Origin of the sequence: Pseudoalteromonas sp. SG43-4, assembly GCF_014164325.1 — a bacterium.
In the GTDB taxonomy this organism is placed as follows: Bacteria; Pseudomonadota; Gammaproteobacteria; order Enterobacterales; family Alteromonadaceae; genus Pseudoalteromonas; species Pseudoalteromonas distincta.
The window spans coordinates 1-115,343 of sequence record NZ_JACJFB010000013.1 but is presented as its reverse complement, the minus strand read 5'-3'; the positions used below and the strand labels follow the sequence as shown (position 1 = coordinate 115,343).

General features: G+C 40.5%; 102 protein-coding genes and 1 riboswitch (1 of these 103 running past the window's edge). Of the genes, 51 read left to right on the top strand and 51 right to left on the bottom strand.

The annotated features are described in order from the left end of the window. The 3 genes in view from H5160_RS13785 to cysQ are tightly spaced (at most 32 nt apart) and all read left to right on the top strand, a layout consistent with a single transcriptional unit that may run on beyond the window. A protein-coding gene (locus H5160_RS13785) for an SLC13 family permease (protein ID WP_182737767.1) crosses the window boundary here: on the top strand, positions 1-599 show its end. Its footprint begins 1,126 nt before the window's first position; only the last 599 of its 1,725 coding nucleotides appear in the window; its start codon lies beyond the left edge, outside the window; its stop codon occupies positions 597-599. A 32-nt stretch (positions 600-631) separates the two neighbouring features. Then, complete coding sequence (gene cysC, locus H5160_RS13780) at positions 632-1,225, top strand: adenylyl-sulfate kinase (protein WP_008133444.1); 594 nt, start codon at positions 632-634, stop codon at positions 1,223-1,225. Positions 1,226-1,234: 9 nt separating this feature from the next. Continuing rightward, the gene (gene cysQ, locus H5160_RS13775; RefSeq protein ID WP_182724809.1) at positions 1,235-2,005 is read left to right on the top strand and encodes a 3'(2'),5'-bisphosphate nucleotidase CysQ; all 771 of its coding nucleotides are present in this window, start codon (positions 1,235-1,237) and stop codon (positions 2,003-2,005) included. Positions 2,006-2,136: 131 nt separating this feature from the next. Here cysQ and H5160_RS13770 read toward each other — a convergent pair whose 3' ends face one another. Both H5160_RS13770 and H5160_RS13765 read right to left on the bottom strand, forming a co-directional pair. Next, complete coding sequence (locus H5160_RS13770) at positions 2,137-2,622, bottom strand: hypothetical protein (RefSeq protein ID WP_165723695.1); 486 nt, start codon at positions 2,620-2,622, stop codon at positions 2,137-2,139. 385 nt (positions 2,623-3,007) lie between these two features. Further along, positions 3,008-3,805 carry an alpha/beta fold hydrolase gene (locus tag H5160_RS13765; protein WP_182724808.1) on the bottom strand — a complete coding sequence of 266 codons (798 nt, stop codon included), beginning with the start codon at positions 3,803-3,805 and terminating at the stop codon, positions 3,008-3,010. A gap of 451 nt (positions 3,806-4,256) precedes the next feature. On the opposite strand from H5160_RS13765, the gene H5160_RS13760 reads away from it, so the two are divergent. Next, entirely contained in the window at positions 4,257-5,540 is a 1,284-nt protein-coding gene (locus H5160_RS13760) for an aromatic amino acid transport family protein (protein ID WP_182712482.1), read from the top strand. A gap of 133 nt (positions 5,541-5,673) precedes the next feature. After that, positions 5,674-7,017: a M24 family metallopeptidase gene (locus tag H5160_RS13755; protein WP_182724807.1), complete on the top strand. Its 1,344-nt coding sequence runs from the start codon at positions 5,674-5,676 to the stop codon at positions 7,015-7,017. A 51-nt stretch (positions 7,018-7,068) separates the two neighbouring features. Here the strand turns inward: H5160_RS13755 and speD are convergent, their stop codons facing one another. The 8 genes from speD to H5160_RS13715 form a co-directional block, all read right to left on the bottom strand. Beyond that, positions 7,069-7,881: an adenosylmethionine decarboxylase gene (gene speD, locus H5160_RS13750; RefSeq protein ID WP_024597058.1), complete on the bottom strand. Its 813-nt coding sequence runs from the start codon at positions 7,879-7,881 to the stop codon at positions 7,069-7,071. A gap of 88 nt (positions 7,882-7,969) precedes the next feature. Next, positions 7,970-8,383 (bottom strand): OsmC family protein, encoded by a 414-nt coding sequence (locus tag H5160_RS13745; RefSeq protein WP_002958863.1) that lies wholly within the window; start codon positions 8,381-8,383, stop codon positions 7,970-7,972. Positions 8,384-8,469: 86 nt separating this feature from the next. Continuing rightward, positions 8,470-8,817 (bottom strand): DUF3802 family protein, encoded by a 348-nt coding sequence (locus H5160_RS13740; RefSeq protein ID WP_002958862.1) that lies wholly within the window; start codon positions 8,815-8,817, stop codon positions 8,470-8,472. Positions 8,818-8,949: 132 nt separating this feature from the next. Further along, positions 8,950-10,419: a succinylglutamate-semialdehyde dehydrogenase gene (gene astD / locus H5160_RS13735; protein ID WP_182693187.1), complete on the bottom strand. Its 1,470-nt coding sequence runs from the start codon at positions 10,417-10,419 to the stop codon at positions 8,950-8,952. A gap of 15 nt (positions 10,420-10,434) precedes the next feature. Then, positions 10,435-11,451 carry an arginine N-succinyltransferase gene (astA, locus tag H5160_RS13730; protein WP_024597056.1) on the bottom strand — a complete coding sequence of 339 codons (1,017 nt, stop codon included), beginning with the start codon at positions 11,449-11,451 and terminating at the stop codon, positions 10,435-10,437. A gap of 85 nt (positions 11,452-11,536) precedes the next feature. Then, positions 11,537-12,742 (bottom strand): aspartate aminotransferase family protein, encoded by a 1,206-nt coding sequence (locus H5160_RS13725; protein WP_182737588.1) that lies wholly within the window; start codon positions 12,740-12,742, stop codon positions 11,537-11,539. A gap of 379 nt (positions 12,743-13,121) precedes the next feature. Beyond that, positions 13,122-14,282 carry an HDOD domain-containing protein gene (locus H5160_RS13720; protein WP_182737766.1) on the bottom strand — a complete coding sequence of 387 codons (1,161 nt, stop codon included), beginning with the start codon at positions 14,280-14,282 and terminating at the stop codon, positions 13,122-13,124. A gap of 43 nt (positions 14,283-14,325) precedes the next feature. Beyond that, positions 14,326-14,907 carry an aminodeoxychorismate/anthranilate synthase component II gene (locus H5160_RS13715; RefSeq protein WP_024596662.1) on the bottom strand — a complete coding sequence of 194 codons (582 nt, stop codon included), beginning with the start codon at positions 14,905-14,907 and terminating at the stop codon, positions 14,326-14,328. A 550-nt stretch (positions 14,908-15,457) separates the two neighbouring features. On the opposite strand from H5160_RS13715, the gene H5160_RS13710 reads away from it, so the two are divergent. Then, positions 15,458-15,700, top strand: coding sequence for a YdcH family protein (locus tag H5160_RS13710; RefSeq protein WP_002958856.1), 243 nt, complete (start codon positions 15,458-15,460; stop codon positions 15,698-15,700). Positions 15,701-15,762: 62 nt separating this feature from the next. Here the strand turns inward: H5160_RS13710 and H5160_RS13705 are convergent, their stop codons facing one another. Both H5160_RS13705 and H5160_RS13700 read right to left on the bottom strand, forming a co-directional pair. Continuing rightward, positions 15,763-16,119: a putative quinol monooxygenase gene (locus H5160_RS13705; protein ID WP_002958855.1), complete on the bottom strand. Its 357-nt coding sequence runs from the start codon at positions 16,117-16,119 to the stop codon at positions 15,763-15,765. Continuing rightward, positions 16,119-16,949: an SDR family NAD(P)-dependent oxidoreductase gene (locus tag H5160_RS13700; protein ID WP_182737765.1), complete on the bottom strand. Its 831-nt coding sequence runs from the start codon at positions 16,947-16,949 to the stop codon at positions 16,119-16,121. Before H5160_RS13700 ends, H5160_RS13705 begins: the two co-directional genes overlap by 1 nt. Before the next feature lie 267 nt (positions 16,950-17,216). Between H5160_RS13700 and galE the strand changes: the two genes are divergently transcribed. From galE to glpD, 7 genes are all read left to right on the top strand, one after another. Continuing rightward, positions 17,217-18,230, top strand: a complete 1,014-nt coding sequence (gene galE / locus H5160_RS13695; protein WP_149601995.1) for a UDP-glucose 4-epimerase GalE — start codon at positions 17,217-17,219, stop codon at positions 18,228-18,230. Between the two features lies 1 nt (position 18,231). Then, a complete protein-coding gene (locus H5160_RS13690; RefSeq protein WP_182716030.1) occupies positions 18,232-19,296 on the top strand; it encodes a UDP-glucose--hexose-1-phosphate uridylyltransferase in 1,065 nt (354 codons plus the stop codon). Next, complete coding sequence (gene galK / locus H5160_RS13685) at positions 19,286-20,434, top strand: galactokinase (protein WP_024606495.1); 1,149 nt, start codon at positions 19,286-19,288, stop codon at positions 20,432-20,434. The genes H5160_RS13690 and galK overlap by 11 nt, the downstream gene beginning before the upstream one ends. 19 nt (positions 20,435-20,453) lie before the next feature. Further along, positions 20,454-21,458 (top strand): Gfo/Idh/MocA family protein, encoded by a 1,005-nt coding sequence (locus H5160_RS13680; protein ID WP_182737764.1) that lies wholly within the window; start codon positions 20,454-20,456, stop codon positions 21,456-21,458. A 29-nt stretch (positions 21,459-21,487) separates the two neighbouring features. After that, positions 21,488-22,810: a dienelactone hydrolase family protein gene (locus H5160_RS13675; protein WP_182737763.1), complete on the top strand. Its 1,323-nt coding sequence runs from the start codon at positions 21,488-21,490 to the stop codon at positions 22,808-22,810. A 207-nt stretch (positions 22,811-23,017) separates the two neighbouring features. Continuing rightward, complete coding sequence (gene glpK, locus H5160_RS13670) at positions 23,018-24,517, top strand: glycerol kinase GlpK (RefSeq protein WP_033013631.1); 1,500 nt, start codon at positions 23,018-23,020, stop codon at positions 24,515-24,517. A gap of 211 nt (positions 24,518-24,728) precedes the next feature. Continuing rightward, on the top strand, positions 24,729-26,234 hold the full coding sequence (glpD, locus tag H5160_RS13665; RefSeq protein WP_165723682.1) for a glycerol-3-phosphate dehydrogenase: 1,506 nt from the start codon (positions 24,729-24,731) through the stop codon (positions 26,232-26,234). A gap of 59 nt (positions 26,235-26,293) precedes the next feature. Here glpD and H5160_RS13660 read toward each other — a convergent pair whose 3' ends face one another. Both H5160_RS13660 and H5160_RS13655 read right to left on the bottom strand, forming a co-directional pair. Continuing rightward, positions 26,294-27,244 (bottom strand): 2-dehydro-3-deoxygalactonokinase, encoded by a 951-nt coding sequence (locus H5160_RS13660; RefSeq protein ID WP_182737762.1) that lies wholly within the window; start codon positions 27,242-27,244, stop codon positions 26,294-26,296. Positions 27,245-27,247: 3 nt separating this feature from the next. Then, positions 27,248-28,006: an SDR family NAD(P)-dependent oxidoreductase gene (locus tag H5160_RS13655; RefSeq protein ID WP_002958845.1), complete on the bottom strand. Its 759-nt coding sequence runs from the start codon at positions 28,004-28,006 to the stop codon at positions 27,248-27,250. 199 nt (positions 28,007-28,205) lie between these two features. Here H5160_RS13655 and H5160_RS13650 point away from each other — a divergent pair, with 199 nt between their 5' ends. Next, on the top strand, positions 28,206-28,907 hold the full coding sequence (locus H5160_RS13650; RefSeq protein WP_024596672.1) for a FadR/GntR family transcriptional regulator: 702 nt from the start codon (positions 28,206-28,208) through the stop codon (positions 28,905-28,907). Positions 28,908-29,115: 208 nt separating this feature from the next. Here H5160_RS13650 and accC read toward each other — a convergent pair whose 3' ends face one another. The 5 genes from accC to cutA form a co-directional block, all read right to left on the bottom strand. Beyond that, positions 29,116-30,456 carry an acetyl-CoA carboxylase biotin carboxylase subunit gene (gene accC / locus H5160_RS13645; RefSeq protein ID WP_002958843.1) on the bottom strand — a complete coding sequence of 447 codons (1,341 nt, stop codon included), beginning with the start codon at positions 30,454-30,456 and terminating at the stop codon, positions 29,116-29,118. A gap of 26 nt (positions 30,457-30,482) precedes the next feature. Continuing rightward, entirely contained in the window at positions 30,483-30,947 is a 465-nt protein-coding gene (gene accB, locus H5160_RS13640) for an acetyl-CoA carboxylase biotin carboxyl carrier protein (RefSeq protein WP_002958842.1), read from the bottom strand. A 38-nt stretch (positions 30,948-30,985) separates the two neighbouring features. Further along, positions 30,986-31,438: a type II 3-dehydroquinate dehydratase gene (gene aroQ, locus H5160_RS13635; protein ID WP_002958841.1), complete on the bottom strand. Its 453-nt coding sequence runs from the start codon at positions 31,436-31,438 to the stop codon at positions 30,986-30,988. Positions 31,439-31,666: 228 nt separating this feature from the next. Then, complete coding sequence (locus H5160_RS13630; protein WP_182737761.1) at positions 31,667-33,496, bottom strand: protein-disulfide reductase DsbD; 1,830 nt, start codon at positions 33,494-33,496, stop codon at positions 31,667-31,669. Next, complete coding sequence (gene cutA, locus H5160_RS13625) at positions 33,496-33,816, bottom strand: divalent-cation tolerance protein CutA (protein ID WP_002958839.1); 321 nt, start codon at positions 33,814-33,816, stop codon at positions 33,496-33,498. The genes H5160_RS13630 and cutA overlap by 1 nt, the downstream gene beginning before the upstream one ends. Before the next feature lie 178 nt (positions 33,817-33,994). Between cutA and H5160_RS13620 the strand changes: the two genes are divergently transcribed. From H5160_RS13620 to H5160_RS13595, 6 genes are all read left to right on the top strand, one after another. After that, positions 33,995-34,471: an FxsA family protein gene (locus H5160_RS13620; protein WP_002958838.1), complete on the top strand. Its 477-nt coding sequence runs from the start codon at positions 33,995-33,997 to the stop codon at positions 34,469-34,471. Positions 34,472-34,581: 110 nt separating this feature from the next. Beyond that, on the top strand, positions 34,582-34,869 hold the full coding sequence (locus tag H5160_RS13615) for a co-chaperone GroES (RefSeq protein ID WP_002958836.1): 288 nt from the start codon (positions 34,582-34,584) through the stop codon (positions 34,867-34,869). 48 nt (positions 34,870-34,917) lie between these two features. Beyond that, a complete protein-coding gene (gene groL, locus H5160_RS13610) occupies positions 34,918-36,567 on the top strand; it encodes a chaperonin GroEL (RefSeq protein WP_002958835.1) in 1,650 nt (549 codons plus the stop codon). Between the two features lie 136 nt (positions 36,568-36,703). After that, positions 36,704-36,985, top strand: coding sequence for a hypothetical protein (locus H5160_RS13605; RefSeq protein ID WP_182737771.1), 282 nt, complete (start codon positions 36,704-36,706; stop codon positions 36,983-36,985). Between the two features lie 93 nt (positions 36,986-37,078). After that, on the top strand, positions 37,079-37,498 hold the full coding sequence (locus H5160_RS13600) for a VOC family protein (protein WP_182737760.1): 420 nt from the start codon (positions 37,079-37,081) through the stop codon (positions 37,496-37,498). Positions 37,499-37,504: 6 nt separating this feature from the next. Next, positions 37,505-37,942, top strand: coding sequence for a hypothetical protein (locus H5160_RS13595; RefSeq protein WP_182737759.1), 438 nt, complete (start codon positions 37,505-37,507; stop codon positions 37,940-37,942). 13 nt (positions 37,943-37,955) lie between these two features. Here H5160_RS13595 and H5160_RS13590 read toward each other — a convergent pair whose 3' ends face one another. Beyond that, the gene (locus tag H5160_RS13590; RefSeq protein ID WP_182737758.1) at positions 37,956-39,431 is read right to left on the bottom strand and encodes an NAD(P)H-hydrate dehydratase; all 1,476 of its coding nucleotides are present in this window, start codon (positions 39,429-39,431) and stop codon (positions 37,956-37,958) included. A 248-nt stretch (positions 39,432-39,679) separates the two neighbouring features. Between H5160_RS13590 and gmk the strand changes: the two genes are divergently transcribed. The 5 genes from gmk (at position 39,680) to H5160_RS13565 (ending at position 45,357) form a co-directional block, all read left to right on the top strand. After that, the gene (gene gmk, locus H5160_RS13585) at positions 39,680-40,300 is read left to right on the top strand and encodes a guanylate kinase (protein ID WP_182737756.1); all 621 of its coding nucleotides are present in this window, start codon (positions 39,680-39,682) and stop codon (positions 40,298-40,300) included. 124 nt (positions 40,301-40,424) lie between these two features. Further along, entirely contained in the window at positions 40,425-40,700 is a 276-nt protein-coding gene (gene rpoZ / locus H5160_RS13580; RefSeq protein ID WP_002958829.1) for a DNA-directed RNA polymerase subunit omega, read from the top strand. 387 nt (positions 40,701-41,087) lie between these two features. Next, positions 41,088-43,193, top strand: coding sequence for a bifunctional GTP diphosphokinase/guanosine-3',5'-bis pyrophosphate 3'-pyrophosphohydrolase (gene spoT, locus H5160_RS13575; protein WP_002958827.1), 2,106 nt, complete (start codon positions 41,088-41,090; stop codon positions 43,191-43,193). A 12-nt stretch (positions 43,194-43,205) separates the two neighbouring features. Then, positions 43,206-43,598 carry a RidA family protein gene (locus tag H5160_RS13570; protein ID WP_002958826.1) on the top strand — a complete coding sequence of 131 codons (393 nt, stop codon included), beginning with the start codon at positions 43,206-43,208 and terminating at the stop codon, positions 43,596-43,598. 151 nt (positions 43,599-43,749) lie between these two features. Beyond that, positions 43,750-45,357: a DUF342 domain-containing protein gene (locus H5160_RS13565; protein WP_182692454.1), complete on the top strand. Its 1,608-nt coding sequence runs from the start codon at positions 43,750-43,752 to the stop codon at positions 45,355-45,357. A gap of 39 nt (positions 45,358-45,396) precedes the next feature. On the opposite strand, the gene asnA is transcribed toward H5160_RS13565, so the two are convergent. After that, complete coding sequence (asnA, locus tag H5160_RS13560; RefSeq protein WP_182737551.1) at positions 45,397-46,392, bottom strand: aspartate--ammonia ligase; 996 nt, start codon at positions 46,390-46,392, stop codon at positions 45,397-45,399. Positions 46,393-46,589: 197 nt separating this feature from the next. On the opposite strand from asnA, the gene asnC reads away from it, so the two are divergent. From asnC to recG, 3 genes are read left to right on the top strand one after another with little or no spacing between them, the layout of a single operon-like run. Further along, positions 46,590-47,048, top strand: a complete 459-nt coding sequence (asnC, locus tag H5160_RS13555) for a transcriptional regulator AsnC (RefSeq protein WP_024595831.1) — start codon at positions 46,590-46,592, stop codon at positions 47,046-47,048. 41 nt (positions 47,049-47,089) lie between these two features. Next, positions 47,090-47,776, top strand: coding sequence for a tRNA (guanosine(18)-2'-O)-methyltransferase TrmH (gene trmH / locus H5160_RS13550; RefSeq protein WP_007580009.1), 687 nt, complete (start codon positions 47,090-47,092; stop codon positions 47,774-47,776). Positions 47,777-47,834: 58 nt separating this feature from the next. Next, positions 47,835-49,916 carry an ATP-dependent DNA helicase RecG gene (gene recG / locus H5160_RS13545; RefSeq protein WP_182737755.1) on the top strand — a complete coding sequence of 694 codons (2,082 nt, stop codon included), beginning with the start codon at positions 47,835-47,837 and terminating at the stop codon, positions 49,914-49,916. 160 nt (positions 49,917-50,076) lie between these two features. Here recG and H5160_RS13540 read toward each other — a convergent pair whose 3' ends face one another. From H5160_RS13540 to H5160_RS13510, 7 genes are all read right to left on the bottom strand, one after another. Then, a complete protein-coding gene (locus H5160_RS13540) occupies positions 50,077-52,209 on the bottom strand; it encodes an alpha-galactosidase (RefSeq protein WP_182737754.1) in 2,133 nt (710 codons plus the stop codon). Positions 52,210-52,530: 321 nt separating this feature from the next. Further along, the gene (locus tag H5160_RS13535) at positions 52,531-54,009 is read right to left on the bottom strand and encodes an SLC5 family protein (protein WP_182737752.1); all 1,479 of its coding nucleotides are present in this window, start codon (positions 54,007-54,009) and stop codon (positions 52,531-52,533) included. A gap of 53 nt (positions 54,010-54,062) precedes the next feature. After that, entirely contained in the window at positions 54,063-54,824 is a 762-nt protein-coding gene (locus H5160_RS13530; RefSeq protein WP_182737751.1) for a SapC family protein, read from the bottom strand. A gap of 12 nt (positions 54,825-54,836) precedes the next feature. Continuing rightward, entirely contained in the window at positions 54,837-56,363 is a 1,527-nt protein-coding gene (locus tag H5160_RS13525) for a tryptophan halogenase family protein (protein ID WP_182737750.1), read from the bottom strand. A gap of 192 nt (positions 56,364-56,555) precedes the next feature. Continuing rightward, positions 56,556-59,303, bottom strand: a complete 2,748-nt coding sequence (locus H5160_RS13520; RefSeq protein ID WP_149601976.1) for a TonB-dependent receptor — start codon at positions 59,301-59,303, stop codon at positions 56,556-56,558. A gap of 187 nt (positions 59,304-59,490) precedes the next feature. Then, a complete protein-coding gene (locus H5160_RS13515; RefSeq protein WP_182737749.1) occupies positions 59,491-60,465 on the bottom strand; it encodes an aldose epimerase family protein in 975 nt (324 codons plus the stop codon). 363 nt (positions 60,466-60,828) lie between these two features. Then, entirely contained in the window at positions 60,829-61,227 is a 399-nt protein-coding gene (locus H5160_RS13510) for a thioesterase family protein (RefSeq protein WP_002958811.1), read from the bottom strand. Positions 61,228-61,260: 33 nt separating this feature from the next. Between H5160_RS13510 and H5160_RS13505 the strand changes: the two genes are divergently transcribed. Next, positions 61,261-61,965 carry a 2OG-Fe(II) oxygenase gene (locus tag H5160_RS13505; protein ID WP_024606515.1) on the top strand — a complete coding sequence of 235 codons (705 nt, stop codon included), beginning with the start codon at positions 61,261-61,263 and terminating at the stop codon, positions 61,963-61,965. Positions 61,966-61,985: 20 nt separating this feature from the next. Here the strand turns inward: H5160_RS13505 and H5160_RS13500 are convergent, their stop codons facing one another. The 6 genes from H5160_RS13500 to H5160_RS13475 form a co-directional block, all read right to left on the bottom strand. Then, complete coding sequence (locus H5160_RS13500) at positions 61,986-63,221, bottom strand: cysteine desulfurase-like protein (RefSeq protein WP_182737748.1); 1,236 nt, start codon at positions 63,219-63,221, stop codon at positions 61,986-61,988. 11 nt (positions 63,222-63,232) lie between these two features. Continuing rightward, complete coding sequence (locus H5160_RS13495; protein WP_002958808.1) at positions 63,233-63,865, bottom strand: 2OG-Fe dioxygenase family protein; 633 nt, start codon at positions 63,863-63,865, stop codon at positions 63,233-63,235. A gap of 200 nt (positions 63,866-64,065) precedes the next feature. Then, positions 64,066-66,663, bottom strand: coding sequence for a bifunctional aconitate hydratase 2/2-methylisocitrate dehydratase (gene acnB / locus H5160_RS13490; protein WP_039488618.1), 2,598 nt, complete (start codon positions 66,661-66,663; stop codon positions 64,066-64,068). Positions 66,664-66,955: 292 nt separating this feature from the next. Next, complete coding sequence (locus H5160_RS13485; RefSeq protein ID WP_154903746.1) at positions 66,956-68,017, bottom strand: OmpA family protein; 1,062 nt, start codon at positions 68,015-68,017, stop codon at positions 66,956-66,958. A 390-nt stretch (positions 68,018-68,407) separates the two neighbouring features. Further along, the gene (locus H5160_RS13480; protein WP_182737747.1) at positions 68,408-69,817 is read right to left on the bottom strand and encodes a YdiU family protein; all 1,410 of its coding nucleotides are present in this window, start codon (positions 69,815-69,817) and stop codon (positions 68,408-68,410) included. An 8-nt stretch (positions 69,818-69,825) separates the two neighbouring features. After that, complete coding sequence (locus H5160_RS13475; protein WP_024597214.1) at positions 69,826-70,524, bottom strand: DNA-3-methyladenine glycosylase I; 699 nt, start codon at positions 70,522-70,524, stop codon at positions 69,826-69,828. Between the two features lie 191 nt (positions 70,525-70,715). Then, positions 70,716-70,916, top strand: a riboswitch (Lysine riboswitch). A gap of 190 nt (positions 70,917-71,106) precedes the next feature. On the opposite strand from H5160_RS13475, the gene dapA reads away from it, so the two are divergent. From dapA to H5160_RS13450, 5 genes are all read left to right on the top strand, one after another. Further along, on the top strand, positions 71,107-71,991 hold the full coding sequence (dapA, locus tag H5160_RS13470) for a 4-hydroxy-tetrahydrodipicolinate synthase (protein ID WP_002958800.1): 885 nt from the start codon (positions 71,107-71,109) through the stop codon (positions 71,989-71,991). Between the two features lie 15 nt (positions 71,992-72,006). Then, a complete protein-coding gene (locus H5160_RS13465; protein WP_039488626.1) occupies positions 72,007-72,747 on the top strand; it encodes a 2,3,4,5-tetrahydropyridine-2,6-dicarboxylate N-succinyltransferase in 741 nt (246 codons plus the stop codon). Next, positions 72,747-73,952: a PLP-dependent decarboxylase gene (locus H5160_RS13460; RefSeq protein ID WP_024597213.1), complete on the top strand. Its 1,206-nt coding sequence runs from the start codon at positions 72,747-72,749 to the stop codon at positions 73,950-73,952. The genes H5160_RS13465 and H5160_RS13460 overlap by 1 nt, the downstream gene beginning before the upstream one ends. Before the next feature lie 5 nt (positions 73,953-73,957). Further along, on the top strand, positions 73,958-75,079 hold the full coding sequence (locus tag H5160_RS13455) for a succinylglutamate desuccinylase/aspartoacylase family protein (protein WP_182737746.1): 1,122 nt from the start codon (positions 73,958-73,960) through the stop codon (positions 75,077-75,079). Between the two features lie 378 nt (positions 75,080-75,457). Continuing rightward, positions 75,458-76,495: a phospholipase A gene (locus H5160_RS13450; RefSeq protein WP_024597211.1), complete on the top strand. Its 1,038-nt coding sequence runs from the start codon at positions 75,458-75,460 to the stop codon at positions 76,493-76,495. A 72-nt stretch (positions 76,496-76,567) separates the two neighbouring features. Here H5160_RS13450 and H5160_RS13445 read toward each other — a convergent pair whose 3' ends face one another. Further along, the gene (locus H5160_RS13445) at positions 76,568-77,461 is read right to left on the bottom strand and encodes a bifunctional GNAT family N-acetyltransferase/hotdog fold thioesterase (RefSeq protein WP_002961136.1); all 894 of its coding nucleotides are present in this window, start codon (positions 77,459-77,461) and stop codon (positions 76,568-76,570) included. A 246-nt stretch (positions 77,462-77,707) separates the two neighbouring features. Between H5160_RS13445 and H5160_RS13440 the strand changes: the two genes are divergently transcribed. Further along, the gene (locus tag H5160_RS13440; protein ID WP_024597210.1) at positions 77,708-78,421 is read left to right on the top strand and encodes a spermidine synthase; all 714 of its coding nucleotides are present in this window, start codon (positions 77,708-77,710) and stop codon (positions 78,419-78,421) included. Here the strand turns inward: H5160_RS13440 and dtd are convergent. Both dtd and H5160_RS13430 read right to left on the bottom strand, forming a co-directional pair. Continuing rightward, the gene (gene dtd / locus H5160_RS13435) at positions 78,410-78,847 is read right to left on the bottom strand and encodes a D-aminoacyl-tRNA deacylase (RefSeq protein ID WP_024597209.1); all 438 of its coding nucleotides are present in this window, start codon (positions 78,845-78,847) and stop codon (positions 78,410-78,412) included. The two genes, H5160_RS13440 and dtd, sit on opposite strands and share 12 nt — an antisense overlap. Beyond that, entirely contained in the window at positions 78,848-79,753 is a 906-nt protein-coding gene (locus tag H5160_RS13430) for a virulence factor BrkB family protein (protein WP_002961130.1), read from the bottom strand. Positions 79,754-79,840: 87 nt separating this feature from the next. Here H5160_RS13430 and H5160_RS13425 point away from each other — a divergent pair, with 87 nt between their 5' ends. The 3 genes from H5160_RS13425 to H5160_RS13415 all read left to right on the top strand — a co-directional run bounded on the left by H5160_RS13425 (position 79,841) and on the right by H5160_RS13415 (position 82,447). Beyond that, positions 79,841-80,497, top strand: coding sequence for a DUF2959 domain-containing protein (locus H5160_RS13425; RefSeq protein ID WP_182716053.1), 657 nt, complete (start codon positions 79,841-79,843; stop codon positions 80,495-80,497). A 74-nt stretch (positions 80,498-80,571) separates the two neighbouring features. Next, positions 80,572-81,651, top strand: a complete 1,080-nt coding sequence (locus tag H5160_RS13420) for an MBL fold metallo-hydrolase (protein ID WP_182737745.1) — start codon at positions 80,572-80,574, stop codon at positions 81,649-81,651. 67 nt (positions 81,652-81,718) lie between these two features. Beyond that, complete coding sequence (locus H5160_RS13415) at positions 81,719-82,447, top strand: CBM9 family sugar-binding protein (protein ID WP_182733755.1); 729 nt, start codon at positions 81,719-81,721, stop codon at positions 82,445-82,447. 156 nt (positions 82,448-82,603) lie between these two features. On the opposite strand, the gene H5160_RS13410 is transcribed toward H5160_RS13415, so the two are convergent. Together H5160_RS13410 and typA are read right to left on the bottom strand one after the other, a co-directional pair. Next, positions 82,604-82,921 carry a hypothetical protein gene (locus H5160_RS13410; RefSeq protein WP_182716056.1) on the bottom strand — a complete coding sequence of 106 codons (318 nt, stop codon included), beginning with the start codon at positions 82,919-82,921 and terminating at the stop codon, positions 82,604-82,606. A gap of 214 nt (positions 82,922-83,135) precedes the next feature. Next, positions 83,136-84,959: a translational GTPase TypA gene (gene typA / locus H5160_RS13405; protein ID WP_002961123.1), complete on the bottom strand. Its 1,824-nt coding sequence runs from the start codon at positions 84,957-84,959 to the stop codon at positions 83,136-83,138. A 507-nt stretch (positions 84,960-85,466) separates the two neighbouring features. Here typA and glnA point away from each other — a divergent pair. From glnA to H5160_RS13380, 5 genes are all read left to right on the top strand, one after another. Continuing rightward, complete coding sequence (gene glnA, locus H5160_RS13400) at positions 85,467-86,873, top strand: glutamate--ammonia ligase (RefSeq protein ID WP_002961121.1); 1,407 nt, start codon at positions 85,467-85,469, stop codon at positions 86,871-86,873. Positions 86,874-86,986: 113 nt separating this feature from the next. Further along, the gene (locus H5160_RS13395; protein ID WP_182671859.1) at positions 86,987-87,508 is read left to right on the top strand and encodes a DUF4124 domain-containing protein; all 522 of its coding nucleotides are present in this window, start codon (positions 86,987-86,989) and stop codon (positions 87,506-87,508) included. An 82-nt stretch (positions 87,509-87,590) separates the two neighbouring features. Continuing rightward, entirely contained in the window at positions 87,591-88,661 is a 1,071-nt protein-coding gene (glnL, locus tag H5160_RS13390) for a nitrogen regulation protein NR(II) (RefSeq protein ID WP_182737744.1), read from the top strand. A gap of 14 nt (positions 88,662-88,675) precedes the next feature. Further along, positions 88,676-90,061, top strand: a complete 1,386-nt coding sequence (ntrC, locus tag H5160_RS13385; RefSeq protein WP_002961117.1) for a nitrogen regulation protein NR(I) — start codon at positions 88,676-88,678, stop codon at positions 90,059-90,061. A gap of 29 nt (positions 90,062-90,090) precedes the next feature. Beyond that, a complete protein-coding gene (locus H5160_RS13380) occupies positions 90,091-90,549 on the top strand; it encodes a cyclic nucleotide-binding domain-containing protein (protein ID WP_182674046.1) in 459 nt (152 codons plus the stop codon). A gap of 145 nt (positions 90,550-90,694) precedes the next feature. Here the strand turns inward: H5160_RS13380 and H5160_RS13375 are convergent, their stop codons facing one another. Further along, a complete protein-coding gene (locus H5160_RS13375) occupies positions 90,695-90,982 on the bottom strand; it encodes a hypothetical protein (RefSeq protein WP_182712460.1) in 288 nt (95 codons plus the stop codon). A 245-nt stretch (positions 90,983-91,227) separates the two neighbouring features. Here H5160_RS13375 and H5160_RS13370 point away from each other — a divergent pair, with 245 nt between their 5' ends. The 4 genes from H5160_RS13370 to H5160_RS13355 all read left to right on the top strand — a co-directional run bounded on the left by H5160_RS13370 (position 91,228) and on the right by H5160_RS13355 (position 95,463). Further along, on the top strand, positions 91,228-91,611 hold the full coding sequence (locus H5160_RS13370; protein WP_154903740.1) for an RNA-binding S4 domain-containing protein: 384 nt from the start codon (positions 91,228-91,230) through the stop codon (positions 91,609-91,611). Between the two features lie 98 nt (positions 91,612-91,709). After that, the gene (locus tag H5160_RS13365; protein WP_182737743.1) at positions 91,710-92,138 is read left to right on the top strand and encodes a hypothetical protein; all 429 of its coding nucleotides are present in this window, start codon (positions 91,710-91,712) and stop codon (positions 92,136-92,138) included. Between the two features lie 205 nt (positions 92,139-92,343). After that, on the top strand, positions 92,344-95,088 hold the full coding sequence (gene acnA / locus H5160_RS13360; RefSeq protein WP_182737742.1) for an aconitate hydratase AcnA: 2,745 nt from the start codon (positions 92,344-92,346) through the stop codon (positions 95,086-95,088). A gap of 120 nt (positions 95,089-95,208) precedes the next feature. Further along, entirely contained in the window at positions 95,209-95,463 is a 255-nt protein-coding gene (locus tag H5160_RS13355; protein WP_182737770.1) for a hypothetical protein, read from the top strand. Here the strand turns inward: H5160_RS13355 and H5160_RS13350 are convergent, their stop codons facing one another. From H5160_RS13350 to H5160_RS13335, 4 genes are all read right to left on the bottom strand, one after another. Then, a complete protein-coding gene (locus H5160_RS13350) occupies positions 95,464-96,012 on the bottom strand; it encodes a DUF4124 domain-containing protein (RefSeq protein ID WP_182696276.1) in 549 nt (182 codons plus the stop codon). It lies immediately after the preceding gene. Positions 96,013-96,157: 145 nt separating this feature from the next. Next, positions 96,158-96,898 carry a phosphoadenylyl-sulfate reductase gene (locus H5160_RS13345; protein WP_182737741.1) on the bottom strand — a complete coding sequence of 247 codons (741 nt, stop codon included), beginning with the start codon at positions 96,896-96,898 and terminating at the stop codon, positions 96,158-96,160. Positions 96,899-96,941: 43 nt separating this feature from the next. After that, positions 96,942-98,639 (bottom strand): assimilatory sulfite reductase (NADPH) hemoprotein subunit, encoded by a 1,698-nt coding sequence (cysI, locus tag H5160_RS13340; protein ID WP_002961104.1) that lies wholly within the window; start codon positions 98,637-98,639, stop codon positions 96,942-96,944. A 61-nt stretch (positions 98,640-98,700) separates the two neighbouring features. Then, entirely contained in the window at positions 98,701-100,515 is a 1,815-nt protein-coding gene (locus H5160_RS13335) for an assimilatory sulfite reductase (NADPH) flavoprotein subunit (RefSeq protein ID WP_138489932.1), read from the bottom strand. Between the two features lie 303 nt (positions 100,516-100,818). Here H5160_RS13335 and H5160_RS13330 point away from each other — a divergent pair, with 303 nt between their 5' ends. Then, the gene (locus tag H5160_RS13330) at positions 100,819-102,444 is read left to right on the top strand and encodes an endonuclease (RefSeq protein ID WP_182737740.1); all 1,626 of its coding nucleotides are present in this window, start codon (positions 100,819-100,821) and stop codon (positions 102,442-102,444) included. Between the two features lie 88 nt (positions 102,445-102,532). On the opposite strand, the gene H5160_RS13325 is transcribed toward H5160_RS13330, so the two are convergent. Then, entirely contained in the window at positions 102,533-103,519 is a 987-nt protein-coding gene (locus H5160_RS13325; RefSeq protein WP_182693232.1) for a hypothetical protein, read from the bottom strand. A gap of 416 nt (positions 103,520-103,935) precedes the next feature. On the opposite strand from H5160_RS13325, the gene H5160_RS13320 reads away from it, so the two are divergent. Next, entirely contained in the window at positions 103,936-105,435 is a 1,500-nt protein-coding gene (locus tag H5160_RS13320) for a DUF3360 family protein (protein ID WP_182737739.1), read from the top strand. Between the two features lie 93 nt (positions 105,436-105,528). On the opposite strand, the gene leuD is transcribed toward H5160_RS13320, so the two are convergent. From leuD to fabR, 5 genes are all read right to left on the bottom strand, one after another. Further along, positions 105,529-106,128 (bottom strand): 3-isopropylmalate dehydratase small subunit, encoded by a 600-nt coding sequence (gene leuD / locus H5160_RS13315; RefSeq protein WP_182733747.1) that lies wholly within the window; start codon positions 106,126-106,128, stop codon positions 105,529-105,531. Next, positions 106,128-107,528, bottom strand: coding sequence for a 3-isopropylmalate dehydratase large subunit (leuC, locus tag H5160_RS13310; protein ID WP_182682468.1), 1,401 nt, complete (start codon positions 107,526-107,528; stop codon positions 106,128-106,130). Before leuC ends, leuD begins: the two co-directional genes overlap by 1 nt. A 60-nt stretch (positions 107,529-107,588) precedes the next feature. Continuing rightward, a complete protein-coding gene (leuB, locus tag H5160_RS13305; RefSeq protein ID WP_002961092.1) occupies positions 107,589-108,665 on the bottom strand; it encodes a 3-isopropylmalate dehydrogenase in 1,077 nt (358 codons plus the stop codon). Then, positions 108,662-110,215 carry a 2-isopropylmalate synthase gene (leuA, locus tag H5160_RS13300; RefSeq protein ID WP_002961090.1) on the bottom strand — a complete coding sequence of 518 codons (1,554 nt, stop codon included), beginning with the start codon at positions 110,213-110,215 and terminating at the stop codon, positions 108,662-108,664. Before leuA ends, leuB begins: the two co-directional genes overlap by 4 nt. A 405-nt stretch (positions 110,216-110,620) precedes the next feature. Next, complete coding sequence (gene fabR, locus H5160_RS13295; RefSeq protein WP_002961087.1) at positions 110,621-111,244, bottom strand: HTH-type transcriptional repressor FabR; 624 nt, start codon at positions 111,242-111,244, stop codon at positions 110,621-110,623. A gap of 126 nt (positions 111,245-111,370) precedes the next feature. Here fabR and H5160_RS13290 point away from each other — a divergent pair, with 126 nt between their 5' ends. Together H5160_RS13290 and sthA are read left to right on the top strand one after the other, a co-directional pair. Then, the gene (locus H5160_RS13290; protein WP_182724777.1) at positions 111,371-112,504 is read left to right on the top strand and encodes a fatty acid desaturase; all 1,134 of its coding nucleotides are present in this window, start codon (positions 111,371-111,373) and stop codon (positions 112,502-112,504) included. 13 nt (positions 112,505-112,517) lie between these two features. Beyond that, positions 112,518-113,948 (top strand): Si-specific NAD(P)(+) transhydrogenase, encoded by a 1,431-nt coding sequence (gene sthA / locus H5160_RS13285; RefSeq protein ID WP_007378904.1) that lies wholly within the window; start codon positions 112,518-112,520, stop codon positions 113,946-113,948. Positions 113,949-114,043: 95 nt separating this feature from the next. On the opposite strand, the gene hemE is transcribed toward sthA, so the two are convergent. Then, positions 114,044-115,108, bottom strand: coding sequence for a uroporphyrinogen decarboxylase (gene hemE, locus H5160_RS13280; RefSeq protein WP_002961084.1), 1,065 nt, complete (start codon positions 115,106-115,108; stop codon positions 114,044-114,046). Positions 115,109-115,343 lie beyond the last annotated feature (235 nt).

The following is a 115,343-nucleotide window of genomic DNA, read 5'->3' as shown; positions in this document are numbered from 1 at the left end:
ACCTTGCACCTAAGCAATCAAATATTGTGCTACTAAGCTTTGCCGCAGTACTGGGTTTAAGCATTATTGGCATAGTGCCGCTGGTTAAAGGCTTATTAGTATTACTGATTGGCTTAATGCTCAGCGGCACCATAAAACTTAACGAAGTAAAACGCCGTTTTCCTATCGAGTTATTGGTGGTTGTAGGTAGCGCCATTGGCCTTGCTAAATTAATGATAGGCACCGGACTTGCCGGGCAAATATCCGACGCCCTATTTATGGTACTTGGGGATTTTGGCCCGTACGGCGCGTTTATAGCTATATTTTTAATGACCGTATTATTTACCGAGCTTATAACTAACAACGCAGCTGCTGCCTTGTCGTTCCCTGTTGCTTACTCGCTCGCGGTTGGTTTTAATGTAGACCCACTACCGTTTATTATGGCGGTTGCCTTTGGCGCATCAGCCAGCTTTATATCGCCATTTGGGTATCAAACTAATCTAATGGTTTATAGCGCGGGTAACTATCGCTTAAAAGATTACATAGTGATGGGCTTACCCCTTTCTATTATTTATTCAATCACGGTATTAACCTTGATCCCGCTGGTATTTCCGTTTTAATACCTGCGCTCACAGCATAAGAGACTCTCACTATGGATGAAAATATAGTTTGGCATAACTACGCAACGACAAAAGCACAGCGTAGTGAGCAAAAAAAACATAAGCCCGCTATTTTATGGTTTACCGGCTTTTCAGGCTCTGGCAAAAGCACCGTAGCAAACGCACTAGAAGCGGCGCTTAACCAGCAAGGTACGCACACTTACCTGCTCGATGGCGACAACGTACGCCACGGTTTGTGTAAAGATCTAGGCTTTAGCGACGAAGACCGCATTGAAAACATACGCCGTGTAGGCGAAACCGCAAAACTAATGACCGACGCTGGCTTGTTAGTACTTACTGCGTTTATATCGCCTTTTAGAGCAGAACGCGACATGGTGCGCAGCTTAGTAGACGAAGGCGAATTTATCGAAGTCTTTATCGATACCCCACTTGATGTATGCGAAAGCCGCGATCCAAAAGGCTTATACAAAAAAGCCCGCGCTGGAGAGATAAAACACTTCACAGGTATCGATTCAAACTACGAAGTGCCAAACAATCCAGAAATAATTTTAGATACAAGTAAAAACACCCTAGACCAATCGGTTACACAACTGATAACGTATCTAAAACAAAAGCACATAATATAGGTTAACCCCATGAATCAAACCGAACTGCTAGAAGAAACCCTCATCCTTGCCCGCAAAGCAGGCCAAGCGATAATGGGAATTTACGAAAAGGATTTTAACGTTGAGTACAAAGCCGATGAAAGCCCCGTAACCGACGCCGATTTAGCAGCTCATAAACTGATTGTGGCAGGGCTTCAACAGCTCACACCTGATATTCCAATACTCAGTGAAGAAAACGCCGACATAAGCTGGGATCTACGCCAAACGTGGAAAAGCTACTGGTTAGTTGATCCAATCGACGGCACTAAAGAATTTATTAAAAAGAACGGTGAATTTACCGTAAACATCGCCCTAATTAAAAACGGCATTCCTATTTTAGCCGTAGTAGATGCACCTGCCCTTGGCGTATCGTACTTAGCTGCCGAAGCCATTGGCGCATTTAAAGATAAAGGCGATGAGCGAATTGAGCTTAAAGTAACGACTAAACCTAACAAAGGGTTAATTCGAGTTGTAGGCAGCCGCTCGCACCCATCACCCGATTTAGCCGAGTTTGTAAAACGCTTTGATGAGGTTGAAATGGTGTCTAAAGGCAGCTCACTAAAGCTGTGTTTAGTCGCCGAAGGCAGCGCCGATATTTACCCGCGCTTAGGTCCAACTTGCGAATGGGATACAGGCGCAGGCCATGCCATCGCCGAAATAGCCGGTGCTAAAGTCACTAAGCTTGATGGCAGCCCGCTTATTTATAACACCAAAGATGAATACTTAAATCCGTATTTTGTGGTTTCGGCTTTAGAGGGATAAGAGCAGTTTTGAGTGGTTAGCTATCAGTTGTTAAAAAGACAATTGGTAGCTTTTTCTCTTCATATTATGAAAAGGTGACAACTACACGTTGAGAAGACTATTACCCTGTTGAAAGCGCTTATTATATGCCTCTAGTTTGCAGGCTTATTTCTGTATCTTCGCAACTTTCTTAACAAGTGTTCGGGATCTTCGTCAGAGCCTTTAGCTCTCAAATATTCTTCGGCTATTTCATATTGCGAACGTTTTTTCTTTTTGTTACCAATGGCTTCCATAGATAATGTCATCTCTAAAAATTTAACGTCTTCCTTTTTTGCTTCTCGCCCAGAAAAGTTTCCAATACCTTTAATGGGCTTCCCATAAAATGATTCTTCAAGATCAACTTTACCAGCTTGTAACATATACACTTCATAAATCTCTGATATTTTTAGTAGTAATTCAGGTGGTGGGTAAATCCCAAATTCCATAAAATATGCAAGTTTACCAAGTGGATTTTCCGACTCTATAGGGCGATTACTTTCTAAATTTAACTCACTATAAAAATGTTTATTGAGGTACTTCCACGCCTCCTCTAATTCATTAATGGTTTGCTCATTAATATCTAGATATTTACTCTTCATAGCCAACCTTTAAAATATTACTGTAAAAATGAATGCAGCAATTATGCTACCTAAAGTATTTAACGCTAATATACCACTTGGTTTCTCGTACCACTTTATTGAATTATTACTCATACTATTCCCCCTTAATTAGTTAAGTAATAATTATTAATTAAATAAACCTAATAAGTAAGGACACTCAAGCTTCTAGATATCCGTTGCCACACCTACTCAGATAAAATCTAAAAAACTATAAAATAAAGTAAGAGTTGGCGGGAGCTATGGCGTGTTGGGTTTTACTACTTTAGGTCTTGTTTTTAGTTTAGGACGAAAGCCAAAAAGAATGATCTAATCCAATTTACTAAGTACTTACCCCTCATTGCACACTTTTTAAAAGCAACAACCCTTAACGATTTTGCTGGGCGATAAACGCAAGCGAGTGCTGATTGAATAAGTCAGGGCGTTCCACATTACAGACATGGCCGCAATGGTGAATAGTTTGCAGTACGCTGTTTTTATGACGCTTAACCATTTCTTTAACAGGGCCAAGGAACATATGATCTTCCTTACCCATAATGTACAGAATGGGAATATCAATGTCTTTTTCTTTGAAATATTGCATTAAAGGATTTACGTCCATGGCTAATTTAAACCATTTTATAAACTCTTTTTGGCACAAGCGTTTTGCTTCACGAACAAACAAAAGTCGAGATTCTTTATGACGCTTTTTCGGCATCATAATAAAAGCAAATAAGCGATACAGCCACATATAAGGCAAGAAGTGTTTAAAAGTATTACCTAAATAAACCAATGTATTACTGCGCGTATTAAAACGAGTAACCGCTCCACCTAGCACCATGCTAGAAACATATTGCGGCGCAATTTCAGCAATATTTCGAATAAGAATTGTACCCAATGAAATACCAACAAAGTGTGCGCTGGAGATATAGTTATGATCTAACACATCAATGATGTCTTTAGAGACATTATTAAATGAATAATTATTATCAACAAAGTTTTGTACTAAGTTATTCGATTTACCGTGACCACGAAGATCTAGCAGCAATACATTATATTCTTTTTTATAGGCTTTAAGCTGACGAAACCAAATTGCCGAACTACCACCTGCTCCATGGACAAATACAACCCATGTTTTACTGGTTTCGTGCGCAAAAGTAGTATGGAAGAGAATCTCTTTGCTCATTGCAGTTAGTGGCCTATTTACTTCGTTTGGCATATTCAATTGCAGGAAGTATAACGGAGTTTAATAAAAATCTCTTATGAAGTTCAGATCAATGGCTTCTACTTAACAGCTTTTCGGGGCAGATTCTGATTTTTAAATGAAAACCAATAAAAATGACCTTCCCCTATTTTTACGTTATGAAAACCGCCTACCTCGGCTTTGCTGCTCGCGTGACACTATAGCGTGTTGGGTTTCGCTCCAACTAACCAACCTACCCCGTACAGTAACTCTATAATGTGGCTTGCCATTTAAGGCTTTTGCTCACTTTTACACCGCTGTTTCGTATTCATGACACTTACCCTTCAATTTGGTCTAATTAATTAGTCTACAAATCCTCTCAAAACATGAAATTTTTAGCTAAAAACTATATTCTTGCGCGCGATTATTATTTAAATAATGGATAAACACACACATGACAACATCTCAAGATGCAACGCTTTCAAATGCATCAACAAAAGGTGCACACACACCTTCAAACACACCCACTTCTAAATGGAACCTGCACGATACGCAGTGGACTTTAAGCCTTTTTGGTACCGCCGTTGGTGCGGGTATTTTATTTTTACCTATTAACATTGGTATTGGCGGTTTTTGGCCGTTAATTATTTTGGCATGCTTAGCATTTCCAATGACCTTTTGTGCACACCGTGGATTAGCGCGTTTTGTACTTTCATCAAAAAATAAAGATGCCGATTTTACCGATGTAGTTGAAGAACACTTTGGTGTGACTGCGGGGCGGTTAATTTCTTTATTGTACTTTTTATCTATATTCCCAATTTTGCTTATTTACGGTGTGGGCTTAACCAATACCGTTGATAGCTTTATGGTTAATCAAATGGGGATGGAATCACCTTCTCGCGTGTTGCTTTCGGGTGTATTAGTTGCAGGTATGATTAGCTTAATGATGGGCGGAGAGCGCTTAATGCTGCGTGCCTTTGCTATTTTAGTTTATCCGCTTGTGGGTATATTGTTCTTTTTATCACTTTATTTAATCCCAAGCTGGCAAATGCCAGATATGACACTGCCTGAAATGGGCAGCTTTGGTAAAACGTTGTGGTTATCGATTCCTATTATTGTGTTTTCGTTTAGCCACGCAGCGGCTATCTCAAGCTTTGTAAACGTGCAACGCGGTCACTACGGTGAACAAGCTACACATAAGTCTGAGGCGATTTTAAAGCGCACTAGCTTACTACTTATTACCTTTGTACTGTTATTTGTGTTCTCTTGCGTGTTGTCGCTTACAGGCGAGCAAATGGCCGCAGCTAAAGCCGCTAACGTATCGGTTTTATCCTACCTTGCTAATATTACTGATAACTCGTTTATTGCCACACTTGGGCCGCTTGTTGCCTTTATTGCTATTACATCGTCGTTTTTGGGTCACTTTTTAGGGGCACGTGAGAGCTTTACGGGTTTAGTAACTAAACAAACAAGCTTAAGCGCAAAAGCGGCCGATAAAATTGGTGTGCTAATTATGTTTTTAGCTATTTGGTTTTGCGCTGTTAAAAACCCAAGTATTTTAGACATGATGGATCAGTTATCGGGCCCTATCATCGCAATGATTTTATTCATCATGCCAATGATTGCAGTTTATAAAGTGCCTGCACTTCATAAATACCGCAACCGATTAAGCACGCTATTTATATTAGCGGTTGGCTCACTTGCTGTATTTGCACTTATTTACAGCATGATTAATTAATACGCTATATATTCAAAAGCCCAGCTAATTTAATTAGCTGGGCTTTTTTGTTTGTACGCTTTGTCTCAAATTATTTTTTTATAGTGTGGGTTCTGGCATGTTAAGTACAAATTAGCCTAAAAATAGCCCAACTATGCAATACAATAAATTATTACTAATAAGCGCATGTTTGCTCGCAACACTATTTGTAAACCCTTTAGTTCAAGCTTCAGAATCTCCAACAATTCTATCAATGAAAGAGCGCGCAGCGTTTATAGATAAAATAACTGAGCTTAGAATCAATAGCTTAATGCCCTCGTTAATGAAGCAGCACAACACTGATATGTGGCTTCTTATAAGCCGCGAATACAATGAAGATCCAATATTAAAAACAATGCTGCCTGCAACATGGCTTTCAGCCAGACGCACCACTATTTTGCTATTTGCTCTTAATAAACAAGGTGGGGTTGATGCTTACGCTATTGCGCCTTATAAAATAGGTAATGTATTTAAAAAAGGCTGGGATAAGCAAACACAACCTAGCCAGTGGCAGGCACTCAATACGCTTATTGAGCAATACAAACCTCGCAACATTGCGCTTAATACTTCTACCGACTGGGCACATGCCGATGGCCTTGTGCTAGGCGATTACAAAACCTTAATGGCTAACTTACCCGCCACTTATCATAATAAAATAATTTCTGCAGAGCCGCTTGCTGTTGCGTGGTTAGAACAACGCATTCCTGAAGAAGTTAAAATGTATAAACATATTGTGGCTATTGCCCATCATATTATTGCAGAGGGGTTTTCGGGTAAAACAATTACGGTGGGTGAAACAACTAGCGATGACTTGGTATGGTGGTTTAGAGAGCGTGTAAAAGAGCTAAAACTACAAACATGGTTTCATCCAAGCGTTGCTATTCAGCGCGCCGATACGAAGTCGTTTAATCATGAAGAAAGCTTCACTAATGGCTACGATGATAACGTTATACAAGCCGGTGACTTGCTTCATGTCGATTTTGGGATTACTTATTTGCGTTTAAATACCGACACGCAGCAGCATGCGTATGTGCTCAAAGAAAACGAAACGAGTGCGCCTAGTTACTTAGTTGAAGCACTAAAAAGCGGTAATAAACTCCAAGATATATTTACCAATCAATTTGCGGTAGGAAAAACCGGTAATGAAGTTTTAGCTGCAGCACGAAAAGCCGCTATTGCTCAGGGATTAAAACCCACTATTTATACTCATCCTCTTGGCTATCATGGTCATGCTGCTGGTACTACATTAGGTATGTGGGACTCTCAGCAAGGTGTACCGGGAGATGGGGACTATCCGCTACATTTAAATACAGCTTACTCAATTGAGCTTAACAATGCGGTGTTTATAAAGCAGTGGAATAAAGAAATAAGAATAATGCTAGAGGAAGATGCTATTTTTGATAAAAGCGGTGTCTGGTATTTAAATGGCCGACAAACACAATTATTGCTTGTAAAATAAAGCAAAAAAATGGCGCTCACTGAGCGCCATTTTTAATTTAATTCGTTGCTATTATTCTGTATCTGGCAGGTTACGGCCATAGAATATTTCTTGCATTTCGCGAGTCAGCTTAGAGCGGATCTCGTCTTCTTCTTCGTCCGATAACTCATCAGTAGAAAGGCCGAATAAATAGGTATTTAAGTCGGTTTCTTTTAACATCATTTTAGTATGGAACAGGTTTTCTTGATACACGTTCACGTCCATCATTTGGTACGCTTCTTTTGTATCTTCTGTCATGAAGTTTTGAATCGAGCTAATAGCATGATCAATGTAGTGCTTAACACCGTTTATGTCGCGGGTAAAACCACGAACGCGGTAGTCTATTGTTACTACGTCTGACTCAAGGCTATGAATTAAGAAGTTTAACGCTTTAAGTGGCGAAATAATGCCACAGGTAGATACTTCAATATCAGCACGGAATGTACAAATACCATCATCAGGGTGAGCTTCTGGGTATGTGTGTACACAAATGTGGCTTTTATCTAGGTGTGCAACAACTGAATCAGGTAATGGGCCTGGTGCTTCGTCAGCATCGTAATTTTGCTGCTCTTCTACTGGTTCTTCTGAAACCAAAATAGTTACACTTGCGCCTTGCGGTTCATAATCTTGGCGCGCTACATTTAAAATGTTAGCACCAATAATATCAACAACTTCACCTAAAATATCGGTTAGTCTATCTGCACTGTACTGCTCATCGATATATTCAATATATTCTTTACGTTGTTGCTCGGTCTTTGCGTAACAAATATCATAAATACTAAAGCTTAAACTTTTGGTTAAATTGTTAAAGCCATGAAGTTTAAGTTTATCGAAGGGTTTGTTCATAATAAACCAACCTATAAATTAGTGGGTTCTGCACCTGCAGAATGAAAAGTTCGCGGATTTTATACGAATTTTCCTCGTGGAAAAAGCGTTATTTTGCTTGATCTTGCACAACTTCGTGGCTATGCGTAATTTCTACTGTTTTATCAAGCATTAATGCAACCGAGCAATACTTTTCAGCAGAGAGTGAAACTGCACGTGCAAGGTGCTTTTCAGACACATTATTGCCTTTAACAACAAAGTGTAAGTTGATTTTGGTAAACACGCGCGGTGCTGTTTCGGCGCGTTCTGCACTGAGTTGCACTTGCACGTCTGAAAAATCTTGTTTAGCTTTTTTTAAAATACTAACCACATCAACTGATGAGCAACAGCCAACTGACATTAAAACCATTTCCATTGGGCTTGGTGCTGCGCTATCGCTGCCGCCATCAAACACAACATTGTGGTTAGAATTAGAACGGCCAATAAACGTATCGCCTTCAACCCATTTTACATTTGCTTGCATTGTTATATCTCAAAAAAATATTTTCTTGATTGTAAGCAACTTAGCCGTAGTTGCAAATGAAAATGCAACGCAGGGCTATAAAATGGCTAAGATTGTTGTGCTAAAGCGCTATCAAAGAGGTTTTTCACTAAACCTGCAAATTCATCTATAAAGGCATGCTGTTCAACCGTGACAGGCTGTGAGGTGATGCTGCTGAGGACTTCTTCTAAATCGTAAACTATGCCATCAACTTCACGTACAATTTGACTACGCTGCTCTGTGTTGAGGTCTGTGTGCTGCTCGCAAATAAGCATCACATTTTGTGCAATGACGTCTTCGATTAATTCCATTACTGTTGGAGCGCCTGGTTTTATTTCGCCTGGCTTCTCAAACAACGCTAAATTTTGAGTTAGATACATGATCAAATCATCGTACCCTTGCCTATCTAAAACCATTATGCGAACCACCTAAATATATTTAATTATGCTGATTTAAGCAGAAAGAGTCGATAATTACTAGCCTTGTACGATAGCAATACAAAAAAAGCAGCCGAAGCTGCTTTTGTAATGATTAAGTAGTATTACTGCTTAATCTATTTTTAAGCCTGGGCTTAGTGTTGCTGGCATCGCTACTTTTTCAAGCTCTACTGAAGCAACTGGGTATGCACAGTAATCAGCTGCATAATACGCGCTAGCTCTGTGATTGCCCGATGCGCCAATACCACCAAATGGTGCTGCGCTTGATGCGCCAGTAATTGGGCGGTTCCAGTTAACAATACCAGCGCGAATACGACGTAAAAAATGGTCGTAATCTGCTGCACTATCACTTAATAAACCAGCCGATAAACCAAAGGTTGTATCGTTTGCTTTATCAATGGCTTGGTCAAAGTCGTCAAAGCGGAATACTTTTAAAAGTGGTCCAAAATGCTCTTCATCTGGGAAGTCACTAATATTTGTACACTCAATAATACCTGGTGTTACAAAGCCAGTATTAGCTGTGTGCTCAAGCTCTACTAATACTTGAGCGCCAAGCTCAACAAGCTCGTTTTGCGCTTTAACCATGCCCGCTGCTGCCGCTGATGAGATCATAGAGCCCATAAATGGCTGGTCTGCATCATCGTAGTTACCTACTTTAATCGCTTTAGTTGCAGTGATAAGGCGCTCTAAAATTACATCGCCTTTGCTACCTTTAGGTAAAAACAGTTTACGTGCACATGTACAACGCTGGCCGCTTGAGATAAACGCTGATTGAATAATATCGTGAACAACCGCTTTAGTGTCTTCAACGTCAGTAATAATAAGTGGATTATTACCACCCATTTCTAGCGCTAAAATTTTACCCGGTTGACCCGCAAACTGTTCATGTAAAATATGACCAGTACGCGAAGAACCCGTAAAGAACAAGCCATCAATCCCTTTGTGAGCAGCAAGGGCTTTACCCGTTTCTACTTCACCTTGAACGAGGTTGATTACACCGGCTGGTAAGCCTGCTTTTTCCCACAGTTTAAGCGTAAGCTCGGCAACTTTAGGAGTCAGTTCAGACGGTTTAAATACAACCGTGTTACCTGCTAAAAGCGCTGGCACAATGTGGCCATTAGGTAAGTGACCCGGAAAGTTATACGGACCAAATACGGCTACAACCCCATGTGGCTTATGACGGATCATTGCACGGCCAAGTGGCATTGCGTTTTCTACGTCGCCAGTGCGCTCTAAAAATGCTTTTTCAGAAATGGCAATTTTACCAACCATAGCACCCGCTTCTGTGCGAGTTTCCCACAGTGGCTTACCTGTTTCTTGTGCGATAGTAATAGCGAGCTCTTCGCTGTTTTCTTTTAATTGCGCTGCGAATGCTTTAATTATTTCTAAACGCTCAGTAAAGCTTTTATCAGCCCATGCATAAAACGCTTCGCGCGCTGCATTTACTGCGGTGTCTACTTGCGCCGCAGTTGCTGATGATGCCTGCCAAATAACGTCGTTATTTGCAGGATTTACTGAATTAAATTCTGTGCCTTGGCCTTGTGACCATTGACCATTAATAAATTGTGCAGGATGAGTCATATACTTTCTCCTAAATTAAATCGTGGTTGCACTAACAATATCGCCAGTTTGCAAATGCAATGCATCTGCTACTTCTTGCGATAAAATAAGGCTTTTTGCGCGCTCGTCAAATGTCATTGGTGCAACGGTTGCTCTAAAATCTTCAAGCTTTTCGTTAGCTAGTAACACCATGGTGTCGCCAGTCATTTCGCCAATTTCAACGTTAAAGTTATTTGCATTACGAATCGTCGCAATGTTATCTACTTTTGCTTCAACCGTTGGGCCGCCGTCAAAAATGTCTACATAGCCATTAAACGTAAAGCCTTCGCTTTTTAATAACTCGATTGCTGGGCGTGTGTTGTCGTGTACTTTACCTATTACGGCTTGCGCATCTTTACTTAGCAAATTTACATAAATTGGGTATTTAGGCATTAGTTCAGCAATGAAAACCTTTTGGCCAATACCTGTTAGGTAGTCGGCTGTTGGAAAATCCATTGAGAAAAAGTGCTCTTCAAGCCACTGCCAAAAAGGGCTACTGCCGTTTTCGTCAGACACACCGCGCATTTCTGCAATCACTGTTTGTGCAAAACGCTCTTGATGCTGCTTTATAAACATAAAGCGCGCTTTTGAAAGTAGCTTACCGTTACAATTTTTACGATAGCCATCTTTTAAAAATAATGTGCAAAGCTCTGTAGCGCCTGTGTAGTCGTTACATAGCGTTAAAATATCAACCGCTTTGTATACGTTTAATGTGCGCGAAGAGTGAATCACTTTACTTAAGTGATAATGATAAAATGCATCATCAAGCCCTACAGCAGCTTCAATTGCAGACGTACCTACAACATCACCGGTTTCGCTATCTTCAAGAACAAACAGGTAGCCTTCGTCACCGGGTTGTGACGTTTGCTTAGCAAATGAACTTACAGAATGGTCTATTTTCTTTTGCAATAGTTCTTCGTTTAATGGCAAAGACGTAAAACCATGCCCAGATTCGTGGGCAATTTTCAGTAATGCTGAGTAATCATTTTGCTGGATTGGGCGAAGGATCATCATGAGTCCGCTTGCTCCCTTATAAATAACGGTAAATAGGAATTGCAGGGCAAGCGGTGCTTGCCCTTAATTGGTTGGCTTAAGTCGCTTATGCGTTTACTACGCTTGCTACTGCTTTTTCAAAGCGTGCCATACCTTCGCGAATGTCCGCTTCAGGAATTACTAAAGATGGAGTGAAACGTATTACGTCTGCACCGGCAACTAGTGACATAAGGCCTTGCTCAGTACCTGCCACTAAAAACTCTTTTGCACGACCTTTGTATTGCTCGTTCACTACTGCACCAATTAATAAACCTTGGCCACGGATTTCGCTAAATACGTTGTATTTTTCGTTAACCGCGCTAAGTAGTTCATTAAATAATGCTGCTTTTTCTTTTACGCCAGCCAGTACGTCTGGGGTATTTACTGTATCAAATGCCGCTTCTGCAACAGCACAGGCAAGCGGGTTACCGCCATAAGTAGAACCATGTGTGCCTACTTTAAGGTGCTGTGCAATTTCAGTTGTTGTGATCATAGCGCCAATAGGAAAACCGCCGCCAAGTGCTTTAGCCGAAGTTAAAATATCAGGTACTACGTTTAAGCCTTGGTATGCATATAAATCGCCAGTACGACCAACACCTGTTTGAACTTCATCAAAAATAAGCAATGCGTTATGTTTAGTACATAAATCGCGAACGCCTTGAGCAAACTCATCAGTTGGTGAAACAATACCGCCTTCACCTTGTAGAGGTTCCATCATTACGGCACATGTTTTATCGCTGATAAGTGCTTCAAATGCAGCAAGGTCATTGTAATCACAATGTACAATGTCGCCAGGCTTAGGACCAAAACCATCTGAATATGCAGCTTGGCCGCCAACAGTTACGGTAAAGAATGTACGACCGTGGAAACCTTTGTTGAACGCGATGATTTGTGATTTTTCTGCGCCAAACTTATCAAGTGCAAAACGACGCGCTAATTTAAGCGCGGCTTCGTTTGCTTCTGCGCCAGAGTTGGCAAAGTAAACTTTTTCAGCAAATGTCGCATCAACCATTTTTTTAGCTAGGCGAAGTGCCGGCTCATTGGTCATTACGTTAGATAGATGCCAGATTTTTTCGCCTTGCTCTTTTAATGCGCCTACTAATGCAGGGTGGCAATGGCCAAGACAGTTAACTGCAATACCACCAGCAAAGTCGATAAACTCTCGACCTTGTTGATCCCATACGCGAGAGCCTTCGCCTCGAACAGGAATTACGCTTGAAGGTGCGTAGTTAGGAACCATTACGTGATCAAATAATTCGCGATTGACTGTCATTTTATTTCCTCTTAATTGTGAGCAACACAAAACATCAAAATAGGTGTTTGGTTAATATTTGTAACCAACTTTATAGGCAAGATCAGTAACCTGATAATTGCGCAAAATTGCTTTGTGGTTCAATTTTCAGACGCACATTATTTCAGAATTACTTATATCTGTCTCGTTAAAAACTTTCATGTATCCCTTGAAAATAAAGGGCTAAAGATATTATTTCATAGATAGTGAATAACTATTTGCATAGCTATTTATGCTTATTTTTAGGCAACTAACCGCATGAGTACAGAGGCGCACACGCTTTAATCGGCAAATATGTAATATAACAATAAGATGAGAATGAATGGTTAGTCGCAAAAAAATTAACAAAAAATTCAGATTTTTAGTCAATTTGAATAGCTAAATTGGTAAAATTACTCGATTGGAGGGTTTTTAGTTCCGTTTTAGTGAACTTAAAGTGCGAAAACCAGCTTAGAGCTTCATCAGGCTCAATAAGTTGATGTTCTTTTAAATTAAGATATTGAGAATAGCACCGTGCCTTTAGCATTACTTCTGTTAATGGCAGTAATGTATCGCCCTTATCTACCCCATTTACTAGCTGCTGCATTACCCCTTTAAACGGTAAATATTTAAAAGCCATTTTGTCTATTACCTTAGCGCTTACTTCTATCGATTTATTGCTAAGTAGAGTAGTTAAAAATAGCGGGTCGGGCTGAAGCTCTAATAAAGCAGTGTGTAAATCTTTTTGGTTTTCATTTCGGGCTAGCTGTACTTTACGTTGCCATATTTGCTCAAACGTTTTTAAGTACAAGCGCACTAATGCAATTCGCCCTACATCTAAAAGCATACCTAGGGTAAATGCATGAACGTCGTTCACATTATTAATTTGTGCAATTTTTTGCGCAGCAATCGCGTTTGCCATCGCGCTGTCGCGTAGCCGGCGTTTTAATAATGAAAATGGCTCGGTGCTATGTGGCATCCAATGACGCGTAGCAAATGTAGGTATAACTAGCTGTAAGTTATCAAGACCAATATAGCGAAGAGCAAGCGATGGTTTATCTACTTTTACAGACGTGTTTTTACTACGCTGATTACGATAGTAGGGTAAGTTAACGAGCGTGACTAACTCCCTACCCAACCAGCCTATATCATTTACCAATGGCTCTAAGCGCCCTACCGATGCCGACTTTACAGCTAATATATCGAGTATATTGGCAATGCCATCTTCAATGCCTATGGTGCTATGAATTACGCCATCTATATCTTCGAGCTGCTTATATATAGCTGTTTCAATTGTTTTGTGTAGTTGCTCACTCGCTTGAGCGCGATACTTATGATGTGCAGTACTGCTTTGCTGGCGTTTATGCTGTGCGGCCACTTCAACCTGAAGCAAAGTACGTTGCTTCATCGGTTCGCCGTAATCTATATCTAATGTATGAATGAAACCAATTTGCTGATGCGCAAAGCTGTGCCCAAGCAATAAGTCATGAGCCCGTTGGCTTAATATTTTGGCAGTACGCTGTTGCGCTTCAAGTTCAGTCATGACATCCATTAATAAAGTATAAAATGCTATGTGTATTATAACATTAGAAGCGAGTTAAAAAGTTATCAAGCAGTTCTAAGCCTTGAGCAGTTAAAATAGCTTCGGGATGAAACTGCACACCTTCGATAGCAAGTTCATTGTGTAACAACCCCATAATTTCGTCAAACTCGCCTTGCTCAGTTTGAGTCCATGCGGTTACTTCAAGCTCTTTAGGCAGAGTTTGCGCTTTAACCACTAAAGAATGATAACGACATACCGTTAACGGATTAGCTAAGCCTTTAAACACCCCTTTATTAGTATGAACTATGGGTGATGTTTTACCGTGCATTACTTTTTTAGCACGTATTACATCTCCACCTAAAGCTTGTGCGATAGTTTGATGCCCCAAGCAAATCCCTAAAATAGGATATTGCCCTTTTAGTTGCTCAACAACATTTAGTGAAATACCCGCTTCGTTAGGGGTGCATGGCCCTGGCGATAACACGATGTGCTGCGGGTTTAACTGTTTTATTTGTGCAATGCTTAGCTCATCATTACGTTTCACTAAAACGTCTTGATCTAAACGCTGAAAATATTGCACTAAGTTGTAAGTAAACGAATCGTAGTTGTCGATCATCAACAGCATTACACAACAGACCTTATAAATTATTGACCACTACTTTACACAAGTGGTACTAAGCGCTGCATTCTACCACTATTAATTAACCAACATAAATTAGCAAAAAGCGTTAAAAATTAACTCTTTTAGCTAAAATGCTTAAAAGCCTTTAGCGGGTATTGGTTTACTTAACTTTAACTCTGGTTAAGAGATTTACTAACGTATTGAATCATGATGATATTTAAATTTATTTTCTCTAGCCAGAGATTCCTTGCACCTTGAGCAATAATATCGAACCCTAAGCTTTTTACGATTAGTTAATACACCTACGTAGGCTGTATACCCCAACAATAAATTATTGACCTCTAAAGTACGTGCATTTATTGATCGCACTATTAAATACTTTGGTGAAATGCCTTACTGAGCAAAATAAACAGATTGTTTGTGCTACATCAAATTAGCGGCTCGATGGTTGAATTATATCTATGTAAGCCCCAGTGTATTATATGAAAGGCAGTAATTCACTTATACAACTCACTTACTTGTGAGCTCATTTATATCCTACTAAGGAGCGAATATGTTAGGCGAAGACCACTCATTAACAAATGACTTTCCAGAATACTTAAAGACCATTGCCGAGTTAAATGAAAGCGATACTGAATTTGCAAAAAAAGCAGATAAGTACGACAAGCTAGATAAAGAGATTAGAGTGTTAGAGCTCAAAGATGCGCCCATAAGCGATGAACAAATGCATCTATTAAAACACGAACGTACAGAATTAAAAGATTGGTTATACGAGCGCTTGCAGCAAGAGCAGTAATGCCACTAAAAAAAGAGCTCACTGATGAGGTGAGCTCTTTAGATCAACAATGGGTATTTTCTCTAAAACTTTACAAAGCCACCCACAGGTTTCATAAATACACTGCTTGGGCCTGCAAAGGCTTGTGCAAACTCTTCTGATAATTGACTAAATACCGTTACTTTATCCATATCAACTACGCTTAAAAATAGTGGGCCACTTTCGCCCCAACCAGCAAGATGCGCTTTAGCAGCATCTTCATCTTGGTAACGCTCGTAAATATGTACATTGCGCTTGTCTTCACTTACTGTCCACTCATACATTAAAGTGCCCGCTTCACTTTTAGCCAAAGTAACTAATTGTGCCATTACCAGTAAAAACTCATCGTATTTACCTTCTTTAATTTGGCCTTGTACTGTCCAGGTAACATGATTTTTCATTATGCTTTACCTAATTTAAGCTGTGCTAAAATACTGTCTAACGTATCTACGAGTTGTTGATTTTTAGCATTATTAAGTGCATCAACATGAGGAGGCGCAAAGCGTCCTGTATCGTTATCAAAATACAGGCCTGCGGCATCTTTAAATTCATCACTAAGCGCTGCGCGACAAAAAATATCTGCGCCAATTTTTAAGTCCCCACCATCTATACCGTAAGCGTCTTTTACCATTTTACTTCCCAGTAACGATTTAGGGTTTACCGATACAACTAATGGCCCAATATCTTTAAGCTCAAGCCCTAAATGACGTGACCACATAGTAATAGCCAATTTACTTTGTGCATAAGCCGCACTATCAGAAAGTTCAGTGTTACCTATAAGTGCATTTAAGTTAACGCTTGATTGCGCAGCTGATGACACATTAACCACTCGCGAATCATGACCAAGGACAGGTAATAATAGTTTTGTAAGAAGATATGGCGCAATCGTGTTTACAACAAAGCGAGCATCAAGGCCGTCAATTGTTGTAGCATCAACTAATTGATAAACGCCTGCATTATTAATAAGTACGTCGAGCTGGTTATTATTTTCGGCCATATCGGCTAATACATTTTTTGCCAAAGTTTGAACTTGGCTCATATCGCTTAAATCAGCAATATAAGTATGTGTACTTGCATTTGGGTATTGCTCGGTTAAAGCTGCTTGCAGCGCATTGAGCTTTGCTTGGCTGCGGCCATGTAATAATACGGTGTGACCTTGTGCTAATAACATATTTGCAGTTTCTAGCCCAATGCCATCGGTTGCGCCGGTAAGTAAAATTGTTTTGTTCATGTTGATCTCTCCTTACTTTATTTTCGCTATATTAGCACCCCGACTTACTGCTGATAATTAGGCCAATAGTTGAATCAGTTTACAGAATTAATTGATAAAGCTAAGCCTATGTTAGTTAATATAAAAGTATTCCTTTAAAAGGCAGATGAGTGTTTAAGCTGAATATTTTTTATGCTTTTATTTGAATTACTCAGCAATCATAACTATTGTTTTTAAACCACCTTAATAGTAGTATTTATCATATAAATACACTTTTCGAGAAATAACATGAAAGTTTTAGTTACTGGCGGCATGGGTTACATAGGTAGCCACACATGTATTGCATTGCATGAAGCAGGTATTACGCCTGTTATTTATGATAACTTGTCTAATGCAAGTGCGCGGGTACTTGACCAACTCGAAAAGATTACGGGTACTCGGTTTGAGTTTATTTTGGGCGACATTCAAGACGAGCAACAGTTTAAGCTCGCTCTAAAACACACTAAAGCCGAAGCTGTTTTTCACTTTGCAGCTTTAAAAGCCGTTGGCGAATCTACCGAGCAACCGCTGCGTTATTATCAAAATAACGTGTCGGGCACATTAAGCATGCTACAAAACATGCAAGATGAAGGCGTTAACCATATTATATTTAGCTCATCGGCTACAGTATACGGCGAGCCAGACTACCTCCCTATTGACGAAAAGCACCCTATACGCGCAACGAACCCTTATGGTTGGACTAAAGTCATGGTTGAACAAGCCATGCAAGACGTATGTAATGCCAACAGTCAATTTATGGGTATTGCGCTTCGTTACTTTAACCCAGTAGGTGCACACCCAAGTGGTTTATTAGGTGAAAGTCCTAATGGTATTCCTAATAACTTAATGCCATTTATTGCCCAAACTGCAGTAGGTAAACGTGACGTGGTTAATATTTTTGGTGACGACTACGACACCGAAGATGGCACAGGTGTGCGCGACTATATTCATGTTTTAGATTTAGCTAAAGGTCATGTTGCGGCATTTATGCAGCATAAAACAGATACCGCATTTCATGCTTACAACTTAGGCACAGGGCAAGGTTATTCTGTGCTTGATATGATCAACGCATTTAGCGCATCAGCCAATAAAGATATTCCGTATAAGATTGCACCGCGCCGAGCAGGTGATATTGCCTGTAACTACGCCGATGCTACAAAAGCGCAAAACACACTTAACTGGTACGCAGAACTAACACTTAGCGACATGACAAACGACACATGGCGCTGGCAAACTAATTACCCAAGTGGGTTGGAGAGTTAACATGGCTTTATTAGAAAGTACTCACAGACGTAAAAACCCGCTAACGGGTCGTTGGGTATTAGTGTCACCACATCGTAATAACCGCCCATGGTTAGGCGCAACAGAAGCCGTTAACGAAAACGTATTACCAAAACACGATGAAAGCTGCCCACTTTGCCCAAGTAATACCCGTGCAAATGGCGACAGTAACCCAGATTATAAATACACACACGTATTTAGAAATGACTTTGGTGCATTAACGCCTAATGCCAGCGAGCAATTACAAAGCTTAGAGTCAGACAGTGATTTATTTATTGCCGACGAAGCCAGTGGCGAATGCCGCGTAATTTGTTTTTCTCCAGAGCATAATAAAACACTACCAGAGCTTAGCCAAAACGCATTGCACGAAGTAGTGAAAACCTGGAAACAAAATTACACAGAGCTTGCACAGCAGTACGAATGCGTACAAGTTTTTGAAAATAAAGGCGAGATCATGGGTTGTTCGCAACCTCATCCTCACGGCCAAGTTTGGGCTCACTCGCATTTATCAACCGAAATAGAAGCCGAAGATACCCAGCAGCTCGCCTATTATAAAAAGCATGGCACAGCTATGCTTGCCGATTACGCGCAAAAAGAGCAAGCAGATCAAACACGTGTTGTATTTGAAAACGAACATTGGCTTGTTGTAGTGCCATTTTGGGCAGCATGGCCGTTTGAAACAATGCTAGTAACTAAAGATAACATTCAAAACTTTAGCCAGCTAAACGATGCGCAAACAGACTCTTTGGCTCAGGCACTTAAAGTATTAACCACTAAGTACGACAACGTATTTAATTGCAGCTTCCCATACTCAATGGGATGGCACAATGCACCGGCTAACAGAGGCTCTGATGAGCAACATTGGCGTTTGCATGCCCATTTTTATCCGCCGCTACTTCGCTCTGCTACTGTTAAAAAACACATGGTAGGCTACGAAATGCTAGGCGAAAGCCAGCGCGATTTAAGCGCAGAAACCGCTGCTTCTATTTTAAAAGCAGCCAGTACAACACACTATAAAGATACAGCAGGACACACAGATGAAGCTTAACGAATTCCAACAACAATTTTTGTCACTGTATGGCGCGCCTGCTCAAGGTATTGCAGCAGCACCGGGGCGTGTAAACCTTATTGGCGAATTTACCGACTACAACGACGGTTTTGTTTTACCGTGTTCGTTAGAGTTTCGTACCCAAGTGATGTTTAAAGAGCGCGACGACAATATTATTACTGTGCATTCTTTAAATTACCCAGGCGAAAAAGACAGCTTTAGTGTTGATGAAGAAATCACTGAAGGCCAATCGCAATGGGGTAACTACATTCGTGCTGTTACTTACGTTCTTAAAAGAGCGGGTTACACTCTGCGTGGCGCCGACCTACTTATTGACAGCAACTTACCGCAAGGTAGTGGCTTGTCGTCATCGGCCGCACTAGAAGTTGCTGTAGGCGGTATGTTTAACCATATTGCACAGCTTGGTTTACCGCCAGAGCAAATTGCGCTATTTGGTCAAGAAGCCGAAAACGACTTTATGCATTGCCAATGCGGCATTATGGATCAGCTTATTTCAGCTAAAGGCGAGAATGGTCATGCACTATTAATCGACTGTGAAAACCTCGCAACCAAATCAGTTAAAGTTCCTGATGATTTAAATATTGTTATTGTTAATTCAAACTACCCGCGTAAGTTGGTTGATAGCGAATACAACCAGCGCCGTATTGACTGCGAACAAGCTGCTGTAAAAATGGGTGTAGAAACACTTCGCCAAGCCACCATGGCTGGCCTGCAAGCAGTAAAAGCGACATTAAGCGAAAACGAATATAAACGTGCACACCACGTAATTAGCGAAAACGACCGTGTAATTGCAGCAACTACTGCACTACAAAATAACGATATGGATGCACTTCGCACGCTAATGGCAGCATCGCATCAATCACTTAAACACGACTTTGAAGTAACCGTACCTGCAACCGATGGCTTAGTAGAAATTTGTAAAGAAGCGATGGGCGAGCGTGGCGCAGTTCGTATGACAGGGGGTGGTTTTGGTGGCGCAATTGTATGTTTATGTCGTGATGCGGAAGTACCACTAATTAAAGCAGCGGTAGAAAAGCATTACTTTGAACGCTTTAATTTAAATGCTGATATTTACGTATGTTCAGCGGGTTCAGGATTACAAATTACGTCTTTTTAAATAAACTTAAGGAATAAGCATGGCAAAGGTTAATTGGGGAATTATTGGGTGTGGCAATATAGCTCACACCTTTGCTACAAGCATTGCGCATTGCAGTGACGCACAGCTTATTGGCGCGGCATCAACGAGTATACAGCGCGCTAAAGAATTTGCCACACCGTACAATATTCAAGGCTATGAAAGCTATCAAGCTCTTATGCAATGCCCAAATATAGATGCTATTTATATTGCCAATACCCACGATCAACACTTTAAAACGATAGCCCAATGCTTAAAACACAATAAGCACGTGCTAAGCGAAAAACCAATCACCGTTAATTCTAAGCAGTTGCAAAGTCTCACTGAGCTTGCCAAGCAACAAAACTGCTTTTTAATGGAAGGCGTTTGGATGCGGTTTTTACCAGCCATAGTAAAATTACAACAGCTCCTAAGTGAAGGTGTTATTGGTAATGTGCACAGTGTTAATGCCAACTTTAGTTTACCTGGCAGCTTTGCCGACACTCACCGATTAATGAACCCTGTAACAGCGGGTGGCGCCCTGCTCGATTTAGGTATTTATCCTATTTCGATTGCTGATGTGGTATTTAATAAAGCCCCTGAACACATCAACTCCTTTGTACATAAAAGCACAACCGGCGTTGATGAGCGAAGCACTGCTATAGTTGATTACGGTAACGGGCAATTTGCATCTCTTGCCAGCGCATTACAACAAAGTGGCCCCACAGAAGCATGTATTAATGGTGAGCTTGGCTATATTCGAATACCTCAGTTTGTAGGTGCACAAACGCTAGAGCTACACATAAAAGACCAAGACCCTCAGTACCTTGAATACGACTTTAGCGACGATGAAAACTTTAAGTTTGAAATTGCACATGTCACGCAGTGTATATTACAAAAACAAACTCAAAGCAGCGTGTTGCCCCTCAGTACTAGCTTACGAGTTATGAACATAATGGATACCTTGCGAGCACAGTGGCAGTTGCAATATAGCAATGTCGTCGAGTCGGCTGAACTGACTAATTAAAAAATAAAAATACACAACAAGGACACACAATGACACACACACTCAAGGCGCTTTCAAAAGCCATATTACTTGCAACGTGCAGTTTATCTGCCAGTGTAGCTGTTGCTGAATCTAATAAACCAGAGCAGCTATACCCGCCACTCACTAGCGAAGTACTGCCAGAGCTTGCAGCTAAAGGTAGCTACAATATAGGTGTGCAAACACTTGATTTAGTTAACCCTGCGCAATTTGACCCCGCTACACAAGGTCAAAAAGATCGTCCTTTAAAAGTAGAGGTGTGGTATCCGGCTGCAAATACAGCAAAAGCGCCACTTAGCAGCTACACAGATGAAACTCGCTCAGGTAAAGAGTTTACTTTGCAAGCCGATGCAATGCGTGATGTCGCCATTAATAATAAAGAGCACTACCCTGTGATAGTGCTTTCGCACGGTTATACCGGTTACCGTACAATTATGTACTACCTTGGCGAGCATTTAGCGTCGCACGGTTACATTGTGGTAGCTATTGACCATACTGACTCAACCAATGCCGATGTTGATTTTGAAAACGCACCGTTTTCTGGCTTTTTTAGCACGCTTATAAATCGCTCACGCGATCAGCAGTTTGTAATTAATTACTTTAATGAGCAAAACAACTTTGCCAGCAAGCAGGTAGATAACAAAAGCGCAGGTGTAATTGGTTACTCAATGGGTGGCTATGGCGCGGTAAATACGATAGGTGGTTGTTACGCTTTTAATGAGCAAACTACGGCTATGTTTGCGGGTATGAAAGACCCAGCTCAAATTAAAAAAGTACAGCAATTACTAAACAGCTGCGCTGGTGGACAATACCAAAACCCAAAAATAGACCCTCGTATAAAAGCGATGGTGGCCTTTGCACCATGGGGCGGACAGCACGCTATATTTGATGCCAAAGCAATGGAAAATATTAAAGTACCTTCGCTTTATGTAGCTGGTGACTTAGATGACATTTCAGGCTATGAAGGCATTAAAAGTCTTTATGAACAAACAGGCAGCAAATATAAGTACATGCTTACTTACAAAAATGCACGCCATAATATTGCACCACACCCAGCCCCTGCTATTGCACAAAGCAGCAGTGAGCTAGATATAGGCCATTACTACGAGCCTTCGTGGTCTATGCGCACACTAAACGAGACCAACAAACACTTTGTACTTGCCATGATGGATTGCCACGTAAAAGGCATAGCCAGCGAGTGTAAATACTTAGATTTACCACAAAACGGCGACCAAGCTGTTGTTGATGGTAAGCCGCTGCCACAGTGGCGCGGGTTTGATAATCGCTTTTCTACCGGTATGGATTGGCAACAAGCTAAACCTCACACCAAGTAATAATAAACTTTAAGCGGTTATTTTAATCAATAGCCGCATACGCCCTTAAAATAATGCAAAAATAAAACGCCTTTTATATAAAAGAGTTACCAGCAAATATCAGCGTGTTTATTTTTTAATCTGCTATTTTAAGAAAAAACCATTGCCATTAACTTCGGTTAAAGGCAATCTAGTCATATATAAGATAAGATAAATAACACAAATATCATGTCCAAATACATACTCTCAATTGATCAAGGAACCACAAGCTCTCGGGCCATCTTGTTTACAAAAGATGCAGACGTTTTTGGTACAGCACAACAAGAATTTTCGCAGCATTTTCCACAAAATGGTTGGGTAGAACACGACCCTAACGATATTTGGCAAACAGTGCTTAGCACTAGTCGCGAAGTGTTAACTAAAAACGATGTAAAGCCTGAAGAAATTATTGCCATTGGTATCACCAATCAGCGCGAAACCACTTTGGTATGGAACAAAAAAACAGGCAAAACAATTTATAACGCTATTGTATGGCAAGACCGTCGCACTAGTGACTATTGCGAAAGCCTAACAACTGATGAGCTTTGCCAAACAATAAGCGATAAAACAGGCTTATTACTCGACCCTTATTTTTCGGCCACTAAAGTTCGTTGGATTTTAGATAACGTTGAAGGCGCACGCGAACAAGCCCTTGCAGGCGAACTCGCCTTCGGTACGGTTGACACTTACCTACTTTGGCAGCTAACTGGCGGTAAAGAGCACCGAACCGATGCAACCAATGCATCGCGCACCATGTTATTTAATATTCATACCCAGCAGTGGGATCAAGAGCTTTTAGAGTTATTCGATATTCCAGAATCTATGCTGCCAGAAGTAATGGATTCAGCTGACGAGTTTGGTTCAACCAGCGCTGACATTTTTGGCGCGCCAATTCGTGTTTGTGGTATTGCAGGCGATCAACAAGCTGCGCTTGTAGGACACGCATGTTTTGAACAAGGCATGGCTAAAAGTACTTACGGTACTGGCTGTTTTTTAATGCTTAACACTGGCGAAAAAGCACTGACCTCAGAAAACCGCTTACTGACCACTGTTGCTTATAGATTAAACGGCAAGCCAACTTACGCCATTGAAGGCAGTATATTTATGGCTGGCGCAACTATGCAGTGGATTGTTGAAGGCTTAAAACTACTTAGCCATGCTGGCGAAAGTGAGTCGATGGTTAAAGATGTACCGCTCGATCATGGTGTATTTTTAGTGCCTTCGTTTACTGGTTTAGGCGCTCCTTATTGGGACCCTAATGCACGTGGCGCTATTTTAGGGCTAACACGCGACTCTGGTATTAGCACTATTGTTGCTGCAGCGCTGCAATCAGTTGGCTACCAGACCAAAGATTTACAAAAAGCGATGGAGCGTGATGGCCTTCGCCCAAGTGTGCTTCGTGTAGATGGCGGTATGGTAAAAAATAATTGGGTTATGACCTTTTTATCAAATATTTTAGGTGCAACAGTTGAGCGACCAACAGTGACCGAAACCACCTCTTTAGGGGTCGCTTATTTAGCAGGCTTGCAAGCAGGTGTGTACGAGTCAACTGAACAGTTATCTAAAATGTGGACATGCGACCGTCGCTTTGAGCCCACCATGAGTGCCGACGAGCGTAACGATCTATACGCAAAATGGCAGCACTGCGTAGCTCAAGTCTGCTTAACGAATAAAAACTGCCCGCAGTAAATACTAAGTGGCTAAGGCCAGTACTTTAGCCACTTTGCTTTTTTAACTTAGCTAAATGCTAGATTTAAAAGGCATGTTTTACTGCTTTAAATTGAAAATGGATTGGCGTCAAAATTAACGAATAAAAAACTGGGTTTTCTATTGTCAAATGAAAACAGCAGCTTTATGATGTTTATGTCTTATTTATATTACAAATAAAAAGGTTAGCTCGGTGGAATTAGCAGATAACGAATATGACTTACTAGTCATCGGTGGCGGTGTAAACGGCACTGGAATAGCAGCTGATGCAGCTGGCAGAGGGTTAAAAGTTCTATTGTGCGAACAATCAGACCTTGCCTGTGCAACATCTTCAAACAGTTCTAAGCTGATCCACGGCGGTCTGCGCTACCTTGAGCATTACGAATTTAGATTAGTAAAAGAAGCGCTAGCAGAGCGTGAAGTGCTACTTAAAAACGCACCTCATATTATGTGGCCGCTAACCTTTAGGTTGCCGCATCAAAAACACCTCCGCCCTGCGTGGATGATTCGTATTGGCTTGTTTATGTATGACAATCTAGCAAAACGCGAAACACTAGCGGGTTCTCGAAGCATTAAATTTGGTGAAAATAGCGTTTTAGAACCCTCTATTACTAAAGGTTTTGAATACTCAGATGGCTGGGTTGATGACTCTCGCCTAGTCGTTTTAAACGCCCTAGCAGCGCAGCAAAAAGGTGCTGTTATTACCACGCAAACTAAGTGTGTACATGCTAAACGTGAGCAAGGTAAATGGCAGGTAACGCTTGAGCAGCAAAAGAGTAAAGCTAAATACACCATTTCTGCCAAAGGGATTGTTAATGCTGCGGGTCCTTGGGTTGCTAAATTATTTGACGAAGCACTAACAGAAAAATCACCACAAAATATTCGCCTTGTAAAAGGTAGCCACATTGTAGTGCCTCGTATTCACGATGAAAAACAAGCTTATATTTTACAAAATAAAGATCAGCGGATTGTGTTTGTTATTCCGTTTGAAGATGACTTCTCACTTATTGGCACAACCGATGTAGAACACAAAGGTGAAGCACAAGACGTTAAAATTAGTGATGAAGAAATTGATTACTTAATTGATATTACTAATACCTACTTTAAACAACCGATTAAACGCGAAGACATAGTACATACCTTTTCTGGTGTACGCCCATTACTTGATGACGAATCAGTTAATGCACAAGCCGTTACTCGCGATTATAAATTAGAGCTTTCGAGTGATGCTAAGCAAACACCTCTACTGAGTGTGTTTGGCGGAAAAATTACAACTTATCGCAAACTTGCCGAAGCTGCGGTTAATAAGCTTGAAGATTTTTATCCGCAAATGAGCAATGCGTGGACCAAACATAGTCCGCTCCCTGGTGGTGATTTTAGCTCTGTAGAAGCACTTAAATCAGAGCTAAAAGCAAAATACGAATGGCTACCTGAAATAACACTTAAACGCTTTGTACGCACTTATGGTACTCGTGCTAAACATATTTTAGGTAGTGCAACTGGGCTGAGTGATTTAGGCCAGGATTTTGGCCATGGTTTATTTGCAGCAGAAGTAGATTACTTGCTAAATGAAGAGTGGGCAGAAAACGCATACAATATTTTATGGCGCCGCAGTAAATTAGGACTACGTTTTAATGAGGCGCAAGTTGCTGCGCTTAATGATTATATTGAGCATAACCAAGCAGCTAAAAGCGCTTAACTATCAAGTTATAATAGCTTCCTGTTAACCCCTTTATAATTTAACCGTTATAAAGGGGTTTATTTTTTTGACTCTAAATTAAATAAATAATTAAAGCCACTAAGCGTCGCTGTTTTAATATCAAACTCAACACACTTAACACCAATTTGCTTAAGTGCTGTGGTAAAACACATATTAAGTTGCTTTGTGCCAATCACCACAACTTGTGTATCACTTAATAATTGCCATTCACTAGCGTGGCGAGCTGCTCGTACATCGCTGCCAATTAATACACCCGACAAATAGGCTTTAGCTTGTACTGGCGTTAACTCCTTTGAAAGCTGGCGGGTACGCACACTAAAAATACCATGTGCCAAGTTACCGCTATCACTACCTAAAGTTAGCTCACAGCCTTGCTCAAATGCTTTAAAGTCAAACTCACCTTCTGCACAGTCGTTAGGAATTAAAACACTTTGATGACATAACAAATCATATAACTCACCGGTCATGGCTGTTTTAAAGCAAATGATTTCGCCATTGTTTATAAGCACCCATTTGGTATGTGTGCCAGGCAAACAGAGTAATATTTTACCTTGTTGATACTCTGGGTTTTGCTTTAAAAACCCTAAAATTTGCAGCTCTTCGCCGCGCATTACATCAAACAAGCCATTTTGCAGCGTACACTTTGTGCCAGGTAACGCTTTAATAATATGCCCATCGCAATCAAAGCTAACAGCAGCATTAAGTAACCCTTCGGGATTAATTGGGCATTCTAAATAAGGTGTTTCGTGCCAGCCGATGCTTGAGGTAATTTGTCCTGCAATATATATAGGTAAGCTGCCATATTCTTGCTTCCACACTGCAATGGTGTCGATTAGGGTTTGCTCAAAATTTTGATTTGCTTTAACAACACCTGGGCCATCACGTTGTGCTAATAATTTAAGTGTTGATTGCGCTCGTACTTCGCACAAATAAGCGCGTAAATGGCTCGTGCCCCAGTCAACAGCAATAAAAAGAGATGAAGTAGCCAAGCTTTAAAGCCTCCCACCGTCAATTTTAATACTTTGCCCGGTGATCATACTGCTTTCATCGGCGGCTAAAAAGAGTGCCAAATTAGCAACATCTTCAGGAGTTACTAATTTTTTAAGCGCCATGGCTTCCATCCACTTAACTTGCTCTTCTTCGGTAAACCAGCTTGCTAGTTGACGGTCGGTAGCCACCCACCCTGGTAAAATAGCGTTAACGCGAATACCAAACTCGCCGTAATCGCGAGCCAGTGCCTTAGTCATACCAATTAGGCCTGCTTTTGCGGTTACATAGCCTGCCATTTGAGGTTGCCCCATAATAGCGTTAATAGAACTAAAGTTAATGATACTGCCCGCTCCATCGCCCTTCATAAAAGACATAGCAACTTGAGAGGCAAAAAATGCAGGGTTTAAGTTTATTTGTAAGCACTGATCCCAGTCTTGCACTGTAACGTCTTCGCTTGCTTGACGGCGATCGTTCGCTACATTATTAACTAGTACATTAATGGCACCAAAAGCGGCGCATGCATCCACAAGTGATTGCTGAAGTGCATGAGAGTCAGTTACATCAACTTGCCTATACCATAGTTTTGCATTGGGTAAATCACGAATAAGCGATTGCGCTGCCTTATCATCAATATCTATAAATGCTACTTTTGCATTTTGGTTTACAAAGGATTTAACCATTGCTCTACCAATGCCTGATGCACCGCCTGTAATAAAAATAACTTTACCAGAAAGACTATGATATTGAGCTAGGGTGTTCAAATTCAACTCTCCATACAGCGCATTTTCAATTTTATTTAAACTCTTTATAAACTTACATTTACAGTATAAAGAGCCAAACTAAGTTGTTATTGCTGTGTTAAAATATTTAGCTAATTAAAAGTTTATATCATATCCTTGAGTACATTAATATGATATATGATATATAATAAAGCAATATATCAACTCGGAATCCTGCGCAATGAAAAGCCAACCCCGTCAAAATTTAACACAACAATTAACCCACGATTTGGGTTTTGCTATTGTGCGTGGTGTTTACCCTGTAAGCGAAGGCCTGCCTTCTGAAGCCGATTTATGTATAAAGTATGATGTAAGTCGCAGCGCTACCCGCGAAGCGGTAAAAATGCTTTCTGCTAAAGGGTTAATTTCATCGCGTCCTAAGCAAGGTATTCGTGTATTACCTGAAAGTAGCTGGAACATGTTTGATACCGACGTACTACGTTGGATTTTAAGCAGTAAGCCATCACTGTCGTTATTAAAAGAGTTTACTCAAGTACGCGTAGCCCTTGAACCACAAGCGGCCGCTCTTGCAGCACTAAATGCAACTGCTGAACAACTCGCTGATATAGATAGTGCCTTAGCCCGTATGGCTGAAGCAGACGAAGGCTTAGACGACCCATTAGAAGCCGACATTGCTTTTCATACCAGCATATTAGTGGCCAGTAACAATCGCTTTTTTGTGCAATTAACTGAGTTTATTAGTACTGCTCTTAGAGTAAGTATTCGTTATACAAACCACATTAAAGGTGTACCGGGCGCAGACGTTGCTAAGCACGCTGATATTTTAGAGACCATAAAGTCACGCGATCCTGAGCGCGCTAAAAAAGCAGTAGAAACAATTTTAGAAGAAGCACTACAGTTAATTGAATCTAAATTAGTGTAATGTTAGTTCAACATATTATATAAATATTGAGTCCATCGAATTTACTCTTTGCAGTATATTTTATGGACTTTTTTATTGCCTATAAAACTTAAATTACAGGCATTAAAAAATCCGATATCAGTCTCCTGATATCGGATTTTTAATTATTTAAATCAGCTTAATAACTCGGGTTATTAACTAAGATAAAACGCCTTTTTACAGGCTAGAATTACAATCCTAATTTCTTCTCAAGATAGTGGATGTTAGTACCACCATTTTGGAAGTTTTCATCTGCAAGAATTCTCTTATGCAAAGGAGTATTAGTTTTAATTCCGTCAATTACTAGCTCGTTAAGTGCATTGCGCGCGCGGGCAATAGCTACGTCACGGTTTTCACCGTAAGTGATTAACTTACCAATCATTGAATCGTAATGTGGTGGAACCGTATAGTCAGCGTAAATATGGCTGTCCCAACGAATACCTAAGCCACCAGCAGGATGGAAACGTGTAATTTTACCCGGTGAAGGGATAAACGTTTCAGGGTCTTCAGCATTAATACGACACTCAATAGCATGACCACGAATAACAACGTCGTCTTGCGTGAATGATAATGGTTGACCCGCAGCAATTTTTAACTGCTCTTTGATTAAATCAATACCAGTAACCATTTCAGTTACAGGGTGTTCAACCTGAATACGTGTATTCATTTCGATGAAGTAAAACTCGCCGTTTTCGTATAAAAACTCAAACGTGCCTGCACCGCGGTAACCGATTTCGATACATGCACGTGTACAGCGTTCACCAATAAATTTACGTGTTTCTGCAGTAATACCTGGCGCTGGTGCTTCTTCAACTACTTTTTGGTGACGACGTTGCATAGAACAATCACGTTCACCTAAATGTACTGCATTACCTTGGCCATCTGCTAATACTTGAACTTCGATATGGCGTGGGTTTTCAAGGAATTTCTCCATGTAAACCATGCTATTACCAAAGAACTGCTTAGCTTCTTGCTGTGTTAATGCAATTGAATCAATAAGTTCAGATTCGCTACGAACAACACGCATACCACGACCACCACCGCCACCAGCGGCTTTGATGATTACCGGGTAACCGATTCGTTTAGCGATTTGCATGTTACGTTCTTTATCATCTGATACCGGACCATCAGACCCTGGTACACATGGAACGCCTGCTTTACGCATTGCTGAAATAGCAGAAACTTTATCACCCATAAGGCGAATAGTGTCACCTTTTGGACCAATAAATACAAAACCACTTTGCTCAACTTGGTCGGCAAAATCAGCGTTTTCTGCAAGGAAACCGTAACCTGGATGAATCGCTACAGCGTCAGTTATTTCAGCCGCAGCAATAATGCGCGGGATATCTAAATAACTTTCAGTTGCTGATGGTCTACCAATACAGATGGTTTCATCTGCAAGCAATACATGCTTAAGATCGCGATCCGCCGTTGAATGCACAGCAACCGTTTTGATCCCAAGCTCTTTGCAGGCGCGCAATATACGAAGTGCAATTTCACCTCGGTTTGCAATGACTACTTTATCTAACATTAGAGTTGGCCTTTTAGGTTACGCTATTATTCAATGATGAATAGAGGTTGATCAAATTCTATTGGCTCGCCATTTTCAGCTAAGATAGCTCTTACTGTACCGGCTTTATCTGACTCAATTTGGTTCATCATTTTCATAGCTTCGATAATACAAAGCGTATCGCCAACTTTAACTTGCTGACCAACTTCTACATACGCTGGAGCTTCAGGAGACGCTGCTGCATAGAAAGATCCAACCATTGGTGATTTAACTTGATGGCCAGTAGGTTCTGCTGGAGCTGCTGCTTCAACTGCTACAGGAGCTGCTGCAACTGGAGCTGGGGCTGCTGGCGCCGGTGCATATTGCTGTGGAGCAAATTGCGGGTAACCAGGGCCTGCGCTCATGTTGTTACGGTTAATACGTACTGATTCTTCACCTTCAGTGATTTCTAGCTCAGCAATACCTGATTCTTCTACTAATTCGATAAGCTTCTTTATCTTGCGAATATCCATTACACGACCCGCCTGTTTGTTTGTGTGTTAATTTAAAATTAAATCGAGTTTTTCAACCGGCTCACAGCGGCATTTAATGCTGCGTGGTAACCCATTGCACCTAATCCACATATCACGCCTTGTGCCACATCAGAAAAATACGAATGATGACGAAAGGCTTCACGTGCGTGCACATTACTTAAGTGCACTTCAAAAAACGGAATATCAACACTTAGCAATGCATCACGTAATGCAACGCTTGTATGCGTAAATGCAGCAGGGTTAATTATTATGTAATCAACCGCTTGCCAAGCACTGTGTATTCGCTCAATGAGGGCTTGCTCACTATTACTTTGAAAATGTGCTAACTCAACATCTAGACTATCAGCGGCACTGGTTAGTTCGCTCATAATTTCACTTAGCGTTTGAAAACCGTATTTATCCGGTTCACGCTTGCCAAGCATGTTCAAATTTGGACCATTTATAACTAAAAGGTTAAATTTTGCAGCCATAATACGCGATATATCCTATAAGTAATGAGTTAAGCGGTTGCTAAGTAGTTTTTCGCTTTTAAGTAAGCAGAAAAAAGTAATGTAGCAACAAATTCTCACGTTAACCAACTATTATAGTGATTTCGATGTAAATAGCAGCAAAATACTGGTCCAATCTCTATTTTGGGAACGAAGAACTAGGAGGGAGTCGTAAGCCACTTGGTATATCCAAGTGGCTCTATTGCACTATTATTGTGCGCTGGCGCGCACTGTAGCAAGGTGTTTAGCAAAATCTTCTGCGTTTAAAAAGCCGGTTACACGTTGTGTAGTTAGCTCTTTACCTTGGGTGTTAAAAAACAAAATACTAGGTAAACCAAACACGGTGTACTCTTCCATTAACTCAATTGTTTTATTGTCACTGTTAGTTAAATCAACTTGAATTAGCTGATAATGGCTAAATTCACTTTGCACTTTGGCATCTGGAAACGTGTAATGCTCAAACTCTTTACACGCCACACACCAGTCAGCATATAAGTCGACCATAACCATTCGACCTTCATTACTCGCTTGCGCTACGGCTTCTTTTAGCTCAGCTAAATCCGCCACCTTTTTAAACTCATTACTTTGTGAGCTTACTTGCACAGCTTGTACTGGCCAAAAGTAGTTTTTAGTTAACGTAAACCCTGTCATAACTAATAGCGTTGCAGCAAACCATAATGCAGTTTTTAACTTGCTTTGTGTTTGGCTGCTTTGCCAGTGATGTAGGTAAAGTGCCGTTGCTAATGCAAGCACACCGGCCATTAATAATATAATGTCGGCGCTCACTAGTCGCTCAAGTAATATAAGCGGCACAACGAGCATCACAAAACCAAACAAGGTTTTAACTTGCTCCATCCAACCACCGGCTTTAGGCAGTAATTTACCACCAGATGTACCAAGTAATAAAAGTGGTAACCCCATACCTAAACTAAGCACGTATAGTGTTAAACCACCTACTAAGTAATCACCACTTTGCGCAACAAATAAGAGTGCCGCCGACAGTGGCGCTGTAGTACATGGTGATGCAATTAGCCCCGACAGTACGCCCATTAAAAATACGCCAACGTAGTTGCCGCCTTTTTGATTGTTACTTACCTGAGTTAGCTTGCTCATCATACTGCTTGGCAGTTTTATTTCGTACCAACCAAACATCGACATAGCCAATAATACAAATAGTAAACTAAAGCTAACTAATACAAATGGATGCTGTAAATACCCCTGCACTTGCCCACCAAGCGCCGCAACAACTAAACCAAGCGCTGCATAGGTAACTGCCATGCCTTGTATATATACAAACGACAACGCAAACGCTTTTTTAGTTGAAAGGTTTTGCTGACCCGCAATTAAGCTCGACAAAATAGGAAACATTGGAAATACGCAAGGCGTAAAAGCAAGGCCTACACCAACAACAAAAAATATAAGTAAATTAGTTATTAAGCCCTGACTTGCTAACTGTTCAGTAAAAGTAAGTTCTTTTTCGGTATCATCCGAATTTGTTGTAGGTTCAGTAGCTGGCTCGTTGAGTGCTGCAAATGTGCTTTGCGCAGTTGCCGCTTCATCGGTGGCGCTATTTTGATCTACATTTTTAACCTGTGCGCCACTAATAACACTAAGTGGGATGCTAATTACTTCTGGTGGATAGCAAAGCCCTGCTTTTGCACAGCCTTGGTAACGAACTTTAACCACGGCGCCTTCGGTTACATTACTTAGCTTACTAATAACACTCGCGGAATTAAAAAAAACCTCTGTTTTACCAAAAAATTCATCTTCAATAATTTCGCCACGGCCAGAATCGCCTACTTGAATGTTTGCACCTTTGGCGATAATTTCTATTTTCTTTTTATATAAATAATAGTCTGGCGCTATATCCCAACCTACAAACAAGGTACTGCCTTGTTGGTCAAAATCAAAAACAAACGCTTGGTCTACAGGTAAAAAAGTCTGTTGCGGAGGCCCAAGTAGATCACCAAGCACATTATTAGTCGCAGCCTTTACGGGTACAGTTAATAATGTAACCAACAATAAAAAGAAAAAACGCATTAATTCAGTACCTCGTCCATCCAATTAAAATACGCCAAATTACCGGTTGAAACTTCTACAACCTGAATCTCCGGCACTTCGTAGCTATGTAGCTCTTTTATTGTTAAAAACACATCGTTCATTTTATCTGCTTTTGTTTTTATAAGTAGCTTGGCTTCAGTTGCTTCTGCTACTTCGCCCTCCCACATATAAATAGAGCCCATGTTAGGTAAAATATTTACACAAGCTGCTAGCTTTTTTTCTACCAACGCCCTTGCTAGGCTGCGTGCTTCTGCTTCGTCTTTGCAAGTCGTAAAAATCATTTTAAAATGCGTAGTCATTGTGAACCTATTCTTATTGGACAGTGTCTAGCTTCATAGTATCTGATAGCCGATACAATGTGTAGACGCTTAAATATCAGTAAAATGACTATACCTATGCCCTAACCTTGAAAAGAGACCTAGTCACCCTCATTTATATTTCATCAACTCTTTTGAGTGTCATTATTTAGAGAGCGCTATGTTTAGATTTTTATTTGTGTTGTTTATCATCATCCCTATTATCGAAATCGCTTTGCTGATTCAAGTAAGCGATGTGATTGGCGGATTTGCAACAATTGCACTTGTTGTTATTACCGCGATTTTAGGTGCCAAAATGGTTAAAACACAAGGTATGGGTGCGCTGCAAAACGTACAAGCGCAAATGGCGCAAGGGCAAATGCCAGCCAAAGAATTATTTACCGGAATATGCGTTGTAATTGCAGGGGTATTATTACTTACCCCTGGCATTATGACCGACGTGTTTGGGTTACTATTATTAACGCCTGCAATTCGTAACAAACTGGCCGCAGGTCTTGCTAGCCAAGCAACTGTTAGAATGAGCGCAGGTAGGCAACAAGGGCCATCGCCGTTTGCTGGGCAGCAACATGCTGAACGAGAGCAAGGGCAAATGGAACGACCAACGACTATTGATGGCGAATATGAGCGAAAAGATTAAAAATTTATCATTTTTTCTCTTGGAATTTTACACTCTACCCCCATTAATGAATGCAAATTAGAAAAGCTTTTTTCTGTACTGTTCAGAAACTGTTAGGAGAACTAAAAAACATGAACATTCGTCCTTTACAAGATCGCGTAATCGTTAAACGTCTAGAAGAAGAAACAAAATCTGCTGGCGGTATTGTATTAACTGGCTCTGCAGCTGAAAAATCAACTCGCGGAGAAGTTGTAGCCGTAGGTAATGGTCGCGTTTTAGATAACGGTGACGTGAGAGCGTTAGAAGTTAAAGCCGGTGACACTGTGTTATTTGGCTCATATGTTGAAAAAGTTGAAAAGATCGAAGGTCAAGAGTACCTGATCATGCGTGAAGATAATATTTTAGGCATTGTAGGCTAAACCTACTTTTCGTTTATAAACATTTAAGAATTTAGAGGAATTTAAAACATGGCAGCAAAAGAAGTACTTTTTGCAGGTGACGCACGCGCTAAAATGCTAACTGGCGTAAACATCCTGGCAAACGCAGTAAAAGTTACATTAGGTCCTAAAGGCCGTAACGTTGTACTAGACAAATCATTTGGCTCTCCAGTTATCACTAAAGATGGTGTATCTGTAGCAAAAGAAATCGAACTTGAAGACAAGTTTGAAAACATGGGCGCACAAATGGTTAAAGAAGTTGCATCTAAAGCAAATGATGCAGCCGGCGATGGTACAACTACCGCTACAGTACTTGCACAGTCTATTGTTAATGAAGGCCTTAAAGCTGTTGCAGCAGGCATGAATCCAATGGATCTTAAGCGCGGCATCGACAAAGCAGTTATTGCTGCTGTTGCAGAGCTTAAAGCGTTATCTGTTCCTTGTTCTGATACTAAAGCAATTGCACAAGTAGGTACTATTTCAGCTAACTCTGATCAAGAGATTGGTAATATCATTGCTCAAGCAATGGAAAAAGTAGGCCGCAACAGTGGTGTTATTACTGTAGAAGAAGGTCAATCACTTGAAAACGAACTAGATGTTGTTGAAGGCATGCAGTTTGACCGTGGTTACTTATCTCCTTACTTTATCAACAGCCCAGAAAAAGGCACTGTTGAACTAGATAACCCATTTATTCTACTTGTAGATAAAAAAATATCTAACATCCGTGAATTATTACCAACATTAGAAGCGGTTGCTAAAGCAAGTAAACCACTACTAATCATTGCAGAAGACCTTGAAGGCGAAGCACTAGCTACATTAGTAGTTAATAACATGCGCGGTATTGTTAAAGTATCAGCTGTTAAAGCACCTGGCTTTGGCGATCGTCGTAAAGCAATGCTACAAGATATTGCTGTATTAACTGGCGGTACTGTTATTTCTGAAGAAATCGGCTTAGAGCTTGAAAAAGCAACAGTTGAAGACCTAGGTACAGCTAAACGCGTAATTATCACTAAAGATGATACAACTATCATTGATGGTGCTGGCGAAGAAGCGGGTATCACTGGTCGTGTTTCTCAAATTAAAGCACAAATTGAAGAAGCTACATCTGACTACGATAAAGAAAAACTTCAAGAGCGCATGGCTAAACTAGCTGGCGGTGTTGCAGTTATCAAAGTAGGTGCTGCTACTGAAATCGAAATGAAAGAGAAAAAAGACCGCGTTGAAGATGCATTAAATGCAACTCGTGCAGCGGTTGAAGAAGGCGTAGTACCTGGCGGCGGTGTTGCACTTGTACGTGCTGCTAGCAAGCTAGTTGATTTAGTTGGCGACAACGAAGATCAAAACCACGGTATTAAAGTTGCACTTCGTGCGATGGAAGCACCACTTCGTCAAATCGTAACTAACGCAGGCGACGAAGCATCAGTTGTAATTAACGCAGTTAAAGGCGGCGATGGTAACTACGGTTACAACGCAGCAACTGGCGAATACAACGACATGATTGAAATGGGTATCCTAGATCCAACTAAAGTAACACGCTCTGCGCTACAGTTTGCAGGATCTATTGCGGGTCTAATGATCACTACTGAAGCAATGGTAGCTGAAATCCCTAAAGACGAATCTGCTGGTGCACCTGATATGGGTGGCATGGGCGGAATGGGTGGTATGGGCGGAATGATGTGATAAACATCACCGTTTAAGCACCTCGCTTATATAAAAAACCAGCTTCGGCTGGTTTTTTGCTTTTTAGAATAAAAATCATTGATATTGTTTAATTTATACCCATACCTAAGTTGCGTATAACTAAGATTTATATTAAATGGATTTATTAAATAATAACGAAATATTCATCTTCTTTGTTTTTGTTGCTCTTGTGACTGGGTTATTTTCATTCGTAGTTTGGGCTATGCTCAAAATGGTCACGTGGGGTAAAAGTATGTCTAAGGGGGCTTATTTATTTTTAGCATTCTTTCCGCTTATTTCTATTATTCCTATCCCACCACCTACATACGAAAATGTACAAAAAGCAAAACAAGAACTGCGTAAACGTAAAGGAGACTCAGGCGATCCACTCGATGATGAAGACGAACTCGTAAGTTAATTCATATTACATACTGCGGGCATATACCCTACTTGATCGTTTGCTAAATATGATAAAAAGCACATTTATTTAATAGTACGGAGTAAACCAAATATGACTAACGTTCAACAGCATATCGGCAGCATTGCATTAGTTGTTAAGGACTACGACGATGCCATTGAGTTTTATACTCAAAAGCTAAATTTTGAATTAGTCGAGGATACTAACTTAGGAGATGGTAAACGTTGGGTGTTAATTTCACCTCCAAATTCAAACGGAGCTAATTCGAGCAGAACTAATCTACTGCTTGCTAAAGCCACAACGCCCGAACAAATTAGCGCTATTGGTAATCAAACGGGTGGTCGCGTGTTTTTATTTTTGCATACTAATGATTTCTGGCGAGATTATAATTTAATGCTTTCTAAAGGCGTTACATTTAACGAAGAGCCTAGAGTAGAACCCTATGGCACCGTAGTGGTTTTTGAAGACCTATATGGTACAAAATGGGATTTATTACAGCTTAATAATCAGTGAGATAAAATGCTGTTAAATATAAAAGCAAAATTTTTATTAAGCGCGGGAGTTATTGCATCTGCAGCGGCTGTATGGCATTTACTTTGTATTTGGGGTGGCACTAGCTGGTATATATTTGCTCGCGCTCCAATACAAATAATAGAATCATCACAGCAAGGTACATTCCTTGCGCCTTTAGGTAGTATTGCAATAGCTGGACTCATGTTTGCATGTACTGCATTTGCTTTATCAGCAATTGGCTTAGTGCGTAACATAGTACTTACTAGAACCGCTTTAATTGCTATTGCAACCTTGTGTATCATACGAAGCTTAATAATTATCCCTGCATTAATGCGTGCCGATACGTGGAATATTATAGCAAGTAGTGTTTGGCTTTATGTAGGTGTATGCTTTTTAGTGGGTGCGATAACGTTCAACAATTTAAAACCGAACACTAATAGTTGAGTGACACTTAAACTCACGTCACTTTATTAACTAACTCTCTTACAATTGCGAACAAATCACTGGGTAGCATTCCCCTTTGCCCATCTCGCTCACTTGCGATATCACCGGCTTTAGCGTGCAGTGTTACACCATAGCGTGCTGCTTCATCAATAGTTAAACCTTGAGCAAGTAATGCCCCAATAATACCAGTGAGTACGTCGCCACTGCCGCCAACTGCCAGTGCTGGGTTGCCATCTTCACACACCCACGTGTGCTGGGCATTATCTATTAATGTTCCAGCGCCTTTTAATACACAAGTCGCGTTATAGCGCTTGGCGCAAAGGCGGACATAATTAAAGCGGTCTGATTCTATATCGCTGGTACTAACACTTAGCAGTCGCGAAGCTTCGCCTGGATGTGGCGTAAGTACGCATTGCTCTAACACATACGATGAGGCTTGCTTAGCGAGTAAATTAAGGGCGTCTGCATCTATAACCAATGGCATTTTATTGTTTTGGCAATATTGCATTACTTCATCGAATGTTTGTTGTGCCCACTCGTCTTGCCCAAGCCCTGGGCCAATAACAACGCAGCTTGCCCACTCTAGCGCTTGATGTAAGTTATTACTGCTTACCATAAGCTCTGGTCTGCCAATACTAATAGGCGTTATTGAGCTTTCGTGTGTATACACCCTCACCATGCCAGCACCCGTTCTAAGAGCTGCTTCACTACTTAACCTAATTGCACCTGCAGTACCTTGATTGCCACCAACACATAAAAGCTTGCCATGGCTGCCTTTGTGACTATTGATTGCCCGCGTGGCAATTCCTTTAAAGCTATTAATATTTATCAAGGTTCCTGATGATTGCGCTATACAAGTAAATGCATCGCCAACTGCTAAATCATCAAATACTAACTTACCGCTATATTGTTTACCTGCTGTCGTTGTGAGCCCTTGCTTAATACCCACAAAAGTAACGGTTGAAGTTGCTTGTACTGCGCATCCTAAAGGCTGTCCTGTATTTGCTTCAATGCCTGATGGAATATCAATGCTTATTACTGGCTTACCACTGTTATTTACAGCGTTAATTATATTCGCAAAATGATCACGCACTGCGCTTTTAAGCCCAGTACCAAGGAGCGCATCAATAACGATATCGCACTCATTAAGAGCATCTTTTGTAAAATGAGAAACCACCCCACCCGCTTCTCTCCATAGCTGCTGCGCTTTTGCAGCATCACCTTTTAATGTTTTTTCGGGTTCAGCAGCGCATACTGTTACCTTTTTACCTGATTGCATAATAAGCCTAGCTACAACGTAACCGTCTCCAGCGTTGTTACCATGGCCAACAATGACTAATGTATGCTGCGCATCAAATAACTGCCATTGCTTATATACAGCCTCGCCTGCTCGCTGCATTAGGGTAAATAAATCGCAATGACTATTTTTAGCCGCTAAAGCTTCATTATCTCTTACTTGTTGTGCGGTAAATAAGGTTTTATTAAGCATAAAGACTCTTTACTAGGTGATACTTCACCTTATCAAATAGTTATATCTAGCGGCTAGTTCTGTTGGCAATTTTAAACTGTAATTTTATTTAAAGTCTAACTTAGTAAAACATTGCCACTTCAATTTGAACATGGCTCACTTGAGCACGTCTAACTTGAGCAAGGTGAGCTAATTAAAGTACAATACAGTTAATTAAAGGCTTGGTTTACTTGTAATCCAAGCCTGTTTATTTTTAGGTAGAGAAAAGCATGGCACAAACTCGCGGTAACTTATTTATTTTATCAGCCCCTTCAGGTGCTGGTAAATCAAGCTTAATCAATGCGTTATTAAAAAAACACGCTGATATGAAAGTATCTGTATCACATACAACTCGCGCCCCTCGCCCAGGCGAAGAAAATGGTGTGCATTATCACTTTGCATCTACAGATGAGTTTAAAGCGCTTATTGCCAAAGATGACTTTTTTGAATGGGCCCAAGTGTTTGACAATTACTACGGCACATCAAAGCAGGCTATTGAGTCGCAACTTGATGCGGGTATTGATGTGTTTTTAGATATTGATTGGCAAGGCGCTCAGCAAGTGCGCAAAATTATGCCAAGCGTACAAACTATTTTTATTCTACCGCCTTCAAAAGAAGAATTAGAGCAACGCTTAAATAATCGTGGGCAAGATTCGGCTGAGGTTATTGCCTCTCGTATGGCAAAAGCACAATCTGAGACATCACATTATAACGAATACGACTATGTAATTGTTAATGATGACTTTGAGACTGCGCTTGGCGACATAGAAATGATTGTAATGGCTCAGCGCTTAACCCAAAAAGCGCAAGAAGAACGCCATCAAGTTTTACTAAATAGCCTGCTTAAATAATTTAAGTCTATTTAAATCAGGCTTAGGCAAGTAAAACTGATAAAAATTGAACACTGGCTATTGGCGAAAGTGGCTGCTTGCAGTAAACTACGTCTTTGATTTAAATTATTTTTGGAGTGCTGTGATGGCCCGCGTAACAGTTGAAGATGCAGTAGATGCAGTTGGTAATCGTTTTGACTTAATTTTAGTTGCGGCTCGTCGTGCCCGCCAAATTGCTGTTGGTGGTAAAACTCCACTAGTAGACCCTGAAAACGATAAGCCAACGGTAGTTGCTTTACGTGAAATTGAACTAGGTTTAGTTGATAGCTCTTCAATGGACTTAATTGACCGTGAAGAACAACAACACCAAGAAGCAGCTGAATTAGCTGCTGTTGCCGCTATTGTTGGTGGCAACCAATAATCGACCTCCCGGTCTGATTTAGCCAACGGCGCAGTATTTCTACTATAGCCGTTGGCAATCCTCTCTTTTCATCGTATATTCGTAGCTTACCTAATTTACTTCACTAGGGCTCTTTATCTTTCGAGGTTAAATTTGCAGTAGTATGTTTGGTATTTAGGCAAGGCAGAGCCTATGTAGTGTGGTTATTCCCCATAAATAGGCGATAACGCAGCATAAATGCAAAACATGCGCTGCCTAAAGGGTTCTGCCTAGGGGCACTTTACTCTTTGTTGCTCGATTTTTACTTAGCCCGCTAGGCTAAAAACCTCGCGCCACAATTAAATCGCCCCTAGATTGAACAAATTTTAATCCTGAAAGGTCAACAGACCCTAGAACATTGGAGTGTGAATGTATCTTTTTGAAGGTCTTAAAAAGAAAATCTCAGAATACTTGCCCGCTGCTGATGTAGAGCTGGTTCAAAAATCTTACGTGGTAGCCCGAGAGGCCCATGAAGGACAAACTCGCTCGAGTGGCGAACCTTACATAACGCACCCAGTAGAAGTAACCCAAATTCTTGCAGGCATGCATCTTGACCATGAAACGCTCATGGCCGCGCTAATGCATGATGTAATTGAAGATACTGATTTTAGTCAACAAGATTTAGCCGAGATATTTGGCGAAACTGTTGCAGAGCTAGTTGAAGGTGTGAGTAAGCTCGATAAGCTTAGCTTTAAAGATAAAAAAGAATTCCAAGCTGAAAACTACCGCAAAATGATTATGGCAATGACTCAGGATATTCGAGTCATTTTAATCAAGCTTGCTGATAGAACACACAATATGCGTACTTTAGGCGCATTGCGCCCAGATAAGCGCCGCAGAATAGCGCGTGAAACACTAGAAATTTACGCACCAATTGCAAACCGCTTAGGTATTCACGATATTAAAAATGAACTTGAAGACTTAGGTTTTCAAGCTTTATATCCTATGCGTCATCGCGCACTTAAATCGGAAGTTGCTAAAGCACGCGGTAATCGCAAAGAAGTTATTACTAATATCCAACATGAAATAGAAGCACGTCTTGAAGAATCAGGCATTAAAGCAACTGTGTCAGGCCGTGAAAAACATTTATATAGTATTTATAAAAAAATGCTTAATAAAGAACTGCTATTTAACGAAGTTATGGATATTTACGCGTTTAGAATTGCAGTTGACTCTATGGATACGTGTTATCGTGTATTAGGTGTAGCTCATAGTCTTTATAAACCTATTGAAACACGCTTTAAAGATTATATTGCAGTACCAAAAACAAATGGTTACCAATCGCTTCATACTTCATTAGTTGGTCCTCACGGTATACCTGTTGAAATTCAAATTCGTACTCACGATATGGATCATATGGCCGACAAAGGTGTAGCGGCGCATTGGATGTATAAAAAAGCAGGTGATGGTGCAGGTAATACTTCGCAGCAACGTGCTCGCCAGTGGATGCAGAGCCTATTAGAGCTTCAGCAAAGTGCGGGGTCATCATTTGAATTTATTGAAAATGTAAAAACTGAGCTATTCCCAGAAGAAATTTACGTATTTACACCAGATGGGCGTATTGTTGAGCTACCAATGGGTGCTACCGCAGTCGATTTTGCTTATGCCGTGCATACAGATGTAGGCAACACCTGCGTAGGCGCTCGCGTTAATCGCAAGCCGCACCCTTTAAGTAGGCCCTTAGATACAGGGCAAACTATAGAAATAATAACAAGCTCAGGCGCTCACCCTAATGCAACATGGCTAAACTTTATTGTTACTGGTAAAGCGCGTTTGGGCGTTCGTAACTACCTTAGAAGCCAGCATCATGAAGAAGCTATGCTTTTAGGGCGCCGCTTACTTGATTCAGCATTAGGTGAAAACAAACTAGATAGCATTGCTGATGAAAATATAGCGAGAGTACTTGAGGAGCACGAACTAACAACGCTTCTTGAATTACTTGTAGAAATTGGCTCTGGTAACCTAATGAGCATGTTAATTGCCAAACGCCTATTACAAAATGACAGTGACGACTTAACTGATATTACCAGCCAAGCCAAAGCGACCATTATTGGTACTGAGGGCATGCTAGTTAATTACTCCAAGTGTTGCCGACCTGTACCTGGCGATGCTATTACAGCTCATGTAAGCCAAGGTAAGGGCCTGACCGTTCACCGCCAAGAATGTAAAAACATCCGTGGCTGGGAAAATGAGCGCTCTAAATACTTAGTTGTAAAATGGGACGATAACCCAGAGAAAGAATATATTGCAGCTCTGAGAGTTGAAATTATTAATCATCAGGGGGCTCTGGCTAAATTAACCAATGTTGTTACTACAACCCAAGCCAATATTGTAGAAATAACCACCGATGAAAAAGAAAGTAATTTATACGTGATAGATTTAGGGGTTACCGTTAAAAACCGTATCCACGTTGCTAACATTATGCGCCGCATTCGCGTTATGCCTGATGTACAAAAAGTCTATCGTAAAAAGTAAAATAGGAAACACATGAATAAAGCATTTATCTCTACCGACAAAGCACCTGCTGCCATTGGCACTTACAGCCAAGCAGTTAAAGTAGGCACCGCTGTTTATTTATCTGGTCAAATTCCATTAGTGCCAGAAACGATGGAAATGATTTCAGAAGACTTTAGTGAGCAAACGCATCAGGTATTTAAAAATATCACTGCGGTATGTGAAGAAGCTGGCGGGCAAATTCAAGATTTAGTGAAAATAAATATTTATCTAACTGATTTATCTAACTTCGCGACTGTAAATGAAGTTATGAGCCAATACTTTAAGCAACCTTACCCAGCGAGAGCTGCATTAGGTGTTCGTGCACTTCCAAAAGGTGCACAAGTTGAAATAGATGGAATAATGGAACTTCCTTCTACCAATTAAGTATTACAGGCTATAGAGCCTCTCTATAGCCTTTCTTTCTCTCTTAGCACTTCGTTCTCTGTGACTTCTTGACTCAAATGTAAATTTCTAGCAATCTGTAGTTGTGTTTTAAAAAACAAACTTAACTTAAGTAGTAAAAAAGGATTAACTCGTGTTTAAGCTTGCCAACAATGGAAATGTTTTACTTGATGTAAAAGAACATATTCCTCCCAGCGCTGCATTTATTTTAGAGGCTCTCGAAAAGTCAGCTTTTTGCGACTGCAAAATAGATCATGACGCTATTAATGATTTTTTTAAAAACGAAAACACACAACACACTCTGGTTGTAGCAACAAAACACAATGCCACTTTAAATGTAACAATTAGCGACGATAAAATGCTGGCCATTGGCGAGCTAACCCTTGCCCAAGGCGGAAAATTATTAAGTTTAGAAGATGCAAAAAAACAACTCGTTAAAGCAGGAATTGTGCGTGGCTATAAGCAAGCATTTTTAGAGTTGCTACTGCAAAAACAGTTTGAACATACAGCGGGTTCTGTCGTTAAGGGAGTATTAGCTAAAGGCAGACTACCAAGTGATGGTTTGGCTACTAAACTAATAACAACCGTAGAGACTTTAAAAGACCGTTTAAAAACCCCCAAGCTCAAAGAAGATGGCAGCGTGGATATGCGCGACTTTGGCAAGCTTGCAAGCGTAGAGCCAGGCTCTGTGCTTATTCGCCAACAACCAGCAACCCCTGGTAAAGAAGGCTTCACCGTAATAGGTGACATACTGCCCGCAAAACCCGGAGAAAATAAACAATTAGTAGCAGGCGAAGGCACCGAAATATCAAAGCTAAATCCGCTTGAACTAGTCTCTACTATTGCAGGTGTTCCGGTTGAAATTAATAATGGTATGCGTGTCGACGATATTTTTACCATTTCAGATGTAAACGTAAAAAGCGGCCACATTGACTTTCAAGGCAGTGTTATTGTTACCCGCAATATAGACCCTGGAATGAAAGTAACAGCCAAAGGCGATATTACTATATTTGGCACTGTTGAATCAGGAGAGCTTACCGCAGGCGGAAACATCACCGTTAAACAAGGCATTATTGGCCATCAAAAAGCCGACGAACAATCACTGTCTTGTAAGCTTATTGCACGAGGTGATATTCACGTATCCCATTCACAGTATTGCTACCTAGAAGCAAATAATATTTTTATTGATCGCCAAACAAGCCACTGTGTAATGAAAGCTAAACGCTTACTGCAAGTTGGTCAATCCGACTTACCTAAGGGAAAAATATTTGGTGGCGAAATACTCGATGCAACGACCCTCATTGCTGGCGAAATAGGGAATGAATCAGGCGCTAAAATGATTATTAACCTAGCGGCTTCTGGCGCCGAAATAACCGCTGATACTGATAATTGCTTTAAAGACTTAGCTAAAACAGATGCACAGCTAGACACGTTGCAAGCAGCACTAGAAAAAACTGATTTAGTGAAAGATGCCGAAAAGAAAAAACTATTAATTACTAAAATTGGTGCTACTCAAAAGCATTATTGTGAGCAGGCAGAGCAATTAGAAAAACGTCTTTCAAACTTAGATCACGACTTACACGATTTACTTAACGACGCTAATTTAGCGGTAAATTCTGTTTTGCATTCAGGTGTAGAGATTCATATTTTTGATAAAGTACTTAAAACAATCCGCAATTACCCTCCGTGCAACGTTAAGCTTTTGAATAACAAAATTGAAATAGAGTTCAAAACAAGCTAATAACTGAGTGCTCTATTGAGCACTCAAATTTATTCACATTTAAAGTAAACCGCTTACCTCAGCATGTGTTTGCTGCGGCCATACACCCACTTGTACTTGACCAATATGCTGCTTTTGTAGCAAGAGCATAGCTAAGCGCGACTGCCCTATTCCACCGCCAATTGTTTGCGGAAATTTACTTTGTAGTAGCGCTTTATGCCAATCAAACTCTAAGCGGTCTTCATCTCCAGTTGTACTTAACTGCGCTTTTAAAACTTCAGGACTTACGCGTATACCCATTGATGAAATTTCAAATGCATCTTCAAGCACTGGGTTCCATACTAAAATATCACCATTTAAACCCATGTATTGCTCACATGTCGGCGTAGACCAATCATCGTAATCTGGGGCTCTTACATCATGGATTTTGCCATCACCAAGCGCGCCACCAATACCAATTAAAAATACAGCACCATATTCTTGTGCAATGGCTTTTTCGCGTTGTTTAGCGCTAAAGTCAGGGTACATTTTACGTAACTCTTCACTGTGCACAAACTTAATGTCGTCCGGTAAAAAAGGCGTCAAACCATAAGACTCTCTTACAAAAGCTTCCGTCTCTTTTATCCCTTTATAAATAGATTGAACAGTTTGCTTTAGTGTTGCCAGCGAACGCTCTGTGGTTTCGTTAATTACTTTTTCCCAATCCCATTGATCTACATATACAGAATGAATAGGACTTAATGAATCTTCATCTGGGCGCAAAGCTTTCATTTGAGTGTAAATACCCTCACCAACACCAAAGCCATAAGTAGCGAGTGTTTTACGTTTCCACTTAGCCAATGAATGCACCACTTCGTAGCGGCTATCTGTAATCGCTTTTACATTTACAGCAACTGCGTTTTCATGGCCGCTTAAGTTATCTTGCGTGCCGTCACCTACTTTAGCCAAAATAGGGGCTTGAACCTCAACCAGCCCAAGTTGGGTTTCTAGTTGCTGTGAAAAAAATTGTTTAACTTTACTTATTTGCTGCTGTTGCTGCACATAGTGTGAACTCATAATAATTGGCCTCATTCCCAGTTATTGTTACTTGCTTAATTGATAAAAAGCGCCCTAATGAGCGCCTTTAATGAGGTTAATGTAACGATTTGATGAATTAATTCAATATCCCATAATAAAAATAGCTTTAACATATTAAAACCATCAATTAAGTGGTATAAAAATCATATATTCGATAATTTTATGAGAAAAATATAATGGAAAATTATTTAATCGATAATCTCGATAAACAGATACTTCATGCATTAATGGAAAATGCCCGTACTGCGTACGCCGAATTAGCAAAAAGATTTAATGTAAGCGCTGGGACAATTCACGTAAGAATTGAAAAAATGAAGCAAGCAGGAATCATTACAGGCACCCAATTAACGATTAATACTAAACAGCTAGGCTACGATGTGTGTTGTTTTATAGGTATTAATTTAAATAACGCACGTGATTACCCACAAACACTTATAAAGCTAGAAGCATTGGAGGAAGTGGTAGAGGCTTATTACACAACAGGTAACTACAGTATATTTATAAAGGTAATGACAAAATCTATTGATCACTTACAAGATGTGCTGATTAATAAAATACAGGCAATAGAAGCCATTCAATCAACAGAAACACTGATTTCTCTACAAAATCCAATTAGCCGTACGGTAATGCCTTAACTGCAAAAATCTCGTATAATTGCCGAAAAAAGAGGATAACCATGCAGCAAACTCGCTATCAAAGAATCGAAGACGTACTTTCGCGCCGTCAAACAGACTTAACCGTGTGCTTAGAAGACGTGCACAAACACCATAACTTATCTGCAATAGTACGAAGTGCTGATGCGGTTGGTTGTCATCACGTACATGCTGTATGGCCTGAAAAGCAAAAATGGCTAACAAATAATACCTCAGGTGGCAGTAAAAACTGGCTAGAGACGCACTTACATAGAAATATTGATGATGCTGTTACTGCAATGCGTGAACGCAATCCAGAAATACAAATATTAGCAACTCACTTATCAGAAGATGCCGTTGATTTTAGAGAAGTAGATTACACCAAGCCAACGGCTATTATTGTTGGACAAGAAAAAACAGGGATCTCAGAAAAAGCCCTAGAATATGCCGATCAAAATATTATTATTCCAATGCAAGGCATGGTGCAATCGCTAAATGTTTCAGTTGCTGCTGCGCTAATATTGTTTGAAGCACAGCGCCAACGCGAGCTGGCTGGTTTATATAATAGAGATATGTTGAGCGCCGAAGTTAAACATCCACTCTACTTTGAAGGCTGCCACCCTATTATCGCAAGGCAGTGTAAACAAAAAAAATTACCTTATCCTGCACTTGATGAAAACGGCGAAATAGTCGCTGACGAGCAATTTTGGCAAGCTTTAAAACATACTTGATGGACTAAAGCTCTGTAAGTACACTTAACTTATTCACAAATAATAAGATTGATATAATTTGTCTAAACCTAGCTTAAATCAATACCCAATTACAGAGCTCAAAGGGGTCGGCCCAAAAATGGCTGAGCGTTTGTTAAAGCTAGGTATTTTAACTGTGCAAGATATGCTTTTTCATTTGCCACTTCGCTATGAAGATCGCACTCGCTTATACGCGATTAATGAGTTGTCACTACATAGCCACGTGAGTGTTGAAGCAACAATTGAAACAAGCCAAATCACGTTTGGAAAAAGGCGCATGCTTGTTTGCCAAATCAATGATGGTACTGGCAGGCTAACACTACGATTTTTTAATTTTACCGCTGCACAAAAAAACGCATTTAGCGCTGGTAAAATAATACGTTGTTTTGGTGAAGTGCGCCGTGGCCGTGTTGGCTTTGAAATGAGTCATCCTGAATACAGCATCAGCGATACCTCTAACGAGCAGCCGGTAGCGACAACATTAACGCCCGTTTATTCAACAACCGAAGGCTTAAAGCAACTATCGATTAGAGCTTTAAGCGAGCAAGCTATTGATTTACTAAATAAATACTCAGTAGAAGAACTACTGCCTTCACAGTGGCAGCCATCAAATATGCCGCTAAGTGACGCCTTATTATTACTGCACCGCCCACCAAATAATGTTGATGTAGCTGCATTAGAGCAAGGTACTCACCCTGCTCAACAGCGCCTTGTATTTGAGGAGTTACTTGCTCAAAACCTCAGCTTATTAAAAGTGCGAGAGCAAGGGCAACAAGTTAAAGCCGTGGCATTAAATCCGGTAAACACATTAGAAAGCCAATTTTTAGAGCAACTTCCTTTTGCACCCACAAATGCGCAAAGCCGCGTAGTTGCTGAAATTAAAGGTGACATGCAACACGCGTATCCCATGATGCGTTTAGTACAAGGCGATGTAGGCTCTGGTAAAACCCTAGTAGCAGCACTTAGTGCACTAACAGCCATTGCGCAGGGCTTTCAAGTCGCTTTAATGGCTCCTACTGAAATTTTATCAGAGCAACATGGTGTTAATTTTACAAAGTGGTTTAATCAACTAGGTATAACAGTTGCTTGGCTTGGCGGTAAAACAAAAGGCAAAGAGCGCGTAGCAACACTTGAAAAAATAGCCTCTGGTGAAGCGCAAATGATTGTAGGTACTCACGCTTTATTTCAAGATGAAGTTAAGTTTAATAACTTAGTGCTTATTGTTATTGACGAGCAACATCGCTTTGGTGTCCACCAGCGTTTATTACTGCGTGAAAAAGGTAAGTTTGGTGATTGTTACCCTCATCAACTAGTCATGACCGCAACACCCATTCCACGTACACTCGCCATGACCGCCTATGCCGACTTAGAAACCTCTGTGATTGACGAGCTGCCACCTGGGCGTACGCCAATCACAACAGTGGCACTTCCTGATACTCGCAGAGACGATATTATTGCCCGCGTTAAATTAGCGTGTAACGAGCAAGGCCGCCAAGTTTATTGGGTGTGTACACTTATTGATGAATCTGAAGTACTGCAATGCCAAGCCGCCGAAGACAGCGCGCTGCAGTTAAAAGAAGCGCTACCAGAGCTAAACGTAGGCTTAGTACATGGGCGAATGAAATCAGCTGAAAAACAAGCCATTATGAGCGAGTTTAAGGCAGGTAATATACATGTTTTAGTTGCCACGACGGTTATTGAAGTTGGTGTAGATGTCCCTAATGCGAGCTTAATCATTATAGAAAACCCTGAGCGCTTAGGCTTAGCACAGCTGCATCAGTTACGTGGGCGAGTTGGCCGTGGCGCTACTGCATCGCATTGCGTGCTTTTATACCACGCACCACTGTCTCATACCGCTCAAAAGCGATTAGGTGTACTACGCGATAGTAACGATGGCTTTGTGATAGCAGAGCGCGATTTAGAAATTCGTGGCCCTGGTGAAGTACTCGGTACAAAACAAACAGGGTTAGCCGAGTTTAAAATTGCCGATCTTACCCGCGATAAGCACATCCTCAACCAAGTTAGACCGATTGCACAGCAAATGCTTAAGCAACACCCAGAGGTTGTTGACCCGCTAATTCAACGTTGGTTGGGTAATAAGCAAAATTACGCGCAAGCGTAACCACTCTATTTTCTATATTTTTGAGTTTACTAAGTTAATTTACTAAATTAGCTTACTAAGGATATAAAAAAGTCAGCTCTAAACAATATAGAGCTGACTTCTGATATCTCAATAGAGCAGCATAAAAGCGATTTTCGCCCTTTACTTCTCTTAGTTAAATTTAAGCTTTATTAAGCTCAAATATAAGCGATGTTTGCGGGAATGAAATTGGCATTTGTAAACCAAACTGCATTAGCGCTTCACCTGTAAATGTTTGACCATTTACCGCAGCAATAGAAGATGGGCGATACTCTTCAAATTTTACCGGCCACACTAAATTAAGTGTGTACTGCGCATCGGAATCTAGGCCAACAAAACGAAGCTTATTAGGCGCTGTACGCGGTGTTTCGCGAACGCTGTTATAGGCAAATAACGCTTTTGTTTTTTGCGCATCAATTAAACCAAAGTTAATTGATAAATCGTCGCTATCTAGGCGGTATAAATCGGCAGCATGAATAAACTCACGATGCTCTTTATGAAGTGCTATTGCCGCTTTAAGTGCATTGTATTCGTGATCGGTCAGTTCACGTGGGTCCATTTCGATTCCCATGTGGCCAAACATTGATACCGCAGCACGCATTTCAATACTTACATTACGCCCTGTAATATGACAATCACGCGGGCCTACATGTGCACCCATAACCGACGATGGAAAGAAGAACGAACATCCACGCTGTATTTCAAGGCGATCAAGCGCATCGTTTGAATCTGACGTCCATACACGATCTGTGTGTGCAAGTACGCCGTAATCTACACGTGCACCACCTGACGAACAGCTTTCTATTTCAAGACCAGGGTGCGCCGCTTTAATACGGTCAATTAAACGATAAAGTGCCAATGTTTGCTGATGCACAGCAGGCTTGCCATCAAAATTACCCGCATGGTTAATATCGCGGTTCATATCCCATTTAATGTACTTAATAGTTGGGTATTCAACTAAAATATCGTCAATCGCTTTGTATAGGTACTCAACAACCTCAGAGCGCGTTAAATCAAGTACTAGCTGATTTCTAAAGCTTAACTGCTCGTTATTTTCTGAGCCTAAAACCCAATCAGGATGCGCGCGGTATAAATCACTATCTGGGTTAACCATTTCTGGTTCAAACCAAATACCAAACTCCATACCTAAGCTATTAACATGATCAATGACTGGCGATAAACCATCAGGGTAAATTTTGTAATCTACTGTCCAATCACCTAAGCCTGCATTGTCGCCACGGCGGCCTTTAAACCAGCCATCATCAAGTACAAAACGCTCAATACCTAACGGCGCTACTTTGTCGGCTAGTTGCTTAAGCGTGTCTACGTCGTGATCAAAGTAAATACCTTCCCACGTGTTGTAATGCACAGGGCGCGCTTTTTCACGTTGAGCTTGGCTAAGTAAATTAGCTTTAACAAAACGATGGAAATTACGAGAAAGCGCACTAAAACCTTCACTTGAAAACGAGCCATAAATGCTCGGGCTTTGATACGTTTGACCTTTAGCAAGCGTAAGCTCACCAGGAAGTAATAGCTCACCCATTTGTACATAACGACGACCTTCAGCTAAAAGCTCTGCGCGTAGTTTATTGTTGCCGCTCCAACCTAAATGAAAGCCGTAACATTCGCCGTGTTGCTCGCCTGCATTTTCGTTATGCACTAATAAACCAGGAAACACATCGTGTGATGTTTTGCCTTTACGGTTTTCGCGTACAAAACTCCCAAGCACTAAATCAACAGATTGACGCTGGAATTCGTTTGACCAACGACCTTCAAAGCTCACTATTTTGCTTACGCTATCTGGCAATTGAAATGTTGGCGCGGCGCAAAAATTAACGCTCAGTGGTGAGTCACCTAAATTAGTTAATACAGTATGTGCACTTAGTACGTCACTGTTGTTGTCAAGCGTAATGCTGTGCACGACTTCAATACCACGAAGCTTATCTACACTTACAAACTCAACAGTCGCACTTGAAGGCTGACGCACTTCTTGAAGCTCTGGCCCAACTGACCATGCGATTGAATCATTTACTAGCTCAAGCCCTGGCGCGCCAGTAAAGCCTTCGCCTAATAAAGGAGATAGAGAAATAGGCGCTTCTTCAACCACGGCACATTTTACCTCTTGACGGGTAGCAAGCTGAGTAAGCATTGTTTCTGTTGTTTGCTCAGATAGGCGTTTACCAAAGTACAGTAACGCCGGTGTTTTGCTCTGGCAGTCGAAAATAACGGTGCTGTTTACACTGTCTAATCGATAAAATGATTTAGTGTCGGCCATGATTTTCCTATCCTCTTGTTCATTGTGTGAGTTATAAATATAACGAAAATTAGTAAGCTACACTATTTACTAAATGTATCTCTTTGCTTGAGCCACAATCTATCAGATGGTGACACTCAATAATAATAGTATATATCATACAAATTAGGTTTTGATAGTCTTTACATCGCAAATAGTCAGATAAACTCACTGGAAGTACCACTGTAATAAAAGTTATTAAACTAACCTTTACTTTAAAATTCTGTTATTGCTTTTAATATATATAAAAAATCGGCCAGAGTTGCCCCATGACCGATTTTGTCAGCTTAAACTATTTACAATCTATTTTTGTACTTGTACTTGTCCTGCGTCATCAAGTGCCGGTGTTTTACCTGCCCACTGCGCATTCAAACCAAATACCACTTTATTTACTATCAATGCAAAAGCTACACATACAATCAGTGTAATTGGCATTAAATGAATGTAATGAATGTCAGTATGTAGTGGTGAGTTTGCAAACGTAAGCATGCCGTACATTACAACACCTAAAATTACTGCTGCAATACCTGCACGTGCATCAACATTTTTAAATAATAAGCCCACTACAAAAATTGAGAATATAGGCATACTTAATAAGCCGTTTAATTGCTGTAGCAAGTTAATAATACTGTCTGCTTGCTGGTAAATTGGTACAAGTACCAGTGTTAAGCTTGTTAGTAGCAATGTTACGTAACCGCTTAGCTTTACAACACTTGGCTCTTTATTAAAGTAAGCTTCGTGAATGTCACACACGTATAGTGCTGTAGCTGAATTTAATAAGCTGTTGTAAGTAGAGAGTACAGCGGCTGCCATTGCCGCTGCAAACACACCGGTTAACCATGCTGGCATTACATCACCTACAATTCGACCATAAGCAGCGTCGCCAATATCGCCGTAAAGTTTAAACGAAATGATACCCGGTAATACCACAATGGCAGGGACGATTAAAAAACGAATTCCCGCTGCGGCAAATATACCTTTTTGCGCTTCTTTAACATTAGGAGCAGCCATGGCTCGTTGCGTAATTGTTTGGTTAGTACCCCAGTAATACATTTGAATAAAGATCATACCGGTTAAAAGTGTTGGCCATGGAATAGGTGAGTCAGTATCGCCTATGAGTGTTAAGCGCTCCTCAGGAATACCCGTAAAGTCATAATCAATCGCATTTAGTGCTAAAAATACCACTAAAACAGCCATACCCAGTACCAGTAAACCGTTGTAAGTATCAGACACTGCAACTGCACGTAGACCACCAAAAAACGCATAAATAGCACCTACAATGGCAAATGCGGTGGCAATATACATTAGCGGAATATCAACCTTAAACATGGTTTGCATAAACAGCGCACCTGAGTAAATTACCGCTGGCATGTAAATAAGTGCATTACCTAAAAAGAATAATCCCCCAATAACAGCGCGAATATGTTTGTTGTTATAGCGCTTTTCTAAAAGCTCTGTGGTCGTTGTACAGTTGTATTTATAATAAACAGGAATAAACACTTTGGCTAAAATAATCAAACCTATAATTGCTGCAAGCTCCCACCAAACTAGTAAAGCCATTTGGTTACCATTCATACCTACTAGTTGGTCGGTACTTAAATTAGTAAGTGTTATTGAACCTGCAACAAACATCCAAGTAAGGCCACCGCCCGCTAAAAAATACTCTTTGGTTTGGCTTTGTCCGTTATTACGATTTTGGCCTCGGCATTTCCAATAAGTAAGGCCACCAATTAAAGCGGTGACAAAAACAAAAACCACCAGCTGTAAAATGTTATCTGACATGTGTGTGTCTCCTACGCGTTACGCGCAATGTCTGTGTAATAAAAAAGTGCACGCTACAGCGCGTGCGCATCTCGACTTAGTTCTAACTTAATTTGCTTTAAAGGCATAAGTTCGGGACGTTGGTTGTGCAGCTTTACCAATGCATTTAACTGAAACAGTGAAATAAGCATACTGTTAAGCACACTTAGGTAACCTTGCTTGTGTAAGTTTGCAACGGTATCGCTATCTAAAGTTTGCAGTTTATCTTCATCAACGCTGCTCAAACCTTGAATAGTTTGGGTTTCGCCTTGTTCAAACTGCAATACAATATCTATGTTTTTAATAAGCCCTAAGCGCGCTACTTCCTGGGTAAATTGATACGTTTGATAATCATTTTTTAAATCGCTCTCAAGTAGCTTTTGCTGTGAATTTAAAAATAAGCTTGGGTTACCTTTAGCATCAAATAGTGCCTCGCCTTGCTGCGTATTTACGGCTGAGCTTTGATCATCAATCGCAATAAAGTAGTCGCTGCTATTTGCTTCACGGGTCATTAAATAAAGAGGGTGAGTTTGTATACATACCGGTGTGTAAAGCGCCTGCCACTGGTTGTTATTAACCAATAAACTTTGCCCAGCACTAAAGCTTGTTAAACCCGATACGGTATAACTGCCGTTTTGCGCATTTCGCGCTAAAAATATAGGTAAGTCGCATGCAGCTTTTGCCACTTCGTTAGCTCTTAAATTAACTAAATGCTGCGTTTTTGCATATTCAACACCTGCATTAGGGTTGATTTTTAATGTTTGGTGTTTAGTGTTTACGAGTTCACTAATAGCCATAGTTACACATCCTTAAACTGGGTTAGCCGCTAACCACTGCTCAATATAAGCGCGGTGTGGCGGCAAAGTTTGCAACATCTGCTGTGTAAGCTGGCTGTTACGTTCAATTATTTGTTTGGCTTGCGCGTCTTGTGAATACAAATAAGCCTGTTTAGTAAAGTCTGGTTTGAAGCCCATACCATATAAAACGTACTGGTAGCTGGCGGCTGGGAATAACTCTAATGCGCCATGAAAATCTTGAATAAGCGGGCCACGGCTTCCCCAAAGCAGTAAATCTTCTTGCAGGGTTTGTGGAATAGTGTCCGGATGTACATGCGCTTGCCAGTAAGGTTCTGGACGCTTGGTTAGCATGTAATGGAGCTTTAAAAAGTCGATAATGCGCTGCCAGCGGTAGTCCATTTGCTCGTTAAAGCGTTTAGCTACAATAGGCATTACTTGTGTATCTGCTGGCATGTGCTCTGCTACAAAGCGTGCTGAAATTTCAACAAGCATAATAGCGGTTGCTTCAAGCGGCTCTACAAACCCTGCTGACATACCCACTGCAACACAGTTTTTATGCCAAAACTTCTCACGGTAGCCCGACTCAAAGCTAATTTTACGGGCAGTTAAACCGTTTGCTGCATCGCCTAAATAGTTTCGTAAGTTTTGCTCTGCTTCATCGTCTGATAAAAATTTGCTTGAATATACATGCCCTACACCACGGCGATGCGTTAAACCTATATCCCAAATCCATCCAGCGTTTTGCGCTGTTGCTATGGTATGGCTGGCTAAGGAGTCATCGTTTTCATCGTAAGGGACTTGCATCGCCAGTGCGCTGTCGTTAAATAGCACGTGGTCCATTTTTTTAAACGGTACGTTGAGCGCTTGGCCTAATAACAATGATGAAAAACCAGTACAGTCTATAAATAAATCGGCGCTTATAAAGCGGGTTTGATCTTTTAGAGTAAGCTCATTTATTGCACCATCGTCATCAAGTTTTACCTGATCAACAGTACCAATAATATGCTCTACACCAAGCTTACTTTTACAATGTTGTTTAAGCATTTCTGCAAAAGCGCCGGCATCTAAGTGATAAGCGTAATTACAGTTACCTTGATATTCACCTTGCGCTATACCTCTTGGGGCTAAGCTTGCTTCGCAAATATCATGTTGAAAATTAGTTTGCTGTGCAAAGTCTTCAACATTATCTAAATAAGGGGCTAAATCTATGCGGCCGTAGCCTAGCGGTACAGTAAATGGATGGTAGTAAAAGTCGTTGTTGCCGTGCGTCCAATTTACAAATTTACCACCTTGCTTAAAGGTAGCGTTACAGGCTTTAAATACATCAACTTCACGCAAACCTATTTGCTGAAGTGTGTTTTTCATCGTGGGCCAGGTACCTTCACCTACACCAATTGTTGGAATATCTGACGATTCAACCAACATCACTTTTAAGCCATCACCATTTTTACCTTGGTGATACGAAGCTATAATTGCAGCGCTCAACCATCCTGCTGTGCCGCCACCAATTACTGCGATTGTTTTTATTGTTTTATTCATAATGGACTACTCTTTGAGTATCTTTGATAACGTTTTATACAACAAATGCCCGGTAGGGCATTTGGATTTAATGTGGCTTCATTTTAGCCAATTAGGTTAACTAATATACATTACTGTTAAATTAACCTAATTGGTATTAGCACTAATGTGCTGCAATGAAACAAGAGGCGAGAAGTTCGCCTCAAACATTAATTAAAACGATCCGCGAATACCAAACGCGTAACGTGAGCCATTATCTTCCACTGAATAAATTTGGTTAGCAAAACGACCTGTTTGTACTAACTCTTCTTCAGTGATATTGATGCCTTCTGCAAAAATAGTGAAGTTTTCGTTAATATCGTAGCTTGCACTAATATCCCACTGGCCGTACGTTTCTACGTTCACTGGTTCACCATTGAAGCCGTTATCAACTAAGCGTAAAAAGCCTTCACGGTTGTTAAATGCAACACGTGCTTGCCAGTTGTCTTGCTCATAAAACAATACTAAGTTTTGTGAATCGCCCAAACCTTCAAGTGCAAATGTTTGAGTTGTATCATCACCTACACTAATATCGCTATTCACAACAGTCGCATTGGCAATAAAGCCAAAGCCATTTTCAAACATGTGAGTAACACCCACTTCGAAGCCTGTTACGGTTGCAGACTCACCATTTTGAGGACGGCTTACAGTGTAAACTTCTGAGCTACCAATAAGTTCGTCATCTGTTTGGTCTGTACATGTAGTACACGCAAAATCAGGACCTGAACGGTCAGACATTTCGTATGTTTCTGCACCCGTTAACGTAACAATAAAGTCGTCAACTTCTTTACTAAATACTGCAAAGCTAAATAAGTTAGCATCGTTGTAGTACCACTCGTAAGAGATATCCCAGTTTTCTGATTGGAATGGTTTAAGTGCTGGATTACCACCACTTGCCGTTAAGTTTTGACGACGTGGTTCGTTAAAGTTTGTTGCTGGAGATAACTGAGACATAGTTGGACGAGTAATACTATCGTACGCGGCAAAACGTAAAATCATATTATCTTGTAGCTCAAGCTTAACGTTGAAAGACGGTAGTAAGTTTGAGTAGCTAGTACCTTGTTCAATATTAGTCGCAGGGCCAAATACGTTAGCAAACAATGTCGCATCTGAAGTTGGAACTACATCGCTAATAAAGCTTTGTATTGCAGCAACTTCAATATCAGTTTCTGAGTAACGAGCACCCATATTAACGGTTACTGGCATATCAGCTAAATCAAAACCAAGCGTAAAGTCCATGTATAAACTAGTGATGTCTTCGTTAATTGTGTAACGGTTATTTTGTAGCGTTGGCTCTACTGGGAAACCTTGATCGGCTAAGTAATCAAGCATTTTATCGCCATCGTAGCTATAAAATGTATCGATCAAACCAGGGAAGTAATTACTCGCTGTGTATGCTTCAAAATCAATTTCATCAAGCGGTGCTTGTGTACCGTAACCACAAAATTGACATTGGCTACCAAAAATTTGGAAGCTAGATTTTTCACGCTCTTGGCGATAAGCACCAAAGTTAATACGCTCTACTGGGCCTTTATCTGGCACGTATTCAAAATCGGCTTTTACTTCAGTGATTTCATCTTCATCAGTAAATTGATTACCAATTTCGTTGTAGTGAAGACGCGCTAGGCTTGGATCTGGCAATGAACCATTTTCAAAGCCATCATGCTGTACGGTAGGAATGCTGCCTGTACCGTCAAAAGTATAGCTGTTAATAATACCCACTACGTTAAAACGATCATTACCTGCACGGTCGTTTTCAGCTGTTGAGCGAGATACATCAAATTTTGCTTTTAGTGACTCGTTTACTTGCCAATCTACATTAATACCAAATGCTTTATTAGTTACGTCACGTGAGTTACGTGTATGTGATACAAAGTCGCTTGCAGGGTCGCCACTTGGTGCGCCTAAGCCAACTTCTTGAGAGAAAGTTAAAAGCGTACCCGTTTCAGCATCAATTGTTGCGCTGCCTACACGGTCTGGTTCGAACCAAGATGCTAAATCACGCACTGACGAATCAACTTCAAATTTTGAAATCATTCCATCAACCGTAATCGTAACATCGTCAGATGGTGCATATTGAAGTACTAAACTTGCGTTTGTACGTTCACGGTCTTGCTCATCAACTACTTGGTCCCAGTTACGTGGAATGTAGGCATTTTCAAACAATACACCATCAGTTGGGTTAGATATTGTTTGGCCACCGCGCCAACCTGCCGTTAAAATTTGGTTATTTTGAAGTTTACGTTGTTGATTAGTGATGGCAAAAAGCACACCTAGCTTGTCATCGTTAAACGTATTACTTATTAAAAATGATGTTGATGGAGATACTTCTTCAGAAAGGCTTTCGTACATACCTTTAACTGAACCTAAAATATGTAAACCACCAAAATCAAAAGGGCGTGCTGTAGTTACGTTAACCGTACCACCAATGCCGCCTTCTTGAAGCGTTGCTGTATTACTTTTATAAATATCAGCACCGGTGATTTGATCTGCCGCTAATACATCAAAATTAAATTCACGACCTGCACTGTCTGTCGCAATTTGACGACCATTAACAAGTACAGTATTAAATTGTGGACCAAAACCACGAATAGTTACCGCTTGGCCTTCACCACCACTGCGGTCAATTGCTACACCTGTAATACGTTGCAGAGACTCTGCTACGTTTAAATCAGGAAATTTGCCAAGATCTTCTGCTTTAATCCCGTCTGTAACAACATTAGATGCTTTTTTATCTAACATTGATGAACGTAAGCTGCTGCGGATACCCGTTACTGCGATAACTTCAACATCTTCATTTACTACTGTAGGCGTATTGCCTTCAGCGCCTTGAGCTGCAACGCTTCCGCTTGCCAATATACCAGTGATAGCAATACTGAGCGCGGTTTTCTTGTTGAACGATAACTTATTGTTAATTATCATTTTTTAAAAACTCCTGATTGTGTGTAGTCGTTGTGTCGTTGTGGTAGTGCGTATAGTTTCAAATACTATTTATATTATAAATACTTTAAACCGGCAAAAAGTGCAACCTTTTCCTTAATTATGGATAGCATTTAATTACCGTATATTTTCTTTTGATTTTCTTTTAATTAACATTAAAGAGCTGTATTCACTCAGAAAAAGCGTAAATAATAACCTGTTCGTATTTCTCTGCTGGCAATAAATTAGCCTTTGGAAAATTTTCACGATTTGGCGCATCTGGCCAATTTTGCGCTTCAAAACACAAAGCTTGCCGTGCTTTAAAAGGCGAACCAACAAAGTTTGCGGTATAAAGCTGCATGCCAGGCTGCGTACTTTTAAGGGTTAAACTAACGTTCGTGTGTGGCGAAGTTAATGTAGCCATCGTCTTTAAACTGCTGTGATCATTAAAAATATAGCAGTGATCAAAGCCATTTCCAGCTTCTAACTGAGGATGAACAACGCTTAATGCCTTACCAACTTGAGCTGGCTTAGTAAAGTCAAAGCAGGTACCGCAAACTAAAGCGGCTTCATTAAGTGGAATACTAGTTGTATCAATAGGAAGGTAACGATCGGTATTAATTTGAACAAGATGCTCATTAATTGATTCACTGCCATCAAGATTAAAGTAGCAATGGTTAGTAAAGTTAACGAGCGTTTCTTTATTGGTTAGCGCTTTAAAGTGCAGAGTAAGCTCGCCGTTTTTAGCGCTAATAGTTTGCCAAACCTGCAACTCACCGGGGAAACCTTGTTCGCCGTCGGGCGAGCAATAATAAAGCTCAACTTCACTTTCAGTTTGTTTGGTTACTTGCCAAAGTACTTTATTAAAACCTTTAACACCGCCATGTAGGCTATTAGGACCGTTATTTGCCTCTAATTGATACTGCGTACCAGATAAGCTAAAACGCCCCTTTGCAATACGATTAGCGTATCGACCTACTGTAGCGCCTAAGTAAAATGGGTTTTCAAGATAGTATTTAGGGTCATCGACGCTAAGCGTCATTTCTTGTTTTTTAAATTTAATGCTTTTTATTATTGCGCCAAACGGTAAAATTTCAGCTGTTAAATTCTCACCATCACTGAGCTGAATAACTTGTAAAGGCTGGTTACTGGCAATAGATGTCACACGCATACTCCAATCAAATTACCGAATTAACATTTCCTGTTATAACGGCGCAACAATATATAATATAAATAGTATATAATTGGAGCCTGCAACTCAATCTAAATACGTTAAAATTTCTCGACAAAAATTTATACCTCTTCACTTAATTAAGTGATCTATTTTGAGGAAAGAAAATCGTGTTGATAACAAGGCAAAAATTTCGTTATTTAGTTGTTCTATATCAGAAATTTTTAACGCAGTTATCGTCAGATTTAATCCCTCAAATTGATTAAGTATTATTGAGGATAGGTATTACAGCTGCCATTATTTATTTACACTAATCCAGCTCAGCATGAGCTTATATAAAATATAAGCTTTGTAAGGTTAACTCCCTTGGTAAATATGCTCGTTAAGCGCCGCTTTTTCGTCAATGCTAAGCGCTTGCTTTGATTTAGCAATAAAATCGTACCTCACCATCACAGCTTTTCCTATTGCGCAGCATTTATCGTGTTGCCATGCTTCTTGCCTAAGTGTAAAAGAGCTAGTGCCTATATGCTCTACAGAGGTTTTTACGGTCACTTCGTGGCCATAAAATAATTCGCCCACAAACGACACTTCAACTTTGGCGATAATCAATTTCCAATCATGTGGATTTAAGTCCGGTGTAAAAAACTTAAAAATAGGTCCACGCGCGACTTCAAACCATACAGGGAGTACGGTATTGTTGATGTGTCCGAGTGCATCTGTTTCGCTAAAGCGCGGCATCACTTTTTCAATAAACATAAAAATCCAATAATAATTATATAAAGGTAAACCATGACGGACTTTATACGCGTTATTAATAACGCATTAAGCGATGAGTTTTGCGATGAATTTATTTCCACATTCGCGCAAAGCCCGCATGTAAGACAAGGGGTAACATCGGGCGGTGTCGACTTAAAGAAAAAAGACAGCCACGACCTACACTTAAATAATCACCCCGAATATGCACAACAATTAAAACATATACAACAAACGACTGCACAGCATGTTTTTAAGTATGTTGAAGAGCATATTTTTATGATGATTGGGGCATTTGGCTTAAAGGTTTATCATCCAAAAACAGGCGAAGTAGTCGATTTAACCCAAGAGAATTTTGAAGAAGTGGGTAAACCGCAGTTACCCGTTTTAGTTCAGCAAATTTTTAGACTCGGTAACATTCAAGCGCAAAAATACGAAGTAAACAAAGGTGGCTACCCTTACTGGCACAGTGAGGTTTATCCGCAGCTGCAGCACAATGAAGCTTTGCATCGCGTGTTGTTATTTATGTTTTACTTAAACGATGTAGAAGAAGGTGGTGAAACAGAGTTTTATTATCAAAACCGTAAAATCGCCCCTAAAAAAGGCACTATGGTAATAGCACCTGGCTACTTTACACATACTCATAGAGGCAATAAGCCAGTATCAAACGATAAGTATATTTTAACCTCGTGGGTACTGTTTAACCGTGCAGAACAAATATATGGTGCGCCTAAGAGTTAGCGCACCAAAATCAGTATTATTTAACCGAGCAGTTCATCAAATAAATTAAACAACTGATCTAGCTCTTCAATGGTGTTGTAGTGCATACAACCAATGCGCACTACACCGCCTTTATCAAGCACATCTAATTGCTTGCACAAACCTTGCGCGTAAAAATTACCATCCCACACGCAAATATGCTGCTTACCTAGAAATTCTGAAACGGCGCGTGGCTCAAGCCCTTCAAAAATTAAAGCAAAAGTAGGTGTACGCTCATTAAGGCGATCAAAATCATCAATACCAAATAACTTAATACGTGGATAATTAACTAAGCGCGTTAAAAAGTGTTCACTAAGCGCCATTTCGTGCTGCTTAGTTTTAGCAAAAGCAACGCTTAACTTTTCGCGGCGTGAATGGCTATCGTCAAGTTCGCTAATCGCCGCAATGTAATCAACAGCTGCGATAAAACCAGCCATTGCTTCAAAACTTTGCGTGCCGGTTTCCCAGCGACCTGGTGCTACGTCTTTAGCTGGCTCAACCTTGTAAGGCGTAAACCCGTCTAAATGTTCTTTTTTACCGTAAACCATACCTAAATGCGGGCCAAAAAACTTATACGCAGAGCACGCTAAGAAGTCGCAATCAAGTGCTTGCACGTCAACAAGTTCGTGCGGTGCATAATGTACGGCATCAACATAAACAAGTGCACCTACAGCGTGAGCAAGCTCAACAATACGTTTAATATTATTAATTGAACCTGTGGTATTTGAAGCGTAAGTGACCGCTACAAGCTTAGTGTTGCTGTTTAATAAGCTTTCAAATTGCGCCATATCTAAGCTGCAATCAGCTTCGTTAATTAAAGCCGTATTAACTTTAACGTCTTTATCTTCTGCAGCTTGTTGCCACGACGATACATTCGAGAAGTGATCGGCATTGGTTACAACTATTTCATCGCCAGCCTCCCAGTCGCGTGAAATTGCACGGCTAAAACTAAACGTAAGGCTGGTCATGTTTGGACCAAACACAATTTGTTGTGAGCTAGGTGCATTAAGTAAGTCAGCGGCGGCTTGGCGCGCATTCGCCATCAACTCAACCGTTTTATCACTTGAAAAAAACGCGCCACCTAAGTTCGAATTATAATGACCTAAATAAGCTGTCATCGCAGTAAGCACCGATGTTGGTACCTGCGAGCCACCTGGTCCGTCTAAAAATATTGGCGATTTACCATCAACGTTCTGCATTAATGCTGGAAACTGCTCACGTAATTGCGTTATGTTCATGCCTAACTTCCTTAAGACGTTAATACAAAACAATCCAGGTAACCTGGTTTGCTAGCATCAATTTTGTTCATAGGTGTTGCGTTATGCCACACTTGACGGTCGTTTATTAATGCAAACATGCCGTCTTTTATTTCCATTTTAAAACAAGGCTCAGCTTGCTTGTTTTCGTATACAAGCAGTTCGCCACCTTCTAAGTTCTCGTGAGAAACACCGCATATACATACATGGTCAAAACCATCTTGATGCACGCCTTCTGGCGCTGCAGGTGTATCGCTATCAATGGCAAGCATGCGGAACTGATGAATTTCAATATCACGCTGCTCATCAATACCGGTAAGTTGGCGAAACTCATTTACAATGCTTTTCATGCCCTCTGACTCAAGTAAACTTTGCTCTAAATTTTCGTAAGTACGCTCTACATTGCCTTGAAAAGTATTAATTGAATCATCTTGAACAAATGCTTTGGCTTGCTGTAGCTTTATTTCACCATTTTGCATTTTTACTACTGAATAACGACGTTTACGAAAGGCACCATCTGCATAAAGGTTTGCAGGAAGGTTATCAAAAGAAGGTTTAACCAAATCAATATTTGCTTGGTTAACAAAACGTAGTTGCAATAAATTCTGGTTGTTTAATGCTGTCATAAAATCTCGCCTAAAATAATGAGAATATTGATAAGGATTTTAATGCATTTTGATAGGAATTTTTGCGCGATTAATTACTTTAAAAGCAATTTAAGACTAGAGTTAATACAATAATATAAAAAAAGAAGCATGAACTATCTAATATTTTTTTTAGCCAATAAAAAACCCGCCGAAGCGGGTTTTTAAACAAACTCTAAAAGTTATACAGCTTGTTGAATAATCACGTTGTCTGCTTTTTTAGTGTAAGCAGGCATACGGTGGAAGTTTAAGTAACGGTAAGTATCTGCAGCCGTTGCATTAATCTTCGCTGCGTATTCTTGGTACTCAGCTGGAGTAGGTAGTTTACCTAAAATAGCCGCTACTGCAGCAAGTTCTGCTGAAGCTAAGAATACGTTCGCGCCATTACCTAAACGGTTAGGGAAGTTACGTGTAGAGGTAGACACAACCGTTGCTTTGTCTGCAACACGTGCTTGGTTACCCATACATAGTGAACAACCTGGAGTTTCGATACGTGCACCTACACGACCAAAGATACCGTAGTAACCTTCGTCTGTAAGCTGATCTTTATCCATCTTAGTTGGCGGGGCAACCCAAAGCTGAGTTGGGATACGACCTTTAAAGCCATCTAGTAACTTACCTGCTGCGCGGAAGTGACCGATGTTAGTCATACAAGAACCGATGAATACTTCGTCGATTTTCTCGCCAGTAACATCAGATAATAAACGTGCATCATCTGGGTCATTTGGAGCACAAAGGATTGGCTCTTTAATATCTGCTAAATCGATTTCAAGTACATGTTTGTACTCTGCATCAGCGTCAGCTTCCATTAGTTCTGGGTTAGCTAACCAATCTTGCATTGCAGTAATACGACGCTCAATAGTACGTACATCGCCGTAACCTTCAGAGATCATCCATTTAAGCATAACAATGTTTGATTCTAGGTATTCTGCGATAGACTCTTTAGAAAGTTTAACCGCACAACCTGCTGCAGAACGCTCTGCAGATGCATCTGATAGTTCGAACGCTTGCTCAACAGTTAGGTGTTCAACGCCTTCAATTTCTAGTACACGACCAGAGAATTCGTTAATTTTACCTTTTTTCTCAACTGTTAATAAACCTTCTTTAATACCGAAGTAAGGGATTGCATGTACAAGGTCACGTAAAGTGATACCTGGTTGCATTTCACCTTTAAAGCGAACCAAAATTGACTCAGGCATATCAAGAGGCATAACACCTGTAGCTGCTGCGAATGCTACTGCACCCGAACCTGCTGGGAATGAAATACCTAATGGGAAACGTGTATGTGAATCACCACCAGTACCTACAGTATCTGGTAATAACATACGGTTTAACCATGAGTGAATTACACCATCACCTGGGCGAAGTGACACACCGCCACGGTTCATGATGAAATCAGGAAGCGTATGGTGAGTGTTTACATCGATTGGTTTAGGGTAAGCCGACGTATGACAGAAAGACTGCATTGTTAAATCTGCAGAAAAACCTAAACATGCTAAGTCTTTAAGTTCGTCACGTGTCATAGGACCTGTTGTATCTTGCGAGCCAACAGTTGTCATTTTAGGTTCACAGTATTGGCCTGGGCGAATACCTGGAACGTTACACGCTTTACCAACCATTTTTTGCGCTAGTGTGAAGCCTTTTTCAGACACTTCTGTCACTGTTGGTACTTTAAATACATCAGTTGGACCTAGGCCAAGTGATGTACGTGCTTTATCAGTTAAACCACGACCAATGATAAGTGGTATACGACCACCAGCACGAACTTCATCTAAAATTACATCAGATTTAAGTTCAAAAGTTGAGATTACTTTGTCAGTACCGTGGCTCTTAACAACACCTTCGTACGGGTAAATATCGATTTGCTCACCCATGTTAAGCTCATCAACATTTAATTCGATTGGTAATGCACCTGAATCTTCCATTGTATTGAAGAAGATTGGAGCAATTTTATTACCTAGACATACACCGCCAACACGCTTGTTTGGTACGAATGGGATATCATCGCCCATGAACCAAAGTACAGAGTTAGTTGCAGACTTACGAGAAGAACCAGTACCAACAACGTCACCTACATATGCAAGTGGTAAGCCTTTAGTTTTTAATTCTTCAAGCTGAGAGATTGGACCTACTTCGCCTGGCTTGTCTGGTGTAATTCCATCACGTTCAATTTTTAGCATTGCTAAAGCATGAAGTGGGATATCTGGACGAGACCATGCATCTGGTGCTGGTGATAAGTCATCAGTATTTGTCTCGCCAGTTACTTTAAATACAGTAACTGAGATCTTTTCAGCAACAGCTGGCTTATTAGTAAACCATTCTGCATTTGCCCAAGACTCAATAATTTGCTTAGCGAATGTATTACCCGCTTTTGCTTTTTCTTCAACATCGTAGAACGCATCAAACATAAGTAATGTATTTGAAAGGCCTTTAACTACGATTGGTGCAAGTGTTTCGTCATCAAGTAGGTCAATCATTGGCGCGATATTGTAACCGCCCAGCATTGTACCTAATAATTCTGCCGCTTTTTCTTTAGAAACAAGTGGAGAATTAGCTTCACCTTTAGCTACAGCTGCTAAAAATCCCGCTTTAATATAAGCAGCATCATCAACACCAGCTGGTATACGCTGAATGAACAAATCTAAAATGAATTCTTCTTCACCTGCAGGTGGGTTTTTTATTAATTCAATAAGATCAGCAGTTTGCTGAGCATCTAATGGCGCTGGTACGATACCTAACGCGGCACGTTCTTCTACGTGTTTACGATATTCTTGTAGCACAATATTGCCCTCTTGGTGACGTGAAAGTATCCGGTAGCGCTTTGGACGCAAATAAGTTACCCAATACTTATAGTATTCTAACGCGTAATTATAAAGCTTTTATGGATAGATGAAAATCCATCCAGTTGCGCAACTGATTATACCGATTATAAATACTATGAATAGTGGTTGTAGTAAAAACTATTTTCATGAATACTTATTAAGTAAGAATCATTACCATTAACTAATATTAATTTATTACAGGCATAAAAAAACCCAGCACTTGGCTGGGTTTTTATTACAAACTATTTAATTAACGTAAAACTTTAACGTTTTTGATAGTTTTGATATGCGCTTCTACACGACGGTTTTCTGCGTTTGCAGCTTTAGTGTTTGCATCATTTTTAAGACGCTCTTCACCTAAACCAACTGTAGTAATACGGTCTTCAGCAATACCATCAGCAACAAGTTGCTTAGCTACAGCATCAGCACGTTTTTTAGATAACCATTTGTTGTAAGTTGCTTTACCTACAGCAGAAGTGTGACCTTCTAATAGTACTGTTGTATCTGGGTACTCTTTTAAAAATGCAGATACTTTTTCAATATCATTTAAGTATTGAGTAGATACTGCAGAAGCATTGTTAGGGAAAGTCACTAATAAGCTTACTGTTACTTCTTTATCTTCATATAAAGTACAACCAGTACCATCTACAGCATCAGTCATAGGTGTGTTAGCACACTTATCATCTGCATCAGGAATGTTATCGTTATCGCTGTCTACAGGAGCTACAGCTACTTCAACTACTTTAGGCTCTGGAGCTGGTTTTACTGGCTCTACAGGAGCAGAGTTTTGGCCAAATAAGTAGTTAATACCAATTTTAGCACCAACATCTGTGTAACCACGGTCAAGACCTTGGTATACAGCTGTTTCGGCATTTACAAATAAGCCATCTGTAATGAAATGTTGGTAACCAACACCTGCATTTAAGAATGTGTTGTCATCAACTACGTCAATTTCTTTAATACCGAAAAGACCATAGAAAGGACCGCCGTCTAAATGGTAAAGAGCATCAATACCGTAACGCTCGCCATCAATATTGTTACGGTTGCCAGCAACTTTATCAAAAGCATTAAAATCCATGTCTGCATATTCAAGACGTGCGCTCCAGTAATCACTGAAACGGTAACCAGCTTCAACACCCCAGCCAGTTGATTCGTTTACGTCAAGACCGGCTTGGTCACGCATGTTTTTCCAAGATGCGTCATAGTAGTCGCCAAATGCGCCAATGTAGAAACCTTCTTCTTTATCAGCAGCGAATGTAGATGCGCTAGTTGCAGCCAACGCGATTGCAATTGTAAGTGATTTTAATTTCATTGTTTTCTTCCCATTTGAACAATTTTAAATTGTAGCTAATCGATACTAGCTCAATCAGTTTCATATAGACTAACTGAGCCTTTGTTAATCAATACTTAACGAAAAATAAAGTTTATTACTTTTTTCTATGCCTTGTCGCAACACACATCCACTTACTATAGGCGAAATTAAAACTTTATTGAAAAATAAATATAGTAGTTTTTTGTAAATTAGTACTTAGCAAGGAATGTAAGAGCAATTAAATTAAATGCACTTATAAATGCAAAGAAATATTGCTTGGTTTTAATTGTGCGCATAATACCACCAGAATTAGCATTCCCCTAGGTATATGCGCATGTTTGATTAAAAAATGACTCTTTTTAATCATGTGGTTATATTTAAAGTTAAGTATTAAGTACCACAAAAAGTCTGGTAGTCATTATCATTCGTCGGTGGAGAGCAAAACTCTGATAACTCTTCACTGCTAGAATATGGATTGCCGGCTATTTTTATAAAGCGATGTAGCAACTCACTAGACCCTGTAGCGTTATATTGTGCAATTATTTCTTCGATCACATGATTACGCGGTATTACACGAGGATTTGCAGCTCTCATTACTTCATAACTATTATCGTCAGTTAAACTTACCCACTTAGCTCTCCATTCAATTAGCGACTCAGGTACGCTTTTTTCTCCTTTTAAGGATTCAGTAAGCGCATCAAAGGTATTGGTGTAGTCGAGCTGATTATCTTTTAATAGCGTTAACAACTCTGCTATTAACTCGCCACTACTATCGCTAGATTCATTTAAACCCAGTTTTTGTGCCCACATAGCCGTAAACTCAGTATTAAACTGCTCAGCAAAAATATTAATAAATGGCGTCATTAATGAAACAGCTTGCTCGTCATCATCGCTAATAAGCGGTATTAAACTCTCAGCTAAGCGTGCGCAGTTCCAGTTAGCTATATTAGGTTGATTACCGAATGCATAGCGGCCTTGTTTGTCTATAGAGCTAAATACGGTATCAAAATCAAAGCTATTCATCATGGCACACGGGCCGTAATCAATAGTCTCTCCGCTAACTAGCGTATTATCTGTATTCATTACTCCGTGAATAAAGCCAACACGCATCCAGCTCACAACTAGCTTAACTTGGTTTTTAATCACAGCGCCTAAAAATGCTAAGTATCGCTGCGAACCTGTATCGGTTATTTCTGGGTAGTGTCGCTCTATAGCTAAATCGGCTAAATTTTTAAGCCCTTCAACATCGCCTTGCGTCGCTAAATATTGAAACGAGCCAACACGAATATGACTCGTTGCTACACGCGTAACGATAGCCCCTGCTTGTGGCGGATTACGATAAACCGTTTCACCACTACCAACAACCGCTAAGCAGCGTGTGGTTTTAACTCCCAGTGCATGCATTGCTTCGCTCATTACGTATTCACGAATAGCAGGACCAAGAGCACAACGTCCATCCCCACCTCTTGAGTAAGGAGTAGCACCAGAGCCTTTTAATTGAATATCCCATAACTGGTTTTCATCATCACTAATAGCGCCCAGTAAGTGCGCTCGTCCATCGCCTAAGCGTGGTGAAAAATGTCCAAATTGGTGCCCAGAGTAACCAAGTGCTACTGCAGGAATCGCCTGTTTTTCGTTACCGCTAAAAGTGCTGGCACGTAAATCAGCCGCAACGTTAATATTAAACTCTTTTGCTAAACTCTCGTTCCACAGCAATAACTGAGGAGAGGCGACACTTGCAGGGAAATCTTCTATCGCGAAGTTTTCTGCAACATCTGTGTATCTTGGCACTAATTTCATTGTAATTCCTATTGTTGCTGACTTATACCAACACGGTTGTCACCTACGCCATAAGCAACAATTAAGCTTAACTCTTGCATACTTAAGCCACTTTGCTCTTGCATTTCGTTAAAAAAAGCTTGGGCTGCATTTAGTGACTTTTTAGTTTGTAAGCCGCCGTCTATAATTTTATGGGCACGCAAATAATTCTCTACATCGCGTGATAGTAAAAATGTATCTTTACCAAGTGCTCGCAGCGCATAAGGCCCTGTATTTCCGCCTAAACGCGAACCATGCTTTTTTAAATATGCCCACAAACCAATAATATCGTCTGTCGGCCAATTAGCGATAAACTGGCTAAAACTGCCATGTTCCCCTGCTATTTCGTGGATCATGTAAGCATTTTCGGTAATTGTTTTTACTTTTTTATAGTTACGAACAATGCGCTCATCCGTTGCTTTTTGTTCCAGCATATCTGGTGGCATCATTAATAACTTATCAACGCTAAAATCCCAAAAAACCTCTCTAAAGCCTGCCCACTTATTATTTATGACTGACCAATAAAAGCCGCTTTGAAATACTTTTCGAGTAAATTCTTCAAGCCAATCGTCGTCACTTAACGTGCTTAGTTGTTTTTTAGATAGCGGTTTTGCAAGTAATAACTTAAGCATTTTTTCAGAGCCTTTTCGCTCTACCGCTCGCTTATAAATATCGCTAAATTTTTCCATACTAATTAAATACCTCACTACTTATATTGCTAGTGTACGAGAAAAGCACCTAATACGTAACCACCCCTCTTTTCGATGAATTAATCTGTATTTAGTCGCTTGACACCTAGACGGCTAAAATGCTTTAATCGCCGTAATTACCCTATTTAAATTGCACAGGTTTGTAAGTTTTACTCTACAAACAGGTGCAAAGGGCTAGAAGAGGTGCGTTATTCAGGTAGCGTATGTTAGGAGCGCAAACTCCAGCAAGCATACGTGAGGGGAATTAACGCCGAGAAGTAACCACTTTTGCGAGGTGTTTATTTCGGGCGACTAGGTTGAACCCTAGCGACTGTCACCAATAGCTGCTTATAAAAAGCAGCTTGTTAGTTTGGTGGAGAGCTTCTGGTCTTAAATATTAAGGCCGTGCGCCCTATTATTTTAAGCCCATTCGCTCTTCGAATTATTAGTTCGAACGACGTTAATGCGGCTCCTTCCATAAAGCTTTTTAACTCTTCGAATAATACCAATTGCATTAAATTAGTTATCGCTAAAATGATCACGTTTTTAATAAAATTGGTACAAATTATAAGTTCGTGAGAGATGATCAACAACTTCAATTTAAACGACTACTCACTGTGGACCGCGCTCGTAACGCCATTTGATCAACACGGCGATGTTGACTACAACACGTTAACTAAGTTGGTTAGCGATCAAGAAGCGGCACATAACGGTATTTTGCTACTTGGCAGTACGGGCGAAGGTTTAGCACTAACGCTAAAAGAGCAACAAGCCATTGTTGAGCACGTATGCCAGCTAAAACCAACAGTACCACTCATGGTAGCTGTGGGCGGTAGTAACTTAAAGCAACAAATTGAGTGGGTTAACTACTGTAATACACTCCCAATTCATAGCTTTTTACTTGGCTCACCGCTTTATGCAAAGCCTGGCGCTATAGGTCAAACTCATTGGTTTGAAAGCCTACTAAATGCAAGCGCTCATCCATGTATGCTTTATAACGTACCCGGTCGAAGCGCTGTTAGCATCCCAGCGGCAACAATTCAAAACTTACAAAACAATAAAAATTTATGGGCGTTAAAAGAAGCGAGCGGCAGTATTGCTCAGTTTGAAGCTTACCGCCAAGCGGCGCCTAATTTAGCTATTTTTAGTGGCGACGATGCGCTAATGCCTTATTTTGCTCAAGCTGGCGCAAAAGGTTTGGTGTCGGTAGCTGCAAACGCATGGCCTGAACAAACTCACGAGTTTGTTAAGCGCAGTTTAAGTGGTCAACACCCTAATTTATTTGCCCAGTGGTCAAGCGCTATTAATAGCCTATTTGCTGTCGCAAACCCTATTCCCGTAAAGGTACTGATGCATTTGCAAGGCCGCTTAAGCAGCCCGCAACTTCGTCCACCTTTAACACATCTTGAGTTAACTCAAACCGATTGCATTACAACTGCAAACAACACCATTTTATCTTGGCATTAAATACAGGTTTTTATAATGAGCTGGTTAGAACTATTAAATAATTTAGAATCGGGCGCAGTACGCGCTGCATCACAAAACGAAAGCGGCCAATGGCAAGCTAACGTAGAAGTAAAGCAAGGCATTTTAGAAGCCTTTAAAAATGGCACTAATACTGAATTTGCAGGCGGCTTTGTTGATAAACATAACCTAGCTCCGCAAGAATTTAGTACTGATGATGGCGTCCGTATGGTACCAGGTGGCTCAAGTGTTCGCCGTGGTGCTTATGTTGCTAAAGGCACGATTATTATGCCACCAGCGTATGTAAACATTGGCGCATATATCGACGAAGGCACAATGGTAGATAGCCACGCATTGGTGGGTTCTTGTGCACAAGTAGGTAAAAACGTACATTTAAGTGCTGCAGTTCAGCTTGGTGGTGTACTTGAGCCAATTGGTGCAAGCCCAGTAGTGGTTGAAGATGACGCATTTATTGGTGCTGGCTGTGTTATTGTTGAAGGCGTAGTCATTAAAAAAGGCGCAGTACTTGCCCCTGGCGTGCGTTTATCAGCAACTATTCCAGTATACGACTGCGTAAACGAGCGCCAACTTGATAAAGGCGAGCCAATCCCAGAGTACGCGATTGTAATACCGGGCTCTCGCCCTGCGTCAAACGAATGGGCGCGCGAGCAAGGCCTAAGCATGTCGTGTGCGTTAATAGTTAAATACCGCGACGAGAAAAGCGATGCATCGTTATTGCTTGAAGAGGTTTTACGATAATGAGCTTTTTGAGCACGCCTATCAAAACCGCTGTAAATACTATTACACAACAACTTGATACACCTTTTTTTGTTTACGATTTAGATCAACTAAACACGCATCTTGCGCGTTTAGTTGCGCAAACCGATGTAAAGCTGTGGTACGCGGTAAAAGCAAACCCACTGTCTAAAATTATTCAAAGCTTAGACAGTGCTGGCTTTAATTTTGACGTAGCAAGTAAAGGTGAGCTTGAGCAAGTACTAGCACAAGGTATTAGCTCGCAGCGCGTGCTCAACACAGGGCCTGCAAAAAGCCCTAAACAAATAAAACACTTTATTGAGCGCGGCGTGCGTATATTCGTAGCAGAAAGCCTCAATCAAGTACGTTGGTTAAACCAACAAGCGCAACTACAAAACACGCAGTTACAAGTATTACTGCGTGTACAATTACGCTGGCCTGAAGGTGAAAAAAACCCACTGGGCGGCGACAGCCTTACGCCGTTTGGTTTGGGTTGTAATGAGTGGCAAGCACTCAATGTAGCTGACTACCCTGCGCTTAAATTTGACGGCTTGCATATTTTTCAGTGGGGCAACATGCTTAGCACGCAAAAACTAAGCGACTTGTGGTCACAAATGATTGCACCTCTTAGCCAACTTGCCAGCGATTTAAATATTAGCCTTAAAATTCTCGATTTAGGCGGCGGTTTAGGTATTCCTTATACACAAAACGAAGCAACACTTGATTGGGATGACTTAATTGCTGCGCTCGCTAAAATTAAAAATGATGCGGGTGTAGAAGAGCTATGGATGGAACTTGGTCGCTATGCCGTTGGCGAATGCGGTCATTACGCAAACCCAGTAGTAGAGCGCAAACAAAACTACAATCAAGAACAAGTAATTTTAAGCGGCGGTATAAATCACTTATTACGCCCTGCTGTTACCAGCCAGGACTTTCCTGCTGCATTACTGCGTGAATCCAGTGCTAAAACTCAAGCGGTCACTTTATATGGCCCACTTTGTACAGCGCTTGATTGCTTGGGTGAACATAACTTACCAAGCGATTTAAATGAGCACGACTGGCTAGTGTTTAGCCAATGCGGTGCTTACGGCTTTACCGAAAGTATGCCGTATTTTTTATGCCATGAGCTAGCTGCTGAGTACACCTTGCAAAACGGTACACTTACCTGTGTTCGCCAAGCCGAAAATGCCAGCCATTATTTAAGGTAACAAGTATGAGTAATACAACACACATTAGCCAAGAGAACATTGTAGTAGGGGAAGTTGCAAACGGCTTACCACTTACAATTCCTGTGTATCGTTTAAAAGGTGATGGCACAGGGCCAAGTGTTTACATTCAGGCCAATATGCATGGCGCTGAAGTGCAAGGTAACGCAGTTATTTTTCAGCTGCTTGAGCAATTAAAACACCTTAACCTTAGTGGCGATATTACCCTTGTACCTTATGCAAATCCGATTGGCTGTAATCAAAAATCTGGCGAGTTTACCCTTGGCAGGTTCGATCCGATTACGGGCACTAATTGGAATCGCATGTATCACTACAATAAAAATTTAGTGGCACAGTTTGCACAAAATCATACTCAGTATGACGACGCTACATTAAAAAGTAACTTCAAACAGGCACTTATTGACGAAGTAGATAGCAAACTTAACGGCCCTGCTTATTTACTCAATACGGGTAAACGCATTGCGCTTAACTTACAAAAGCTCGCTCATCAGGCTGATATAGTACTCGATTTACACACAGGCCCTATTTCAAGCAAGCATCTGTACTGCCCAACCTATGCAACCGACAGCGCACGTTACTTTAATATTGAACATGTATTGCTTATTCCTAGTGATTTTGACGGCGCTATGGATGAAGCTAACTTTTGCCCATGGTGGCATTTAAGTGATGCGCTTAGCGGACAAGGTCGCGAATTATCAATAGCTGTAGAAGCATTTACTGTAGAGCTAGGCAGCCAAGAAAAAATAGACTTAAAAGAAGCATTAAACGATGCAAACAGCATTTTAAGTTACTTAAATCACAAAGGCGTATTACAAAACGCACCGCATACGCCAGCCAATATGACTCGTTATGCATGTAATTTAGATGACTACTTTGCTTATTACGCCCCTATTGGCGGCATGGTTGAATACTTAGCCCCACTTGGCGGGCACATTAAAGCTGGTGAGCCTATTGCCAATATTTTACGCATGGAGCGCTACTTAAGTGAGCAACCATTGCAAACACTTACTCTTGATTGCGATGCAATTGCTATTTTGCACTTTGCCTCAGCGAGTGTTAATCAAGGTACCGAGCTTTATAAGTTTTTTACTAACATATTTGAGCTTTAGCTCACCCTTCTCATTGCGTGAGAGTAAAACCAATTGCATTAAATTAGTGATCTATTATAGCGATAAGGAAATAGCTTAATAACAAGGCTAAAATTATGGTACATAGTTGTTCTATATAAATAATTTTTAACGTAGTTAGTGAGTTATTTAATACGCTAGAATGATCATGTTTTTAACAAAATTGGTATAAATTAACTAAAGTAGTTAATTTGCATTAGAAAAGCGGCTTAGGCCGCTTTTCTTTTGATCTATATTTACTTTGTATACGTATGGACCTTGTTATGAATACAAATTCAGTAAAAGTTCACCGTTACATATGTAAAAAGACGTTATAATTAAATTAACGCATACAACAACCCAAACTCACAAGGAATTACAATGAGCTGGCGCCACTGGATAACTCTTTCTGCTTTAATTAGTACCGCTACCTTCGCACAAGAAGAAGAAGTTGCTACAAACGAGCAAGACAACGACATCGAGCTTGTAAAACAGTGTATTTTAAATGAGGTAATTGGCGGAGATGGTAAACAGACATTAGACGACCTTCGTAAAAAGTGTTCAGCTCTTGAAGAAAATAAACAACTTACCGCGCTTGATAAACGCCAAGCCCGTGAAGAAGTAGGTAAAAAAAATAGAAATGTAATTACGCCACATAAGCGTAACTATATTTTACCGCTTTCGTACGTATCACACCCAAACGATCGCCCTTTTGATGGTTTTGATGCACTAACAGATGATAGCGACGGCGAACCGCTCGACAATCTAGAAGCCAAATATCAGCTATCGATAAAAGTGCCTCTTTACGATGATTTTTCGGATAAAGACCAAGCCATATTTTTTGGCTTTACACTGCAATCATATTGGCAGATTTATAACTCAGAAATTTCGTCTCCATTTCGTGAAACAAACTACGAACCAGAGATATTTTGGATTAATTACCTCGACCCAGAAAACGTATTATGGGGCGACGAAATGGCAATCGCATTAGGTATCTCGCATCAGTCAAATGGTCGAAGCCAACCAAACTCACGTTCGTGGAACCGTATTTATGCAGACTTTATTTGGGAAAATAGGGGCTTTGTTTTTAGCTTTAAACCTTGGTATCGCATAGCTGAGGACGAAAAAGAAGATATTTTAGAAGCCAATGGCGACGACAACCCAGACATATACAAATACATGGGTTACTTTGAATTTAGCGGCGCGTATCGTTTTCATGACCATGAATTTAGCTTTATGACGCGTAACAATTTAAATTCAGATAATCGCGGTGCAATTCAACTCGACTGGTCGTTTCCTTTATGGGGTCGCGTTCGTGGTTATGCACAATACTTTAACGGTTATGGCGAAAGCTTAATTGATTACAATGCGGATGTAGAACGTATTGGTGTCGGTATATTATTAACCGATTTGCTGTAATACTTCCCTAAGTTTTACGCACAAAAAAGCCAAGCATTGCTTGGCTTTTTTGTGTTTTGAACAGCTAAACAGTTATTTTTTTACTACAAACTGCCCTTCAAATTCTGCAACCACGTTATCACCATCGTAAATAGTTACTGGCACTACGTAACTTGCTTTACCGTCGGTTTCTAAATCGCTTAACTTGCCCTTACAGGTTTGTATATCAACACAACCACGTGGGTCGGTAGTAAGCGGTTTTAAGTACTTAATGTTAGCATCGGCTAATACAATATTACCTTCAAGCCCAGCTTCTTTAAGTGCTAAGTACGTAGCGCCCCAACCTGTTAGCGTGGCCAAGCTATAAATAGAACCTGCAAACATTGTGTTATGTAGGTTTAAGTTAGCGTCTAGGTCGGCGCTGGTTGTAAATTGCCAATCGGTATAGCTTTCTACCTTAATACCCATCGCGTCACTAATTGGAATAGACTCACGCCACGTATTTTGTAGTACTTGCGTCCAATTAGGGTGACGAAACCAACCTGGCTCAGACGGTTTTTGCTTTACCATTTTAAAGTGTTGAACATCGCCATACGCTAAGTGCGCTTTTTCTTTTAATTCGTAACCGTGGCGTTTATAAAACTCAAGCGCTCGTTCGCGTGCAAACAATACAAGCTCGCCTGCGTTTTGAACCCATGCAATTTTTTCAAGCTCGTGCAGTAAGCGACTACCAATATGCTGGTTACGATTACCCTCTGCAACCGCCATATAGCGCACTTGTGCTTGCTCATGATTGTTAAAGTGCAAACGTGCTACACCTAGCACTTCGCCTTCTTTATTTTTTATAAAGCGGTGCTCAGAGTCTTGTTCCATATCGTCTTGTTCAGAGCCACGAGGCTCCCCCCAAGGCGCGCGTAATACTTGCCAACGCAATTGGTAATACGCTTGCCAATCTTCGCTACTTTGTGGGGTGCTTACCTGAAACATACATACTCCTGTTGTTATATAAGCCGTAAATAAAAGTCAAAAAAGGCTACGGCGCTATACTAATAGTATTGATTATCTACCAAACTAAAAAGCTTAAATAATTAAGTCCGTTGGTATTATTTATGGCAAATACCATACTCCATCTTAAAAAAACTGCAAATACGACTTTGGTGATGGCTGTAAAATAACGTAAAAAATAATGGCAAAGGCCATTGCGCTTTAACGTTGCTAGTTTATGCTGAGAATATGATGGAAAAAATCAATTATATAAATTCACTGACGGGTTTGCTGGGCGATCAATTTATTGAAAATAGCCACAGCATTGGTCAGTTAATCTATTGGCATAAATGCAGTGGCGATCACATTCAAGTACGTGAGCACGAGCCGTTACGCTGGTTACTGATTAACGACACTCTTCAATCTGTTATTGATTTAAATAACCCGGATTTATTACTTTTTCCACATTTATTATGCCTAGGTAAGCATTGGCAGGCTCTTAAGCCGCCACAAAAAGTGTTAGAACTAGGCCTCGGCGGCGGAGCAATTCGTAATTATTTACAATACAAATACCCTAAAGCACAAATAACATCGGTTGAAAAAAACGCCGATATTATTGATTGCTATACCCAATTTTTTTCGTCAAATAAAAATGAGCAACTGCTTTGCGCCGATGCGCAACAGATTTTAAAAAGTGCGCAAAATATTGATTGGATTATTTTAGATTTGTTTAGCCAGATAGATGCACCTCGATTTTTATTTGAAGAGGCATTTTATAAAAAAATTTACTCGGCTTTAAATAACAACGGTGTTCTATTTATTAACTTTTTATCGCAGCATGAGTCGCAATTAAAGCAACTTCAGCAGCTATTACTCGATGTATTTGGTTGTAATGTTAGCCCGCAAAAAATTACGGGCTATGTAAATCATATTGTCGTGGTAACCAAAAACTTAAACAGATAAGTTAAACGTAACGGGCCCATCGTTACACAAGCTTACTTGCATATCGGCACCAAACTCACCGGTGGCTATTGTAAGCCCCAACTCTTTAGCTTGAGCAACAAAGTACTCGTAAAGCTCATTAGCTTGGCTTGGCGTTGCCGCAGATGAAAAGCTAGGGCGCATACCCTTTTTAGTATCAGCCGCTAGCGTAAATTGCGAAACCACCAGTAACTCACCTTTAATATCTTTAAGGCTTAAGTTCATTTTGTCGTTTTCGTCAGTAAAAATACGATAATTACTTACCTTGTGTAAAAGCTTATCGGCCGTTTGCGTATCGTCGTGTTTTTCAACGCCCAGCAACAACAATATACCTTGGCTAATTTCACCTACTACTTGGTTGTTAATTTCTACTTTGGCATGCTTTACGCGTTGTATTAAACCTTGCATTTAAACTGTGTCCTTTACTGCTGGTTCATCATCTTCTAGTTCAAGTTCTGGTGTTTCTGGAATATCATTTGGGCTAATACACGCAGTAAATTCAGCGCCAAGCAAAACAACGACCCACGATAAATACACCCATACAAACAAAATAGGAATGGTTGCTACTGCGCCGTAAATAACTTCGTACGAAGGAAAATGGCTAATATAAAGTGCAAACCCTTTTTTAGTCAGCTCAAATAAAAGTGCCGCAAAAAAAGCGCCAGGTATTGCCGCTCTGAACGATACACGCGTATTAGGCACTAAGGTGTAGAGCATAATAAAGCCCACCATCGAAATCCCATACGGCAATAACTTTAACAAAAACCCGCTAAACCCAGGAATACCCTGATCAGCAAACGATACCAAAGATACAATATAAGAGGTAACACCAATACTCGCTCCGAGTAATACAGGCCCTAAGCTCAAAACCATCCAGTACACAGCAAATGAGATCATCATTGGGCGTTTTTTCTTAATTCGCCAAATTCGATTTAGTGTGGCATCTACATTACGTATTAACAGCAAGGCTATTGCAGCTAAAAAGCCAATACCTACCGCCGTCATTTGATTAGCGTTACCGGCAAAGGAGCTAATGTGCTCTCTAATAACATCGGTAGAGGTAGGGACAAAGTTGGTAAACAAAAAGCTCTCAATTTCCATTCGAGTAGATTCAAAGCCCGGAAAAGCTGAAAATATAGCAACACCCACCGCAATTAATGGCACTAAAGAAAGAAGGGTTACGTAAGCAAGGTAACCTGCATTAACCGTTATTTGATCGTCTATACACCGATTAAAATACTGCATCCACCAACCAGGCTGCTGGCGTATAAAGGACTTAACTTGCTGTTTGTAATGTGAGAGCTTATCATTCATACAATTGACTTGTGCTTATATAGTTTTGATTATAATAACAATCAGCGCCATAATTTACAGCACTAACGCTCGTAAACAGGAATTCAAATGAAAAAACAAACATTACTCAGTGTTTCAATGCTTGTCGTAGCACTTACTTTAACTGGCTGCCAATCGGCTTATTATTCTGCGATGGAAAAAGTGGGTGTTCACAAACGCGATATTCTTATTGACCGCGTAGAAGAAACCAAAGACTCGCAACAAGAGTCACAAGAAGAATTTAAATCGGCACTAGAGCGCTTAACGACTCTAATCGATTTTAATGGTGGCGAACTACAAGACACTTATAATCAGTTAAATGACGATTACGAGTCGAGCTTAAATGCCGCTAACGAAGTGTCAACTAACATCAATAAAGTAGAAGACGTGGCAGAAGCGCTATTTGATGAGTGGAGCGATGAGCTAGAGCAATACAAAAGCGCATCACTTAAGCGTGAAAGCAGCAAAAAGCTAACCGCGACTAAGCGTCAATTTGATCAGCTATTACGCTCAATGCGCAGCGCAGAGAGTAAAATGGAGCCAGTATTAACCTCGCTTCATGATAACGTTTTATACTTAAAGCATAACTTAAATGCACAAGCGGTATCGGCTATTAAAGGTGAATTCACTAACCTTAAGCGCGATATTCAATTGTTGATGAACGACATGAACAAATCGATTGCCGATTCAAATAAATTTATTGAACAAATGAATAGCGCTGGCTAATCATTTGTTACTTTAACAAGCCTGCTTAATTGCAGGCTTTTTTATGTTAAAGGGAATGCTAAAAGGGATTTACAATGAAACGCTTTTTAATCGCAGCAATGCTCTTATGTATATTAACGGCCTGCGGTGCACCTAATAATATTAATCGTATTACCAGCTCTGACTCAGTTGTTGTTATTAATGATAAGAACGGTCGTTATAAAAATTTATACACAGGTGAAAAAACATATCCCACTACCTGTACTGAAAACTGCTACCCAGCTCACCCAGACTTACTATGTAAAACCGGCAGCGAAAACTGCCAGTACCAAGGCAAGCAAACTAAACCACAGCTTAGCACTGGCTATACTGTGCGCTGGCTTGGCCACGCTAGTTTTGTAATTAACACACCAAATGGTCAAAGTGTGCTGTTTGATCCGGTAAAAAATCAGTTTGATTCTCCAGTCGCACTTGGCTTTAAACTCGGCGGTGGCATTTATCGTAAAGCAGGCGCTTGGCCTAGTGAGCAAGAACTCGAAAATATTGATGCGGTAATGTATTCGCATATTCATTACGATCATTTTAATAAAGCCGACATACAAAGCATTGGCAATAAACCTCGCTATTTAACACCACTCGGGATGGCCGACAACTTCCCTACCGGCGGTTTTAACATTAGCGAAATGCCGTGGTACTCAACAACCAACATTGACGACTTAGTTATTAACGCCGTGCCAGCTCATCATTTTAGCGCTCGCGTATTAGTGCCCTTTATTTACGAAGATAACAATAAAGACTTATGGAATGGCTGGCTGCTTGAACAAAACGGTAGCACCTTATTTTTTGCAGGCGATACAGGCTACTCAAAACATTTTAAAGACATACAGCAAAAATATGGCGATATAGATGTATGCTTAATCCCAATCGCTTCTTACTACAGTAAAGAAAGTGGTAAATTTTATCGTTACGTTCACACCACACCAGAAGACGCGCTCAACGCAGCACAAGAGCTTAACTGCAAAGTAATGATACCGTGGGGATACGGTAACTCAAGTTGGAAAATGGGCGACCACAGCAGTCATTCAGCCTTACTTCGCTTATTGCATATGTACAATAAAATGGATTCAAAAGTACCGCTGTATATTTTAAACGAAGGCGAAAGTATTTCACTGTAACTATTTACTTAGCTGTTTTAAGATTGTTATTACATTAAGACGAATCGACAATAAAATTGAGAGATTAATGAAGAAATTAGCACTCGCCTTAAGCTTTTTATTAAGCACGCCATCAATGGCTATTGATGTTGAACATACATCAACTCCAATTACTATTGATGGCGTATCAGAAAGCGTATGGGATAAAGCCGCTTGGCACGACATGCCTTATCTAATGGATGGTACACTGCCATCAAACGATGCCGACTTTAAAGGGCGTTATCGTTTATTGTGGGATCAAAACTATTTATACCTACAAGCCGATATTGTGGATGATGTTCTAATAGATACACACGCAGATCCAACCTATAAATATTGGGATGACGATGCGCTTGAAGTATTTATTGATAGCGATGCATCGGGCGGTAATCATCAATTTAATCACACCGCATTGGCGTACCATATTGGCCTTGATAACCAAGCTGCCGATTACGGACCTGATAAAAAAGCCCATTTGTATACCGACCACCTAGTTAGTAACTGGAAGCGCAATACCACCGCGCCTTTTAACATCACCTGGGAAGTAGCGATAAAGATCTACCCTAATGATTATAAAGAAGGTGCTAAAAACACCCCACTTACACTTAGCGAAAAGCAAGTAATCGGCTTTATGTTAGCGTATTGCGATAACGATGGCAGTGAGGTGCGCGAGCATTTTATGGGCTCACACGAAGTACAGCCGGTAAATGGCGACAGAAATCGTGGTTTTATAGATGCCGACGTATTTGGCAAAATAACCCTACTCCCTAAAAAGTAAGCCCCCAACACCAATAAGTAGGTTGGGTTGAGCGAAGCGAAACCCAACGAAAAATATCCTACCAACAAAAACATAGACTTTGCAATATCGATTATTTAATTCTCAAGCACGTTTTTGCTTAGACAAAGAGCGCTGCGCCCTAATATAAAGCTAATTTCAGCCACCCTTTTGCTCATGTTTAATAATTTTAAGAAGCAAATCAATTCTGCGATTTGTTTTTTTGGTTTGCTCCCTAATCATTCCCTGCACCATAGCTGAAGCAAGAAAAATAAAACATATTATTTGAAATAATTCAGTTTCAATATCATAGAAGCTATTAGCAATTGATAACAAAACAAACGGTAAAAAAATTGATATGAGATCTTTCAAGCCCCAATCATTTTTTCCTAACGTTTCAAATTCATCTTTATATTTTTGCAGTTCAGCAATATGTTCTATCTCTAGTTTTGCCTTCATTTCATTTTCGGTATTCACACTAGCTTACTCGCACATATTAAATATAGCTTTGATAATAACTTAATACCTTTTTTAGGTTCAATATTAAAAACTGTTTAACGGTATCGAACCAACCGCGATGTTCTTCTAACCTGAGAGCTTACAGCTCTTTTCTCGCTAACTATTATTCACAAAAAAGCCGCTGTATTTTGCAATACAGCGGCTTTTAAAATCATTATTCTAAATTAATAGATTATGACTTAGGTGCACGACCCGCACGTTTACGTTCGTTTTCTGTAAGGTGTTTCTTACGGATACGAATGTTTAGTGGAGTAACTTCAACTAGCTCGTCATCATCGATGAACTCAAGCGCTTGCTCAAGTGAGTAGTTAAGGTGCGGAGAAAGCGTTTGCGCTTCATCAGTACCAGATGCACGTACGTTAGTTAACTGCTTGCCTTTAAGGGCGTTAACTGTAAGGTCGTTATCACGGTTATGAATACCGATAACCATACCTTCGTATACTTCAACACCGTGACCGATGAATAAACGGCCGCGCTCTTGTAAGTTGAATAATGCGTTAGTAAGTGCTTTACCAGTTGCGTTTGCAATCATTACGCCGTTCTTACGAACACCGATAGCGCCACCTTTATGAGGACCATAATGATCGAACGTATGGTACATAAGACCAGAACCCGAAGTAAGCGTCATGAAATCAGTTTGGAAACCAATTAAACCACGGCTTGGGATCATGAAGTCTAAACGCATACGGCCTTTGCCATCTGGAGTCATGTTAGTAAGTTCACCTTTACGTAGGCCAACTTGTTCCATAACAGAACCTTGATGCTCTTCTTGACAGTCAATAGTCACTGTTTCAAACGGTTCTTCTAGAACGCCATCTACAGTACGTAAGATAACTTCTGGACGAGAAACTGAAAGCTCGTAACCTTCACGACGCATGTTTTCAATTAAGATACCTAGGTGTAATTCACCACGACCAGAAACACGGAAGCTATCTGGGCTAGCAGTATCTTCAACGCGAAGTGCTACGTTGTGTACTAATTCTTTGTCTAAACGCTCACGGATATTACGTGACGTTACAAACTTACCTTCTTTACCACAGAAAGGTGAGTTATTTACAGAGAATGTCATTGTTACAGTTGGCTCATCAACACTTAGTGGTGGTAATGCTTCAACGTTTCCTGGGAAACAAACTGTATCAGAAATCTTAAGCTCACCAATACCTGTTACAGTTACGATGTTACCAGCGTAAGCTCTATCAGTTTCGATACGCTCAAGACCTAGGTAGCTTTGTACTGCACCAATTTTACCATTACGTGTAGTGCCATCAGCACTGATAATAGTAACTTGTTGGTTAGGAGCAACAGAACCACGTTTAATACGACCAATACCAACTACACCAACATAAGAGTTGTAATCTAGTTGAGAAATTTGCATTTGGAAGTCACCTTCAGGATCTGCATCCGGTGGTGATACTTCTTCAACGATCATCTTGAACATAGGTTCCATGTTGTCTGATGGTTCGTCTAAATCTAGTGTTGCCCAACCGTTGATTGCTGAAGCGTAGATTACTTTAAAGTCTAACTGTTCGTCAGTCGCACCAAGGTTGTCGAATAAATCAAAGATTTGATCCATAACCCAATCTGGACGAGCGCCTGGCTTATCAATTTTATTGATAACGACGATTGGCTTTAAGCCTTGCGCGAATGCTTTTTGCGTAACGAAACGCGTTTGCGGCATTGGACCTTCTTGAGCATCAACAAGTAATAATACTGAGTCAGCCATCGAAAGTACGCGTTCAACTTCACCACCGAAATCGGCGTGTCCCGGGGTATCTACGATATTGATATGGTAGTCATTCCAAGAAATGGCTGTGTTTTTAGCCAAAATGGTAATACCACGTTCTTTCTCAATGTCGTTTGAGTCCATCACGCGCTCTTCGTTACCGCCGCGTGTTTCTAATGTACCTGATTGCTCAAGTAGTTTGTCAACCAGTGTTGTTTTACCATGGTCAACGTGCGCGATAATCGCTATATTTCTTAACTGTTCGATGCTCATATATTTACTCAGAGAAATTAAATTCTCATTGATCCTGCAAGATCTACGCACTCATCCACGCTTTCGCGAGATGTCCCAGCATAGGATTTAAAAGGGCGCATATTATCCCTCATTAATGACATGGATGAAAGTTTATCCAATATAAATTTCAAAACTTTCTCAATACTTTTACTAAGTATCTGTTTTATATATGACAATTATATGAATTAAATTTCAAATTTTTTTTGAAAAACAGCCTTTTTGGCTATTTTGCTGATCTTTTTGGTACTCTTTTGCATTTAGGTTATGCTATTTCCGAGCGATTAAATTAGCAGCAAATTGTGCCCTGTAAATTTTGCACCAAAAAGGAAAATTTACGCACCAACATAGTGCGTTTGTACATTCCATTTTGATGCAACGATATTTTTTTAATTTATAAACAGCTAGTTATAAAAATGGCACAAAATCAGCTTAGTAAATCCCAAAGCAATTATGCAGCAATAACAAAACCCAATAGTTGGAGGACACATGTCACAATCGGTTTTAGATTTTATTAAAGAAAATGACGTTAAGTTCATTGATTTACGCTTTACTGACACTAAGGGTAAAGAACAACATGTATCTATTCCTCATCACCAAGTTGATGAAGACTTTTTTGAAGACGGTAAAATGTTTGACGGTTCTTCAATTGCAGGCTGGAAAGGCATAAACGAATCAGACATGGTATTAATGCCAGTTGCTGAATCAATCAAACTAGACCCTTTCACTGAAGAATCAACATTAATCGTACGTTGTGACGTAGTAGAGCCTTCAACACTTCAAGGTTATGAGCGCGACCCGCGTTCTGTTGCTAAGCGTGCTGAAGATTACATGCGCTCTACAGGTATTGCAGATACAGTTTTATTTGGCCCTGAGCCAGAGTTTTTCGTATTTGACGACGTTAAATACAAATCAGATATGTCTGGTTCTATGTACAAAATTGATTCTAAGCAAGCTGCTTGGAACTCAGATAAAGAATATGCAGATGGCAACACAGGTCACCGTCCAGGTATTAAAGGCGGTTACTTCCCAGTTGCTCCTGTTGATGACTTCCAAGATTGGCGTTCAGCTACGTGTCTAGTTCTAGAAGAAATGGGCCAAGTAGTAGAAGCACATCACCACGAAGTTGCAACAGCAGGTCAAAACGAGATTGCTACTCGCTTTAATACAATGGTATTAAAAGCGGATGAAATTCAAGAAATGAAATATGTTATCCATAATATGGCTCACTTATACGGTAAAACAGCAACGTTTATGCCTAAGCCAGTTGTTGGTGATAACGGTTCTGGTATGCATTGTCACCAGTCACTTGCTAAAGATGGTGTAAACCTTTTTGCTGGTGATAAGTACGGCGGCCTTTCTGAAGATGCGCTTTACTACATTGGCGGTATCATCAAGCATGCTAAAGCAATTAACGCTTTTGCAAATGCCTCTACTAACTCGTACAAACGTTTAGTACCAGGTTTTGAAGCACCAGTTATGCTTGCATACTCTGCACGTAACCGTTCTGCATCAATCCGTATCCCAGTGGTTCCATCTGAAAAAGGTCGTCGTATTGAAGTACGCTTCCCTGATCCAACTGCTAACCCATACCTTGCTTTCTCAGCAATGCTTATGGCTGGCCTTGATGGTATCAAAAACAAGATCCACCCTGGCGATGCTATGGATAAAGATTTATATGACCTACCAGCTGAAGAAGCAGCAGAAATCCCAACTGTTGCAGCATCACTTGACGAAGCACTATCTGCACTTAGCGCAGACCGTGAATTCTTAACTCAAGGTGGCGTATTCACTGACGACTTAATCGATGCTTACATCGAACTTAAATCTAAAGAAGTTGAAAAGCTTAACATGACAACTCACCCAGTTGAGTTTGAAATGTACTACAGCTGTTAATTTAGCTGTATAAAATATGTGTGTTCTCAAGCCCGCTTTGCGGGCTTTTTTAATGGTAAAATTAATCAATCTCCACTAAAGTTAAGTTACCGACAAAAATGCAGGGCTGCAGAGTGAACAACAAGATTTTATTACTATTAATTGCTTTAGGATTAAGCAATTATGGTTACGCTGGTGAAACAAAGATATACGCTTGGAAAGATAAAAATGGCGTATTAGTGTTCTCTGACACCCCTCATAAAGGTGCTAAAGAGGTAAAGCTTACCAGCCAAGATCTTAATATGCCTGCAACAAATACTGACATTTTTGACGAGCAACCCCAGCCCCAACAAGCGGCCTTTAGTATTGCCATTTCCTCACCTGATCATAACCAGACTATTCGTGAAAATACCGGCACTGTTTATGTTACTAGCCGAATAAAACCACGCTTTGAAACTGGTTTTACTATACAACTTTTTATTGATGGCAAAGCACATGGCCCAGCCAGTGACAGTTCAACCTTTGCAATAAGAGATGTAGAACGTGGTGAGCACACACTACAATTAAAGCTTTTTAATAGTAAAAACCAAGTTATTGCTATAAGTGAGCCCTGCATATTTTTTATGCACCGAAAAGGGCTAAACCTAAGTAACTAAATTGGGGCATTACTAAACGTGCAGCAGTGTATTTTACTATATAACTTGCTTGTAAATATCCACGCACTAAAATGGTGCAGCTATGATTAATAATAAAAACTTTAGCCCTGAGCTACTCGATGCTATTTGGCAAAATCAAACAACCGCTATCATGTTGCTTGATAAAAACTTCTCCGTTGTCTATGCCAATACCAGTACTAGCGAACTGCTTGGCCTTGGTAACAAGCGCCTATTAGATCAGCCTTTCGATAGTCTTTTTAATTACCATTCAATCGATTTGCAGCGTATAGAACAATACTCATTAGTTGAAGGTGTAGATTGCCAGCAGCACAGAGCTGACGTGGTTTTTAGCGATTCTCGCCATGCAAAAGTAGCCGTAAGTACACGACAAATTAAGTTTGATGGCTCACTTTATATTTTATTTGAGTGGCGCCAAACCGATGACGAAATTAAGCACGACCAAGCGTCTAATCAAATGCATCAATACCAAGCAGCCCGAAATCTAATAAGAGGCTTAGCTCACGAAATTAAAAATCCTTTAGGTGGAATTCGCGGAGCGGCGCAGTTATTGCAGTATGAGGTTGATCAACAAGAAAGAGACCAATGTGCTGAACTTATCATTGAGCAAGCTGACCGATTACGTGAATTAGTAGATAGGCTTTTAGGGCCAAATCAGCTTCCGCAAAAATCGTATGGCAATATACATCAATCACTTGAATCAGTTGCACGACTAAGTACGTTAGATAATTGTTCTAACATTAGCTTGGTTAAGGATTACGACCCAAGCATACCTGATGTATACATTGATCAAGGTAAAATTCAGCAAGTAGTATTAAACATTGTTCGAAATGCTCAGCAGGCGCTTGTAGATGGCGGTGAAATAACAATAAAAACCCGCATTAATCATCAGCATCGTCGCCCAGGTAAAGCACCTAAAAAAGCCTTGTTGATCCAAATATCTGATAACGGACCAGGTATTGATCCCAGTGTACGTGAAACACTGTTCTACCCTATGATCACCAATAAAGAAGATGGCTCAGGGTTAGGACTCTCAATAGCGCAAACGCTGATAGATCAACATGATGGCTATATAGAATGTGATAGCTGGCCTGGACATACTGAATTTAATATCTATCTGCCCTTTGCAGATTAATGTTTGGAGTTTGCATGAAAACAGTTTGGCTTGTAGATGATGATGCTTCTATTCGATTTGTACTTGAAAAAGCACTAACCCGTGCAGGGTTTAACGCAGAAAGCTTTGCTAATGCGCAAGATGTATTAAGCGCATTAAAGTTTAGTCAACCTACTGTTTTAGTTTCGGACGTACGAATGCCTGGTATGGATGGCATGGCGTTGCTTGAGCTTATAGCAGAGCAAAACCCTGGGCTGCCAGTTATTATAATGACTGCCCACTCAGATTTGGACTCTGCAGTTAATGCATTCCAAAAAGGTGCTTTTGAATACCTAGCTAAGCCGTTTGATTTAAACGAAGCAGTGGCGCTAGTCGAAAGCGCATGCAGAGCAAACTCCACTAAAAAAACTAAGCGAAAGCAAGCTCCACCAAAAAGTGCCCACATTATTGGTGAAGCACCCGCTATGCAAGAAGTGTTTAGAGCGATAGGTAAACTATCGGCCTCTAGCATGAGCGTATTAATAAATGGTGAATCTGGCACAGGTAAAGAACTTGTCGCCAGCGCCCTGCACAACCATAGCCCACGTAAAGAAAATCAATTTATTGCACTTAACATGGCGGCCATTCCAAAAGAGCTTGTTGAGTCAGAGTTATTTGGCCACGAAAAAGGCGCGTTTACGGGCGCCGATAGCGTACGTAAAGGCCGCTTTGAGCAAGCCAATGGCGGTACACTATTTTTAGATGAAATTGGTGATATGCCACTTGATGTGCAAACACGTTTATTACGCGTTCTTGCCGATGGTGAATTTTATCGCGTTGGTGGCCATCAAAGTATAAAAGTGGACGTACGCATTATTGCAGCTACGCACCAAAACCTTGAAGATTTAGTTAAACAAGGCAAGTTTAGGGATGATTTATTTCATCGTCTTAATGTTGTGCGCCTACGTTTACCTGCTCTTCGAGAGCGTACTGAAGATATAGAAAGCTTATCGCAACACTTTTTACATAAAAGCGCTAAAGAGCTACAAGTAGAAAGTAAAGTACTGAGCCCTAAAGCGACTGAGCAATTACGTTTATTTAATTGGCCAGGTAATGTACGCCAATTAGAAAACACCTGTCGCTGGCTGACAGTTATGGCACCGGGTGAGCTTGTAAGCGAGCAAGATTTACCGCCGGAAATTCTGGATGCTTCACCAACCCAAGAAGAAGGTGATTGGTTAGATGCGTTTCAACAATGGCTTAATCAAGAGCTAAAAAAAGGCAAAGAAAATATTTGGCCTGACATTCAAGCTCAACTAGAAACTCGCTTAATAAAAACAGCCCTGGCTAATTGCTCTGGTCATAAACAAGATGCTGCTATAAAAATTGGTTGGGGACGCAACACGTTGACCCGAAAATTAAAAGAGCGCAATATTAGCTGATTAAACGCTTTTAACACATTTGGTTATTGATGAAGCTAATCGAACATATTCCATTATTCAAACAAATGGAAATTATAAACAGGCTGCACTTTTTTAAAGAATTTACGCTCAGCGAGCGCCAAGTCTTATTGGAGTCGTTCGGCCTGTTATATTTAGTAAGTCAGCATCAATTTTTATTTAAGCAATACGATAACGACAAGCGCTTGTACATTGTACTTAGCGGCGCATTATTAGTATTTAAGCATAACCATTTACTAGAACTTGGCACTATAGAGCCCGGTGAATTTATAGGTGAAGGTGCCTTTATAAATAACCGAGAGCGCAGTACCAGTGCTCGCGCTAAAACCGACACCATAGTACTTGCCATTACCCCTGAAGCACTCACCCGCTTACCTAATGTTATCCGCGAAAAAATTAAAGACCGAATTATTGAAGGTATGAGCCTGCGCATTGCCAAATTAAGCGAGCATATAGAAATCCACGGTTAGAGACTGTTTATATCCCCAAGTTGATTCTAGCTGCTACCTTTGAGTTGCACTCAACGTTTATGTATAAATATATGCAGTCGGTTACTGACACGTACTTAATAAAATGGCTAAGCACACTAAAACTATATTTTTGATAAATAGCAAATCAGCTAATTTGGCTATCTAACCAAGCATCAACACTTTTGCGAGTATATAAAACTTCTTTAAATAAACGATGACGTTCAAATTCAAGTTTTGTTTTTCTCGTGGCATCACCACTAACTAAACGGCTATGGGTATCATTGAATTTTGAAATTACAGAAAAACCGCGCTCACCTTGATCAGCTTGCTTTTTTACAGAATTAGCAAGGTGCTCTCTAACATCGTCAGCAGTTAACATACCTGAATTATCTAATCCCATTAGCTCTTTTTTCATTGCTAATCTTACGCCCATTTCCTACTCCATTTAATGAAAAATATTTATTCCGCCAAAGTTTTAGCAATTAGCAGGCCATACGTAAAATTAACTGCTGCAAAGATTACTCTTCAATTGCTTCAGTTTTTTTAAAGACAGATAAAATACATAAAAACTTTCGTCGTTATTTCCCTATTACAATTAGCTAAAGTTACTTGCTTTGGTGCAAAAGTAGCTGCAAGCCTTTATACTACAGCTTGTGCGTTACCCCACCGAGAGCAAATATGAACGAAGAATACATAGAAATAGAATTAGAAGAAGAGCCGATTGAGCTCTGTAAATTATTAAAAGTACTAAACTTAGTTGAAGGTGGCGGCCAAGCTAAAAACCTAATTACTGAAGGCTATGTGGGTGTTAACCATGAAATTTGTACAATTAAACGGAAAAAATTATACAGTGGTGATGTACTAGAGTTTGATGGTGAGTTTTTTAAACTCTCACTAAGTGAAGATGCAATCCCTGTAGAAAAACCTGCGGTACAAACTCAAGCAGAGTCAAAGCAAGTTGCACCACAACCAACAAATCAACCAGCTAAAAGTAAGCGTAAGCGAACTAAAAAACCAAAAGTAGATGATAAAACAGGTCGTCGTCCTATTTCATTTGGTTAAGCATTTAAAAGCACTCTTTTTATATAAAAAGGCCAACTTGTATAGTTGGCCTTTTTACTCTTTAATAACCTAATTAATAATAAAAACAAGGTTATAAAATGTCTGTAAACACACCTAAAAATTGGTTTAAACCCGTTGTATGGGCGGCACTCGTATGGAACTTACTTGGCGTTATTGCATTTGCTATGCACATGATGATGACACCCGAAATGATAGGTAAACTTCCGTTAGATCAACAAGCTGCCCACTCTGACATCCCTCTTTGGTCAACCATTGCATTTGCTGTAGCTGTATTTGGAAGCACTTTGGGTTGTCTGTTTTTACTTGCTAAAAACGCGCTGGCAACACCTACTTTTTCGCTATCGCTCGGCGCTATTTTAATTCAGCAATATTATAATTTTGTGGTTATAAACAGTATTGAGCTGCTTGGCGCAAGTGCTGTATTTATGCCTATTTTTGTAATCATTATTGCCATCGCTTTACTTTGCTTGAGTATTAAAGGTAAGCAACAAGGTTGGTTACAGTAATTAATAAGGGTCGAAATAACTTTTGACCCTATCTCTTCTTTTAAATCATCTCTTGAAATTAAATTTTTCAGCATCATCTCTACTATAATAACTGTATAAAATTCGTTCTCTAAACGCGATTTTTTACACTGGTATGTACTTTGCAACTCGAACACTACAGAGGTCACTCTTCAAAACATTTTTATAATTCATAAAGGGGCAAATAATGAATAATAGTTTCGATACCCAACATCAGCTCACAATAAATGGTGAGCAATATCATATTCATTCTCTAAAAGGACTTGGCGACAAAGCGAAACGATTGCCCTTTTCCTTAAAAGTACTACTTGAAAACCTTCTTCGTAACGAAGATGGCGTAAATATAAAAGAACAAGACATTCAAGCCCTTCTTAATTGGGATCCTCAAGCAAAGCCTGCATCTGAAGTTGCCTTTACCCCCGCCCGTGTTGTTATGCAAGATTTTACCGGCGTACCCGCTATTGTAGATTTAGCCGCGATGCGTGACGCAATGGAAAAGCTAGGTGGAGATCCTGCAAAAATAAACCCGTTATCGCCTGCTGAACTTGTGATTGACCATTCGGTACAAGTAGATGGCTACGGAAATGATGGTGCATTTGATTTAAATGCAAAACTTGAGTACGACCGAAATAAAGAACGTTATGAATTTTTACGTTGGGGACAAACCGCTTTTGATAATTTAAAAGTAGTGCCACCAGCAACCGGTATTGTTCACCAAGTAAACCTAGAATACTTAGCGCGCGTTGTTTTTAATGAAGAGCGCGACGGCAAAAAATTCGCTTACCCAGATACGCTTGTAGGGACTGACTCTCACACCACCATGATTAATGGCTTAGGCGTGCTTGGTTGGGGTGTAGGCGGCATTGAAGCTGAAGCAGCCATGCTTGGTCAGCCAATTAGCTTACTCATTCCACAAGTAGTAGGTATGAAGCTAAGCGGACGTTTACCTGAAGGTACTACCGCAACCGATTTAGTGTTAACAGTAACCGAAATACTGCGTAATCATGGGGTAGTGGGTAAATTTGTAGAATTTTATGGTGACGGCCTTGCCGACCTACCACTTGCCGATAGAGCAACCATAGCCAATATGGCACCAGAATACGGCGCTACGTGTGGTATTTTCCCAATTGATGATGAGACCATTAACTACCTTCGCTTAACAAACCGCGACGAAAAACACTTAAAAGTAATTGAAGATTACGCTAAGCATCAAGGCTTATGGCGTAACGATGGCGACGAAGCTAATTATACCGATACACTTGAGCTTAAATTAGATGACGTTGTACCAAGCCTTGCAGGCCCTAAACGCCCACAAGATAGAATTGCCTTAAACGAAGCTGGCAAAGTTATTGGCGATCATTTAAAAGGCTTCCAAGACGAACGTATGGCTCGTCGCGATAAAAGCGATGAAGAACAAGCTCGTATTGAGAGTGAAGGGCCGACAACAAATCCAGATGAGCCAGTTAACGAAGCGCAGTTTATGGGTGCCGCTAAGGTTAAATTTAAAGGCCAAGAGTTTGAGCTAAACGATGGCGCTTGTGTTATTGCCGCAATTACCAGCTGTACCAACACCTCTAATCCAAGTGTTATTTTAGCTGCTGGTTTGGTTGCTAAAAAAGCGAAACAGTTAGGCATTAATGTAAAACCTTGGGTTAAAACATCACTTGCTCCAGGCTCAAAAGTAGTTACCGACTACCTAGAAAAAGCAGGCCTGATGGATGACCTAGAAAGCCTAGGCTTTAACTTAGTTGGCTACGGCTGTACTACGTGTATTGGTAATTCAGGGCCACTTGCAACTGAAATATCAGACGCGATTCAAAAACATAAATTAGTAGTGAGCTCTATTTTATCGGGTAACCGTAACTTTGAAGGGCGTATTCACCAAGATGTTAAAATGAACTTTTTAGCCTCTCCTCCGCTTGTCGTAGCTTATGCCATTGCAGGTAGAACCGATATTGACGTATACAACGAACCCCTTGCTCAAGATGCTAACGGTAACGATATTTACCTTAAAAACATTTGGCCAAGCGTTAAAGAAGTAAGTGACTTAGTTAAAGAAACCGTAACTAAAGAAATGTTTGAAAAAAGCTACGCTAACGTTTACGAAGGCGATAGCCGTTGGCAGCAAATTAAAATACCGGATGGCAAACTTTACGATTGGGATGATGCATCTACCTACATTAAAAAAGCACCCTTTTTTGATGGTATGAAAGTAGAACCACCGGGCATTCCTTCTATTGAAGGTGCACGTTGTTTAGCTAAACTTGGGGATTCAGTAACAACTGACCATATTTCTCCAGCGGGTGCTATTAAAGCAGAAGCGCCAGCAGGTTTGTACTTGCAAGAGAAAGGTGTAGAAAAGTCGCAATTTAACTCGTATGGCTCACGCCGTGGTAATCACGAAGTAATGATGCGCGGCACGTTTGCCAATGTACGTCTTAAAAATTTACTTGCCCCGGGTACTGAGGGCGGTGTAACACGTACACAACCAGAAAACGATTTAGCAAGCATTTACGATGCAGCTATGGAGTACCAAAAAAACAATACGCCACTCATTATTTTAGCGGGTAAGGAATACGGTACGGGTTCATCTCGTGACTGGGCGGCCAAAGGCTCACTTTTACTAGGCGTTAAAGCGGTTGTAGCACAAAGCTACGAACGTATTCATCGCTCTAACTTAATTGGTATGGGTGTATTACCGCTGCAATTTAAAGAAGGTGAAAGCTACGAGTCACACGGGTTAACAGGGCAAGAACAATTTGATATTGATGGCCTGTACGATAAAACCGATGAAGTTACCGTTATTGCCACAAATGCCGAAGGTAAAAAAGTAACCTTGAGTGCAGACGTACGTATTGATACCCCTAAAGAGTGGGATTACTACAAACACGGCGGCATTTTACAATATGTACTGCGTAATATGCTCGACTAATAAAAACAGTAGTTAATACATTTAAAAGCCCAGTTTAGTAATAAGCTGGGCTTTTTTATGTGTGCTGTTTGTTGTCTTAAATCAATGCTAAGCATTTAAAGCATGCCTACTGAGGTAACTATGTCGCAAACAATGATAATTAGGCTGCTTAAAACATCAATAATGCTTGGGTTGTGCCTTATCGTGACTGGCCATACTTTAATTGTGTCGAACTACTTTACTGTCGAGCATGGTATTAAAGGAATAATTACAGCGACGGCATGCATTGCTGTAGGCGTGCTGCTGTCGCTTCCCACTAAAATATATTTAACAGTATTATTGATGGAAGCCGAAAAACGTTATTTAAAAAACCATAAAAGCACTCACTCTAAATAATTAAAGTGCACTTAAATTATTAATTTCTTTATTACGTTTTTCTAGTTTGTCTTTTACATTTTCGGCGTCATTAAATAGCTTTTTAACCGAATCTGGGTTCAAAATACTGATCCCCTCTGGTGCAGCCGATATTGTGTTTGGAGTTGAAGAGGTATTTAAAATAGACGTGTCTTCTGCAGCAATAACTGTAATATCTTTAGGATCGAGTTTTACTTCAATACTTTTTACATGCGGGTTAGGTGTATCAGAAAAGTGCCATTGGCCTGTTTCGTCTTGCCACTTAAAAATTTTACCACTTGAGGTAGCATTTGCAGCAATTGGTTCATCAGAAATACTGCTCGCAATTTTATCGCCAGCTTGCTGAACGCCCTGCACTGCTTGGTCCAAAGTACTGCTAGATAGCGCGACCATTCTTTCTTTAATTTGCTGAGATTCACTGCTAATTGATGATGCAGAAAGCCATGTTTGACCATCGGGCTTTTTTAAATAAAACAAAGAGATGACTGCAATAGCCATAATTGATATAGCTAAGTAGGTAAAGTATTTCATAGCGTTCCTGCTTTAATTAATCCTTTAATGCTTTGAGTCTAATAAAAAATACTTAATTAGGCAATTTTTTGTACCCGAATAAAAGAAAATAAAAACGCAGCCGAAGCTGCGTTTTTATTTGCGATTTAACTACATCGTAGTGACGTTAAATACCGTCACCATCCATGTGCAGTCCGCACTCTCGGTTTAAACCAAAAAAGCGAGTTTCTTCCTCTGTCATTCCTGGTTCTAACTTACGTGTTGTATGTACGTCACCCATCGACACATAACCTTGTTCCCATAATGGGTGATAAGGTAAATCATGCTTAGTCAGGTACTGATACACGTCGCGGTTAGACCATTCAATAATCGGGTACACTTTAACGGTACCACGGCTTATTTCTACAAACTGTTTATCAGCACGTGTAGATGATTGATCGCGACGCAAACCACTAAACCACGTGCCCGCTTCGATCTCTTTAAGTGCGCGGGACATCGGCTCAACTTTATTAAGCTGGTTATATTGCTTAATGCCGTCCTCGCCTTGCTCCCACAACTTGCCAAACTTAGCTTCTTGCCATGCTGGGCTTAGCTGCGCTCTATACACCTTTAAGTTAAGTGATAAACGCTCACTCATTTGTTCAATAAACTGATACGTTTCAGGAAATAAATAGCCTGTATCGGTTAATACAACGGGAATATCTGGACGTTGTGAGGTCATTAAATGCAGCATTACTGCCGCTTGAATACCAAAGCTAGATGATAAAAAAGCCGTATTAGGCAAGTTATCAAGCGCCCATGCAACACGCTGTTCTGCGCTCATATTCGCTAGCAAACCATTAGCATCAGCTAACATAGCCGCTTGGCTTTGTTTATCTAGCTGTAAAATGTTTTTAAATTCACTCATGGTAAATTCCAAACCTCACCAGCGCTTTGGCGCTGGTATTTAATTAAGCGTGAAAATCGGTTACTGATACTTTTACTTCAGCAACTATGCCTTTGCGTATAACAAAGTCACCAAAACACTCACCATCGTTACGCTCTTTTGCCCATTGCCCAATGAGCTTATCGAATGCTTCTAGGTAAACGTCTTCGCCTACGTTCTCAAGGTACAATTTAGGAATACGTGTACCTTCTAAATTACCACCTAGGTAAACGTTGTACTTACCTGGGCCTTTACCCACTAAACCAGCTTCTGCAAGCATTGCGCGGCCACAACCGTTAGGGCAACCTACAACGCGCATAATAATGCTGTCATCTGGTATACCGTGCTTGGCAAGTAATGCTTCAGTTTTTTCTACTAGGCTTGGTAAGTAACGCTCTGCTTCGGCCATTGCAAGTGGGCACGTTGGCAGTGAAACACACGCCATAGAATTTTTACGCTGCTGCGAATCTTTGTCGTCAATCAGGCCATGGCTACGTGCAATCTCTTCAATCACGGCTTTTTGATCTGCAGGTACGCCAGCAATAATTAAGTTTTGGTTTGCCGTCATACGCATGTCACCTTGGTGAACTTCTGCGATTTTACGACAACCTGTTTTAAGCGGCTTGCCTGGGTAGTCTAAAATACGACCACTTTGAATAAATAGCGTTAAGTGGTGCTTACCATCAATGCCTTCAACCCAACCAATGCGATCGCCACGATGAGTAAACTCAAACGGACGGCTTGGTGCAAACGTAACGCCTGAGCGCTTTTCAACTTCTGCTTTAAATACATCAACGCCAACACGGTCTAATGTGTATTTAGTTTTTGCATTTTTACGGTTTGAACGATTACCCCAATCGCGCTGCACAGATACAACATGCTCTGCAATTTTTAAGGTATCTTCGAGCGTAATAAAGCCAAAGTCATCAGCCTTACGCGGATAAGTTGCTGTATCGCCGTGAGTCATGGCAAGGCCACCACCAACAAGCACGTTAAAGCCAACAAGCTTTCCGTTATCAGCAATTGCCACAAAGTTTAAGTCATTCGCATGCACATCAACTTCGTTATTAGGCGGAATGGTTACCGTTGTTTTAAATTTACGCGGTAAGTAGTTAGATCCTAAAATTGGCTCTTCTGTGGTTTCTGCCTTTTCGCCATTTAGCCAAATTTCAGCATACGCTTTCGTTTTTGGTAATAAATGTTCAGAAATTTTTGCAGCCCAGTCGTAAGCTTCTTGGTGTAACTCAGACTCAACTGGGTTAGTAGTACAAAGCACGTTACGGTTAACATCGCCCGCAGTTGCAATAGAGTCTATACCTACGCTGTTAAGCATTTGGTGCATGCCTTTAATATTCGGCTTTAATACACCATGAAACTGAAACGTTTGACGCGTAGTTAGACGAATGCTGCCGTAGCTTGTTTTTTCATCAGCAAACTTATCAATTGCTAACCACTGCTCTGGCTTAATAATACCGCCAGGCATACGTGCACGTAACATTACATTATGTAGCGGCTCTAGCTTTTGCTTAGCACGCTCACCACGTATATCGCGGTCATCTTGTTGGTACATGCCATGAAAACGTATTAACTGAAAGTTATCGGCAGTAAAACCACCGGTAATTTCGTCTTTTAAATCTTGCTCTATGGTGCCACGTAAAAAGTTACTTTCTCTTTTCAAACGTTCGTTATCAGAAAGTTTTACGTTTTTATCTTGTTCGCTCATTTTAAATCCTAAATTTGTTACAGTGACGGCTGCTAGCTGTTAAATAAAATAAGAAACGTGATTAATACACGTCTTTCTGATAGCGGTTTGCGCTACGCAAATCTTTTAAATATTGCTCTGCGTCTTCATTGCTCTTGCCTGTGTTTTCTTTAACGATATCAACCAAGGCGTTGTGTACATCTTTTGCCATGCGATTTGCATCGCCACAAATATAAAAGTGAGCGCCGGCTTCTAACCACTCAAACACGTCTTTACTGTTACTGCGTAATTTGTCTTGTACGTATACTTTTTCTGCTTGGTCACGGCTAAATGCAACATCTACTTTGTTAAGTAAACCCGATTTTAAATAACCCTGTATTTCTACTTGGTATAAAAAGTCTTGAGTGAAATGTGGGTTACCAAAGAACAACCAGTTTTTGCCTTGCGCTTCACGCGAATCACGCTCTTGTAAAAATGCACGGAACGGCGCAATACCCGTACCAGGGCCAACCATAATCACCGGTGTATCATCGTTAGTTGGTAGGCGGAAATTGTCGTTGTGTTCGCTAAATACTTTAACTTTACAACCTTCTTCTGCACGACGAGTTAAGTAACCAGTACAACCACCTAAATGCTCGCTATCAAATGCATCAAACTGCACTAGACCTAGTGTTAAATGTACTTCGTCTTCAACCTCAGCTTGGCTAGATGCAATTGAGTACAAACGAGCTTGTAGTTTACGTAGGCAATCTACTAATGTTTGCGCATCAATTTTTGCTGGGTTTTGGCGAATTACATCAAATATTTGGCGAGGTTCAATATACGCACGCATTGCCGCTTTATCTTCTACAAGCTTTAATAATTCAGGCGTACCTGTTGCTGTTGCGTATTTTTCTACAAAACCTGGGTACGACTGAGTCAACTCTAGTTTTTCAATAAGTGCATCGCGTACGCTTAGCTCTTCATCACCTACTTTTACAATGCTTGTTGCATCTATTTGAGTAAGTGTAAGTACTTCATCAACTAATACATCGTCATTTAAAAAGTACACACCTAATGAATCACCTGGCGTGTAAGTAATGTCAGAACCTTCAAGCGAAATTTCAACGTGACGTACATCTTTAGTCGAGTCGCGACCGGTAATTTTTTGAACAGTTAATAGCTCTGCTTCAAATGGATTTTGTTTTGTATATTGGCTTGCTGCAGAGGTAGGAGCGCCAAATGGCATTGATACAACTTGACCACCAGCGGCTTCTTGCTGCGCTTTTAAATCAGGTTCAAATGCATCAACTGCACCGGCGATCCACGTAGCGGCTTCATCTTCGTAATCTACATCTAAATCAGCACGTTGATAGATAGTTTGTGCACCGAGTTTATTTAAACGCTCTTCAAAATCTTTTGCTGTCTGGCAGAAAAACTCATAGCTAGAATCACCTAAGCCAATAACCGCTATTTTCACATCGTCTAGTTTTGGCGCTTTTTTAGTGGCTAAAAATTCGTGGAGTGTTTCTGCGTCTTCTGGTGGCTCACCTTCGCCGTAAGTAGATACAACGATAGTTAAAAACTTTTCTTTTTTCAGGGCTGTTGGTTTGTAATCTGACATGCTAACAAGCTTAACTGCTAAGCCTCGCGACTCAGCCTGCTCTTTCATTTTGGTAGCTACACCTTTTGCGTTACCTGTTTGCGAACCATATAAAATAGTTAGCGCTGCTGCATCACCCGCAGCCGGTACGCCTGCCGTAGGAGCACCTAACGCAGCTGAATTAGCATTTGCAGCTAAGTAACCACTTACCCACGCTTGTTGAATTGGATTAAGTTCAGCCACTAAACCTTGCAGCTTTTGTACTTGATCTTGCGATAGCGGGCTTGCCGCAGCATTTAGTTGACCTAACAACATGAATCGATTCCCCATAACCCTGAAAATTAAACACAACACACTTTGTGTATTGTTAAAAATGAGTTTTACCTCATCCAGAGCGTATCTGTTGAGGTTTTCTAAGTTAGTAGGATAACGGGCTCAGCATAGATAAAAAAAGAATAGAATCTGCTTTGATATTCCATTTAGTTATTAATTTATAAAAATACCTTCAAAAACAGATTAAAGACTTATTATTGCTTTTTACTGCACTTTAAGTTAACAATTTTGTAACCTAACTAATGTAGGGTATATTCTTCATTCAAAATAAAAATAGGAACAACTATGTTACACGGGAAATATAAAAATAAACTACTTAGTACCGCTTTGTTACTTGGCTCATTACCTGTAATGGCCAATGTAGCTAATGGCGGATTTGAACAATGGTCAGGTAATACACCTAGCTCTTGGAGCACTATTGATAGCGGAATCAGCTTAACGCGCTCAACTAGTACAGTTAAAAGCGGTAGTAGCTCTGCTGCTGTCAATGTAACAACAGGATCGCAAAGTAACACTGATTTACTACAACAGGTTGCTGTAGAAGCGGGTAAAACCTATAACTTTTCGGCTGATGTTTACCACACCGAAGGTAAAATTAAAGCGCGCTTATATGTAGATGGCTATCAAGGCTATTCAAATCAAGCACAAACTAACCAATGGCAAACAATTAGCCATAGCTATACAGCAAGCAGTGATAAAACAATTAGTATTGGGCTTAGGTTTTACGATGTAATTGGATTTGATGGCAGCGAAACCGTATACGTAGATAACTTTTTACCAAATACTGATGGCAACGCATCAACAAGTTGCACCGACAATAGCCTTACCTTAACGCTTAACACCGATAATTACGGTAGCGAAACTAGCTGGGCCGTTAATAACAATCAAGGTAGCGCTGTTGCTAACGGCAGTGGTTACGCATCAAACACTCAGTATGATGAGCAAATATGCCTAACTGATGGTACTTACACACTTGTTATTAGCGACAGCTACGGCGATGGCATGTGTTGTTCAACAGGTAGTGGCAGTTATGCGCTTAAGCAAGGCTCTACCGCACTTGCTAGCGGTGCAAGTTTTAATAATACAGACAGCACGGCATTTACTTTAGGTAGTGGCTCTGGTGATGGCGGCGGGACCAACCCAACACCCACTGGCTACTATGTTACTGCTCAAGGGTTATCAGGTTATGCACTAAAAACTGAGCTTTATAATATTATTAAAGATCATAATGCACAGGGTTACTCGGCTATTTGGAATTTTTACGACTCATCTGCACGTGATAAATACTTTGAAAACGATAACAGCATTTTAGATATGTATAGCGAGAAACCAAACGGCTCAGATAGCTACAATTATACTGCGGTGAGTGACCAATGTGGTAACTATAGTGGAGAAGGCGGCTGTTACAACCGTGAGCATTCATTTCCTAAAAGCTGGTTTGGCGGCACTATTGAGCCAATGAACTCAGATGTGCATCATATTTACGCAACCGACGGTTATGTAAACTCAAAACGTAGTAACTTCCCATTTGGTGAAGTAGCAAGCGCTTCATTTACATCAAGCAACGGAAGTAAATTAGGCTCTGCCGCAAGTTCATTAAATTACTCAGGTACTGTATTTGAGCCAATTGACGAATTTAAAGGTGACTTTGCTCGCGCTTATTTTTACATGGCAACGCGCTACGAAAATGTAATAGGCACTTGGCAAACCAAAACGACCTCAAGTAATGCAGTGCTTAATGGTTCAAGCAACCAAGTATTCGAGAACTGGGTTGTAGCCATGCTGCTTAACTGGCATAACAGCGATCCTGTAAGCCAAATGGAACTTGACCGTAACCAAGCAGCCTTTGAATTTCAAGGTAATCGTAACCCGTATATCGACCATCCTGAATTTGTAGAAATGATTTGGTAAAAGTTAGCAGTTAAAACATAAGCCTTTGCAATTGCAGAGGCTTTTAACCTTTAGTGTGTAATATTTTTTAAAAATATGATGATTTAAGCTAATTATAAGAAACAGTTGCGATAAGTGACTTTTCAGCTCTGTTTTTCATCAACGTTAAAAGTGAATGATGAAAATCTTGAAATATCACCTCTCCCCATATTCGTGAATAAATACCAAAATTTGTATTGTCTTGCACGGTCGTTTTTAACGTTAAAATTGTATTGCCGCTTTTATCTTCACTTAGCTGATAACCACCGTAAAGTGGAGAAAAGTATTCACCGCCAAGTTTTACGTGTTTATCGAGTGCGTCATCGGGAATAGCATCTGGGTCTATGTCAAATCTATAAAGCATCTGTTTATTTGGTTGCCAGTCCGTAATAACTTCTTTAAATATAACCCCTTTTTGCCAAGTACTTGTGCGAACAGCGCCTATACCGCTTGCATTCATACTTGCCTTTAATGGCTTTGGTACACCAATTAATTGAGTGAGTGAAAAAGGCACTTCCTGTGGTTTTATATCACTCACATTAGCTAACTGTTGCCACACAACATTGATGGGCGCGTTAATAGTTATTGAATTTGTTACTTCGTATGTTTTTGATAAATTTAAAAAATTAACTTCAATAGGTGAGAGCAATATAGGTAACAACGCGATTGATAATAAAGAACTATTCGCTTTTTTTATTTCACGCTTTCTAACAAAACCCGCAAGTAATCCACCAATGCTGGCAAAAAACATAAAAGCAGGCAAAGCCATAGCCACACAAATACTGCCTTCAAGTAAAGTAATTACACTTACAAATAAAAAAACAAAAATAGGCTGCCAAGCAATCGTGACCATTTGCCTTTTAGTTAAGGTTTTTGAGCTCTTAAATTCAAAGTGAACACGAATATAACCAATTGCAACGGGCACTAAAAACATAAATGATATAGAGACTAGGCTACTTAAATTATAAGTATCAAGTAGCTCTATAAACAGCCGCATAAATATGCCGTAAAGCGTACCAAGTAAAATACCAATTGATTTAGGGGAGTTGAGTTGCATGTCTATTCTTTATTGTTATTAACAATCAGAAAGTAACAGAAGTATTATTCCACCACAAATAAAACAATATTAACGGCTCCTGCAAGCAAATAGCTTGAAATAAAACGGCTTTCACAGCCACTAAGACTAAAGGATAATAACCTGCCATTAACACTATTTCCCGCTATAAACAGTGATCAAATTCTTTAAAAAATAAAAACAAGCCATTGATTTATATTAATTTTAAATCATTTCGTGTAGTTTTATAATTTTAACATAAAGCTGATTGTCAGATTAACTGTATTAAAAACAACCATGCACGACCTTTTGCCTATACATCCCAGCCTAAGAGCTGATTTACCCTGCATGTTCAATATTCATTTGCTTTAACAAAAGCCGTATTTATTTGATTAAGCAACAATGTTGCAGGAGAACGCATGCAAACTACCCCACCCGGTGATACACCATCAAACACGCACAAGGATGCTCAAAGCTACGAGCAGCTTCACAAGCCGAGTTCAGAGTTTAATACTCGCGACGAGTATCTCGAACATGAATTACAAATTATGCAGCCTAAGCGCTGGCGTCCTAATTTACCATTTAGAGATTACCGATTTGAATTTGAAGACACCATTCCAGCAATGGCGGGCACTATTGGTAAAGTCGTTATGGTGGGTGCTATTGCGGCAACATTTGCAGCGCCTCTTGGATTAAGCGATGCCTTTGTTTTAGAAAACGTGCGCTACGAATTACTCATTGTTTCTATTTTTATCATCTTATTCTCAGGCTTTATTTTACCAACAGCTAACTTGGCTGGTACTCATGGCCCGCTTATTCCGTTAATTCCTATTGTTGTTGCTGCTGGCGGTCACCCTATGGCGTTTGGCTTACTCATTGGTGCCTTTGGTTTTATTTTGGCCATAACCAAAGGAGGAAGTATGCTCGCGCGCCTAACCAGTAAAGGTGTATGTGGCGGGCTACTCATTTATTTAGGTTTTATTGGTACTATTTCGCAGGTTAAAAAGCTGTTTGCCTGGGCTGAGGCCATTGATATGGCGCATATTGCGTTTATTGTTATTTTAGCCACCATTTTATTGTATGCACTGTTAGAGCACTTTAAAAAGCGTTGGTTAGCCGTGCCGTTAAGCTGCCTTATTGGTGGTGTGGTTGCCTTTGCTCTAGGTGCACCGTTTGAGTTTCATACTGCTCCCGGTTTACCAAATATGAACCCCGCTTACTGGTGGGGCGAAAACACGGGTTGGATGCTTGGCCTGCCAACGCTTGAAAGCTTTGTGGTTGTACTCCCATTTGCAGTGCTCGCCGTTGCTATGTGGTCACCTGATTTTTTAGGTCATCAAGTATTTCAAAAAATAAGCTATCCGCAACGTACTGAAAAAGTACAAATGAATATCGACGACACCATGCTGAGCGCATCGGTTAGACAAACATTTGGCTCACTTGCTGGTGGTGCTAACTTTACCTCATCGTGGGGAACCTACATTGTACCTGCTGCTATTGCTAAACGCCCTATTCCGGCTGGCGCCATTTTAACAGCCGTATTTTGTATTATTGCTGGTTTATGGGGTTACCCAATGGATTTAGCCATTTGGCAACCTGTGCTTTGTGTAGCGCTTATTGTAGGAGTGTTTATTCCGCTACTTGAAGCTGGCATGGAAATGACGCGCGAAGGCAAAACAACGCAATCAGCCGCTATTGTGGTGTTTGCCTCAACCTTGGTTAACCCGGCTTTTGGTTGGTCGCTTACTATGTTACTTGATAACTTAGGGCTTATTGGCTGTAAAGAACGTAGCGCTGAGCTAACTAAGATGAGCCGCTGGGTGATTCCACTTATTATGTTTGTGCTACTTACCACTGTAATGGCAATTGTAGGCATGTTACCTGGTATACCTGCGTTAATGGCTGACTTTAGACATTAAGCCTTAGGTACTGAACCTAATATTTACCCACAAAAAAGCACGGCAATTGCCGTGCTTTTCAATACGTGATTTTACTATATACAGATTAAACAATTACTGCCAAGGGCGCTTAGCTGCTAGTTGTTTTTCAAACGCATCAATCTGTGGGTTTAGTGTTTCGGTTACACCAATAAAATCTAAGCCACTTAATAGGCGCTCTTTTACGTCTTTACGAATATCAAAACTAATTGGCGCAAACTTACTGCTTGTTAATGTTTGATTTTCAAGGTCGATTTCAATGTTAATATCGTCGTGCTGCTCGCTAAGTACAAACAATTGCTCAAGCGTGTCGGCAGGTAACGCAATGGCTAACATTTGGTTATTACCACAGTTATTAAAGAAAATATCTGCAAAGCTTTCAGCTAAAATAACTTCAAAACCATATTGTTTAAGCGCCCAAGGAGCATGCTCACGAGATGAGCCACAACCAAAGTTGTCGCGCGTTAATAATATTTGCGCGCCTTGGTAGCATGGGCGATTTAAAATAAAGTCAGGGTTTGGCTCACCGTTATCTAGGTAACGCCAATCATAAAACAAGGCAGCATCAAAACCTTCGCGGCTAGTTGATGTTAAAAACTGCTTAGGAATAATTTGGTCAGTATCTACATTGTTTTTATCAAGTGGAGCCATTAAGCCACTAAAAAATACGCTCATTATGCTTCTCCTCTAATATCAACAAAGTGACCATGTATTGCAGCGGCTGCCGCCATTGCAGGACTAACTAAATGGGTACGCCCGCCACGACCTTGGCGACCTTCAAAATTACGATTAGAAGTAGATGCACAACGCTTGCCTGCTTCTAGGCGGTCATCGTTCATCGCTAAACACATAGAACAACCTGGTTCGCGCCATTCAAAGCCTGCGGCTTTAAAAATATCGGCTAAGCCTTCGTCTTCAGCTTGTTTTTTAACTAAGCCAGAGCCCGGTACAATTAACGCCTCTATGCCGGCTACAACTTGCTTGCCTTCAACAATTTTTGCAGCTGCGCGTAAGTCTTCAATACGGCTATTAGTACATGAGCCAATAAATACCGTGTCTACTTTTGCGCTTGATAATTTATCGCCCGCTTTTAAGCCCATGTATTTAAGTGCGCTGCGAATGGCATCGGCTTTAATTAAATCTGGCTCTTTATCTGGATCGGGTATGCACTCATCAACACCAATTACTTGCTCTGGGCTTGTGCCCCAGGTAATTTGTGGCTGAATGTCGTCAGCATTTAGCTCAACAACTAAATCAAAGTGTGCGCCTTCGTCTGTTTTTAAGGTTTCCCAATATTCAACGGCTGCATCAAAATCTGCGCCTTTAGGTGCAAACGGACGACCTTTTAAATAATCATAAGTAATTTGGTCAGATGCAATTAAACCCGCTTTTGCACCCATTTCTATGCTCATATTACATAGCGTCATACGGGCTTCCATTGAAAGCGCTTCAATGCCTGCACCACAAAACTCTGCTACATAGCCTGTGCCACCAGCAGTACCTAACTTGCCAATTACCGCCATAATTAAATCTTTAGCCGTAACTGTTGGACGCAATACACCGTTAATTTGAATTTTTAACGATTTCGCCTTTTTTTGCTGTAGCGTTTGCGTTGCTAATACGTGCTCAACCTCAGACGTACCAATACCATGCGCTAATGCGCCAAACGCACCATGCGTAGAAGTATGGCTATCGCCACATACAATGGTTGTGCCTGGCAAAGTAATACCTTGCTCTGGGCCCATTACGTGCACAATGCCTTGGTTAATTGAGTTTAAATCGTAAAGTACAATACCAAACTCTTTACAGTTTTTATCAAGCGCCATTAATTGATTTTTAGATACTTCGCTTGCGGCATCAAGTGATCGGCTCTTAGTCGATACGTTATGATCCATCGTTGCAAAGGTTTTTTCTGGGCAACGTACAGTACGGTTTTTTTCACGCAGACCTGCAAAAGCCTGCGGAGAAGTAACTTCATGCACTAAATGGCGGTCAATATAAAGTAAGTCAGTTTGCTCATTTATGCTGGCAACGGTATGTGCTTGCCAAATTTTGTCGTATAACGTTTGGGCCACTTGCTAATTCCCTAATCTGTTTGAGTTGCAGCATAACGGTGCTGCAACTTTAATATGTTATTAAATGCGTGAAACGATAGCGGCTGCCACATCGCTTGTGCTGTAACCTGCATTTGGATATATATCTGGTGTGCCAACGCCTGCTTCTACGGCTTCTGCTACTGCTTTTTCAATCGTGCGAGCAGCTTCGTCTTGCCCTAGCGAGTAACGTAGCATTAATGCGGCACTTAAAATTTGTGCTATTGGGTTTGCAACGCCTTTACCTGCAATATCTGGTGCTGAACCGCCTGCTGGCTCGTACAATCCAAAACCCGATTGATTCAAGCTTGCCGAAGGTAATAAGCCCATTGAGCCTGTGATCATCGCGCACTCATCTGACAAAATATCGCCAAATAAGTTATCGCAAAGTAGTACGTCAAATTGGCTAGGCTGTTTAACTAACTGCATAGCGGCGTTATCTACGTAAATGTAATCTAGGCTTACTTCTGGGTAGTCTTTGCTTACTTCGGTGACTACTTCGCGCCATAATACGCTTGATGCAAGTACGTTTGCTTTATCAACAGAGGTAACATGGTTACTACGTAGTTTTGCAGCTTCAAAAGCAAAACGAGCAATACGTTCAATTTCTTTACGCGAGTATGTTTGCGTATCAAAAGCAGCTTCTTCAGCGCCTTCGCCGCTACGGCCTTTTTCGCCAAAATAAATGCCGCCGGTTAGCTCGCGCACACATAAAATATCAAAACCTTTTTCGCTAATATCAGCGCGAAGTGGTGACGCTGCACTTAATGCAGGTAATAACTGTGCAGGGCGCAGGTTACAAAACAAACCAAAGTGCTTACGAAGCGGCAATAACGATGCGCGCTCAGGCTGCTCGTTTGGTGGTAGGTTTTCCCATTTAGGACCGCCTACCGAACCAAATAAAATAGCGTCAGCGTTTTCACACGCTGCAAGTGTGCTCTCTGGTAATGCTTTACCAAATTCATCAATTGCTGCGCCACCAATTGCATAATGCTCACGGTTCAGGGTAAAACCAAACTTATTGCTCACAGCATCAAGTACTTGTTCTGCTGCTGCCATCACTTCTGGACCAATACCGTCGCCAGCTAATACGGCAACGCTGTAGTTTGTTTTACTCATCCTGCTTTCCTTTGTTGTTTTAAATCAGACACTTTTTGTGCACGATAAATTAAGTTATAAACACGGATCATGGCGCGTACCGACGCTTCAACCACATCCGCTGCAATGCCCGCACCGTGGTAAGGTCGGCCATCGTATTTAGCTATAATATTTACTTGGCCTAATGAGCTTGCACCTTGACCTGTCGCTTCTAAGTTATATTCAATCATTTCAACGCTCATACCGGTTAAGCGCTCAATGGCTGCAAACGAAGCTTCAACTGGGCCATTACCTGTCGCGGCTTCTTGTTTAGCTTCGCCATCAATTCGCATTCCAATCGTAGAGCTTGCTACCGATTGTGAGTTAGAAGCTGAGTTAACAAATTCTAATTGGTATTTTTCGTCTTTGTCGTTAATTTGATTAAAGTAAATCATCGCCTCAAGGTCGTAATCGTATACTGTGCCTTTTTGGTCAGCCAACTCAATAAAGCTTTTATATAAGCCATCCATATCGTAATCAGATTTTTGATAGCCTAACTCTTCTAGGCGATGCTCAATAACATGACGACCCGAACGCGAAGTCATATTTAATTGGTTACTTGGCACACCCACGCTTTCTGGCGACATAATCTCATAAGTATTTTGCGCTTTTAATACACCGTCTTGGTGAATGCCAGAACTATGCGCAAAGGCGTTTTCGCCAACAATCGCTTTATTTGGTTGTACTGGCATATTACAAATTTTAGCCACTTGGCGAGATGCGCGGTAAATTTCTTCACTTTTAATATCTGTGTATACTTTTAAGTGGTCTTTGCGCATTTTCATGATCATTGCCACTTCTTCAAGCGAGCAGTTACCAGCCCGCTCACCAATGCCATTAATAGTACACTCAATTTGGCGTGCGCCGGCTTGCACTGCAGCCACCGAGTTTGCTACTGCTAAACCTAAATCGTTGTGGCAATGCACACTTAAGCGCGCTTTATCAATATTTGGCACATTATTCATTAAATGGCGGATCATCGCGGCGTACTCATCTGGCGTTACAAAACCAACGGTATCTGGCAAGTTAATAGTAGAGGCACCGGCGTTAATTGCCTGCTCAACAATTTTACATAAATCCCAATGCGGCGTACGACCAGCATCTTCACACGAAAATTCAACATCATCAGTATAGTTACGCGCCAATTTAATTGATTTAACAGCCATTGCCGTTGCATCGTCTAGGCTCATACGTAATTTATGTTCAAGGTGCAAAGGGCTTGTAGCAATAAAAGTATGAATACGGCTTTGTTGTGCTGTGCGAAGTGCTTCACCACAGGCTTCAATGTCTTTGGCAACAGAGCGTGCTAAACCACAAATAATCGGACCTTTTACCTCGGTTGCAATACGTTGCACCGAGCGAAAATCAGCAGGGCTCGAAACCGGAAAACCCACTTCCATCACATCCACATTCAAGCGGCTAATTGTATGCGCTAATTGAATTTTATCATCTTCAGTAAGGCTTGCTTTAAGCGCCTGTTCGCCATCACGTAAGGTGGTATCAAAAATCCATACTTTATCTTGCTCTTGCATAACTGCCCCTCATTCCTATGTTACCCAAATTTCAATTAATCCCAGCCGCGAGATAAAAAAAACCCCGCAATTGCGGGGTTTTTAGTGTTCAACTCGATGCAAACACACTAATCCCCGCTCACTGACCATAGCAGTAAGAGGTTAAGTTTTAGTGTAATTAAACGAATAATATGCATCTTGTTTTCTTGTGTGTGTGTTCAGTGAAGCCTATTTTTAACATTACAAAGCGACGGAAGCAAGCATAAAAATTCCACAAAACAGATTTAAAAACGATTCAATTGGGTTTTTTAATTCAACCAAGGCACCTATTAAGAATTAAAATAACAAATACATGACTAGTGACGCTTAAATTAATAAGCACTGCAATATACCGTGCTTATATTAACTTTTTACAATTTTTTTAAGCTATGCTTCTTTACTCGTTTCTCTTACGTAATGCCCGGCTCCACGAGTAATATAACGCAGCTGCCAAATAACGCGCTCAATCAATTCGTCGCGTTGCAATCCTTCTATATCGAGCGCTTCTGCACCCGCATTAAATACGAGCGTTACCATAGATTCCGCCTGAATATAGGCATGCATAGCATTACATTTAGTTTCACTTTCTAAATAATGAGCCAGCTCTAAAATAAAATGTTTTACCTCGCGCGCTACTGCGGCTCTAAATGCTTTAGAAGTCCCAGAACGTTCTCGCAGCAACAACCTAAATTGGTTACTTGAGTTATCAATAAACTCCATAAAAGTAACCACTGAGGTATTTATAACACTGCCGCCATCGTTAGCTATTCGTCTGCGTGCTTGGCGCATAAGTTGGCGAAGAGTTAAACCGGCTTCGTCTACCATGGTTAAACCTAGCTCATCCATGTCTTTAAAATGACGATAAAAAGAAGTTGGGGCAATACCAGCTTCTCGTGCTACTTCGCGTAAACTTAAATTCGAAAAACTATGATCAGCACTCAGCTGATTAAATGCCGCTTGAATTAACGCCTGTCGTGTTTTTTGTTTCTGTTGCGCTCTAACACCCGACATCAACAGCTCCCTGAATTATTTTATATGAATATTTAGTGATATTAGCTCAATTGTACAGTCTAATACTTGACGACAAGAGTTTGAAATACTATTTTAGCTTACAGTTGTACGCTGAGATTGAGAATTATGAATAAACCACCGATTATTTGGACAAACGTCCTATTTTTTAGCCTAACCTTTTTGGCGGCTGCCACACTTGTACCTTGGTACGCCATTAGCTACGGATTTACCAGCGCGCATTGGATTGCTTTTGTAGCCTGCATGTTTTATGCGGGCTTATCAATTACTGCCGGCTACCATCGATTATGGGCACATAAAACCTATAACGCACACCCTGCAGTTGAATTTATTTTTGCGCTTGGCGGTGCTTTTGCGCTGCAAAACAGTGCATTGCATTGGAGTAGCGATCACCGTATACATCACGGTCAAGTTGACGACCCAATAAAAGACCCTTACGCGGCGACCAATGGTTTTTGGTATAGCCATATCGGATGGATGTTACGTGACTACCAAGGCGATAGCTACGGTGATTATAGTAATTGTCGTGATTTACAGCGCAATAAAATAGTTATGTGGCAACACAAACATTACTTAAAGCTTGTGATTGCTATGAACGTAGGCTTGCCTCTAGCACTTGGTTTATTGGTTGGTGATGTGTGGGGGATGTTAATTCTTGCTGGTTTACTACGCTTAGTAATGAGTCAACACTTTACCTTTTTTATAAACTCAGTTGCACATATTTGGGGCTCTCGCCCATACACCGAAAAAAATACGGCACGTGATAACGGCTTTTTAGCGTTATTTACATACGGTGAGGGGTATCACAACTTCCACCATATTTTTGCAAGCGACTACCGTAACGGTATTAAGTGGTTTCATTACGATCCAACAAAATGGATGATTCGCTCTTTAGCAGCTGTTGGTTTAGCCAATAAGTTAAAGCGTACTCCTGTTGAACGTATAGAAAAAGCGAAGGCCGAAACGCTCATGAGCAAAACGCAAACGCGTCTTGCAAAATTGCCTTTAGCACAAGATAAGATTACATTATTACAACAAGAGTACGATTTACTGCTGAAAAAACTGCAAAATTATTGTTCACTACAAAAACAAGTGTTAGAAGTTAAAAAAAATAACATGGCAAAGCAGTGTGAACGCTCAGCATTAATGGCACAATACCATGAGTTGGAAGCCGCCTGGGAAAATCAAAAACAGGCATGGCTAGCACTTAATGCGAGGTTATTAAAAGCCTCTTTTAATTAATTTAGGAGTGGCTGTGGCCAAACAACCAGAACAAAAAAAAGTACCCGTGACATACCAATATGATGCAATAATTATTGGCACGGGTCCTGGCGGTGAAGGTACCGCCATGAACCTTTCAAAAAACGATAAAAAAGTAGCGGTTATTGAACGCCAAGAATCAGTTGGTGGCGGTTGTGTACATTGGGGAACAATTCCTTCAAAAGCGCTTCGCCACTCTGTTAGCCGCTATATTGAATACAAAGCAAATCCGTTATTTAATGTTGGTGAGCGCCCTAGCCGCTTAACATTTCCTGATATTTTACGTCACGCAAGTTCTGTTATTTCTAAGCAATCTAATTTACGTAGTAGCTTTTACGATCGTAACCGCATTCATATGTTTCAAGGTGATGCGAGCTTTGTAGATAAGCACACAATTGAAGTAAAACGAAATGATGGTTCAACTGAGCGACTGACTGCTAAAACGATTGTTATTGCAACGGGTTCACGCCCTTATCGCCCACCAGAGGTAGATTTTACGCATTCTCGCATTTACGAAAGTGACACAATACTTGGCCTTGAGCATGACCCTCATCGTGTACTGATTTATGGTGCAGGTGTAATTGGTTGTGAGTACGCGTCAATATTTAAAGGTTTAGGCGCTAAAGTTGATTTGGTTAATACACGCGATCGACTACTTGCTTTTATGGATGCAGAAATATCTGACGCACTTAGCTATCACTTTTGGAATAGCGGTATTGTTATTCGCCATAACGAAGAGTTTGACCGAATTGAGACGCGTGACGACTGCGTTATAATGCATCTAAAATCAGGTAAACGCGTAAAAGCTGACTGTATTTTATTTGCTAATGGTCGTACTGGTAACACTGATACACTAAATCTTGAAGCCATTGGCTTAAAAGCCGATAGCCGTGGCCAATTAAAAGTTAACGAAACATACCAAACAGAAATTGATAACGTTTACGCTGTAGGTGATGTAATAGGCTACCCAAGCCTTGCAAGTGCTGCGTTTGACCAAGGTCGTATAGCTGCTGATGCAATTGCATGTGGTAACTGCGATGACAGGCTGATTGTTGATATTCCGGCTGGTATTTATACCATTCCAGAAATGAGCTCAGTAGGTAAAACCGAGCAAGAGCTTACAGCCGCTAAAGTACCGTATGAAGTAGGCCGTGCTCAGTTTAAGCATTTGGCTCGCGCGCAAATTGCTGGTACTGAAGTAGGTAGTTTAAAAATATTATTCCACACCGAAACCAAAGAAGTACTTGGCGTACATTGTTTTGGCGAACGTGCCTCTGAAATTGTTCACATTGGCCAAGCTATTATGGAACAAAAAAATGGTGGCAATAATATCGACTACTTTGTAAATACCACATTTAACTACCCAACCATGGCTGAAGCCTACCGTGTTGCGGCATTAAATGGCTTAAATCGCTTATTTAAATAAGTAGTTTTAAAAGCCTTTATAAATAGGTAACAAAAAACCCGCAACTTAGCGGGTTTTTTACTTTTAAACAGTTTTAAAGCTTGTTTTAGTGACTATTACTTATGGTACTTAGCACTTAGCTCATGTACTGCATTAATGAATACGCCAGCATTTTCAGGGTCTACATCTGGTGTAATACCGTGGCCTAAGTTAAACACGTGGCCATTGCCTGTACCAAAGTCTTCTAAAATAGTGCCTACTTCTTGGCGAATACGCTCTGGTGTACCGTGTAACATAGATGGGTCCATATTACCTTGTAGAGCTACTTTATCACCCACACGGCGCTTAGCGTCGCTAATATTAATAGTCCAATCAAGACCGATTGCATCACAGCCTGTTGCTGCAATAGCTTCAATCCATTGACCACCATTTTTAGTGAACAAAGTAACCGGTACTTTACGACCGTCGTACTCACGAATTAAGCCATCTACAATTTTATGCATGTATTGTAATGAAAATTCGTTGTAATCGCGCGGGCTTAATACACCGCCCCATGAGTCAAATACCATTAGCGATTGCGCGCCAGCTTTAATTTGAGCATTTAAGTAATCAATAACTGAATCAGCTAACTTATCGAGTAATAAATGAAGTGTTTGCGGCTCTGCAAACGCCATTTTTTTGATTTTACCAAATACTTTGCTGCTACCGCCTTCAACCATATACGTTGCTAGCGTCCAAGGTGAACCAGAAAAACCAATAAGCGGTACTTCGCCTTTAAGCTCACGACGAATAGTGCTTACTGCGTTCATTACGTAGCCAAGCTCGTCTGTAGGGTCTAACTTTGGAATTTTTTTAACATCAGCAAGAGATGAAATAGGACGTTCGAACTTAGGGCCTTCGCCAGTTTCAAAGTAAAGACCTAAACCCATCGCATCTGGAATCGTTAAAATATCACTAAATAATATAGCGGCATCTAACGGGTAGCGACGAAGTGGCTGCAGTGTTACTTCACATGCAAGCTCAGCATTACGGCACAGGCTCATAAAATCGCCCGCTTGTGCACGTGTAGCGCGATACTCTGGTAAATAGCGTCCTGCTTGGCGCATCATCCATACCGGAGTTACATCAACAGGTTGTTTTGCAAGTGCACGTAAATAACGGTCGTTTTTTAATTCGCTCATGGCGTAAATGATCCTAAGACTTGTATAAATTGTGCAAGATTGTACCACCATATTCTCCGACCCTCTATTGCTTAGGGACGAAAACAGCTTTACCTAGAGGTAGATCAATAGAATAGAGTTTTTTAATCCATTTTGACTATAAAATAAACAAAAATAAATAACATTTAAAACTTTTTATTAATATGTTTGCAACATTACAAAAACCTTGTTATTGTTTGTCCCGCGTTAACAAAAA

What these genes read in the sequence shown, in the direction of transcription:
- cysC (WP_008133444.1), top strand. Translation starts at nt 632, where the DNA reads ATGGATGAAAATATAGTTTGGCATAACTACGCAACGACAAAAGCACAG.
- cysQ (WP_182724809.1), top strand. Translation starts at nt 1,235, where the DNA reads ATGAATCAAACCGAACTGCTAGAAGAAACCCTCATCCTTGCCCGCAAA.
- H5160_RS13770 (WP_165723695.1), bottom strand. Translation starts at nt 2,622, where the DNA reads ATGAAGAGTAAATATCTAGATATTAATGAGCAAACCATTAATGAATTA.
- H5160_RS13765 (WP_182724808.1), bottom strand. Translation starts at nt 3,805, where the DNA reads ATGAGCAAAGAGATTCTCTTCCATACTACTTTTGCGCACGAAACCAGT.
- H5160_RS13760 (WP_182712482.1), top strand. Translation starts at nt 4,257, where the DNA reads ATGACAACATCTCAAGATGCAACGCTTTCAAATGCATCAACAAAAGGT.
- H5160_RS13755 (WP_182724807.1), top strand. Translation starts at nt 5,674, where the DNA reads ATGCAATACAATAAATTATTACTAATAAGCGCATGTTTGCTCGCAACA.
- speD (WP_024597058.1), bottom strand. Translation starts at nt 7,881, where the DNA reads ATGAACAAACCCTTCGATAAACTTAAACTTCATGGCTTTAACAATTTA.
- H5160_RS13745 (WP_002958863.1), bottom strand. Translation starts at nt 8,383, where the DNA reads ATGCAAGCAAATGTAAAATGGGTTGAAGGCGATACGTTTATTGGCCGT.
- H5160_RS13740 (WP_002958862.1), bottom strand. Translation starts at nt 8,817, where the DNA reads ATGGTTTTAGATAGGCAAGGGTACGATGATTTGATCATGTATCTAACT.
- astD (WP_182693187.1), bottom strand. Translation starts at nt 10,419, where the DNA reads ATGACTCATCCTGCACAATTTATTAATGGTCAATGGTCACAAGGCCAA.
- astA (WP_024597056.1), bottom strand. Translation starts at nt 11,451, where the DNA reads ATGATGATCCTTCGCCCAATCCAGCAAAATGATTACTCAGCATTACTG.
- H5160_RS13725 (WP_182737588.1), bottom strand. Translation starts at nt 12,742, where the DNA reads ATGACAGTCAATCGCGAATTATTTGATCACGTAATGGTTCCTAACTAC.
- H5160_RS13720 (WP_182737766.1), bottom strand. Translation starts at nt 14,282, where the DNA reads ATGACTGAACTTGAAGCGCAACAGCGTACTGCCAAAATATTAAGCCAA.
- H5160_RS13715 (WP_024596662.1), bottom strand. Translation starts at nt 14,907, where the DNA reads ATGCTGTTGATGATCGACAACTACGATTCGTTTACTTACAACTTAGTG.
- H5160_RS13710 (WP_002958856.1), top strand. Translation starts at nt 15,458, where the DNA reads ATGTTAGGCGAAGACCACTCATTAACAAATGACTTTCCAGAATACTTA.
- H5160_RS13705 (WP_002958855.1), bottom strand. Translation starts at nt 16,119, where the DNA reads ATGAAAAATCATGTTACCTGGACAGTACAAGGCCAAATTAAAGAAGGT.
- H5160_RS13700 (WP_182737765.1), bottom strand. Translation starts at nt 16,949, where the DNA reads ATGAACAAAACAATTTTACTTACCGGCGCAACCGATGGCATTGGGCTA.
- galE (WP_149601995.1), top strand. Translation starts at nt 17,217, where the DNA reads ATGAAAGTTTTAGTTACTGGCGGCATGGGTTACATAGGTAGCCACACA.
- H5160_RS13690 (WP_182716030.1), top strand. Translation starts at nt 18,232, where the DNA reads ATGGCTTTATTAGAAAGTACTCACAGACGTAAAAACCCGCTAACGGGT.
- galK (WP_024606495.1), top strand. Translation starts at nt 19,286, where the DNA reads ATGAAGCTTAACGAATTCCAACAACAATTTTTGTCACTGTATGGCGCG.
- H5160_RS13680 (WP_182737764.1), top strand. Translation starts at nt 20,454, where the DNA reads ATGGCAAAGGTTAATTGGGGAATTATTGGGTGTGGCAATATAGCTCAC.
- H5160_RS13675 (WP_182737763.1), top strand. Translation starts at nt 21,488, where the DNA reads ATGACACACACACTCAAGGCGCTTTCAAAAGCCATATTACTTGCAACG.
- glpK (WP_033013631.1), top strand. Translation starts at nt 23,018, where the DNA reads ATGTCCAAATACATACTCTCAATTGATCAAGGAACCACAAGCTCTCGG.
- H5160_RS13650 (WP_024596672.1), top strand. Translation starts at nt 28,206, where the DNA reads ATGAAAAGCCAACCCCGTCAAAATTTAACACAACAATTAACCCACGAT.
- accC (WP_002958843.1), bottom strand. Translation starts at nt 30,456, where the DNA reads ATGTTAGATAAAGTAGTCATTGCAAACCGAGGTGAAATTGCACTTCGT.
- accB (WP_002958842.1), bottom strand. Translation starts at nt 30,947, where the DNA reads ATGGATATTCGCAAGATAAAGAAGCTTATCGAATTAGTAGAAGAATCA.
- aroQ (WP_002958841.1), bottom strand. Translation starts at nt 31,438, where the DNA reads ATGGCTGCAAAATTTAACCTTTTAGTTATAAATGGTCCAAATTTGAAC.
- H5160_RS13630 (WP_182737761.1), bottom strand. Translation starts at nt 33,496, where the DNA reads ATGCGTTTTTTCTTTTTATTGTTGGTTACATTATTAACTGTACCCGTA.
- cutA (WP_002958839.1), bottom strand. Translation starts at nt 33,816, where the DNA reads ATGACTACGCATTTTAAAATGATTTTTACGACTTGCAAAGACGAAGCA.
- H5160_RS13620 (WP_002958838.1), top strand. Translation starts at nt 33,995, where the DNA reads ATGTTTAGATTTTTATTTGTGTTGTTTATCATCATCCCTATTATCGAA.
- H5160_RS13615 (WP_002958836.1), top strand. Translation starts at nt 34,582, where the DNA reads ATGAACATTCGTCCTTTACAAGATCGCGTAATCGTTAAACGTCTAGAA.
- groL (WP_002958835.1), top strand. Translation starts at nt 34,918, where the DNA reads ATGGCAGCAAAAGAAGTACTTTTTGCAGGTGACGCACGCGCTAAAATG.
- H5160_RS13605 (WP_182737771.1), top strand. Translation starts at nt 36,704, where the DNA reads ATGGATTTATTAAATAATAACGAAATATTCATCTTCTTTGTTTTTGTT.
- H5160_RS13600 (WP_182737760.1), top strand. Translation starts at nt 37,079, where the DNA reads ATGACTAACGTTCAACAGCATATCGGCAGCATTGCATTAGTTGTTAAG.
- H5160_RS13595 (WP_182737759.1), top strand. Translation starts at nt 37,505, where the DNA reads ATGCTGTTAAATATAAAAGCAAAATTTTTATTAAGCGCGGGAGTTATT.
- H5160_RS13590 (WP_182737758.1), bottom strand. Translation starts at nt 39,431, where the DNA reads ATGCTTAATAAAACCTTATTTACCGCACAACAAGTAAGAGATAATGAA.
- gmk (WP_182737756.1), top strand. Translation starts at nt 39,680, where the DNA reads ATGGCACAAACTCGCGGTAACTTATTTATTTTATCAGCCCCTTCAGGT.
- rpoZ (WP_002958829.1), top strand. Translation starts at nt 40,425, where the DNA reads ATGGCCCGCGTAACAGTTGAAGATGCAGTAGATGCAGTTGGTAATCGT.
- spoT (WP_002958827.1), top strand. Translation starts at nt 41,088, where the DNA reads ATGTATCTTTTTGAAGGTCTTAAAAAGAAAATCTCAGAATACTTGCCC.
- H5160_RS13570 (WP_002958826.1), top strand. Translation starts at nt 43,206, where the DNA reads ATGAATAAAGCATTTATCTCTACCGACAAAGCACCTGCTGCCATTGGC.
- asnA (WP_182737551.1), bottom strand. Translation starts at nt 46,392, where the DNA reads ATGAGTTCACACTATGTGCAGCAACAGCAGCAAATAAGTAAAGTTAAA.
- asnC (WP_024595831.1), top strand. Translation starts at nt 46,590, where the DNA reads ATGGAAAATTATTTAATCGATAATCTCGATAAACAGATACTTCATGCA.
- trmH (WP_007580009.1), top strand. Translation starts at nt 47,090, where the DNA reads ATGCAGCAAACTCGCTATCAAAGAATCGAAGACGTACTTTCGCGCCGT.
- H5160_RS13540 (WP_182737754.1), bottom strand. Translation starts at nt 52,209, where the DNA reads ATGGCCGACACTAAATCATTTTATCGATTAGACAGTGTAAACAGCACC.
- H5160_RS13535 (WP_182737752.1), bottom strand. Translation starts at nt 54,009, where the DNA reads ATGTCAGATAACATTTTACAGCTGGTGGTTTTTGTTTTTGTCACCGCT.
- H5160_RS13530 (WP_182737751.1), bottom strand. Translation starts at nt 54,824, where the DNA reads ATGGCTATTAGTGAACTCGTAAACACTAAACACCAAACATTAAAAATC.
- H5160_RS13525 (WP_182737750.1), bottom strand. Translation starts at nt 56,363, where the DNA reads ATGAATAAAACAATAAAAACAATCGCAGTAATTGGTGGCGGCACAGCA.
- H5160_RS13520 (WP_149601976.1), bottom strand. Translation starts at nt 59,303, where the DNA reads ATGATAATTAACAATAAGTTATCGTTCAACAAGAAAACCGCGCTCAGT.
- H5160_RS13510 (WP_002958811.1), bottom strand. Translation starts at nt 61,227, where the DNA reads ATGTTTATTGAAAAAGTGATGCCGCGCTTTAGCGAAACAGATGCACTC.
- H5160_RS13505 (WP_024606515.1), top strand. Translation starts at nt 61,261, where the DNA reads ATGACGGACTTTATACGCGTTATTAATAACGCATTAAGCGATGAGTTT.
- H5160_RS13500 (WP_182737748.1), bottom strand. Translation starts at nt 63,221, where the DNA reads ATGAACATAACGCAATTACGTGAGCAGTTTCCAGCATTAATGCAGAAC.
- H5160_RS13495 (WP_002958808.1), bottom strand. Translation starts at nt 63,865, where the DNA reads ATGACAGCATTAAACAACCAGAATTTATTGCAACTACGTTTTGTTAAC.
- H5160_RS13485 (WP_154903746.1), bottom strand. Translation starts at nt 68,017, where the DNA reads ATGAAATTAAAATCACTTACAATTGCAATCGCGTTGGCTGCAACTAGC.
- H5160_RS13480 (WP_182737747.1), bottom strand. Translation starts at nt 69,817, where the DNA reads ATGAAATTAGTGCCAAGATACACAGATGTTGCAGAAAACTTCGCGATA.
- H5160_RS13475 (WP_024597214.1), bottom strand. Translation starts at nt 70,524, where the DNA reads ATGGAAAAATTTAGCGATATTTATAAGCGAGCGGTAGAGCGAAAAGGC.
- dapA (WP_002958800.1), top strand. Translation starts at nt 71,107, where the DNA reads ATGATCAACAACTTCAATTTAAACGACTACTCACTGTGGACCGCGCTC.
- H5160_RS13465 (WP_039488626.1), top strand. Translation starts at nt 72,007, where the DNA reads ATGAGCTGGTTAGAACTATTAAATAATTTAGAATCGGGCGCAGTACGC.
- H5160_RS13460 (WP_024597213.1), top strand. Translation starts at nt 72,747, where the DNA reads ATGAGCTTTTTGAGCACGCCTATCAAAACCGCTGTAAATACTATTACA.
- H5160_RS13455 (WP_182737746.1), top strand. Translation starts at nt 73,958, where the DNA reads ATGAGTAATACAACACACATTAGCCAAGAGAACATTGTAGTAGGGGAA.
- H5160_RS13450 (WP_024597211.1), top strand. Translation starts at nt 75,458, where the DNA reads ATGAGCTGGCGCCACTGGATAACTCTTTCTGCTTTAATTAGTACCGCT.
- H5160_RS13445 (WP_002961136.1), bottom strand. Translation starts at nt 77,461, where the DNA reads ATGTTTCAGGTAAGCACCCCACAAAGTAGCGAAGATTGGCAAGCGTAT.
- H5160_RS13440 (WP_024597210.1), top strand. Translation starts at nt 77,708, where the DNA reads ATGATGGAAAAAATCAATTATATAAATTCACTGACGGGTTTGCTGGGC.
- dtd (WP_024597209.1), bottom strand. Translation starts at nt 78,847, where the DNA reads ATGCAAGGTTTAATACAACGCGTAAAGCATGCCAAAGTAGAAATTAAC.
- H5160_RS13430 (WP_002961130.1), bottom strand. Translation starts at nt 79,753, where the DNA reads ATGAATGATAAGCTCTCACATTACAAACAGCAAGTTAAGTCCTTTATA.
- H5160_RS13425 (WP_182716053.1), top strand. Translation starts at nt 79,841, where the DNA reads ATGAAAAAACAAACATTACTCAGTGTTTCAATGCTTGTCGTAGCACTT.
- H5160_RS13420 (WP_182737745.1), top strand. Translation starts at nt 80,572, where the DNA reads ATGAAACGCTTTTTAATCGCAGCAATGCTCTTATGTATATTAACGGCC.
- H5160_RS13415 (WP_182733755.1), top strand. Translation starts at nt 81,719, where the DNA reads ATGAAGAAATTAGCACTCGCCTTAAGCTTTTTATTAAGCACGCCATCA.
- typA (WP_002961123.1), bottom strand. Translation starts at nt 84,959, where the DNA reads ATGAGCATCGAACAGTTAAGAAATATAGCGATTATCGCGCACGTTGAC.
- glnA (WP_002961121.1), top strand. Translation starts at nt 85,467, where the DNA reads ATGTCACAATCGGTTTTAGATTTTATTAAAGAAAATGACGTTAAGTTC.
- glnL (WP_182737744.1), top strand. Translation starts at nt 87,591, where the DNA reads ATGATTAATAATAAAAACTTTAGCCCTGAGCTACTCGATGCTATTTGG.
- ntrC (WP_002961117.1), top strand. Translation starts at nt 88,676, where the DNA reads ATGAAAACAGTTTGGCTTGTAGATGATGATGCTTCTATTCGATTTGTA.
- H5160_RS13380 (WP_182674046.1), top strand. Translation starts at nt 90,091, where the DNA reads ATGAAGCTAATCGAACATATTCCATTATTCAAACAAATGGAAATTATA.
- H5160_RS13375 (WP_182712460.1), bottom strand. Translation starts at nt 90,982, where the DNA reads ATGGGCGTAAGATTAGCAATGAAAAAAGAGCTAATGGGATTAGATAAT.
- H5160_RS13370 (WP_154903740.1), top strand. Translation starts at nt 91,228, where the DNA reads ATGAACGAAGAATACATAGAAATAGAATTAGAAGAAGAGCCGATTGAG.
- H5160_RS13365 (WP_182737743.1), top strand. Translation starts at nt 91,710, where the DNA reads ATGTCTGTAAACACACCTAAAAATTGGTTTAAACCCGTTGTATGGGCG.
- acnA (WP_182737742.1), top strand. Translation starts at nt 92,344, where the DNA reads ATGAATAATAGTTTCGATACCCAACATCAGCTCACAATAAATGGTGAG.
- H5160_RS13355 (WP_182737770.1), top strand. Translation starts at nt 95,209, where the DNA reads ATGTCGCAAACAATGATAATTAGGCTGCTTAAAACATCAATAATGCTT.
- H5160_RS13350 (WP_182696276.1), bottom strand. Translation starts at nt 96,012, where the DNA reads ATGAAATACTTTACCTACTTAGCTATATCAATTATGGCTATTGCAGTC.
- H5160_RS13345 (WP_182737741.1), bottom strand. Translation starts at nt 96,898, where the DNA reads ATGAGTGAATTTAAAAACATTTTACAGCTAGATAAACAAAGCCAAGCG.
- cysI (WP_002961104.1), bottom strand. Translation starts at nt 98,639, where the DNA reads ATGAGCGAACAAGATAAAAACGTAAAACTTTCTGATAACGAACGTTTG.
- H5160_RS13335 (WP_138489932.1), bottom strand. Translation starts at nt 100,515, where the DNA reads ATGTTGTTAGGTCAACTAAATGCTGCGGCAAGCCCGCTATCGCAAGAT.
- H5160_RS13330 (WP_182737740.1), top strand. Translation starts at nt 100,819, where the DNA reads ATGTTACACGGGAAATATAAAAATAAACTACTTAGTACCGCTTTGTTA.
- H5160_RS13325 (WP_182693232.1), bottom strand. Translation starts at nt 103,519, where the DNA reads ATGCAACTCAACTCCCCTAAATCAATTGGTATTTTACTTGGTACGCTT.
- H5160_RS13320 (WP_182737739.1), top strand. Translation starts at nt 103,936, where the DNA reads ATGCAAACTACCCCACCCGGTGATACACCATCAAACACGCACAAGGAT.
- leuD (WP_182733747.1), bottom strand. Translation starts at nt 106,128, where the DNA reads ATGAGCGTATTTTTTAGTGGCTTAATGGCTCCACTTGATAAAAACAAT.
- leuB (WP_002961092.1), bottom strand. Translation starts at nt 108,665, where the DNA reads ATGAGTAAAACAAACTACAGCGTTGCCGTATTAGCTGGCGACGGTATT.
- leuA (WP_002961090.1), bottom strand. Translation starts at nt 110,215, where the DNA reads ATGCAAGAGCAAGATAAAGTATGGATTTTTGATACCACCTTACGTGAT.
- fabR (WP_002961087.1), bottom strand. Translation starts at nt 111,244, where the DNA reads ATGTCGGGTGTTAGAGCGCAACAGAAACAAAAAACACGACAGGCGTTA.
- H5160_RS13290 (WP_182724777.1), top strand. Translation starts at nt 111,371, where the DNA reads ATGAATAAACCACCGATTATTTGGACAAACGTCCTATTTTTTAGCCTA.
- hemE (WP_002961084.1), bottom strand. Translation starts at nt 115,108, where the DNA reads ATGAGCGAATTAAAAAACGACCGTTATTTACGTGCACTTGCAAAACAA.